103 protein-coding genes and 2 pseudogenes (2 of these 105 only partly in view) are annotated in these 110863 nt (G+C 69.4%); 33 read left to right on the top strand and 72 right to left on the bottom strand.

The genetic code is table 11. The features are described 5' to 3' along the window. The 6 genes from ABUE11_RS16300 to ABUE11_RS16275 all read right to left on the bottom strand — a co-directional run. A protein-coding gene (locus ABUE11_RS16300) for a phospholipase A (RefSeq protein WP_367066429.1) crosses the window boundary here: on the bottom strand, positions 1-1131 show its 5' portion. It extends 12 nt beyond the left edge of the window; the window shows 1131 of its 1143 coding nt (coding positions 1-1131); the start codon lies at positions 1129-1131; its stop codon lies beyond the left edge, outside the window. Continuing rightward, a complete protein-coding gene (locus ABUE11_RS16295; RefSeq protein ID WP_367066428.1) occupies positions 1128-1451 on the bottom strand; it encodes a hypothetical protein in 324 nt (107 codons plus the stop codon). The genes ABUE11_RS16300 and ABUE11_RS16295 overlap by 4 nt, the downstream gene beginning before the upstream one ends. A 108-nt stretch (positions 1452-1559) precedes the next feature. Next, on the bottom strand, positions 1560-3623 hold the full coding sequence (locus tag ABUE11_RS16290; protein ID WP_367066427.1) for a UvrD-helicase domain-containing protein: 2064 nt from the start codon (positions 3621-3623) through the stop codon (positions 1560-1562). A gap of 206 nt (positions 3624-3829) precedes the next feature. Beyond that, positions 3830-5020, bottom strand: a complete 1191-nt coding sequence (locus ABUE11_RS16285; protein WP_367066426.1) for an ABC transporter substrate-binding protein — start codon at positions 5018-5020, stop codon at positions 3830-3832. Further along, on the bottom strand, positions 5017-5502 hold the full coding sequence (locus tag ABUE11_RS16280) for a universal stress protein (RefSeq protein ID WP_367066425.1): 486 nt from the start codon (positions 5500-5502) through the stop codon (positions 5017-5019). Before ABUE11_RS16280 ends, ABUE11_RS16285 begins: the two co-directional genes overlap by 4 nt. Next, positions 5499-6815, bottom strand: a complete 1317-nt coding sequence (locus ABUE11_RS16275) for a citrate:proton symporter (protein WP_367066424.1) — start codon at positions 6813-6815, stop codon at positions 5499-5501. The genes ABUE11_RS16280 and ABUE11_RS16275 overlap by 4 nt, the downstream gene beginning before the upstream one ends. Positions 6816-6880: 65 nt before the next feature. Here ABUE11_RS16275 and ABUE11_RS16270 point away from each other — a divergent pair, with 65 nt between their 5' ends. The 6 genes from ABUE11_RS16270 to ABUE11_RS16245 all read left to right on the top strand — a co-directional run bounded on the left by ABUE11_RS16270 (position 6881) and on the right by ABUE11_RS16245 (position 13050). Continuing rightward, positions 6881-7831 (top strand): AEC family transporter, encoded by a 951-nt coding sequence (locus tag ABUE11_RS16270; protein ID WP_367066423.1) that lies wholly within the window; start codon positions 6881-6883, stop codon positions 7829-7831. A gap of 7 nt (positions 7832-7838) precedes the next feature. Next, positions 7839-9470: a glycosyltransferase family 39 protein gene (locus ABUE11_RS16265; protein WP_367066422.1), complete on the top strand. Its 1632-nt coding sequence runs from the start codon at positions 7839-7841 to the stop codon at positions 9468-9470. Then, the gene (locus ABUE11_RS16260) at positions 9467-10504 is read left to right on the top strand and encodes a glycosyltransferase family 2 protein (protein WP_367066420.1); all 1038 of its coding nucleotides are present in this window, start codon (positions 9467-9469) and stop codon (positions 10502-10504) included. The genes ABUE11_RS16265 and ABUE11_RS16260 overlap by 4 nt, the downstream gene beginning before the upstream one ends. Before the next feature lie 2 nt (positions 10505-10506). Continuing rightward, a complete protein-coding gene (locus tag ABUE11_RS16255) occupies positions 10507-10917 on the top strand; it encodes a GtrA family protein (protein WP_367068848.1) in 411 nt (136 codons plus the stop codon). Further along, positions 10914-11729: a ChbG/HpnK family deacetylase gene (locus ABUE11_RS16250; RefSeq protein ID WP_367066418.1), complete on the top strand. Its 816-nt coding sequence runs from the start codon at positions 10914-10916 to the stop codon at positions 11727-11729. Before ABUE11_RS16255 ends, ABUE11_RS16250 begins: the two co-directional genes overlap by 4 nt. A gap of 343 nt (positions 11730-12072) precedes the next feature. After that, positions 12073-13050: an alpha/beta hydrolase gene (locus tag ABUE11_RS16245; RefSeq protein ID WP_367066417.1), complete on the top strand. Its 978-nt coding sequence runs from the start codon at positions 12073-12075 to the stop codon at positions 13048-13050. Positions 13051-13160: 110 nt separating this feature from the next. Here ABUE11_RS16245 and ABUE11_RS16240 read toward each other — a convergent pair whose 3' ends face one another. From ABUE11_RS16240 to ABUE11_RS16210, 7 genes and pseudogenes are all read right to left on the bottom strand, one after another. Continuing rightward, a complete protein-coding gene (locus tag ABUE11_RS16240) occupies positions 13161-14282 on the bottom strand; it encodes a type II asparaginase (protein WP_367066415.1) in 1122 nt (373 codons plus the stop codon). 108 nt (positions 14283-14390) lie between these two features. Then, complete coding sequence (priA, locus tag ABUE11_RS16235) at positions 14391-16577, bottom strand: primosomal protein N' (protein WP_367066414.1); 2187 nt, start codon at positions 16575-16577, stop codon at positions 14391-14393. Positions 16578-17282: 705 nt separating this feature from the next. Continuing rightward, the gene (gene hemE / locus ABUE11_RS16230) at positions 17283-18401 is read right to left on the bottom strand and encodes a uroporphyrinogen decarboxylase (RefSeq protein ID WP_367066413.1); all 1119 of its coding nucleotides are present in this window, start codon (positions 18399-18401) and stop codon (positions 17283-17285) included. A 31-nt stretch (positions 18402-18432) separates the two neighbouring features. After that, positions 18433-19455 carry a peptidoglycan-binding protein gene (locus ABUE11_RS16225; RefSeq protein WP_367066412.1) on the bottom strand — a complete coding sequence of 341 codons (1023 nt, stop codon included), beginning with the start codon at positions 19453-19455 and terminating at the stop codon, positions 18433-18435. Positions 19456-19604: 149 nt separating this feature from the next. Further along, positions 19605-19957 (bottom strand): annotated as a pseudogene (locus tag ABUE11_RS16220) (type II toxin-antitoxin system death-on-curing family toxin). Position 19958: 1 nt separating this feature from the next. Beyond that, a complete protein-coding gene (locus ABUE11_RS16215) occupies positions 19959-20156 on the bottom strand; it encodes an AbrB/MazE/SpoVT family DNA-binding domain-containing protein (protein ID WP_367066411.1) in 198 nt (65 codons plus the stop codon). A 90-nt stretch (positions 20157-20246) separates the two neighbouring features. Next, positions 20247-22391 (bottom strand): protein-disulfide reductase DsbD domain-containing protein, encoded by a 2145-nt coding sequence (locus ABUE11_RS16210; RefSeq protein ID WP_367066410.1) that lies wholly within the window; start codon positions 22389-22391, stop codon positions 20247-20249. Positions 22392-22571: 180 nt separating this feature from the next. On the opposite strand from ABUE11_RS16210, the gene ABUE11_RS16205 reads away from it, so the two are divergent. Together ABUE11_RS16205 and ABUE11_RS16200 are read left to right on the top strand one after the other, a co-directional pair. Continuing rightward, a complete protein-coding gene (locus ABUE11_RS16205; protein WP_367066409.1) occupies positions 22572-23405 on the top strand; it encodes a creatininase family protein in 834 nt (277 codons plus the stop codon). 147 nt (positions 23406-23552) lie between these two features. After that, the gene (locus ABUE11_RS16200) at positions 23553-24740 is read left to right on the top strand and encodes a GGDEF domain-containing protein (RefSeq protein ID WP_367066408.1); all 1188 of its coding nucleotides are present in this window, start codon (positions 23553-23555) and stop codon (positions 24738-24740) included. Here ABUE11_RS16200 and ABUE11_RS16195 read toward each other — a convergent pair. Next, the gene (locus ABUE11_RS16195; protein ID WP_367066407.1) at positions 24731-25402 is read right to left on the bottom strand and encodes a histidine phosphatase family protein; all 672 of its coding nucleotides are present in this window, start codon (positions 25400-25402) and stop codon (positions 24731-24733) included. The genes ABUE11_RS16200 and ABUE11_RS16195 overlap by 10 nt on opposite strands. 240 nt (positions 25403-25642) lie before the next feature. On the opposite strand from ABUE11_RS16195, the gene ABUE11_RS16190 reads away from it, so the two are divergent. Beyond that, positions 25643-26848, top strand: coding sequence for a CoA transferase (locus tag ABUE11_RS16190; RefSeq protein WP_367066406.1), 1206 nt, complete (start codon positions 25643-25645; stop codon positions 26846-26848). A 14-nt stretch (positions 26849-26862) separates the two neighbouring features. After that, positions 26863-27318: a MaoC family dehydratase gene (locus tag ABUE11_RS16185; protein WP_367068847.1), complete on the top strand. Its 456-nt coding sequence runs from the start codon at positions 26863-26865 to the stop codon at positions 27316-27318. Between the two features lie 87 nt (positions 27319-27405). Here the strand turns inward: ABUE11_RS16185 and ABUE11_RS16180 are convergent, their stop codons facing one another. Next, a complete protein-coding gene (locus tag ABUE11_RS16180; protein WP_367066405.1) occupies positions 27406-28254 on the bottom strand; it encodes a 3-hydroxybutyryl-CoA dehydrogenase in 849 nt (282 codons plus the stop codon). Between the two features lie 118 nt (positions 28255-28372). Further along, entirely contained in the window at positions 28373-28741 is a 369-nt protein-coding gene (locus ABUE11_RS16175; RefSeq protein WP_367066404.1) for an EF-hand domain-containing protein, read from the bottom strand. Positions 28742-28872: 131 nt separating this feature from the next. Here ABUE11_RS16175 and ABUE11_RS16170 point away from each other — a divergent pair, with 131 nt between their 5' ends. Both ABUE11_RS16170 and ABUE11_RS16165 read left to right on the top strand, forming a co-directional pair. Next, positions 28873-29379, top strand: coding sequence for an SRPBCC family protein (locus ABUE11_RS16170; protein WP_367066403.1), 507 nt, complete (start codon positions 28873-28875; stop codon positions 29377-29379). Between the two features lie 181 nt (positions 29380-29560). Further along, a complete protein-coding gene (locus ABUE11_RS16165; RefSeq protein ID WP_367066402.1) occupies positions 29561-30274 on the top strand; it encodes a hypothetical protein in 714 nt (237 codons plus the stop codon). Positions 30275-30298: 24 nt separating this feature from the next. Here ABUE11_RS16165 and ABUE11_RS16160 read toward each other — a convergent pair whose 3' ends face one another. The 5 genes from ABUE11_RS16160 to ABUE11_RS16140 all read right to left on the bottom strand — a co-directional run bounded on the left by ABUE11_RS16160 (position 30299) and on the right by ABUE11_RS16140 (position 35307). After that, on the bottom strand, positions 30299-31648 hold the full coding sequence (locus tag ABUE11_RS16160) for a GAF domain-containing protein (protein ID WP_367066401.1): 1350 nt from the start codon (positions 31646-31648) through the stop codon (positions 30299-30301). After that, entirely contained in the window at positions 31645-32130 is a 486-nt protein-coding gene (locus ABUE11_RS16155) for a hypothetical protein (RefSeq protein WP_367066400.1), read from the bottom strand. The genes ABUE11_RS16160 and ABUE11_RS16155 overlap by 4 nt, the downstream gene beginning before the upstream one ends. Positions 32131-32212: 82 nt before the next feature. After that, positions 32213-33895, bottom strand: coding sequence for an amidohydrolase (locus ABUE11_RS16150; RefSeq protein WP_367066399.1), 1683 nt, complete (start codon positions 33893-33895; stop codon positions 32213-32215). Positions 33896-33940: 45 nt separating this feature from the next. Beyond that, complete coding sequence (locus ABUE11_RS16145) at positions 33941-34906, bottom strand: EamA family transporter (RefSeq protein WP_367066398.1); 966 nt, start codon at positions 34904-34906, stop codon at positions 33941-33943. Next, positions 34903-35307 (bottom strand): nuclear transport factor 2 family protein, encoded by a 405-nt coding sequence (locus ABUE11_RS16140; protein ID WP_367066397.1) that lies wholly within the window; start codon positions 35305-35307, stop codon positions 34903-34905. The genes ABUE11_RS16145 and ABUE11_RS16140 overlap by 4 nt, the downstream gene beginning before the upstream one ends. Positions 35308-35527: 220 nt before the next feature. On the opposite strand from ABUE11_RS16140, the gene ABUE11_RS16135 reads away from it, so the two are divergent. Then, positions 35528-36949, top strand: a complete 1422-nt coding sequence (locus ABUE11_RS16135) for an FAD-dependent oxidoreductase (protein ID WP_367066396.1) — start codon at positions 35528-35530, stop codon at positions 36947-36949. A gap of 17 nt (positions 36950-36966) precedes the next feature. On the opposite strand, the gene ABUE11_RS16130 is transcribed toward ABUE11_RS16135, so the two are convergent. Next, positions 36967-38508: a PLP-dependent aminotransferase family protein gene (locus ABUE11_RS16130; RefSeq protein WP_367066395.1), complete on the bottom strand. Its 1542-nt coding sequence runs from the start codon at positions 38506-38508 to the stop codon at positions 36967-36969. Between the two features lie 206 nt (positions 38509-38714). On the opposite strand from ABUE11_RS16130, the gene tauA reads away from it, so the two are divergent. Genes tauA through ABUE11_RS16115 form a run of 3 tightly spaced genes read left to right on the top strand, consistent with a single transcriptional unit; the run spans position 38715 to position 41569 of the window. Continuing rightward, on the top strand, positions 38715-39740 hold the full coding sequence (tauA, locus tag ABUE11_RS16125; protein ID WP_367066394.1) for a taurine ABC transporter substrate-binding protein: 1026 nt from the start codon (positions 38715-38717) through the stop codon (positions 39738-39740). Between the two features lie 51 nt (positions 39741-39791). Further along, complete coding sequence (locus ABUE11_RS16120) at positions 39792-40643, top strand: ATP-binding cassette domain-containing protein (protein WP_367066393.1); 852 nt, start codon at positions 39792-39794, stop codon at positions 40641-40643. Continuing rightward, positions 40643-41569 (top strand): ABC transporter permease subunit, encoded by a 927-nt coding sequence (locus tag ABUE11_RS16115; protein ID WP_367068845.1) that lies wholly within the window; start codon positions 40643-40645, stop codon positions 41567-41569. Before ABUE11_RS16120 ends, ABUE11_RS16115 begins: the two co-directional genes overlap by 1 nt. A 23-nt stretch (positions 41570-41592) precedes the next feature. Here the strand turns inward: ABUE11_RS16115 and ABUE11_RS16110 are convergent, their stop codons facing one another. The 4 genes from ABUE11_RS16110 to ABUE11_RS16095 form a co-directional block, all read right to left on the bottom strand. Then, complete coding sequence (locus ABUE11_RS16110; protein ID WP_367066392.1) at positions 41593-42402, bottom strand: ABC transporter permease; 810 nt, start codon at positions 42400-42402, stop codon at positions 41593-41595. 1 nt (position 42403) lies between these two features. After that, positions 42404-43345, bottom strand: coding sequence for an ATP-binding cassette domain-containing protein (locus tag ABUE11_RS16105; RefSeq protein WP_367066391.1), 942 nt, complete (start codon positions 43343-43345; stop codon positions 42404-42406). Between the two features lie 119 nt (positions 43346-43464). Next, positions 43465-44949: an AMP nucleosidase gene (locus tag ABUE11_RS16100; RefSeq protein WP_367066390.1), complete on the bottom strand. Its 1485-nt coding sequence runs from the start codon at positions 44947-44949 to the stop codon at positions 43465-43467. Positions 44950-44984: 35 nt separating this feature from the next. Next, positions 44985-47096, bottom strand: a complete 2112-nt coding sequence (locus ABUE11_RS16095; RefSeq protein WP_367066389.1) for an EAL domain-containing protein — start codon at positions 47094-47096, stop codon at positions 44985-44987. Positions 47097-47230: 134 nt separating this feature from the next. Between ABUE11_RS16095 and ABUE11_RS16090 the strand changes: the two genes are divergently transcribed. Together ABUE11_RS16090 and dtd are read left to right on the top strand one after the other, a co-directional pair. Then, positions 47231-48190, top strand: a complete 960-nt coding sequence (locus ABUE11_RS16090) for a cation diffusion facilitator family transporter (RefSeq protein WP_367066387.1) — start codon at positions 47231-47233, stop codon at positions 48188-48190. After that, entirely contained in the window at positions 48187-48630 is a 444-nt protein-coding gene (gene dtd / locus ABUE11_RS16085; protein WP_367066386.1) for a D-aminoacyl-tRNA deacylase, read from the top strand. Before ABUE11_RS16090 ends, dtd begins: the two co-directional genes overlap by 4 nt. Before the next feature lie 64 nt (positions 48631-48694). Here dtd and ABUE11_RS16080 read toward each other — a convergent pair whose 3' ends face one another. The 3 genes from ABUE11_RS16080 to ABUE11_RS16070 form a co-directional block, all read right to left on the bottom strand. Continuing rightward, positions 48695-49447, bottom strand: coding sequence for a sulfite exporter TauE/SafE family protein (locus ABUE11_RS16080; RefSeq protein ID WP_367066384.1), 753 nt, complete (start codon positions 49445-49447; stop codon positions 48695-48697). A gap of 65 nt (positions 49448-49512) precedes the next feature. After that, positions 49513-49965, bottom strand: a complete 453-nt coding sequence (gene ybeY / locus ABUE11_RS16075; protein ID WP_367066383.1) for an rRNA maturation RNase YbeY — start codon at positions 49963-49965, stop codon at positions 49513-49515. Positions 49966-50229: 264 nt separating this feature from the next. Further along, positions 50230-51180: a PhoH family protein gene (locus ABUE11_RS16070; RefSeq protein ID WP_367066381.1), complete on the bottom strand. Its 951-nt coding sequence runs from the start codon at positions 51178-51180 to the stop codon at positions 50230-50232. 49 nt (positions 51181-51229) lie between these two features. Here ABUE11_RS16070 and ruvA point away from each other — a divergent pair, with 49 nt between their 5' ends. Next, the gene (gene ruvA / locus ABUE11_RS16065; protein ID WP_367066379.1) at positions 51230-51802 is read left to right on the top strand and encodes a Holliday junction branch migration protein RuvA; all 573 of its coding nucleotides are present in this window, start codon (positions 51230-51232) and stop codon (positions 51800-51802) included. Positions 51803-51832: 30 nt separating this feature from the next. Further along, positions 51833-53296 carry an endoproteinase ArgC gene (locus ABUE11_RS16060; RefSeq protein ID WP_367066377.1) on the top strand — a complete coding sequence of 488 codons (1464 nt, stop codon included), beginning with the start codon at positions 51833-51835 and terminating at the stop codon, positions 53294-53296. Positions 53297-53308: 12 nt separating this feature from the next. Here ABUE11_RS16060 and ABUE11_RS16055 read toward each other — a convergent pair whose 3' ends face one another. The 4 genes from ABUE11_RS16055 to ABUE11_RS16040 are packed head-to-tail and all read right to left on the bottom strand — an operon-like array spanning position 53309 to position 59782. Then, positions 53309-56197: an Hsp70 family protein gene (locus ABUE11_RS16055; protein ID WP_367066375.1), complete on the bottom strand. Its 2889-nt coding sequence runs from the start codon at positions 56195-56197 to the stop codon at positions 53309-53311. A 1-nt stretch (position 56198) separates the two neighbouring features. Then, a complete protein-coding gene (locus tag ABUE11_RS16050; protein WP_367066373.1) occupies positions 56199-57242 on the bottom strand; it encodes a PDDEXK nuclease domain-containing protein in 1044 nt (347 codons plus the stop codon). After that, complete coding sequence (locus tag ABUE11_RS16045; RefSeq protein WP_367066371.1) at positions 57239-59149, bottom strand: Hsp70 family protein; 1911 nt, start codon at positions 59147-59149, stop codon at positions 57239-57241. Before ABUE11_RS16045 ends, ABUE11_RS16050 begins: the two co-directional genes overlap by 4 nt. 3 nt (positions 59150-59152) lie before the next feature. After that, positions 59153-59782, bottom strand: coding sequence for a DUF2760 domain-containing protein (locus ABUE11_RS16040; RefSeq protein WP_367066370.1), 630 nt, complete (start codon positions 59780-59782; stop codon positions 59153-59155). A 186-nt stretch (positions 59783-59968) separates the two neighbouring features. Between ABUE11_RS16040 and ruvB the strand changes: the two genes are divergently transcribed. Genes ruvB through ABUE11_RS16020 form a run of 4 tightly spaced genes read left to right on the top strand, consistent with a single transcriptional unit; the run spans position 59969 to position 64312 of the window. After that, positions 59969-61051 carry a Holliday junction branch migration DNA helicase RuvB gene (ruvB, locus tag ABUE11_RS16035; RefSeq protein WP_367066369.1) on the top strand — a complete coding sequence of 361 codons (1083 nt, stop codon included), beginning with the start codon at positions 59969-59971 and terminating at the stop codon, positions 61049-61051. After that, positions 61048-62328 (top strand): efflux RND transporter periplasmic adaptor subunit, encoded by a 1281-nt coding sequence (locus ABUE11_RS16030; protein ID WP_367066368.1) that lies wholly within the window; start codon positions 61048-61050, stop codon positions 62326-62328. The genes ruvB and ABUE11_RS16030 overlap by 4 nt, the downstream gene beginning before the upstream one ends. Then, complete coding sequence (locus ABUE11_RS16025) at positions 62329-63570, top strand: FtsX-like permease family protein (RefSeq protein WP_367066367.1); 1242 nt, start codon at positions 62329-62331, stop codon at positions 63568-63570. Between the two features lie 4 nt (positions 63571-63574). After that, on the top strand, positions 63575-64312 hold the full coding sequence (locus ABUE11_RS16020) for an ABC transporter ATP-binding protein (RefSeq protein ID WP_367066366.1): 738 nt from the start codon (positions 63575-63577) through the stop codon (positions 64310-64312). On the opposite strand, the pseudogene ABUE11_RS16015 reads toward ABUE11_RS16020, so the two are convergent. From ABUE11_RS16015 to ABUE11_RS15980, 8 genes and pseudogenes are all read right to left on the bottom strand, one after another. Next, positions 64307-64936, bottom strand: a pseudogene (locus ABUE11_RS16015) (lysoplasmalogenase); the annotation flags it as partial. The gene ABUE11_RS16020 and the pseudogene ABUE11_RS16015 sit on opposite strands and share 6 nt — an antisense overlap. A gap of 386 nt (positions 64937-65322) precedes the next feature. Beyond that, complete coding sequence (locus ABUE11_RS16010; RefSeq protein ID WP_367066364.1) at positions 65323-65970, bottom strand: histidine phosphatase family protein; 648 nt, start codon at positions 65968-65970, stop codon at positions 65323-65325. 7 nt (positions 65971-65977) lie between these two features. Beyond that, positions 65978-66403 (bottom strand): DUF2501 domain-containing protein, encoded by a 426-nt coding sequence (locus tag ABUE11_RS16005; protein WP_367066362.1) that lies wholly within the window; start codon positions 66401-66403, stop codon positions 65978-65980. Positions 66404-66519: 116 nt separating this feature from the next. Beyond that, a complete protein-coding gene (locus ABUE11_RS16000; RefSeq protein WP_367066360.1) occupies positions 66520-67203 on the bottom strand; it encodes a DUF4136 domain-containing protein in 684 nt (227 codons plus the stop codon). Positions 67204-67259: 56 nt separating this feature from the next. Then, positions 67260-68192 (bottom strand): tRNA 2-thiocytidine(32) synthetase TtcA, encoded by a 933-nt coding sequence (gene ttcA, locus ABUE11_RS15995; RefSeq protein WP_367066358.1) that lies wholly within the window; start codon positions 68190-68192, stop codon positions 67260-67262. 7 nt (positions 68193-68199) lie between these two features. Then, positions 68200-68592 carry a dihydroneopterin aldolase gene (locus ABUE11_RS15990; RefSeq protein WP_367066357.1) on the bottom strand — a complete coding sequence of 131 codons (393 nt, stop codon included), beginning with the start codon at positions 68590-68592 and terminating at the stop codon, positions 68200-68202. 4 nt (positions 68593-68596) lie between these two features. Next, positions 68597-69010 carry a dihydroneopterin aldolase gene (locus ABUE11_RS15985; protein WP_367066355.1) on the bottom strand — a complete coding sequence of 138 codons (414 nt, stop codon included), beginning with the start codon at positions 69008-69010 and terminating at the stop codon, positions 68597-68599. Continuing rightward, a complete protein-coding gene (locus ABUE11_RS15980; RefSeq protein WP_367066353.1) occupies positions 69007-69801 on the bottom strand; it encodes an SDR family oxidoreductase in 795 nt (264 codons plus the stop codon). Before ABUE11_RS15980 ends, ABUE11_RS15985 begins: the two co-directional genes overlap by 4 nt. Positions 69802-69870: 69 nt before the next feature. Between ABUE11_RS15980 and ABUE11_RS15975 the strand changes: the two genes are divergently transcribed. The 3 genes from ABUE11_RS15975 (at position 69871) to trxC (ending at position 71885) form a co-directional block, all read left to right on the top strand. After that, positions 69871-70956, top strand: coding sequence for an SAM-dependent methyltransferase (locus ABUE11_RS15975; protein ID WP_367066351.1), 1086 nt, complete (start codon positions 69871-69873; stop codon positions 70954-70956). Positions 70957-71169: 213 nt separating this feature from the next. Beyond that, entirely contained in the window at positions 71170-71364 is a 195-nt protein-coding gene (locus ABUE11_RS15970; protein WP_317700324.1) for a DUF2905 domain-containing protein, read from the top strand. Between the two features lie 80 nt (positions 71365-71444). Beyond that, positions 71445-71885: a thioredoxin TrxC gene (gene trxC / locus ABUE11_RS15965; protein ID WP_367066350.1), complete on the top strand. Its 441-nt coding sequence runs from the start codon at positions 71445-71447 to the stop codon at positions 71883-71885. On the opposite strand, the gene ABUE11_RS15960 is transcribed toward trxC, so the two are convergent. From ABUE11_RS15960 to ABUE11_RS15930, 7 genes are all read right to left on the bottom strand, one after another. Then, positions 71874-73115: a multifunctional CCA addition/repair protein gene (locus ABUE11_RS15960; protein ID WP_367066348.1), complete on the bottom strand. Its 1242-nt coding sequence runs from the start codon at positions 73113-73115 to the stop codon at positions 71874-71876. The two genes, trxC and ABUE11_RS15960, sit on opposite strands and share 12 nt — an antisense overlap. 36 nt (positions 73116-73151) lie before the next feature. Then, positions 73152-74111 (bottom strand): tripartite tricarboxylate transporter substrate binding protein, encoded by a 960-nt coding sequence (locus tag ABUE11_RS15955; protein ID WP_367068844.1) that lies wholly within the window; start codon positions 74109-74111, stop codon positions 73152-73154. A 110-nt stretch (positions 74112-74221) separates the two neighbouring features. Further along, the gene (locus ABUE11_RS15950; RefSeq protein ID WP_367066347.1) at positions 74222-75397 is read right to left on the bottom strand and encodes an alpha-hydroxy acid oxidase; all 1176 of its coding nucleotides are present in this window, start codon (positions 75395-75397) and stop codon (positions 74222-74224) included. Positions 75398-75497: 100 nt separating this feature from the next. Then, positions 75498-76403, bottom strand: a complete 906-nt coding sequence (locus ABUE11_RS15945) for a LysR substrate-binding domain-containing protein (RefSeq protein WP_367066346.1) — start codon at positions 76401-76403, stop codon at positions 75498-75500. Positions 76404-76712: 309 nt separating this feature from the next. Continuing rightward, positions 76713-77498: a metallophosphoesterase gene (locus tag ABUE11_RS15940; RefSeq protein WP_367066344.1), complete on the bottom strand. Its 786-nt coding sequence runs from the start codon at positions 77496-77498 to the stop codon at positions 76713-76715. A 15-nt stretch (positions 77499-77513) separates the two neighbouring features. Beyond that, entirely contained in the window at positions 77514-78200 is a 687-nt protein-coding gene (locus tag ABUE11_RS15935) for a glutathione S-transferase family protein (RefSeq protein ID WP_367066343.1), read from the bottom strand. A 97-nt stretch (positions 78201-78297) separates the two neighbouring features. Continuing rightward, a complete protein-coding gene (locus ABUE11_RS15930; protein ID WP_367066342.1) occupies positions 78298-78870 on the bottom strand; it encodes a 5-formyltetrahydrofolate cyclo-ligase in 573 nt (190 codons plus the stop codon). Between the two features lie 14 nt (positions 78871-78884). Here ABUE11_RS15930 and ABUE11_RS15925 point away from each other — a divergent pair, with 14 nt between their 5' ends. After that, positions 78885-80870 carry a transglycosylase SLT domain-containing protein gene (locus ABUE11_RS15925; RefSeq protein WP_367066339.1) on the top strand — a complete coding sequence of 662 codons (1986 nt, stop codon included), beginning with the start codon at positions 78885-78887 and terminating at the stop codon, positions 80868-80870. Between the two features lie 321 nt (positions 80871-81191). Here the strand turns inward: ABUE11_RS15925 and ABUE11_RS15920 are convergent, their stop codons facing one another. The 6 genes from ABUE11_RS15920 to ABUE11_RS15895 all read right to left on the bottom strand — a co-directional run bounded on the left by ABUE11_RS15920 (position 81192) and on the right by ABUE11_RS15895 (position 89729). Beyond that, positions 81192-81875, bottom strand: a complete 684-nt coding sequence (locus ABUE11_RS15920) for a Fe2+-dependent dioxygenase (protein ID WP_367066337.1) — start codon at positions 81873-81875, stop codon at positions 81192-81194. Continuing rightward, on the bottom strand, positions 81869-82972 hold the full coding sequence (locus ABUE11_RS15915) for an alpha-hydroxy acid oxidase (protein WP_367066336.1): 1104 nt from the start codon (positions 82970-82972) through the stop codon (positions 81869-81871). The genes ABUE11_RS15920 and ABUE11_RS15915 overlap by 7 nt, the downstream gene beginning before the upstream one ends. Positions 82973-83142: 170 nt before the next feature. After that, positions 83143-85455, bottom strand: a complete 2313-nt coding sequence (locus tag ABUE11_RS15910) for a TonB-dependent receptor (RefSeq protein ID WP_367066334.1) — start codon at positions 85453-85455, stop codon at positions 83143-83145. A 167-nt stretch (positions 85456-85622) separates the two neighbouring features. Further along, positions 85623-86816 carry an IS4 family transposase gene (locus ABUE11_RS15905; RefSeq protein WP_367066332.1) on the bottom strand — a complete coding sequence of 398 codons (1194 nt, stop codon included), beginning with the start codon at positions 86814-86816 and terminating at the stop codon, positions 85623-85625. A 162-nt stretch (positions 86817-86978) separates the two neighbouring features. Next, positions 86979-87905 carry an MBL fold metallo-hydrolase gene (locus ABUE11_RS15900; protein ID WP_367066331.1) on the bottom strand — a complete coding sequence of 309 codons (927 nt, stop codon included), beginning with the start codon at positions 87903-87905 and terminating at the stop codon, positions 86979-86981. Between the two features lie 138 nt (positions 87906-88043). After that, positions 88044-89729 (bottom strand): AMP-binding protein, encoded by a 1686-nt coding sequence (locus ABUE11_RS15895; RefSeq protein WP_367066330.1) that lies wholly within the window; start codon positions 89727-89729, stop codon positions 88044-88046. Positions 89730-89854: 125 nt separating this feature from the next. On the opposite strand from ABUE11_RS15895, the gene ABUE11_RS15890 reads away from it, so the two are divergent. Both ABUE11_RS15890 and ABUE11_RS15885 read left to right on the top strand, forming a co-directional pair. Then, positions 89855-90760, top strand: a complete 906-nt coding sequence (locus ABUE11_RS15890) for an alpha/beta fold hydrolase (RefSeq protein WP_367068842.1) — start codon at positions 89855-89857, stop codon at positions 90758-90760. Positions 90761-90858: 98 nt separating this feature from the next. After that, complete coding sequence (locus ABUE11_RS15885) at positions 90859-91539, top strand: TetR/AcrR family transcriptional regulator (RefSeq protein WP_367066329.1); 681 nt, start codon at positions 90859-90861, stop codon at positions 91537-91539. Between the two features lie 9 nt (positions 91540-91548). Here ABUE11_RS15885 and ABUE11_RS15880 read toward each other — a convergent pair whose 3' ends face one another. After that, positions 91549-92322 (bottom strand): type III pantothenate kinase, encoded by a 774-nt coding sequence (locus ABUE11_RS15880; protein ID WP_367066328.1) that lies wholly within the window; start codon positions 92320-92322, stop codon positions 91549-91551. Positions 92323-92465: 143 nt separating this feature from the next. Here ABUE11_RS15880 and lysM point away from each other — a divergent pair, with 143 nt between their 5' ends. Next, positions 92466-92948, top strand: a complete 483-nt coding sequence (lysM, locus tag ABUE11_RS15875) for a peptidoglycan-binding protein LysM (protein WP_367066326.1) — start codon at positions 92466-92468, stop codon at positions 92946-92948. A gap of 18 nt (positions 92949-92966) precedes the next feature. Here lysM and ABUE11_RS15870 read toward each other — a convergent pair whose 3' ends face one another. From ABUE11_RS15870 to ABUE11_RS15860, 3 genes are read right to left on the bottom strand one after another with little or no spacing between them, the layout of a single operon-like run. Next, a complete protein-coding gene (locus tag ABUE11_RS15870; protein WP_367066325.1) occupies positions 92967-93404 on the bottom strand; it encodes a rhodanese-like domain-containing protein in 438 nt (145 codons plus the stop codon). A gap of 15 nt (positions 93405-93419) precedes the next feature. Next, a complete protein-coding gene (locus ABUE11_RS15865) occupies positions 93420-94301 on the bottom strand; it encodes a SprT family zinc-dependent metalloprotease (protein ID WP_367066324.1) in 882 nt (293 codons plus the stop codon). 10 nt (positions 94302-94311) lie between these two features. Next, on the bottom strand, positions 94312-95049 hold the full coding sequence (locus ABUE11_RS15860) for a lysophospholipid acyltransferase family protein (RefSeq protein ID WP_367066323.1): 738 nt from the start codon (positions 95047-95049) through the stop codon (positions 94312-94314). Positions 95050-95058: 9 nt separating this feature from the next. Here ABUE11_RS15860 and ABUE11_RS15855 point away from each other — a divergent pair, with 9 nt between their 5' ends. Beyond that, positions 95059-95169, top strand: coding sequence for a DUF1010 domain-containing protein (locus ABUE11_RS15855; RefSeq protein WP_367066322.1), 111 nt, complete (start codon positions 95059-95061; stop codon positions 95167-95169). On the opposite strand, the gene gmhB is transcribed toward ABUE11_RS15855, so the two are convergent. From gmhB to ABUE11_RS15785, 14 genes are all read right to left on the bottom strand, one after another. Continuing rightward, positions 95120-95701 carry a D-glycero-beta-D-manno-heptose 1,7-bisphosphate 7-phosphatase gene (gene gmhB, locus ABUE11_RS15850; protein ID WP_367066321.1) on the bottom strand — a complete coding sequence of 194 codons (582 nt, stop codon included), beginning with the start codon at positions 95699-95701 and terminating at the stop codon, positions 95120-95122. The genes ABUE11_RS15855 and gmhB overlap by 50 nt on opposite strands. A 31-nt stretch (positions 95702-95732) precedes the next feature. Further along, entirely contained in the window at positions 95733-96320 is a 588-nt protein-coding gene (locus ABUE11_RS15845; protein ID WP_367066320.1) for a hypothetical protein, read from the bottom strand. A gap of 23 nt (positions 96321-96343) precedes the next feature. Then, positions 96344-98506 carry a glycine--tRNA ligase subunit beta gene (gene glyS / locus ABUE11_RS15840; RefSeq protein ID WP_367066318.1) on the bottom strand — a complete coding sequence of 721 codons (2163 nt, stop codon included), beginning with the start codon at positions 98504-98506 and terminating at the stop codon, positions 96344-96346. 19 nt (positions 98507-98525) lie between these two features. Next, positions 98526-99464, bottom strand: coding sequence for a glycine--tRNA ligase subunit alpha (gene glyQ, locus ABUE11_RS15835; protein ID WP_367066317.1), 939 nt, complete (start codon positions 99462-99464; stop codon positions 98526-98528). Between the two features lie 166 nt (positions 99465-99630). Beyond that, positions 99631-101025: a dihydrolipoyl dehydrogenase gene (lpdA, locus tag ABUE11_RS15830; RefSeq protein WP_367066315.1), complete on the bottom strand. Its 1395-nt coding sequence runs from the start codon at positions 101023-101025 to the stop codon at positions 99631-99633. 5 nt (positions 101026-101030) lie between these two features. After that, positions 101031-102350, bottom strand: coding sequence for a dihydrolipoamide acetyltransferase family protein (locus ABUE11_RS15825; RefSeq protein WP_367066314.1), 1320 nt, complete (start codon positions 102348-102350; stop codon positions 101031-101033). Position 102351: 1 nt separating this feature from the next. Beyond that, the gene (locus tag ABUE11_RS15820; RefSeq protein ID WP_367066313.1) at positions 102352-103392 is read right to left on the bottom strand and encodes an alpha-ketoacid dehydrogenase subunit beta; all 1041 of its coding nucleotides are present in this window, start codon (positions 103390-103392) and stop codon (positions 102352-102354) included. A 3-nt stretch (positions 103393-103395) separates the two neighbouring features. Next, positions 103396-104631, bottom strand: a complete 1236-nt coding sequence (locus ABUE11_RS15815) for a 3-methyl-2-oxobutanoate dehydrogenase (2-methylpropanoyl-transferring) subunit alpha (protein WP_367066312.1) — start codon at positions 104629-104631, stop codon at positions 103396-103398. Positions 104632-104815: 184 nt separating this feature from the next. Further along, entirely contained in the window at positions 104816-106033 is a 1218-nt protein-coding gene (gene fabB, locus ABUE11_RS15810) for a beta-ketoacyl-ACP synthase I (RefSeq protein ID WP_367066311.1), read from the bottom strand. Between the two features lie 15 nt (positions 106034-106048). Then, the gene (fabA, locus tag ABUE11_RS15805; RefSeq protein WP_367066309.1) at positions 106049-106555 is read right to left on the bottom strand and encodes a bifunctional 3-hydroxydecanoyl-ACP dehydratase/trans-2-decenoyl-ACP isomerase; all 507 of its coding nucleotides are present in this window, start codon (positions 106553-106555) and stop codon (positions 106049-106051) included. Positions 106556-106651: 96 nt separating this feature from the next. Next, positions 106652-108238, bottom strand: coding sequence for an apolipoprotein N-acyltransferase (gene lnt, locus ABUE11_RS15800; protein WP_367066308.1), 1587 nt, complete (start codon positions 108236-108238; stop codon positions 106652-106654). 11 nt (positions 108239-108249) lie between these two features. Continuing rightward, the gene (locus ABUE11_RS15795; RefSeq protein WP_367066306.1) at positions 108250-109149 is read right to left on the bottom strand and encodes a transporter associated domain-containing protein; all 900 of its coding nucleotides are present in this window, start codon (positions 109147-109149) and stop codon (positions 108250-108252) included. A gap of 90 nt (positions 109150-109239) precedes the next feature. Next, a complete protein-coding gene (locus ABUE11_RS15790; protein ID WP_367066305.1) occupies positions 109240-109872 on the bottom strand; it encodes a GNAT family N-acetyltransferase in 633 nt (210 codons plus the stop codon). Positions 109873-110115: 243 nt separating this feature from the next. Then, positions 110116-110601, bottom strand: coding sequence for an Lrp/AsnC family transcriptional regulator (locus tag ABUE11_RS15785; RefSeq protein ID WP_367066304.1), 486 nt, complete (start codon positions 110599-110601; stop codon positions 110116-110118). A 159-nt stretch (positions 110602-110760) separates the two neighbouring features. On the opposite strand from ABUE11_RS15785, the gene hppD reads away from it, so the two are divergent. Further along, on the top strand, positions 110761-110863 hold the 5' portion of the coding sequence (gene hppD, locus ABUE11_RS15780; RefSeq protein ID WP_367066303.1) for a 4-hydroxyphenylpyruvate dioxygenase. It continues 1025 nt past the right edge of the window; only the first 103 of its 1128 coding nucleotides appear in the window; it begins with the start codon at positions 110761-110763; its stop codon lies beyond the right edge, outside the window.

Genomic DNA, 110863 nt, shown 5'->3' with positions numbered 1-110863 from the left:
CAGGCTCACGCCCACGCTGAACATGGTGCGGCGGCGGTTGTAGTCCACCAGGCTGTCGCCATAGCCCGAGAACAGCTGCGTGTGCAGGCGCAGGTTGCTTGGTTTGCCCAGCAGGCTGCTGCCCAGGGTCTGCAGCCATTCCAGGCGCACCGAGCCGCGCGCCACCGAGCCCAGCGAGTGGCGTGCCGTCAGCGACAGGGTGTTGTCGGGGTTGGGGTTCCAGGCCAGGGACAGCTCGGCGCGGCCGATGTAGCCGCTGATGCCGGGGTTGTCGTCGTCGGCGGCGCCCTCGGGGATGCGCTTCCAGATGCGGCCCGAGAGGCGCCAGCGGTCGCCCTGCTCGATGCCGGTCATCAGGTAGACGCGGTTCCAGCTGCGCGACAGCGGCAGGCTCTGGCCATTGGACTGGTGCACCAGGCCCAGGCCGCTGTAGCGCCAGCGCCAGCCCCAGGGCAGGTTGGCCGTGGTGGGGTAGACGTAGACGATCTCGGGCTCGTGGTCGGTGGTGCGAAACGGGCGCGAGATCCCGGGGCTGAACAGCTGCCAGTAGGACTGCTGGGTGTAGCCGAACCAGAGCGAGTCGCGCGCCTCGGGATCCGGGTGCGGCAGCAGGCCCTTGGCGAGCTTGGTGCGCACCGACAGCTGCACGCGCATCTCGGTCCTGCGGTAGTCCACCGTGCTGCTGGCGTTGTTGATCGGGTTGGACGAGCGGGGCTGCCGGTTCACGCTGCTGCCATGGACCACGGACACGCTCATGGGCCGGTAGCCGCGAAAGCGCAGCGTGCCGCAGTCGGTGCCCGACTCCAGCTCCCAGAAACGCGACATGGTGGTGTGGGCCGTGCCACGGCAGCCCTCGCCCTCGTCTTCCGGGGGCACGGGCGGCGCGGCCTGGGTGGCCAGCTGCACGGGTGCCGCGGGGCTGGCGCTCGGCGGGTGATCCTGGGCCGAGGCCGCGGGGGCCTGCCATGCCTGGCGGCCCGCCCATTGGTCGAAGCACGCGAGCCGCGCCTGGCCGTCGGCAAGGGCGCTGCATTGGCGCCAGCCGGCGTCGCCATGCGCCGCGGGCTCCTGCGCCAGGGCGGGCAGCGCCATGGTGGCGCCCAGCAGGGTGGGGATGAGTGCGCGCCTCATGGTCGGTCGAGCTTGCGCAGCGTGAAGGCAAACGGGCGGTCGGCCTCGTCGGTCCATTCGCCGCGGATCTCGCGCGCGCAGCTGCCCTCGACGACGTCGCCGAACCAGTTGCCGCTGACGTGCGTGCCGTCGCGCGACTCCTCCATGGTCAGCTGGCCCTGGTGTACGTCGCCGACCACGATGGCGCTGTAGCCCGGGCGCAGGATGCGGCCCTTGACCGTGCCGTCCCACTCGGGATGGGGCGCGAGCTCGAGCACGATGGGGCCGCTCTGGCCGGGCATGTCGGCCTGCCAGCGGCCTATGAGCTCGGGCTGCTCCATCTGCGTCGCCGTGGGGCAGGTGGGGCGCGCGGATTTTGAATGATTTTGGGCGCAGGCACTTATCAGGCAAGCGCTGACAGCTATCAAAATAGAAGTTCTAAACATGTTTCAGGGATTGGCCGCGGGCGCGGCCTGGGCCTTGGCGGCAAATTCGGCGCGCAGCTTGCGCAGTTTTTCGCGCGGGTCTTCGCGGCTGGTGGCGGCGTCGAGCTTCATCTCGGCGATGAAGCGGCTCGGCTGGCAGGCCACCATCTCGCGGCCCTTCTTGCGCTTCTTGGTCCAGCTCACGGCCAGCGTGCGCTGGGCGCGCGTGATGCCCACGTACATCAGGCGGCGCTCCTCCTGCAGGCGTGCGGCGATGTCGTCCGTCACCTTTTGCTGGCGGCCCTCGTCGTCGTCGAGCTTGAAGGGCAGCATGCCCTCGGTCACGCCGACCAGCACCACATGCGGCCATTCCAGGCCCTTGCTGGCGTGCAGCGTGGACAGCACCACCATGTCCTGTTCCTGCTCGCGCTCTTGAATAGTGGACAGCAGGGCGATGGTCTGCGCGACCTCGAGCAGGCTCTTGGTCGGCGTCATCGTGGTGGCGGCCGTGTCGTCGATCTGGCCGCCCGCGCGCTGGGCCATCCAGTCGCAGAACTCCAGCACATTGCTCCAGCGCGCGGCGGCGACCTTCTCGCTGTCCTCGCTGTCGTAGATGTGCTGCTCGTAGCCGATTTCCTTGAGCCAGTCGGCGAGGAAGGCGCGCGCGTCCTCGGCCCCATGGGTGTGGCGCGCACGGTGCTCCAGGTCGTTGATGAGGCGGCCGAACTCGTGCAGCCCGTCCATGCCACGCTTCGGTATCACGGCCGGCAGCATGGCGTTGAACAGCGCGCCGAACATGCTTTGCTTGTGCTGGGTGGCGAACTCGCCCAGCGCCCCCAGCGTGGTGTGGCCCACGCCGCGGCGCGGGCTGGTGATGGCGCGCAGAAAGGCCGGGTCGTCGTCGTTGTTGATCCACAGGCGAAACCAGGCGCACAGATCCTTGATTTCGGCGCGGTCGAAGAAACTCGTGCCGCCCGAGACCTTGTACGGGATGTTGGCGCGGCGAAGGGCTTTCTCGAACGGCTTGGCCTGATGGTTGGCGCGGTAGAGGATGGCGAAGTTCTTCCACGCCGGCGGCGGGTTGGAGCCGGCGCGCAGGCCCTGGATGCGGGCCACGGCGCGCTCGGCCTCGTGCTCCTCGTTGTCGCAATCCACCACGCGCACGGGCTCGCCCTCGCCGAGTTCGCTGAACAAGGTCTTGGGAAACAGCTTGGGATTGGGGCCGATGACGTTGTTGGCCGCGCGCAGAATGGCCGAGGTGGAGCGGTAGTTCTGCTCGAGCTTGATGACCTTGAGCGCGGGGAAGTCCACCGGCAGCTTCTTCAGGTTGTCCAGTGTCGCGCCGCGCCAGCCGTAGATGCTCTGGTCGTCATCGCCCACGGCCGTGAAGCGCGCGCGCTCGCCCACGAGCAGCTTCAAGAGCTCGTACTGCGTGGCATTGGTGTCCTGGTATTCGTCGACGAGCACATGGCCCAGGAGGCGCTGCCATTTTTCACGCACCTCGGCGTGGCCGCGCAGCAGGCGCATGGGCATGCCGATCAGGTCGTCGAAGTCCACGCTCTGGTAGGCCGTGAGGCGCTCCTCGTAGCGCTGCATGATGAGGGCGATGCTGCGCTCGTGGTCGTCCTGGGCCATGGCCAGCGCACGGCGCGCGTCCCAGCCCTGATTCTTCCAGTTGCTGATCGTCCACTGCCATTGGCGTGCCGTGGCCACGTCGGCGGTGCCGCCCGCGCAGTCCTTGAGGATGCCTGTCACGTCGTCCTGGTCCAGGATGCTGAAAGACGGCTTCAGGCCCAGCACATGGCCGTCCTCGCGCACCATGCGCACGCCCAGCGCGTGGAAGGTGCAGACCAGCACGTCCTTGGCCTGGCGGCCTATGAGCCCGGCGGCGCGCTCACGCATCTCGGCCGCGGCCTTGTTGGTGAAGGTGATGGCGGCGATGCGCCGCGGCTGCAGGCCCGTCTCGATCAGGCGCGCGATCTTGTGCGTGATCACGCGCGTCTTGCCCGAACCCGCCCCGGCGAGCACCAGGCAGGGGCCTTCGGTGTAGTGCACGGCTTGGAGCTGGGCGAGATTGAGACCGGACATGGGAGAACAGGAAAGGCTGAAGTGGCAATGTCTGTTGGTTCCCGTCATCCCCGCGAAGGCGGGGATCCAGGCGTCACCCCAATCCTTGGTTTGTCACTGCTGTGGATCCCCGCCTTCGCGGGGATGACGGCCGGCTGTCCAAGTATGGGGCGCAATCAACGGATGTCGCTACCTGAGCCCAAAGAAGAATCGGGCGAAACCCGCGATTATCCCCGCCCCGGCCCCGGCCCCCTCACCCCCATGGCCGCCCGCCAGCGCAGGATGAAGTCGCGGTACGCGGCGTTGGCCAGAGGTGCCGCCAGCTCCGGTGCCAGTGCCACGGGACGGGCGCGCGCGCCCAGCAGCTTGCGCAGCGCCGCGCCGGTGGTCTCGCCCCTGGCGTCCTCGCGCAGCGCGTAGAGGCGCGAGGCACTGGCCATCACCGACTGCCCGCGCTGCGACAGCAGATAGTCCAGCCACAGGCGCGCGGCGTTGGGGTGGGCGGCGCGGGCGTTGAGCAGCAGCACGCGCGAGGTGACCAGCGTGTAGTCCTCCGGAAAGACCACGCCCAGCGCGGGCTCGTCGTGCGCCTGCGCCACGGTATAGGCGCCCAGCAGGTTCATGCCGAAGCGCGCGCGGCCCGTGGAGAGCTGGCGCACCATGGCGGCGGTGGTCAGCAGCAGGTGCGGCCGCGAGGCCCCCAGGGCCTGGGCCGTGGCCCAAAAGGTGTTGCCGTCGGCGGCCGCGTCCTGCGTCGCGAGGAAGTAGCCCAGGCCGGATTTCTGGATGTCGTAGCTCACCACGCTGCCCGCCATGTCCCTCTGCCCTGCCAGCCACGGCGCCAGCGCCGCGTGGCTGCGCGGCGCCTCGGCCTCGGGCAGGGATGGTTTGTGGTGGGCGAAGACCACGGGCTCGTAGGTGGTGGCCCACAGGCGGCCCTGCCACTGCGCCCAGGCGGGCAGGTGGGCCCGCTCGGGCGAGTCGTAGGCCAGCGCGTGCCCGGCCGTGGCAAGCGCCACCATGTGGTCCATGGCCGAGCTCCAGAGCACGTCCGCGGCCTCGCGGCCGAGCTGGTTTTCGGCGATGAAGCGGTGGTAGAGCTCGGTGCTGCCCAGGTCCTCGTAGCTGACGGAGACGCGCGGGTACAGGCGCCGGAAGTCCGCGACGAGGGGCGCGGCCGCGCGCTCGTCGGTGGTGGAATGCACGATCAGGCTGCCCTCGTCCTCGGCGGCGCGCACGGTGGTGGCGTAGGCGGCCGGGTAGCCCGCGGGTGGTCTGGCGCGCGGGGCGTAGTGGAGCAGCTCGTTCTCGGCCTGCGCGAGTGCTGCCAGGGGCGACAGGCCGAGCGTCGTCATGCCGCCGAGGGCATGGCCCAGCATGGCGCGGCGGGAGAGGTGGGCCGGGCGGCTGCGCATCATTCCCCCACGGGTATGAGCAGCAGCGGCTTGCGCGTGCGGCGCAGCACCTCCTGCGTGGCCGACCCCAGCAGCAGGCTGGCGAGCACGCCCTTGCCGCGCGAGGCCATGAGGATCAGGTCGGCATGGCCCCGGTCGGCCTCGTCCAGGATGGCCTGCGGCACATCGTCACCCTCGTGCACTATGAGTTCGGTGACGGGCTGGCGCGGTGCGGCGCCGCCACGCGCGGCGTAGAACTCGGCGATCTGCGCCTCGATGTGCGCCAATGTGCGCACCGCGCGCTGGTCGTGGTAGCGATCGAGCGCGGGCTGCGGCACATGCTCTTCGAGATCGATCAGCGAGCGCTCGCGCTGGTCCTCGATCACCGTGAGCACGCGCAGGCGCGCGCCCAGGCGGTCGGCCAGGCCGATGGCGTAGGCCAGCGCGGCCTCGCAGCCCTCGCCGAGATCGGATGCGTAGAGGATGGTGCGGATGTCGTGGTTCATGGTGCGCTCCCGACCAGTGGAATGACGCCGAGGACGAGCATGGCCGCCAGCATCACGAAGGCGGCCGACAGCGCCCACAGCAGCGTGAAGCGCTGGTGGTCACCGAACTCCACGCCGGCCAGCCCCACCAGCAGATAGGTCGAGGCCACGAGCGGGCTCAGCAGGTGCACCTGCTGGCCCACGAGCGAGGCACGCGCGATCTCGGTCGCGCCAATGCCATAGACCGCGGCCGTCTTGGCAAGGATGGGCAGGATGCCGAAGTAGAAGGCGTCGTTGGAGATGAAGAAGGTGAACGGGATGCTGAGCACCGCCGTGACCACCGCCATGTACGGCCCCATCCAGTCGGGCACCATGGCGATCACGCTGTTGGCGATGGCGTCGACCATCTTGGTGCCCGAGAGAATGCCCACGAAGATGCCGGCGGCAAAGATCAGCGAGACCACGGGAACGATGTTCACGGCATGGGTCTCGAGCCGCTCCTTCTGCTGCTGCAGGCTGGGGTAGTTGAGCATCAGCGCGATGGCCGACGCCACCATGAACAGCACCTGCAGCGGGAATACGTCCATGACCAGCAGCACCATGAGCGCGAGCGTGAGCAGGGCGTTGACCCACAGCAGCCGCGGTCGCGTCAGCGTGGGGTCGCCGCCCGTGACCTCGGCGATGGACTGGCTGCTGACCTGCGCGTCGCCCAGGCTCACGGCGCCCAGCCGCCGGGCCTCGCGCCGCCCCAGGATGAAGGCGACGAAGGTGCACCATGCGGCCGTGATCACCATGGGCGCGATCATGGGCACGAAGACCTGGCCCATCTCCACGTTCAGTGCGCTCACCGCGCGTGCCGTCGGGCCGCCCCAGGGCAGGATGTTCATGAGCTGGCCGGCCATCATCACCACACAAGCCAGCACCAGGCGGTTGAGGCCCAGGCGCTGGTACAGCGGCAGCATGGCCGCGCAGGTGATCATGTAGGTGGTGGAGCCGTCGCCGTCGAGCGACACGCCCGCGGCCAGCAGAAAGGTGCCCACGACGATCTTGGTCGGGCTGCCGCCCACGATGCGCAGCACCAGCCTGACCACCGGGTCGAACAGGCCCGCGTCGATCATGATGCCGAAGTAGAGGATGGCGAACATCAGCATCACGCCCGTGGGTGCGAGCTTCTTGATGCCGTCGAGCATCATCGGCCCCAGGCTCATGCCGAACCCGCCGAGCAGGCCGAACACGATGGGTACGAGGATCAGCGCCACCATCGCCGACAGGCGCTTGGTCATGATCAGCGCCATGAAGACCAGAATCATGGTGTAGGCGAGCGTGGTCAGCATTGCGATCCCTCCACGATGGCGAGGCTTGCATGGTAGCGGAAGGCGCGTCGGCGAGAATGCCGCCCGTGCTCTCCGTACTGTTGGTCACATTTCCCTTCTTCGCCCTCGTGCTGTGCGGCTACCTGGCCACGCGCGGCGGGGCGCTGCACGCGTCCGCCATCGGCGGGCTCAACGGCTTTGTGCTGTACTTCGCGCTGCCCGCCATGCTCTACCGCTTCGGCGCGCAGACGCCCATCGCCCGGCTGCTCGACCCGGCGGCGGCCGGCGTCTACCTGCTGTGCGCGTGCCTCATGGTGGCGGGCACGGTGGCCCTCACGCTGCGCCGCAGGGGCTGGAACGATGCCGCCTTCGGCGCCCTGGTGGCGGCCTTTCCCAACACCGGCTTCATGGGCCTGCCGCTGCTCGTCGCGCTCATGGGCGAGGCCAGCGCCGGCACCGTGATCGTGGTGCTGACGGTGGATCTGGTGATCACCAGCTCGGCCTGCATTGCGCTGTCGCGCCTGGAGGGCGCGGGCGCGCATGGCGTGGCCGTGGCGCTCAGAAACGCCGCGCGCGGCATGGCCGTGAACCCCATGCCCTGGGCCATTGCGCTGGGCGGCCTGGCCTCGGCGCTGCACTGGCGGCTGCCCGCGCCCGTGGACCAGACGGTGGCCATGCTCGCGGGCGCGGCCTCGCCCGTGGCGCTGTTCACGATTGGCGCGGTGCTCGCGCGCTCGCAGATGAACCAGCATGAACATGTGCCGCCGGGCCAGTATGTGCCGATTGCGCTCGCCAAGTTGCTCGTGCATCCGCTGCTCGTCTGGGCCGTGGCGCGCCTGGCCCAGGCGCTGGGTGCGCCGCTGTCCGACTTCACGCTCGCCGTGCTGGTGCTGCTCGCGGCCCTGCCGAGCGCGAGCAATGTGTCGCTGCTCGTCGAGCGCTTTGGCGCGCATGGCGGGCGCGTGGCACGCATCATCATGGTGTCCACGGCGCTGGCCTTCATCAGCTTTTCTGCGGCCGTGGCGCTGCTGACCTGAAATTCCAATGTCCTCCTCCGCTTCCCTGGCAACTGCTGCCGCGCCCGCGCCCCGCGTCCTGTTCTGGCTTGTCGGCGCCTGTCTGGTCTGGGCCGGCGTGTCCTGGCTGGCCAGCGCCAACCTCGACGGCTACAACGACATGCTGGAGAACTACGCCTGGTCCCAGCCGCTGCGCTGGGGCACGCACAAGCACCCGCCGTTCTTCGCCTGGGTGGTGGGGCTGTGGTTTGCGCTCTTGCCGCAGAACGATCTGGCCTACCGCCTGCTGTCCTACGCCAACGTGTTCGTGGGGCTGCTCGGCGTGTGGGCGCTGGGGCGACGCCTGAAGCTCGGGGCGCTCGCGCCCTGGGGTGCGCTGCTCCTGCTGTGGAGCCTGCCCTACACGAATCTGGCGGGCAAGTTCAACGCCAACAGCCAGCTGCTGTCGCTCTGGCCCTGGGCCGCGGCGCTGCTGCTCGCAAGTTGGCAGGAGCGCGGCTGGCGCGGCGCCTGGTTCAGCGCCTGGCTGGGCCTGGTGGCCGCGGCCTGCATGCTCAGCAAGTACTACAGCGGGGTGTTCCTGGCGGGCTTTCTGCTGCCCATTCTTGTGCACCCGGACGGCCGGCGCTGGCTGGCCACGCCCCGGCCCTATCTGGCGCTGGCGGTGTTCGGTCTGGCGCTCTGGCCCCATCTGGCCTGGGTGGCCTCGCACGACTGGGCGCCGCTGGGCTATGCCATGGACCAGGGCGGCGGGCGTGCGTCCTGGCGCTATGTGGCGCGCTTTGCGCTCGCGCCGCTGTTCTACTGGCTGCCGGCCTGGCTTGCGCTGTGCCTGGTCTGGGCACGCGTGCAGGCGCGCCACGACGGCACGCCCTGGCCGCGCCTGGCCGCGCGCCTGCTGCTGCGCAGCTGGTGGCCGCAGGGCGGCAGCGACGTGCTGTTCTGGCTCGCCTTCATGCCCTGGGCGCTGACGTTGGCCTTTGGCGTGGCCGGCGTGGTGGAGCTGTCCACCCCCTGGGCGATACCGATCGGCTATGCGTTTGCGCTGCTGTGGCTGCGCAACCTGCAGCAGCAGGCGCCAGCGGCGGCCGACCGGGTGCGCGAGCGCCTGGCGCGCGCCTGGTGGCCGGTGCTGGCCGTGGTGCTGCTGCTGGGCGTGGTGGCGGCCACGGTGAGCGCGTTGCGCGGCGACAGGGGCTACTACCGGCCCACGCAGGATGCCGCGCGCGCCATCGTGCAGGAATGGCAGGCGCGCCACCCCGGCCAGCGGCTGGCCTGGGTGGGCGGCGACTGGGCCGAGAACGCCATGCTGGCCTTCTACGCACAGCCGCATCTGCTCACCATACCGGGCCTGCCCGATACCGACATCGCGCGCCTGTCGGCCCTGGGCGACTGGCGGCGGGACAACGGCCTGCTCCTGTGCCCGCTGGGGCCCGTGGCCACGCCGCAGCCGGCCACCGATTGCCAGCGGCAGGCGCAGGACTGGCTGGCCGCGCGCGGCCAGGCACCACGGCCCCATGTGCTGCGGCTGCAGCGCAGCGGCTGGCGCTTTCCGCGCCCGCAGGCCTGGGCCTATGCGGTCTATGACGTCGATGCCGCCCCCGCACACGCCAGTGCGGGTCAAGACTTGGAAGAATCCTTGGGACAATCGCCGCCATGACCGAATCCGCCGCCCCCTACCGCGTCACACCGCGCAGCGACTACTACGCCGAATACGCGCCGGCCGCGCCGCCGGCCCCGCTGCCGCGTGCGCCCCTGCGCCTGAGCTGCGTGGTGCCCGCGCACAACGAGGAGAGCACCCTCGAGGCCTTTGTGCGTGCGCTCGCGCAGGCGGTGCAGCGGCTCACGCCCGAGTTCGAGATCATCGTCGTCAACGACGGCAGCAGGGATGCCACGCACGATATCGCGCTGCGCCTGGCTGCCGAGCTGCCGCTGCGCTACCTGGCCCTGTCGCGCAACTTCGGCAAGGAGGCGGCGCTGTCCGCGGGACTGGCGCATGCGCGCGGCAATGCCGTGCTGCTCATCGATGCGGACTTCCAGCACCCGCTGGAGCTGCTGCCGCAGATGCACGAGCTGTGGCTCGCGGGCTATGACATGGTCTACGGCGTGATCGCTGACCGCGCCGCCGAGAGCGGCACCAAGCGCCTGGGCACGGGTGTGTTCTACGGCCTGCTCAACGCCGGCAAGAAGGTCAAGGTGCCGCCCCATGCGGGCGACTTCCGCTGGATGGACCGGCGCGTGGCCGACGCCCTCAACGCCCTGCCCGAGCACCACCGCTTCATGAAGGGGCTGTACGCCTGGGTGGGCTTTCGCTCCGTGGCCCTGCCATTCGTGCCGCTCGACCGCGCTGGCGGGCAGTCGAGCTTCAGCCTGCGCAGCCTGGGCTCGCTGGCGCTGCTGGGCCTGACATCGTTCACCACGCTGCCGCTGCGCATGTGGAGCATCGTCGGCGCCATGGTCGCCGCGCTGGCGCTGCTGTACGGCCTGTGGATCGCGCTCGACGCCCTGCTGTTCGGTGTCAGCGTGGCCGGCTGGCCCACGCTGGCGGCCGGCATCATGCTGTTCTCGGGCGTGCAGCTCATGTCCATCGGCATCCTGGGCGAGTACATCGGGCGCATCTACGACGAGGTCAAGCAGCGCCCGACCTACGTCGTCGCGCGCGACGAAGACCGCAGCCCCTGGCGCGACGCATGAGCGTGGCAAGCCTTCTGGCGCGGCGCCTGGCGCTGCTGCCCCAGCCGCTGCAGTTCGTGGTCGTGGGCGGCTGCGCGGCGGCCACGCATCTGGCGGTGGTGGCGCTGCTCGTGCAGGCCACGCGCATGGCGCCGCTCGTCGCCAACGTGCTGGCGTTTCTCGTGGCCTTCGTCGTGAGCTACAACGGCCACGCGCTGCTCACCTTCGCCAGCGCGCGTGCGCGCGGCTGGGGCGTGGTGGCGCGCTACTTTGCCGTGGCCTGCCTGTCCTTCGTGGCCAACGAGCTGCTCTACGCCATCGCCCTCGACTGGCTGCACTGGCATTACCTGTGGAGCCTGGCCGGCGTGCTGGTGCTGGTGGCCTTGGCCACCTTTGTGCTGGCCAAGTTCTGGGCCTTTCGGAGGCGCGCATGAACGGCGCCGGCCGCGGCCTGATCCTCTGCGCCGACGACTACGCGCTGCATCCGCTGGTGGACGAGGCCGTGCTGCGCCTGGCCGAGGCCGGCCGCCTGTCGGCCACGAGCTGCATGACCACCGCCCCCGGCTGGCGCGCCGCCGCGCCACGGCTTTTGCCCCTGCGCGCGCGCCTGCAGCTGGGCCTGCACTTCAACCTTACCGAGTCCCACGGCGGCGCCTGCGAGGCGCGCGCGCTCGGCCCGCTGCTGGCCGCGGCCTATCTGCGGCGCCTGGCGCCCGCGCGGGTGCAGGACGCCTGGCGCGCGCAGCTCGACGCGTTCGAGGACGCGATCGGTGCGCCGCCCGACTATGTCGACGGCCACCAGCATGTGCACCAACTGCCCGGCGTGCGCGCGGCCATGCTGGCCGAGCTGCGGCGGCGCTATGGGGCGCAGAACCTGCCCTGGGTGCGCTCCACGGCGCCCGCGGGCGCGCTGTGGCGCGACCCCAAGGCCGGCGTCATCGCGCTGCTGGGCGGCTGGACGACCACACGCAGGCTGCGCCGCGCGGGCCTGGCCATGAACCAGGGCTTTGGCGGCGTCTACGGCTTTGACGCGCCCAGCCCCGAGGCCTACGGCGCGCACATGCGCGCCTGGCTTGCCCAGATGGGCGAGGGCGGCCTGATCATGTGCCACCCCGCGTCCGCCGAGGTCGAGGGCGACGCCATAGGCCGCCAGCGGCCCGTGGAGTTTGCCTACCTGATGTCCGATGCGTTTGCGCAGGATCTGCGGCAGCTGGGCTGTCGCGTGCTTCAGAAACGGCTCAAGTAGCGATGCCTGCGAAACCCACCGTCATCCCCGCGCAAGCGGGGATCCACCGCAGTGACGAAGCAACTGCTTGTGTGGCACCTGGATCCCCGCTTGCGCGGGGATGACGGGTTCCCCTTCATCACCCAGCGCTACGACGACTTGGCCGCCTACGCCACCAAGAAGCGGTGACCCGCCCGCGGCCGGCCGCCATTCATTCTCCCTGTTCGCATTCGCAGGCGCCGCACTGCTGGGCTGTGGCAGTCCGTCGCATCCCTTGTACGATGCGCTCCATAAACCGGGTGCGCGGCAGCGCGCCCATGCCCATGCCCATGCAGGCGCCCACAATGTGCAGCGGAGAGAGACAATGATTGAGTGGACCCACCGGCACACCGACATCAACGGCATTCACATGCATTACGTGGAGCAGGGGGAAGGGGTGCCGGTGGTGTTGTGCCATGGTTTTCCTCACCTCTGGTTCAGCTGGCGCCATCAGATCGCGGCACTGGCGGCGGCCGGCTGGCGGGTGATCGCGCCGGATATGCGCGGCATGGGGCAGACCTCCGCCCCCGCCGAGGTCGAAGCCTATGGCGTCGACCCCATCGTCGCCGACCTGCTTGGGCTGCTCGACCATATCGGCGAACAGCGGGCGGTATTCGTCGGCCTGGATTTCGGCGCCTTCGCGGTGTACGACCTGGCGCTGCGCGCGCCCGAGCGCGTGATCGCGGTGATCGGGCTGGAGAATCCCGCCGCGCCCCACAATCCCGACGTGCCGCCGTTGACGGAGTACGCCGAGATCGCCAAGCAGCATTTCCTCCATATCGAATATTTCCGCGAGCCGGGCCCGGCGGATGCGGCGCTCAACGCGGCGCCGCGGGAATTCCTCAACAAGGTGTTCTACGCGCTCAGCGGCGATTACGAGATGGCCGCCGTGTTCAGGCACCCGCCCGGCACCACCTATCTCGACGCACTGCCGGAACCGCCGCCGCTGCCGTGGCGCTGGATGAACGATCTGGAGATGGAGTATTTCGTGAGCGAGTACAGTCGCACCGGTTTCACCGGTGGATTGAACTACTACCGCGCCATGGACCTGAAATGGTCCCAGCGCAAACCCTACGAGGGCGTGCAGAGCCGGGTGCCGGCATTCTTCATCGGCAGCGAACGCGATATCGATCTCGAAGCCTTCCACGGCGACGATCCCATCTCGCTGATGCGTGCCCAGTTCCCTGATCTGCGCGAGGTGGCGATGATTCCCAACGCGGGCCACATGGTGCAGATGGAGTGCCCGGATGAGGTCAACCGCTACCTGCTGAAGTTTCTGGACAGTCTGCGCGGCGAGATCTGATCCGCGAGAGACGGCAAATATGCGCTGGACACCACCTGCGCTTGTCTGTCATGTGATGCAAGTAAAAAAACGCCCCAAATGGGGCGTTCTCGTCAGGGCCTGCACGCGGCTCAATATTCCCAGAACATGCGCTGCAGTTCCTTGGTGTTCGTGCCCTTGGCCAGGGCCAGCATGGCCAGGATGCGCGCCTTCTCGGGGCGCATGTCGTGGGCCACGACCCAGTCGTACTTGTCGTCGGGCTGCTCGGCGTTGCGCAGCACGAAGCCATAGGGCACGCGCGAGGCGCGCACGATGAACACGCCCTTGGCCTGGGCGTCGCGCAGCGGCTGCACCATGCGGTTGGCCACCGAGCCATTGCCCGTGCCGGCGTGGATGATGGCCTTGGCGCCCGCGTTCACGAGCGCGTTGACGGCCGTGGGCTGCACGTTGCCGTAGGAGTAGACGATCTCCACCGAGGGCAGGCTGGTGATGTCGTCGATGTTGAACTCCGACTGCATGGTGTGGCGCTTGACGGGCGCGCGGAACCAGTAGTTCCTGCCCTCGACGACCATGCCGAGAGAACCCCATTGGCTCTGGAAGGCATTGGTCTCGATATTGATGTCCTTGTTGGTGTCGCGCGCGGCCTGGATCTGGTCGGCCATGGTGATCAAGACACCCTTGCCGCGCGCGTCCTTGGACGCGGCCACGCTCACGGCGTTGACGAGGTTGAGCGCGCCGTCGGCCGACAGCGCCGTGCCCGGGCGCATGCTGCCGACGACGGCGATCGGCTTGTCGGTGTGCACCGTCAGGCTCAGGAAGAACGCGGTCTCGGCCAGCGTGTCCGTGCCGTGGGTGATGACGATGCCGTCCACATCGGCCTGCTTGGCGAGCTGCGAGACGCGCTTGGCCAGGGTCAGCAGGTTGTCGTTGGCAAAGCTTTCGGAGGCGATCTGGAACACCTGCTCGCCACTCACGCGCGCGACGTTGCCGAGTTCGGGAAGGCCCGCGAGCAGCTTGTCCACCGGCACCTTGGCGGCCGTGTAGGTGGCGCTGTTCATGGCCGATGCGCCCGCGCCCGCAATCGTGCCGCCCGTGGCCAGCACCACCACATGCGGCTTGGCCGCGGCGGGCTGGGCCGCCGTGGCGGGCGCGGCGCGCGTGTCCTGCGCCTGGGTGGTGGAGGGGACGCCGGCGCAACCGGCAAGGGCGATGGCCGCGGCCACCAGGGACATGCGAAACGCTTGGAAGTTCATGTGGATTCCCAAAAACAAAAAAACGGTCTCGTGGACCGGGGCCGCACTGTGCGTCCAAGGCGGCGCGCGGGCCATGCGGGGAAACCCGGAGCCCGTGCACTGTGACGTTCAGATCGCCTGCGGGTCCACGTCCACCAGCCAGCGCACCAGCCCCCTGTGCCGGGCGCGCTCGGCGTGCAAGAGCGCCTGCCAGGCCGCCAGAAAGCGCTGCAGCGCCGCGCGGCTTGGGCTCTCGAGCAGCATCTGGGCGCGCTCCACATCGGCCACGCGCTGCACGGCCAGCGGCACGGGCGGGAAGATGAAGACCTGGTCCATGCCCGGCAGCTCGGTCGCGCGCGCGGCCTCGGCCGCGGCCTGCAAAAAGGCCTGGGCCGTCTCCTGGCTGCGCGCGTCGGCGCGCACCAGGGCCTGGTAGGCAAAGGGCGGCATGCCGGCCGTGCGGCGCTCGGCCAGCTGCTGCGTGGCAAAGGCTGGGTAGTCGTGGCGGCGCAGCGCGGCGTAGACGGCGTGGTCCGGGTGCCAGGTCTGCAGCCACATCTCGGGCGCGCTCTCCTGGTTGGCCACGTAGCGCGCGTCGCGCCCGGCGCGGCCCGCGGCCTGCATCAAGAGGGCAAACAGGCGTTCCGGCGCGCGAAAGTCGCTGCAAAACAGCGCGCCGTCGGGCTGCACGGCCGCCACCAGCGTGATGCGCCGAAAGTCATGGCCCTTGGCGATCATCTGCGTGCCCACGAGCACATCCACCTCGCCCGCGTGTACCTGGGCGAGCTGCTGCTCGAGCGCCCCCTTGTGTTTGGTGGTGTCGGCGTCTATGCGCGCCACGCGCGCGGCGCGGCGATCCGGGGTGATGACGTTTCTGAGCAGCGCGGCCAGCTGCTCCTCGAGCTGCTCCGTGCCCCGGCCCACGGGGGCGATGTCGGGGTTGCCACAGGCGGGGCAGGCGCGCGGCACGCGCTGGGCAAAGCCGCAGTGGTGGCAGCGCAGCGTGCGGTCCACCTTGTGGAACACCTGGTGCGCGCTGCAATGCGGGCAGTCGCTCTTCCAGCCGCAGGCGTGGCAGTGCAGCACCGGGGCAAAGCCGCGGCGGTTGAGCAGCACCAGGCATTGCTCGCCGCGTTCCACCCGCTCGGTGATGGCGGCCAGGAGCGGCGGCGCAAACACCGCGCCGCGCGGCTGCTGGCCCATGTCCACGAGGCGCAGGCGCGGCAGCCGGCCCGAGCCTATGCGGCTGGGCATGCAAAGGCGCTGGTAGCGGCCCACCTCGGGGCTGCTCGCGTGCCAGCTCTCGAGCGACGGCGTGGCGCTGCCCAGGATCACCTTGGCCGCCTGCTCGCGCCCGCGCCAGACGGCCAGGTCGCGCGCCGAGTAGCGTGCGCCCTCCTGCTGCTTGTAGCTCGCGTCATGCTCCTCGTCCACGACGATGAGCGAGAGCCCCGGCAGGCTGGCAAACACCGCCATGCGCGTGCCCAGCACGATGCGCGCCGCGCCCTGGTGCGCGGCCAGCCAGCTTTTGAGGCGCTGCGGGTTGGTCATGCCGCTGTGCAGGCTGACCACGGCGCCCGCGCCATAGAGCGGCGCAAAGCGCGCGCGAAAGCGCTCCTCGAGCTGGGGCGTGAGGTTGATCTCCGGCACCATCACCAGTGCCTGGGCCTGGGGGCTGGCGGCCAGCGCCCGCGCCACGCAGTGCATGTAGACCTCGGTCTTGCCGCTGCCGGTGCTGCCGAACAGCAGAAACGGACCGGGGTTGGCATCCACCTGGGCCGCGGCGTCTGCCTGCTCGGCGCTGAGATGCACGGCAGCCGCTCCCTCTCCCCCTGGGGGGAGAGGGTTGGGGTGAGGGGGGGCTGAGCCGACACCCTCACCCCCGCCCTCTCCCGCTGACGGGAGAGGGGGCAATGCGGGGGCGGCCCTGCGCATGCGCCGCCCCAGCTGCTCGGGCGTGAGCTCGCGCAGCTGCGGCGGCAGCGCGGCCAGGGCCACCTCGCCCAGGGCGCGCTGGTAGTAGCGCGCCGCAAAGCCCACGAGGCGGCGCCAGGCGGCGTCCAGCGGCGCCACGCCGTCGAGCACGCCGGCCACGGCGCGCGGCGCCATGCCCTCGGGCAGGGCGGGCGGCGCGTCGGGCGCATCCCAGACCACGCCCAGCACCTCGCGCCGGCCCAGCGGCACGCGCACCAGCGTACCCGGCGGCAGGGGCGTGGGGCTGGCGTAGCTCAGTGGCTCGCCCACGGCGCTGTGCGCCGGGGTGCTGACGGCCACCTGCAGCAGGTGGGCGGGCGTGGGCGGAGTGCAGTCCGGCATGGTTCAGCGGCCCTGGCGATGGCGGGAGGCCGGCGCGCCCGCGCGCCTGATGGCCGGCAGCGCACCACAAAAACCAGAGCACCCCTCGCCCGTTTCATGGGCCGCGCGCGCCTGCGATGTGCGCAACAGGGCGAATCTGTGGATAACTTTGTTGAAAAAGCGCGCAGAACGGCCCGCAAGCCGCGTGGCGGCGTGCTCCGCTGCTAGCGCATTCATCCCTGCAATCAAAGAAAACCCCTTATGAATCAATGATCTTTGTCATGTGCGCGCCCTGGCGGCAGACATTGTCGTCCGGAGCACATTCGAGGACGCCGCCGCGTCAAACATGTGCACAACTGGTTTGTCAATAGCGCAGACCAGCCTGGAAATGTGCTAGGGCGACATACCGAAGATGGGGTATTCCTTGCACATTCGGCGGCAAGTGCTTGATTTTGCGGAGGATTCCGTGAAAGTTCAGGATTTCTGTGGATAACTTTGTTGATATCCACGGGTCATGGTGCGCAAACCCTTGTCGCCACATGCTTTGCTTGGATTGCCGACAAAATCAGCATGGGTTTTACGTCCTTGTGAATCAAGCACTTAGCGCCATCTCGGATTTTTTTGCCGGGGGCGTCGCACGTGAGGGCCGGCTTCTGTCGTCGCGGTGACAGCCGCGCCTGCATGTGCATAACCGGCGCCCTTGCGATAGTTCGTGTTAGTCGGCGCTCACAACCCACGCAGGCTGCGCGAATGGCTGTGCACCGCCTCCACCAGGGCCGCCACATGCTCGGGCGGGGTGTGCTGGCTGATGCCGTGGCCCAGGTTGAAGATATGCGTGGGGCCGGTCGTGCCGCGGTCGGTGTGCGGCTGGCCAAAGCTGTCGAGCACGGCGCGCGCCTGGGCGGCCACGGCCTCGGGCGGGGCAAACAGCACGTTGGGGTCGATATTGCCCTGCAGCGCCTTGCCTGGGCCGCCCACGCTGCCGCCGACGATGGCGCGCGCGCGGCCCAGGTTGGCCGTCCAATCGAGGCCCAGCACCTCGCAATCGAGGTTTTTCATGTCGTCCAGCCAGATGCCGCCGCCCTTGGTGAAGACGATGCGCGGCACGCTCTGGCCGTCGACGCCGGTGCGCTTGAGCTGCGCGAGTACGCGCGCCGTGTAGGCCAGGCTGAACTGCTGGAAGCACCCGTCGGCCAGCACGCCGCCCCAGCTGTCGAACACCATCACGGCCTGGGCGCCGGCGGCAATCTGGGCGTTCAGGTAGGCGGCGACGGCATCGGCATTCACGGCCAGGATGCGGTGCATCAGATCCGGGCGGCTGTACATCAGGCTCTTGACCAGGCGGTAATCGTCGCTGCCGCCGCCCTCGACCATGTAGCAGGCCAGCGTCCAGGGGCTGCCCGAGAAGCCGATCAGCGGCACGCGGCCATTCAACGCGCGGCGGATGCTGGTCACGGCGTCGAACACATAGCGCAGCCTGTCCATGTCGGGCACGGTGAGCTGGGCCACGGCGGCCTCGTCGCGCACGACCTTGGCAAACCGCGGGCCCTCGCCCTGGGCAAAGGACAGGCCCAGGCCCATGGCGTCGGGCACGGTGAGGATGTCACTGAATAAGATCGCCGCATCGAGCGGGAAGCGATCGAGCGGCTGCAGCGTCACCTCGGTGGCGAAGTCCACATTCGTCGCCAGGCCCATGAAGCTGCCGGCCCTGGCGCGCGTGGCCCGGTACTCGGGCAGGTAGCGCCCGGCCTGGCGCATCAGCCACAGTGGGGTGTAGTCGGTGGCCTGGCGCAGGCAGGCGCGCAGGAAGGTGTCGTTCTGCAGGGGGGCGAAGGAGGTCGTCATGGGGGCCGATTGTCGCAGCCCCGCCGGGCGCTCAATAGACGACGACCCTGTCGCCCACCTTGACCTGCTCATACAGCCACTTGGCCGTCTGGTAGTCGTTGAGCTGGCTGCAGCCGTGCGAGCCGCCCTCGTAGCCCACCTGGTCGAAGTCGTCCGAGTAATGGATGGCCACGTTCTTGTCGTAGAAGATGGCGTAGGGCATGGGCGTGCGCTCGCCGAAGATGGTCGAGACCGTGTCGCTGTTCATGTACCAGATGCGGAACTCGCCGCGCTCGCTCTCCCAGCCCGGGCGCGCAAAGCGCGCCACGCGCGTGAACAGCGGGCGGCCATCGACCACCAGCGACATCTTCTTCTGCGCCCACGAGATGCACACCACGCGGCCCGTGGCGCAGCGCGGGTCGAGCTCCTGCGTCAGCGTGCTCGCGGGCGGTTGGTCGAACAGCTGGGCGTAGCGTGGGTTGCGCGTCTTGGTGATCAGGCGCGCCCAGGTGCGCTCGTCCATCACCGGGCTGGCCGGCAGGCCCACGGCGGTGCGAAAGCCGCTGATGGCCCGCTGCGTGGCCGCGTCGTACCGGCCGTCCACGCTGCCCTGGTAGTGGCCCAGCTGCTTCAGGCGATGCTGCAGCTCCTTCATGTAGCCCACCTGGCCCGGGCCGGTGAACCAGGGGCCCACGTCGGTGTTGTTCAACTCCGCCGCCGTGGGCTGGTGCGACCTGGGCAGCAGCCTGTCCCAGGTCGCCTGGTCCACGATGCCCGTGGGGCGCAGGCCATGGTCCTTCTGAAACTTGCGCACGGCCTCGCGCGTTTGCAGGCCGTAGCGGTCATCCACGTCATACAGCGCCAGGTATTTGGCGTGGCGCAGGCGCACCTGCAGCTCGCGCACCAGGGGCGACTGCATCTTGTGGCGCAGCTCCTGCGCCAGCGGTGCGGGCTGGCTGAAAGGGCGGGGCGTGGGGGCTTCATGCGGGGAGCCGGCCCATGCCGGATGGGTCAGGAGGCAACCCAGGCCGACAAGGGCGGCGGCCAGGGGGCCGGGACGCAGCAACGACAACATGGCCGCGATTATCCCCAGCCGGAATGGGGGCCACGGCGGGCGTCATCGGGAGCGCCGTCATCGGGAGCGCCGGCGTCCCGCCGGCATGCCGGCAAGATGCTGGCGCTCCCATGCACCTCGCTCCGCCGCGCCAGTTGGCGCGCGCGGCTTCAATCAGCAGATCGATCTGCGCGGGGGCGGGCGTGCTGGCGCAGCCAGGCGGCAAAGTCGTCTTCGGGCAGCTCGCCCGCGGCGACGGCGAGCATGGTGAGCACGCAGTCGGCATCGGTGGCGGTGAGCTCGTAGCCATTCAGGTTCAAAAACAGCTCGGTGGCCACAAAGCCGGTGCGCTTGTTGCCGTCGATGAAGGGGGGGTGCGCGAGACGCCCCAGCCGTAGGCTGCGGCCAGGGAGGCGGCGTCGGGCTGGCCGTAGGCGGCCAGGTTTTGCGGCCGTCCCAGGTCGGAGTCGAGCAGACCGGCGTCGCGCACGCCCTCCAGGCCGCCGTGTTCGGCCAGCTGCATCTCATGGATGGCGACGATGACCTCGCGCGGCCTGCATCTGCTGCGCAAACTCGGGGTTGTATTTGGTGATGCGCAGGCCGTCGGGGGTTTCGGTCACGTAGAGCGAGTCGCCCTTGTCCAGCTGCAGCCGGTTGAGCAGCTCGCGCGGAAACACCGCGCCCATGGAGTTGCCGATCTGGGTGAGTTTGAGCTGGTACATGGTGAACGTCCCTTATTATTACGACAGCAATACCGGCATCCACGCATGTCCACGGCCAGGCCCCGGCCGGCGGGACGCCGGCGCTCCCGGTCAGAGCGCGGCCAGGGCGGCGCGCAGCGCGTCGGTGCCGAGGATCTCGGAGAACACCACGGGCGGGCGGCCCGGCGCCAGCAGCACGTAGACGGGCACGCCGCTGCGCCCGAGCTCGCCCAGCGCGGCGGTGATCGCCGGGTCGCGCCGCGTCCAGTCGGCGCGCAGCAGGGCCACGCGCTTGGCGGCGAAGTCCTGCAGCACCTCGGGGCGCGCCAGGGTGGTGCTCTTGTTGTACTGGCAGGTCACGCACCAGGCGGCCGTGTAGTCCACGAACACGGGCCGGCCCTGGGCCAGGATTTCGTCGGCCAGGCCGGCGCGCCAGGGCTGCCAGCCCGCTTCGCCGGGCGCGGCCGCCTGGGCTGTGGGGGCGGCTTCGATTTCAATGATTTTTGGGCCCCAGGCCCACAGCAGCCAAGCGCCGGCAGCTATGGATAGAGGAGCGAGCACGGCCCGGCTCAGGCCGCGCAGCGTGAGCGCCCAGACGGCCATGGCGAGCAGCACCAGCAGCGCCAGCAGCGCCGCCGCGCCGTTGATGCCGCTTTGCTGGCCCAGCACCCAGACCAGCCAGACCACGGTGGCCAGCATGGGGAAGGCGAGCAGGCGGCGCAGCGTGTCCATCCACGCGCCGGGGCGCGGCAGCAGGCGTGCAAAGCCGGGCAGCCAGCTCGCGAGCAGATAGGGCAGGGCCAGGCCCAGGCCCAGCGCGGTAAAGATGGCGAGCGCCTGCCCCGCGGGCAGCGTGGCCGTGAGGCCGAGCGAGGCGCCCATGAACGGCGCGGTGCAGGGCGAGGCCACGGCCACGGCGAGCACGCCGGTCAGAAAGGCGTCGAGCACCGGGTGGCGCGCCTGCAGGCCGGCCAGGCGCGAGGGCAGCATGGAGCGGAACTCGAACATGCCGCCCAGGTTGAGCGCGATCAGCGTGAACAGTGCGGCAAGTGTCGCCACCACGGCCGGCGACTGCAGCTGAAAGCCCCAGCCCACGGCCTCACCCGCGGCGCGCAGCGAGAGCATGAGCGCGCCGAGCGCCAGAAAGGACAGCAGCACGCCCGCGGTGTAGGCCAGGCCGCTCACGCGGTGGGCGCGCGCGTCCTGCGCATGGCGCGCAAAGCCCGCGACCTTGATGGCCAGCACCGGGAACACGCAGGGCATGAGGTTGAGGATGAGCCCGCCGAGCAGCGCGCCCGCGAGCGCGAGCAGCCAGGTGGCGAGCGGCGCCGGGGCGTGGCTGGCGGGTTGTGGTGGGGCTGCATTGGCGGAGGCATTGGCGGCATTGGCCTTGAGCGCGGCCTCGAGCGCGGGCGACATGCCGGTCAGCGGCGCGAGTGCGGGCCAGCCGCCTGCCACGGGCAGCTCGGCGCGCCAGCCCTGGCCGCCATGGGCCAGCGTCACGGGCAGCGGCTCGGGGCCCTCGCTGCGATCTGGTGAGAGCGGCACGCGCGCCGTCCAGATGGCGCCGTCCCATTGCTGGCTGGGGGTGGCGGCGGTCTGCGTCACGCCCGCGGTCTCGGGGAAGACGTCGAGCTGCTGGCCCTGCAGCGCGGCGGGCAGGCCGGCTACGCGCAGCAGCACGGCGTCGCCATCGACGCGCGCGCCGCTGCCCTCGGCAGCGGGGATGGTGACGGGGTGGGCGCGGGCCGCGGCGTCAAAGGCGGCGGCGTGCAGCGCCGTCGTGCCCTCAATCGGCAGCTGCAGCGTGAATTCGCCCTCCTCGGGAATGCATTCCTGGCGGCACACCAGCCAGTTGGCCTTCAGGCGCAGCGTGACCTCCTTGGCCAGCGGCCCGGGGTTGAAGGCCGGCGAGACGGTGACGGGCACGGGCAGCAGCACCTGGCCCTCGTAGCCGTAGTTGGCCAGGTGGCCTATGGGGATCTTCCTGGGCACGGGCCAGGCGATCTCGCCCGCGTCCATGCCCGGGGGCAGCTGCCAATGCAGCTCGGTGGGCAGGCCCGAGTCGCCGGGGTTCTTCCAGTAGGTGTGCCAGTCGGGGCGGTGCGTGAACTGCAGGCCCAGCCACAGCGGCCTGCCCGGGGCCACGCCCTCGGGCGCCTGGGCGACGAGCTCGGCGCGCACCTGTTCGGTGGTCACCACGCTGCTGCCGGCGTTGGCCGTGGTTTTGAGGTTGATTTGGCCTTTTGCGCCCATGGACAGGGCGCTGGCAGCTATCAAAAAAAGAGTCGGCAGGGCGTGCCGCAGGCGTCGGTGAAACATGTCGCAGGGTGGGAGCGGCCCGGCGGCGGTTTGGTTCCTTCGGTGCCGGCCCGGGGCTCCCAATGGTAGCCGGGGGGCGCCATGGGGGGGACTCATGTGGCTACCATTGGAGCCATGTCATATCCCTCGCGCTTCTGGGCCGATCTCTCCACGCGTGACTTTGCCGAGGCCCGCAGCTGGGGCCTGGCCGCGCAGACCGTGGCCGTGCTGCCGGTGGCGGCCGTGGAGCAGCATGGGCCGCATCTGCCGCTGGACGTGGACGCGCGGCTGCTGCAGGGCGTGATCGATGCGGCGCTGGCGCTGCTGCCGCCCGAGCTGCCGGTGCTGTTCCTGCCGCCGCAGAACCTGGGGCTGTCCACCGAGCACCAGTCCTACCCCGGCACGCTCACGCTGACTCCGGCCACGCTGCTGGCGCTGTGGTGCGAGCTGGGCGAATGCGTGGCGCGCGCCGGCATCAAAAAGCTGCTGCTGTTCAACGGTCATGGCGGCAACGTGGCGCCCATGGACATCGCGGCGCGCGAGCTGCGCCAGCGCTGCAACCTGCTGGTCTACAGCAGCAGCTGGTTCAGCCTGCCGCTGCCCGATGCGGTGAGCGCGCAGTTCAGCGCCGCAGAGCACCGCTTCGGCATCCACGGCGGGGAGATAGAGACCTCGATGATGCTGCACCTGGCGCCCGAGACCGTGCACATGGAGCATGCGCGCGACTGGCGCTCGACCTCGCAGGACCGGGCCGAGCGCTTTGCCATTCTGGGCAATGGGCGCAGCGCCAAGATGGGCTGGGCCATGCAGGACTATCAGGCCGCGGGCGCCGTGGGCAATGCCGCGGCCGCCACGGCCGAGCGCGGCCGCGCCGTGGTCCAGGCTGCGGGGCAGGCGCTGGCCCAGCTGCTTGGCGAGATCCACGCCCTGCCGCTGAGCACGCTGGCGCCGGGGCCGGGCGCGCCATAGTTCGCACGACGGTCCGGCCAGGGCCGCGCCACCCCGGTTGCGGCGCCGCCACTGAGACCGTGCCGGTATCGAGGAAACCTGCGGAGGATGGGTGCAACAGTGGTAAAACCGCCGTGATCGGTCAAATTTAACTAAATGTTTCAAACCATGCCCTCCCTGCCGGCATCCTCCACGCGCTATGCGCAGCAGTTGCGCGAGGGGTTTCGCTGGCTGCGTTTCGGCCCCGAGCTCGAAGCGGAATACAGCGCCTACAGCAGCAGCAACGAGCACCGGCGCGTGGCGTGGTTCAGCGCCCTCTGCCTGCTGGTCTGGGGCGGTTACGCCCTGGTCGACCTGTGGCGCCTCGACGCGGTGGGCTTCCAGGCCGGGCAGCAGGCGCTGCTCACATGGCTGCACATGGTGCGCCTGGGCGGTGCGGTCGTCATCGCGCTCGCGCTGATCGGCGCGCTGTGGCCGGCCCCGCTGCGCGTGGTGCAGGTGCTGATGATTGCGTCGGGGGCCGTGGTGAGCTGCGGCGCCGCCTTCGCGGTCTATGTCTACAAGCTGTTTGGCGTGCCGCATGAGACGGCGATCCTGGTCGCCATCATGCTGGGGCTGCTGTCGCCGTTTGCGATCAGCCTGTGGGTGCAGCTCGCGCTCGCGGCGCTGTACCTGGCCTGCGTGCTGGGGCTGGCCTGGATCGCGCCGCTGCCCGCCGTGCGCCTGGCCATGCTGCAGCTGGGGTTCCAGCTCGCGCTGTCGGCGCTGGTGTTCGGCACAGGCGCGTACTGGCGCGAACACCAGCGGCGCGAGCAGTTCCTCTACCGCGGCGACGCGCATTGGCTGGCCATGCGCGATGCGCTCACGGGGCTGTACAACCGCCGCATGTTCAACCACCACCTGAGCCTGCTCATGGCCCAGGCGCGGCGCGAGGGCCAGCCGCTGGCCCTGCTGCTGCTGGATGTGGACCATTTCAAGAACTACAACGACACCTATGGCCACCAGCAGGGCGACGCGGTGCTGCAGCAGGTGGCGCAGGTGGTGCTGGCCAGCATAGGCCGACCGCTCGATCTGGTGGCGCGTGTGGGTGGCGAGGAGTTCGCCGTGCTGCTCTACGGCAGCGGTGCCGACCATGCCCAGGCCCTGGGCCAGAGCCTGGTCATGGGCGTGCGCCAGCGCGCGCTGCCGCATGTGGCGTCCGGCGTGGCGCAGGTGGTCACGGTCAGCGTGGGCGGCGCCATGCTCGCGCCGCAGGATGAGGCGCGCACGCTGTACGCGCGCGCCGACCGCATGCTGTACGAGGCCAAGAGCGGTGGCCGCAACCGCTGCTGCTGGGAGGAGACGCTTCAGGCGTGAGTGACCAGGGCCGCGTCCTCCGGGCGGTCCAGGTGCGGCAATCCATTGAAGGTCTGCAGCATCAGGCGCTTGCTGCCGATGCTGAACTGCGTCACGGCGCTGTTGCGTATGCGCATGTTCAGCGCGATCGTCACCTCGGGCGGGGTGGACAGCACCTGCCCGATGGCCGCCGCGATGGGGCCGCCGCTGGAGACCAGCAGCACGTTCTGCCCCTGGTGCCGACGGCGCACATGGTCGAGCGCGGCGCGCACGCCTCCGGCAAAGTCGTCCCAGCTGGGCATGCCCGCCGGGCTGATGGTGCCCCCCATCCACTGTGCGAGCGCGTCGCACAGCAGGCGGAAATGCTGGCGGTAGAGCTCGGGCGTGTCCGGGCGCGGCAGCGGCGCGGGGTGCACACAGTGGATCAGCGCCTGGCTGTCGTATTCGTCGAGGCCCGGCAGCTGCAGCGGATCGGGCGCGCCGCCCAGCCCCTGGGTGATGCCCTCCAGGGTCTGCGCATGGCGGCGCAAGGTACCGCAGAGCACGGCGTCGAAGCGCAGGCCGCGCTCGCGCCAGTAGGCGCCCAGGCGTTCGGACTGCTGCCGGCCGCGCTCGCTGAGCTGGTCATAGTCTTTGGCGCCAAACGAGGCCTGGCCGTGGCGCACGAGGTAGAGCGTTCCCATGCGGAAAATTGTGCCCAGAGCGGCCTCCACCCCTTGTCACATGCGCGATAGCAGCTATCAAATATGAAGCAGGCGGGCGCTTGTCCACGGCCCGCGCGGGCCTGCGGCGCGGGTTGCCGGCCTGCTTGCATCCGCGGCTCGATATCCGGCGCATATCGCCCAGGCCGCAATAAATATTGGACGCGCCCATCCCCGGCTCCAATAATCCCCGCCACCAATCAAGCCGGTGGAGCGTTGCGCATGGGGCCGTTGCAGGGAGTTCGTGTGCTGGACCTGTCCAGCGTCATCTTCGGGCCGCTGGCCAGCCAGGTGCTGGCCGACTACGGCGCCGAGGTCATCAAGGTCGAGCCGCCCGGGGGCGATTCCACGCGCCACACGGGGCCCATGCCCGAGCCCGGCATGGCGGCCATGTTCCTCGGCTCCAACCGCAGCAAGAAAAGCCTGGCGCTGGACCTGAAGCGCCCCGAGGCGCAGCGGGCGCTCGCGGCGCTCATTGCGACGGCGGATGTGTTCATGCACAGCATGCGCCCGCAAAAGCTCGCCAGCCTGGGCGTTGCGCCCGAGGTGCTGCGCGCCCGCCATCCGCGCCTGGTCTATGCGAGCCTGCTGGGCTTTCTGCCCGGGCCCTATGCGGGTCGGCCCGCGTACGACGACGTGATCCAGGGCATGTCGGGCCTGGCGGACCTGATGGACCGGCAGGGTGGCGAGGCGCGCTACCTGCCCACCATCGCCGCCGACAAGACCTGCGGCCATATCGCGGCGCATGCCATCCTGGCGGCGCTGTGGCGGCGCGAACGCACGGGCCAGGGCGCGTTCGTGGAGGTGCCGATGTTCGAGTCCATGGTGGGCTTCAACCTTGTCGAGCATTTCTACGGCCAGCATTTCGAGCCGCCGCGCTCGGCCCCGGGCTACCCGCGCGTGCTCGCGCCCTGGCGCCGGCCCTACCGCACGGCCGACGGCTTGGTGGCCATGATGCCCTACACCGACCTGCACTGGCAGCGCTTCTTTGCCGAGGTGGGCGCGCCCGAGCACGCGAGCGACCCGCGCTTTGCCGACATCGCCGCGCGCACCGCGCATATCGCCGAGCTGCTGGAGCTGGCCTCGACCCATGTGGTCCGGCGCAGCACCGCCTACTGGCTCGCTGCCTGCGAGCGGCTGGAGATTCCCGCCGCACCCGTGGCGCGGCTCGACGAGCTGCGCGGTGATGCGCATCTGGTCGCCACCGGCTTCTTCGAGGAACTGCAGGACCCGGCCCTGGGCACGATGCGCTTTCCCGGCGTGGGCGTGCGCTTTGACGGACAGCGCCCGCCAGTTGCCATGCCGCCGCGCCTGGGCGAGCACACGCGCGTGCTGCTGGCCGAGGCCGGGCTCGATGCCGCGCAGATTCAGGCGCTGGTGGAGCAGGGCGTGGCCATCACGCCGCAGCAGACAACGGGGGGAGCATGAACACCACCATGGACATGACGGCCCCACGCCTGGGCGAGGGCTTTGTCTGGCAGGACCTGCGCGTCGGCCAGCGCTTTCGCACCTTTCGCCGCACCATCACCGAGACCGACCTCGTGCAGTTCATTGGCGTCACAGGCATGCTCGAGGCCATCTTCATCGAGGAGGGCTACGAGGGCGGTGCCATCCCCGGGCGGCCCGTGCCGGGGGCACTGACTTACACGCTGATCGAGGGCTTCATCCTTCAGACCATGATCCAGGGCACGGGCCTGGCCATGCTGGAGCTGCACCAGAAGATTCTGGCGCCGGTGCTCGTGGGCGACACCATAGAGGCCATGGTCGAGGTCACGGACATACGCCCCACGTCGAAAAGCGCCCGCGCCGTGGTCACCTCGCGCATCGACGTGTTCAACCAGCGAGGTGTGGCTGTCATGACCTATACGGCCACACGGCTGCTGGCCGGGCGCGGCTGACCAATGGTAATGTCGTCGGCCTGTGCGTGAGCGGGGCGCAGGGCGGTGGCTGCATGACCGGGGCCTTGCACCCCGGTCGTGAGTACATCAGTACTGGTAGACGCCGCGGCCCGTCTTGCGGCCCAGGCGGCCGGCGGCCACGTATTCCTTGAGCAGCGGGCAGGCGCGGTACTTGCTGTCGCCGAATTCCTGCAGGTACACGTCCATCACGGCCAGGCACACGTCCAGGCCCACCATGTCGGCCAGGGCCAGCGGGCCGATGGGCTGGTTGCAGCCGAGCTTCATGCCGGCGTCGATGTCCTCGGGCGTGGCCAGGCCCTCGGCCAGCACGAAGAAGGCCTCGTTGATCATGGGCACGAGAATGCGGTTGACCACGAAGCCGGGGGCGTTCTTCACGGTGATCGGGGTCTTGCCCAGGCGCTCGGCCAATGCCTTCACGGCGTCGTGCGTGGCGTCCGACGTCTGCAGGCCGCGGATGATCTCCACCAGCGCCATCATGGGCACGGGGTTGAAGAAATGCATGCCGATGAACTTGTCGGCGCGGCCGGTCGCGGCGGCCAGCTTGGTGATGGAGATCGACGAGGTGTTGGAGGCGATGATGACCTCGGGCGCCACGAGCGCGTCCACCTGCTTCAAGATCTTGAGCTTGAGCTCGTGGTTCTCGGTCGCGGCCTCGATGACGAGCTGAGCGGCCGCCAGGTCGTCATAGCTCGTCGAGCCCTTGATGCGCGCGAGGGCGGCGTCCTTGTCGGCGGCGGTGATCTTGTCCTTCTTGATCAGCCTGTCGAGGCTGCCGGCCACGGTGGCCACGCCCTTCTGCACGGCGGCGTCCGAGATGTCCACCATCACCACGTTGATGCCCGAGACGGCGCAGGCCTGCGCAATGCCATTGCCCATGGTGCCCGCACCGATGATGCCGACGGTCGTGATCGTCATATGTCTGTCCCTTGAAAGTCCGGTTGGTGAAAAAAGCGACCCCACGATGGTATCGGCAATTGCACGGCGTCCGGACTCGCCGTGGCCGGCGCTGTCTCTCATGCGATGGGGTGGGGCGTCAGGGGCGCGGCGTGGCCGGTTGCGGCGCGGCGCCCTGGGCGGCCGCTGCCTCGCGCGCAAGGCGTTCGGCCTTGCGCCGCGCCGACAGGCTGCGGATCTCGGCCTCGGTCACGACGCCGTCGTGGTTGGCGTCGGCCTCCTGGAACTGGCGCTCCAGCCGCCGGTCGAGCCGCAGCGCCCATTGCACCTCGTCGTGGGTGAGCCGGCCGTCGCCGTTGCTGTCGAGCATGTTGAACCAGCGCACGGCCTGGCGTTCGCCCTGGCTTGCGTCCGGGGCGGCGGTCACCCGCCCCTGGGCCCAGGTCGGCGTGCTCAGGGTGGCGTACAGCAGGACGATGGCGCGCAGGCCGGTGTGCAAGAGGGTCATGGGCCGTTGGAACGATGGGCAGCGGCAAAGTTTCGCACCCAGGCAAGGCTGCGTGGGACGCGAAGGCGCTGGAAGGGGCATTGTGTCTTTGGTCCAATATGCGCCGTATTCACAGCACCCTGGAGATGAACGTGAGCGAAAACCTACCCCCCTTCGGCTCCCTGCGCACCCTGCCCGACGGCAGCTTTGAGGGCCGGCTCGAGCGTACCTATGCGGGCCACGGCCGCGACGCGCTGTGGCGCATGCTGACCGACCCCGCCGGCATTGCCCAGTGGATAGCGCCCGGCAGCATCGAGCTGCGCCCGGGTGGGGCCGTGAAGATCGACTTTCAGGACAGCGGCATCGTGATAGAGAGCAAGGTGCTGGAGCTCGACCCCGGCCGCGTGCTGGCCTATTCGTGGAGCAGCGGCGACGAGCCCGCGCGCCCGCTGCGCTGGCAGCTCGACGAGGTGCCGGGCGGCACGCGCCTGACGCTGACCGTGCATACCCCGGCCGGCGAGGACCCGGCCAAGGCCTGCGCGGGCTTCGAGGGCCATCTGGAGATGCTGGCCGGTGCGCTCGAGGGCGTGCCCATCAAGTTTCCGTTCCAGGTCTATGTGGCGGCACGCGCCGCCTACAACCAGCAGCTCGGACGCTGATCGGGCGCCGGCCCGTCCCGCGACCGGCGTGCTTAAGAAAATTTGAGGGTTTGGCTAAGCGATTCTTAGCAGCGCCCGCGCGGGGCCGTTCCTAGACTGCATGGCACCGATACGGCACATGGTGTGCCGCGTCGGGATGCCGCGGCAGAGTCTGCCGCACAGCCCATGGAATGGAACCGCAATGCAATTCAACCCACAGGAAATCGCCGCCCTGGCGCAGGCCGACGCCACACCGCGCATGGACATGTACGCCTTCATCCACAAGGCCCTGCGCGCGTACATGTCCGACACGCTCGCCGGCCTGGGCCGCATGGACGCGGACGATGATCTCGAGCTGAACCAGACCTGCGCGCGCGTGCTGCAGCTGCTTGAGTTCTGCCGCTCGCACCTCGCGCACGAGAACGACTTCATCCACCCCGCGCTGGAGCGCCACATGCCGGGCAGCGCCGCCCGGGTGGCGCAGGAGCATGAGGCTCACGTGCAGGCCATAGACGCACTGGCGCAGGCCACGGCGCAGCTCATGGGCTGCGTCCGCGAGCGGCGCGCGCAGGTCGCGCATGCGCTGTACGGGCAGCTGGCGCTGTTCGTGGCGCACAACTTCGAACATATGCAGTATGAGGAGACGGCGCACAACGCCGTGCTCTGGGCCCATTACAGCGACGCGGAGCTGGCCGCGATCCATGACGCGCTGGTGGCCTCCATTGCGCCCGATGAAATGCTGGTGGTGATGCGCTGGATGCTGCCCTTCATGGCGCCGGCCGAGCGCGCCATGATGCTCGCGGACATGCGCCGCAGCGCGCCGCCCCAGGCAGTCGACGCGGCGCTGTCGGTGGCGCGCCCGCACCTGTCGCAGCGCGAATGGGACAAGCTCGCGCGCGCCCTCGATCTGGCGTAGCACGGGGAGCGCCGCTGGCGCTGTTCAGGCCGCGAGGTCGTCGAGCAGCACCGGGGCGTCCACGCGCAGGCGCAGGCGCCCGCGGCCGGTTTTCTCGATCTGAATGGCCGTCCCGCTCTCCTGCAGGCGGCGCTGCAGCAGCAGCAGGCGCGCCTCCAGGTTGTCGGCCACGTCGGGCAGGCCCAGGCTGCGATCGAGGCGCAGCTCGCGGTTGCTGAAGTCTGAGCGGCCGGTGCGCGCATGCTCGCGCAGCAGCTTCCAGAAGATGGCGCCGGCCACGCCCTTGATGAGGTAGGCGTCGTTGATGAACACGCTGTCGTTGACCGGAAAGTGGCGCACGCGCAGCGGCTGCCCCTGTGCGGAGGCGGGGAGCGCGCGCGGCGGAGCGGCCTCGGTCGGATCGTCGGGTGCGGCCTGCAGCAGCTCGATGGCCGCGGCCAGCTGCCCCGCCAGGGCCACCAGGGCGTCCTCCTCTGGGTAGCGGAACTGCAGGTCCAGCGGGCTTTCGACAAACAGCACGCCCAGCGTGCGCTCGCCGCTGATGAGCGGCACGGCCATCTGGCTGTGCGGCTGTGCCAGGCCGGGGTAGGGGATCTCGGGTCCGGTCGTGGTGCCATCGGCCTGCAGGCTCTTGCGCAGGCCATGCTGGTAGAGCGCCGCATGTGTGACATGACCTATGCGCACCGGCGTGGCCTCGCGCGCGGCCACACCGATCACGCCCTGGCCCAGGCGTATCTCCGAACCCACGCCCGAGCGCGGGTAGCCAAAGCTGGCCACGGTGTAGAGCTGGCCCGCCTGCGCGTCCAGCATCAGCACCATGGCGTGCTGCACGCCCAGATGCTTGTTCAGGCCCGTGAGCAGCGCCTGCAGCAGCGCGTCCAGGCCGGTGCAGCGCGCCAGGTGCTGGCTGCACAGACGCACGCCGTTGAGCAGGTCGGCGCGCGGTCGCGCAGGCGCCAGCCCCTCGCCGGGCAGAGGCTCGATGCGCTGCACGGCGTACACGTCCGAGCCCTTGAGCGCGAACACCTCGGCCATGCCCTCGTGCGAGGCAATGCCCGCGAGCTGGGCGCGCATGCGCTCGAACAGCGGGCCCTCGGTCTCGGTGCGCAGGTAGTGCAGGTACAGGCGGTAGTAGCGCGCCGTCACCGGGTCGAGCACCAGCACCGTGGCGCAGGGATTGACTAGGATGTTCCGGCGCGTCTTGTTGAAGAACTGGAAGGAGAGCGCGACATGGTCCTCGTCCACATAGAACACCTGCGACAGATAGGCCACGTTGGGCGTGCCGTCGGCGTCGCAGGTGGCGATGTTGGCCGGTATCGCGCCCTCCAGACAGGCCCGGATGGAGTGCAGCGTGGGGGAGCGGTCGTCGCTCATGGTCGACTCGGCAGGGGAGTGCCGGCGTGCGGGCCCGGGGTCTGGTCAAACGCCGCCTCGGGCGTGAACTCCAGCGCGACCAGATCGTCAGGCGGCACCGACAGCATGGCAGCCACATAGTCCGGGCCGTAGCCCACTTGGCCCACGCAATGCTGCATGGCCACCAGGTAGCGGCGCAGCACGGCCTGGTCTCCGGGGGTGGCGGGCCGGATGCGCGCGCCACCGGACTTGACCTGCAGCGAGTGATTGGACGCCGGGTCGCTGAAGACCACGGCGATGGGGCCGCCCGCCTCTATGTCGGCCAACAGCGGGGCCGACTGGCTGGAGCGCAGAAACACGGTGATGAGCTGCCCGTCCGGGCTGATCTGCGCCCCCATGGCGCGCATCAGGCTGGGTCGCAGCCGTGCGTCGCGCGTCGCGACGATGGCGGAGATGCCTGAATTCACCAGGGCGACATGGGTGGGGCTGAGCAGGCGGGGCATGGTTGCGCCCATTGTCGCGCAGGGTCAGGCCAGAAGGCGAGGGGGTGTTGAACCCCACCTGTTCCCCGCATGTGCCCGTGCGTCAGCGCTTGAACACGCTTTTGCCCTCGACAATGGTCTCCAGCACCTCAATGTCCTTGATGGCGCGCTTGTCCACGCTCAGCGGGTCGGCCGAGAGGATGGCCAGATCCGCGAACTTTCCCTTCTCGATCGAACCGCGCTCCTTCTCCTCGAAGTTCTGGTAGGCCGCGTTGATGGTGGTGGCGCGCAGCGCATCCAGGGGCGAGATGGTTTGATCGGCGCCCAGAACCTGGCCGCTGGTGGTCAGTCGGTTGACGGCTGACCAGATCAGCTTCATGGGCTCCATGGGCACGATGGGGGTGTCGGTGTGGATGGTGAATTTCAGGCCGCGCTGCAGGGCAGAACGCGTCGGGCTGATGCGCGAGGCGCGTTCATTGCCCAGAAAAATGTCGCGGTGGCGGTCGCCCCAGTAGTAGGTGTGAAGGACAAAGAACGAGGGAATGACGCCCTGCGCTTTCATCTCATCCAACTGGGATTCGGTGCCCATCTGCGAGTGGATGACGGTGTGCCGGCTGTCCTCGCGCGGCGTTGCGGCCTGTGCACTGCCGAAGGCAAAAAGGATGTCATCGATCGCCTGATCGCCATTGCCATGCACGAGCATTTGCTTGCCCTCCTGATGGATCTTCAGGGCATGCTGGGCCAGGGAGGTTCGGTCGTTGCGGGTGGTGCCGGAGTAGTTGGCATCGCCATGAAAAGGCGTGTGATAGGGGTGCGAGAGATAGCCGGTATAGCCCTGGATGGAGCCGTCGGAAAAATCCTTGATGCCACCCAGCTTGACCTTGCCGCTCGTGAGCTCCACCTTGTCGCTTCCGATCCGGTAGTCGTAGGCCGGCAGCGCAATGACGCGTATCGGAAGGGTGCCGGACTGCGCGGCGGTCTCCAGCGCTGCAATGGCGGGCGCGTAGGTTGCGCCTTCGCTGGCGGTCGTCACCCCCTGGGACGCATATTGCCGGGCCGCAGCCGCAATGCCGGCCTGGACCTGGGCGGCGGTGAAGGCCGGCTTGTGTGCGCTGACCAGTTGCACGGCGGTTTCATCGAGCACCCCCGTGGGTTCGCCCTGCGCGTCGCGCCGGATGGTGCCACCCACGGGGTCCGGCGTGTCCCGGGTGACGTTGGCCAGCGCCAGCGCGGCACTGTTGGCGACGGCAAAGTGGCCGGAGACATGGGTGATTAGGATGGGCTGTGTGGCGGAGATCTGATCCAGGTCCGCGCGCGTCGGGTGGCGCTGCTCTGCAAGCAGGGTGTCGTCATAGCCCCAGCCTGAAATCCAGTCGCTGCCGTCTATTTTTGAGCGTTGTTCGCGCAGGCGGTCCAGAAGGTCGCTCATGCTCTCGATGTCACCGATAGGCGCGCTGTTGAGATTGGCGTCGTACAGCTCGTTGGTGCCTGCCATGGTGAAGTGGCTGTGCGCGTCATAGATGCCGGGAATCATGGTCTTGCCTGCCAGGTCTATGACCGCTGTGCCCTTGCCGATGTAGGACTGCATGTCCGTGTCGCTGCCCACATCGACGATCTTGCCGTCGCGGATGGCAATGCTCTGGACGACTCTGTCGTTGTCGTCCACGGTGATGATGTTGCCGTTGTGATAGACGGTTTGCGCGGCGTTGGGGTTCTCTGCGTCACTGCCGCAGGCGCCCAGGAGCAACAGGGGGGCGAGCAGGACGATCAGTTTCTTGTGGGGCATGGGACAGGTGTGCATGGTGCGTGTGGACCGTAGGGCGTGAAGGAGTCAGTCGGGTTGATGTGAGGGCTTTGCGGGGATCGGCGGGACAGCAGCGCCGGTGTGCGCAGCCTTTCGCGTGCGCGGCGTCATGGCATAGACGAGGGACGCGGCGATGCCGGCGATGCCGGCCCATTGCCAGGCCGAGAGCCGTTCGTCGAGCAGCCAAACGCCCGCGAGCAGTCCGATCACCGGCACGCCCAGTCCTATGGGGGCCACCTGGTTGGCCGGACGCCGCTTGAGCAGCCAGGTCCACAGCCCGTAGGCCACCACGGTGGCAAACAGGCCCAGATAGGCCGCGCCGCCCCAGGCGGTCCAGGAGATCTGCCCCAGTCGTGACAAGGCCTGGGGGCCATCGAGCCAGTGGCTCAGTGCCAGAAAAGGCAGGATGGGAAACAGGCTGCTCCAGACGACGAACTGCACGGCGTCATAGCCGGGATGGCGCTGCTGCAGCCTGCGCGCCACGATGCTGGATGCGCCCCACATGGCGGCGGCGCCCAGCGTGAGCACAAAGCCCGTCACACCGAGGCCGGGCCCGCCGCGCTCGAGGGTGGAGAAGTGCATGCCAAAGCAGACCAGGCCCAGCAAGGCCAGGCCCAGGCCGCCCGCCTGGGCGGGCGTGAGCCGCTCTTGCAGCAGAAACCAGCCCAGCAAGGCGGTGAAGAACACCTGGGTCTGCATCAGCACCGAGGCCACGGCCGCCGTCATGCCCCATTGCAGCGCCAGAAACAGCAGGCCGAACTGGCCCAGACCCTGCACCAGGCCATAGAGCGCCAGCCAGCGCAGGGGCACAGGCGGTCGTCGCAGCAACACCAGCAAGGGTGCGGCCGCAAACACATAGCGCCAGGCACCGAGCTGCATGGGCGTGAACTCGCGCAGCGCGAGCTTCATGGCCACGAAGTTCAGGCCCCAGATCAGGACCACGGCCAGGGCGGCCGCCACCTCACGCCCCGAGAAGGCGGTGCGCATGTTCATAGGGCGGGCCTGTCCTTGCGGAAGGCGTTCTTGACGGCGATCTTGCCGTCCCGGAAGGTGAACACATCCACCATGCGCGCCTCCATGCGCCGTCCATCGCTGGCGCGGGTGCCGCAGAACGTGGATTCGCTCACCCCGCGTGTGCCCTGCACGAAATGTTCGGCATCCAGCCAGCGCGCGTCGGGGCAGTTCTTCCACGCCAGCGCAAAGCCCTGGCGCACCGCCTCGCGGCCCACATAGCTGGTGCCCTGCAGCTCGGGACCGGCGGTGGCGTGGAACACGCAGTCGTCGGCCATGCAGGCCATGAGGGTGTCGATGTCGTGCTGGTTCCAGGCCTGTGAGAAGCGCTGCAGCAGGGCCAGCAACTGGTCAGATGTGTGGGATTCCGGGGTGGCGGACATGGGGGCTCCTGGTGGGTGATCGACGCACCCATCGTAGGAATGGCGGGTAGGCCGGCATGGCACCAGTTGCGCCGCCGCATGGGGCCAGAACCGCTGCGGCTGGTGCCATGGCGACAGGCATCTGGCACCACGACGCAGGTGCGCTGCGGCGCAAGATGGCTTGCCATGACCGGGGGCGATGACAAGGTCTCCCGGGCTTGCTTTGAAAGGCTGAATACCCATGTCCGCACCCGCACCGCTGCATCCCTACGACCCCCAATACGATCCCCTGGTGGCCGCCGACCCAGGTCACGGCCGCGCCTATGCGCCGACCTACTGGGTGGGCACGGCCGGCACGCCGCCTGCCGATGACGGCCCGGTGTGCCGGGACATGGATGTGGACGTGGCCATCGTCGGCGCCGGATTCACCGGGCTGGCCACGGCGCTGTTCCTGGCGCGCGAGCATGGCATCAAGGCCGTGGTGCTGGAGGCCAATCAGACCGCCTGGGGCTGCACCAGCCGCAACGGTGGCCAGGGCCAGAATGCGGCCGGGCGGCTGTATCGGTCACAGTGGATCGAGCGCTGGGGCAAGGCGACGGCGCTGCGCCTGGATGCGGAGATCCGCGAGGGCTTCGAGACCTTCAAGTCGCTGGTGGCCGAGGTGCCGGAATGCGAGCCCCAGGGCGGCGGGCATCTGTACATCGCCCACCGCCCCGAGAAGCTGGACTTTCTGCGCCACGAAACCCAGGTCATGCGCGATGTCTTCGGCTATGACGCGCGCATGCTGTCGCGCGAGGAGGTGCGCGAGCGCTATGTGGACGACCAGGAATGCCATGGCGCCCAGCATGAGCCCGATGGCATTGGCGTGCACCCGCTGAAACTGGCCTTTGGCTACCAGCGCATGGCCAGGGCGCTGGGCGTCAAGATTCATACGGCCAGCCCGGTGCAAGGTTTTGAAACCATCCAGGGCGTGCACCACCTGCGCACGCCGGGCGGCATGGTGCGCGCCAGGGCCGTGGGCTTTGCGACCGGGGGCTATACCAGCTTCGGCCTGCACCCCAGCCTGGATGCCAAGATCATGCCGATTCTGTCGAACTCCATGGTCACCCGGCCGCTGACCGAGGAGGAGATCGCTGCCACCGGCTTCAAGACCCACGAGGTGATCACCGACACGCGCACCCTGCGCTTCTACTACCGCCTGCTGCCCGACAGACGTGTGCAGATCGGCAGCCGCAGCGCCATCACCGGGGCCGACGCACCATCGCCTAGGCACATGGCGGTGCTGGTGCAGGGGCTGGAGCGCAAGTTCCCGGCGCTCAAGGGCATTCAGGTGGACTATTCCTGGTGGGGCTGGGTGGATGTGAGCCATGACATGATGCCGCGCATCACCCAGCCCGACCCCAAGGCGGCGGTGTTCTACGCGCTGGGCTATGGCGGCAACGGCGTCGCCTTTTCGGCCCATGCGGGCCGCCGGCTCGCGCAGCGCATCGCCGGCCAGCGTCTGCCCCAGGCCGACCTGCCGATATATGCCGGGCCTTTGGACTATCCGTTCATGTTCAACAACGTGCGCCTGCCGCAGTCACGCTGGTTTGCGCCCGTGCGCCGGTTCGGCCAGCATTGCCTGTTCCACTGGTACCACTGGAAGGACGAGGTGCGCTGCTGAGCGGCCTGGGGGCCGGGTCAGGCGTCTGCCGCCTGCGGGGCAGGCCTGGCCGCGCGGTGGTCATGGGCCTGGCGCCAGTCCTCAAAGGCCTGGCCCAGGGCCTGCATGCCGGCGTCGATGCGGTCCTCGGGCACGGCGCCAAAGCCCAGGCGGAAGTACTGCGTGGGCCGCGCCACGCCGGGGGCCAGCTCGAGGAAATGCACGTCACCGGGCTCGATCAGCACGCCTCGGCGGGCGGCAAGCTTTTGCAGCTCCCAGGCATCGAGCGCATCCGGCCCCTGGATCCAGAGCGAGGAGCCGCCCGGCTGCTCCACATAGTGGCATTCGGGCAGATAGGTGCGCAGCGCGCGCACCATGCGCTGCCATTTGCGCGCCAGGTTTTCGCGCCAGCGCCGCGCATGTTCGTCGCCATAACCCATGGACAGAAAGATGGCCATGATGCGCTGGTTGTTCAGGGGCGGGTGGCGGTACATGTAGCGCCGCAGCGCGCGCAGCTCCTGCACCAGCACCTCGTCGGCGACGATGAAGCCCAGGCGCAGGCCGGGAATCATGTTCTTGCTCAGGCTGCCCAGGTAGATGACATGGGAGCTGCTGTCAAAGCTCTTGAGCGCGGGGTGGTTGCCGCCCAGTTCGTTGTGCTCGGTGTCGTAGTCGTCCTCGATGATGAGGAAGTCATGCTGGCGCGCGCGCTCGATCAGATCCATGCGGCGGTAGACGGGCATGGTGGCATTGGTGGGGGACTGGTGGCTGGGGGTACAGAACACCAGGTCGCAGTGATGCAGGTGGGGGCCTGGCACCAGGCCCTGACTGTCGACGCGCAAGGGCAGCATCTGGCAGCCCGCCATGGCAAAAATGCTGCGTGCATCGACATAGCCAGGATCTTCCATGCCCAGCACCACGCCGGGCCGTCCCAGCAGCTGGGCCAGCAGGTACAGCGAGTTCTGCGTGCCTATCGTGATCAGCACCTGCTGCGGGCACGCGCGAATGCCGCGCCGCGGCAGGATGCGCTGCACGATCTGCTCGACCAGCATGTCGTCGTCATGCATGACCTGGTCGTCCACCCAGTGGCCCATATGGGCGCGAACATGGGCCAGACGTGCACAGTGGCGCCAGCGGGCGGCAACGTGGTCGTCGTACTCCACCTGGCCATAGATGAAGGGATAGGGATAGTTGCGCCAGTTGCGCGGCTTGGTGATGGATGGCTGCAAAGAGGGCCGATGCTGCAGGCGTGCGCCCCAGTTTGGTGCATGCGGTGATGCGGCGAAGAGCCGCTGTGGGTCGGGCTGGATGCGCATGCGCACGCGTTGGCGCACAAAGCTTTCGTTGATGAAGTAGCCGCGCCGGCTTGCGGGCGTCAGGAATCCGTCCTGCACCAGGCGCTCGTAGACCAGCACCACGGTGTTGCGCGAGATCTTGAGCAACTGGCTCAGGTGCCGCGAGGAGGGCATGGGCTCCGTGGGCAGCAGGGCGCCATCCAGCAGGGCGCTGAGCAGTTGTTCGTGCAGCTGATCCTGCAGGCCACGGCCGGATTCAAAGGGGCGTAGATAGCGTTCGAGCATGGGAGTTTCAGGGCAGTGGGCAAGGGCTGCACCGCGCAGTGCGGGCCTGTGTGCCACTGCAAGAAGCAGGCCAGTGATGGCTGGCTTGCTTCTTGCAGAGGCTTGGGCACTGGCACCACAAAAGGTGGTGACTGGATCCAGGGCGGTCCACAGGCCCGTCCTAGCATCCCCTCAGGTTTTCAAGTTCACTGCACGGAGGTTCTCTCATGTCGATCCACAGGCTTTCCTTTTCCCGTCGCGCGCTGATGGTGGCAACCGCCGCAGCTCTGGCCGGTGCCGCAACCGGAGTGCATGCCCAGAGCGCACAGACCGTCACCATCGGTGTGCAGTCCATGTATGGGCCGTGGAAGCGGGCCATCGTCGACCAGGAGTTCGAAAAGGCCACGGGCTGGAAGATTCAGTGGCGCAACTTCGACAGCGGCGGGGACGTGGTTGCGGCCATGGCCTCGGGCGATGTGCAGATCGGCGTGGCCGGCAGCAGCCCGGTGGCGGCCGCCGTCAGCCGTGGCGTGCCCATCCAGGTGTTCTGGATCCTGGACAACATCAACGAGGCCGAGGCCCTGGTGGTGCGCAACGCCAGCGGCGTGCAGAAGATGGCCGATCTGGCCGGCAAGAAGCTCGCCGTGCCCTTTGTCTCGACCACGCATTTCCACACCATGTTCGCCCTGGAGCACTATGGCCTGCAAGGCAAGGTCCAGGTCATGAACCTGCAGCCCTCGGACATTCCCGCCGCCTGGGCGCGCGGCGACATCGATGCCGCCTTCATCTGGGACCCGGCGCTGGGCAAGCTCAAGCAGGACGGCAAGGTCCTGCTGACCTCGGGCGATCTCACCAAGCTGGGCAAGGCCACGTTCGACGCGCTGGTGGTGAACAAGGGCTTTGCTGAGAAGAACGGTGCGGCCATGCAGGCCTTCACGCGCGTGCTCGAAGGCGTGACCGCCGACTATGTGCGCCAGCCCGCCAGCTGGACGGCGCAGTCCGAGTCCGTGCAGAAGGTGGCCCGCCAGTCCGGCGCCAAACCGGCCGAGGTGCCGCCCGTGCTGGCGCTGTACCAGTTCCCGCTGGCGGCCGAGCAGGCCAGTCAGGCATGGCTGGGCGGCGGCAAGAGCAGTGGGGTGGCCAAGGCGCTGTCGGCCACGGCCGAGTTTCTGAAGGGGCAGAAGAAGGTGCCGGCCGTCCTGCCCGACTACGGCATCGCCGTGAACAGCAGCTTCGTCAGCGCCGTGAAGTGACGGCATGTGCCGCTTCGTCCACCCCGGCGTGCACCGCGCCAGGAGCCACCCATGAGTCTGAGTCTCAAGATCAGTGATGTTTCCGTCATTTTCCCCGGCCGCGAGAAGGGCCAGTCCGTCACCGCCCTGTCCGGCGTGAACCTGCAGATAGACCAGGGCGATTTCGTCGTGGCCCTGGGCGCCTCGGGCTGCGGCAAGACCACCTTGCTCAACCTGATGGCGGGTTTCATACAGCCCACGCATGGCGTCATGACCCTGGGCTCCTACCAGGGCCAGCTGCCCGAGCGCATCGATGCCCACAACGGCTTGCGCGACCAGATCACCGGCCCGGGTGCGGAGCGCGGCGTGGTGTTCCAGAAGCACGCCTTGCTGCCCTGGCTCAATGTGCTGGACAACGTGGCCTTTGGTCTCAAGCTCAAGGGCGTGCCCAGGGCGCAGCGGGAAGAGCGGGCCATGCATTTTCTGGCGCAGGCGGGCCTGGCCGAATTCCGCCATCACGCGGTCTACCAGCTCTCCGGGGGCATGCAGCAGCGCGTGGGCATTGCCCGGGCGCTGACCAACGACCCCCACATGCTGCTGCTCGATGAGCCGCTGGGCGCCCTGGATGCGCTGACCCGCGAGCGGCTGCAGGAGCTGATTCTGGACATCTGGCACCGGACCCAGAAGATGATGTTCTTCATCACCCACGACGTGGAGGAGGCGCTGTTCATGGGCACGCAGCTCATCATCATGTCGCCCCGCCCGGGACGCATCACGCACGAGATCCCGCTGGACTTTGGCCGCCAGTTCCTGCAATCGCGCAATGCGCGGGCCGTCAAGTCCACCCCCGAGTTCATTGCCCTGCGCGAGAAGGTGCTGGGCATCATCCATGGCGACGAAGTCGCAGAGGAGATTGCAGCATGATGCCGTCCACCGTTCCCGCATCCCCTGCCGCCGTTCTGGCCAGCACCGCGGTGGCGCCGCCGCCCTTGCCGGCGCGATCCACGCCAGCGGCGCACCGGGGCCTGCTCGCGCGCCTGCGCCGCGCAGCGCCGGTCAGCCCCGGCGAGCAATACGGCGCCCCCGGCAATGGCCGCAGCGGACTCATCAGCGCCATCACTGTGGTGCTGCTGCTCTCGCTGTGGACCCTGGTCACGGCCCAGGGCTGGGTGGCGCCCTTGTTCCTGCCCTCGCCCATGGATGTCTGGCGCCAGTTGCACGATGTCGCGGTCGATGGCTTTGCCGATGCCAGCCTGCTCACCCATGCCGGATGGAGCGCCATGCGCGTGTTCAGCGCGTTTGCGCTGGCCGTGGTCACGGCCATTCCGGTCGGCGTGCTCATGGGCGTCAACCGGGTGGTGCGCGGCCTGTTCGATCCGGTGATCGAGTTCTATCGCCCGCTGCCGCCGCTGGCCTATCTGCCGCTGGTGGTCATCTGGCTGGGCATCGGCGAGAGCTCCAAGATCGTGCTGATCTATCTCGCCATGTTTGCGCCCCTGGCCTTGAGTGCCAGGGCCGGCGTGCGCTCGGTGGCCATCGAGCAAATCCATGCGGCCTATTCCATGGGCGCCTCGCGCGCGCAGGTGCTGCGGCATGTGATAGCGCCCGCGGCGCTGCCCGACATCCTGACCGGCATGCGCATCGCCATCGGCTTTGGCTGGACCACCCTGGTCGCCGCCGAGATGGTGGCCGCCACGGCAGGCCTGGGCTTCATGGTGCTGAGTGCCTCCAAGTTCATGGTGACCGATGTGGTCATCATGGGCATCCTGGTCATTGGCGCCATGGCCCTGGCGTTTGACCTGCTGATGCGCTGGATGGAGCGTCGGCTGGTGCCCTGGAAGGGGCGTTGAATCGGGCGCCCAGCAGGGCACGCTCAGGCGCGAAAGCGCCTGCGCGTGAGCGCCAGCGCCAGCCAGTAGGCGACCGCGGTGGTCACGGCCACCACCAGGCCGTGGCGCAGCGGCTGCTGCGGCCACTGGTCCATGAACAGCGGGCGCACCAGTTCCACGGCGTTGGTCAGCGGCAGCCAGTCGGAGGCGATGCGCACGGCCTCGGGCAGCTGATCGCGCGGGAAGAACACGCCCGAAAGAAACATCATGGGCGTGAGCACCAGCGTGAAGTAGTAGGTGAAGAAGTCGTAGCCCTGGGCCAGGGCGTTGAAGATCAGCGCGATGCTCGCGAACATGATGCCCACGCACAGCAGCACGGGCCAGGCCACGATGAGCTTGGGTGCATGGCTGATGGACAGCGCCAGCATCACGCCGAGGATGGCCGTGGTGCTGAACAGGGACTTGAACGCGGACCAGAGCATCTCGGCCAGCAGCACGCTGTCCAGGCTGATGGGCGCGTTCATGATGCCGTCCCAGGTTTTCTGCACATGCATGCGCGAGAAGGCCGAGTACAGCGCCTCGAAGCTCGCGGCGTTCATGGCGCTCATGCAGATCGAGCCGCTGGCCAGGAACAGGATGTAGGGCACCTTCTGCCCGTTCACGCTGATCTCGCCGACCAGCGCACCCATGCCGTAGCCAAAGGCCACGAGCCAGATCAGCGGCTCGGCGATGTTGCCCACGAGGCTGGGGATGGCCAGCTTGCGCCACACCAGCAGGTTGCGCAGGAACACGGGCCACCAGCGCAGCGACAGGTCGGGCGCGCGCCAGATGCTGGGGGTGGAAGGAGTGGACATGTCAGGCATCCTCACGAATCTGGCGGCCGGTGAGCTTGAGGAACAGGTCCTCGAGATTGGCCGGGCGGTGCAGGGTGCGCAGCTGGGCATGGTCGGCCAGGGCAGCGAGCAGCGGGCGTGCGTCCTGGGTGTAGAAGAACACGGTCTCGCCGCTGACCTCGACGCGCGCGGCGAGCTGGCGCAGGCGCGCGTCGTGGGCCAGCGTCAGGGCGCCGTTGCCGTAGGCCTCGACCACCTCGCGCTCCAGATGCTCGGCGATGAGCTCGCGCGGCCGGCCCTCGGCGATCTTGCGGCCATGGTCGAGCACCAGCAGGCGCGAGCACAGGCGCTCGGCCTCGTCCATGAAATGCGTGGTCAGCAGGATGGACTTGCCCTGCTGCAGCAGCTGCTGCAGCCGCTCCCACATCAGGTGGCGCGCCTGCGGGTCCAGGCCGGTGGTGGGCTCGTCGAGCAGCAATAGGCGCGGGTCGTTGACCAGGGCGCGCGCGAGCGACAGGCGTCGGCGCATGCCGCCCGACAGCGCGCCGGGCCGCGCGTCGGCCTTGGTGGTGAGCGCGGCAAATTCGAGCAGCGGCGCGATGCGCGCCTGCATGGCCGCGCCCTTGAGGCCGAAGTAGCGCCCGAACACGCGCAGGTTCTCCGCGCAGCTGAAGTCCGGGTCCAGGCTGTCGAACTGCGCCACCACGCCCAGCTGCGCCTTGATGGCCAGCGCGTCCTGGGGCATGGCCAGCGGCGTGGCGGCCGCGCCGGGGTAGAAGTGCACGCTGCCCGCGTCGGGCGCGGTCAGGCCCAGGCACATGCGGATGGTGGTGGTCTTGCCCGCACCGTTGGGGCCGATCACGCCCAGGCATTCCCCGGGGGCGATGGCGAACGACACACCGTCGACCACGGTGTTGCCGCCGTAGCGTTTGCGCAGGTCCTGGACTTCGAAGAGCGGGCTCATGCGGCGATTGTGGGGGATGTAGGTCGGCCGCATGTCCCTGTAGCAAAGACGGACCCAAACAGTGATGGGCGGGGATGACGGGGTTTGCAGGCGAATCAACAGGATCCGTTACTTGAGCCTTACTGGAACGCCACCTCCGCAAAGCTGCGCAGCTTGCGGCTGTGCAGGCGCTGCACGCCGCCCGCGCGCAGGATGTCGATGGCGCGCATGCCTATGCGCAGGTGCTGGTCGACGCGGTCGCGGTAGAACTGGTTGGCCATGCCGGGCAGCTTGATCTCGCCGTGCAGCGGCTTGTCGGAGACGCACAGCAGCGTGCCGTAGGGCACGCGGAAGCGAAAGCCGTTGGCGGCGATCGTCGCGCTCTCCATGTCCAGCGCCACGGCGCGGCTTTGGCTGAAGCGCCGCTGGGGCAGGTTGTCGGGCAGCAGCTCCCAGTTGCGGTTGTCGGTGCTGGCCACGGTGCCGGTGCGCATGATGCGCTTGAGCTGGTCCTGCGGCATCTGCGTGACGTCGGCCACGGCCTGCTGCAGCGCGACCTGAATTTCGGCCAGCGCGGGCACGGGTACCCACAGCGGCAGCTCGGCGTCGAGCACATGGTCCTCGCGCACATAGGCATGGGCCAGCACGTAGTCGCCCAGCTGCTGGCTGTTCCTCAGGCCCGCGCAATGGCCCAGCATCATCCAGGCATGCGGGCGCAGCACGGCGATGTGATCGGTGATGGTCTTGGCGTTGGCCGGGCCGACGCCGATGTTGACCATGGTGATGCCGCTGTTGTCCGCGCGCACCAGGTGGTAGGCGGGCATCTGCGGCAGGCGCGGTGGCGGCGTGCCGAGCTCGTCGCCGGGCTCGGCGGCCAGGCCCGCGCGGCGCGTGACCACGTTGCCGGGCTCGATGAAGGCGATGTATTCGCTGTCGGGCCGGGCCATCTCGGCATGGCCCAGGCGCACGAATTCGTCGATGTAGAACTGGTAGTTGGTGAACAGCACGAAGTTCTGGAACCACTCGGGCAGCGTGCCCGTGTAGTGGCGAAGCCGGTGCAGCGAATAGTCCACGCGCGGCGCAGTGAACAGTGACAGGGGCTGGGCCTGGCCCGGGCGCGGTGTCCAGGTGCCGTTGGCGATGCCGTCGTCCATTGCCGCGAGGTCGGGCAGGTCGAACAGGTCGCGCATCAGCATGCGCCGCTCGGGGCTGAGCTGGCCCTCGACATAGTCATGCTCGGCGAACGAGAAGTGGATGGGTATGGGCTGGCGGCTCAGCCCCACCTCCAGCTCCACGCCATGGTTGGCGCGCAGCAGGCGCAGCTGCTCGAGGTAGTAGCCGGCAAACAGGTCGGGCCGCGTGAGCGTGGTCTCGTAGACCCCCGGGCCCTCGATGAAGCCGTAGGCCAGCTGCGTGGCCGCGCGTGCCACGCTCGTGATGTGCACGCGCACATAGGGGTAGCAGGCGCGCACCGGCTCGGCCGGTGTCTCGCCGGCCACGAAGCGCTGCATGGCGCCGCGCAGGTGGTCGATCTGCTGCTGGTAGATGCGCTGCACCTGCGCCAGGGCGTCGGCGGGGTCGGTGTGCAGGCTGGATTCGGTGATGAAGGCGGGAGAGGTGGCCATGGGCCTATTGTCCATGGCGCGCCGTCATGCCGCCGTCATGTCGTCGCCACGTGGTGGGCCTGCGGCCTCGTGCGCAGCCAGGCATGGGTGTGTTCGGCATCCATCGGGCGTGCGATGCCGAAGCCCTGGGCCAGCTCGCAGCCCAGGCGTTCGAGCAGTTCCAGCTGCGCGGTGGTCTGCACGCCCTCGGCCACGGGCTGCAGCTGCAGGCTGCGCGCGAGCTGCACGATGGCGGTGACGATGGCCACGTTGTCCCCGTCGGTGGGCGTGTCCACGACGAAGGAGCGATCCACCTTGATCTTGTCCAGCGGGTAGCGCTTGAGGTAGATGAGCGAGGAATAGCCCGTGCCGAAGTCGTCCACGGTGACGGCCACGCCCATGTTGCGCAGCGCCTGCAGCGTGGCGCGCGTGTGCTCGGCATGCTGCATCAGCGTGGTCTCGGTGATCTCTATCTCCAGGTAGCGGGGCGCCAGGCCCGTCTCCTGCAGCACGCTGGCGATCTCTCCGGCCACGTCGCGCTGGCGGAACTCTATGGCCGAGAGGTTCACGGCCACGGGCACCATGGCCAGGCCCTCGTCCTGCCAGGCCTTGAGCTGGCGGCAGGCCTCGCGCAGCACCCAGCGGCCTATGGGCGAGATCAGGCCGCGTGACTCGGCCAGGGGAATGAACTCGTCGGGCCCGACCAGGCCACGTTCGGGATGGCGCCAGCGCACCAGCGCCTCGAAGCCCATGAGCCGGCCCGAGCCCAGCTGGACCTGGGGCTGGTAGTGCAGCTCCAGGGCCTCGTGGAAGACGGCATTGCGCAGCAGATGCTCCTGCTGCAGGACCTCGGTTGGCTGCCCCTCCATGTCCGCGGTGTAGAACAGGCGCGTGCCGCGGCCACTTTCCTTGGCCTGCTGCATGGCGGTGTCGGCGCGGCGCAGCAGCTCGTCGGGGCCGTAGCCATCGTCGGGAAAGACGCTGATGCCTATCGAGGGCGAGAGCGACAGGCGCGTGCCGTCGCTGACATAGGTGGCCTGCACGCGCTCGATGAGCCTGTCGGCCAGGGCGGCGACGGCGTCGCGATTGCGCCGGTTGTTCAGCAACACGACGAACTGGTCGCCGCCCACGCGCGCCACGAAGTCCATGGCCTTGACGCAGTCCTGCAGGCGCCGCGCCATCTCGCACAGCAGCCGGTCGCCGGCCTCGTGGCCCAGGGATTCATTGACGGTCTTGAAGTGGTCCAGATCGACGAACAGCAGCGCCGCGCGCCTGCGCCGGAACGCGCCGCTGGTCCATTGCGCGAGCTCGAGCATCAGGTGGCTGCGGTTGGGCAGCTGCGTCAGCGGGTCGTGCAGGGACAGGAAGCGCGCGCGCTCCTGGGCCTGCTTGCGCGCCGTGATGTCGCGCACCACGACGACGCGGAACTCGTCCTCGTGCCCGGGCATGGTCTTGCCCACGGCCTCGATGGGAACGATGTGGCCGTCCTTGTGGCGCATGGCCAGCTCATAGGGGTACTCGCGCCCGCGGCGCGTGTATTCCTGGGCCAGCGCGCGGTACTTGGGCAGGATGAAATCGAAGATCGACCGGCCCACGGCCTCGGCCAGCGTGTAGCCGGTCATGCGCAGCAGGGCGTCGTTGGTGTCGACGATGCGGCCGTCGCGGTGGAACACCAGGCCCTCCTCGGTGGCCTCGGCAAACTTGCGCATGCGCTCCTCGCCCAGGCGCAGGGCCCGCTCGGCCGCACGGCGCTCGGTGATGTCGTCGACCAGCATCAGCAGGCCGCGCGTGGTGCTGTCGCCGTCGCCCGTGGCCTGCTCGGGCTGCAGGCTGAACTCCAGCACGCGCGCAGTGCCGCTGGCCCGGGGGCAGTCACAGACATGCTGCACGGCCTCGCCCGCGAGCGCGCGCCGCACCAGGGGCGAGATCTCCTGCCATGTCGGTGCGTCGAGAATGTCCCGAGCGCTCTGGCCGATGAGGTCGTCAACGCCACGCCCGAGGAAGTCGGCAAAGCGCTGGTTGACGAAGCCGCAGCGCAGGCCCGCGGGCCCTTGCTCGAAGTAGGCCAGCATGACCGGAACGGCCTGGGCCACGAGATGCAGCAAGGTGGCGCCGACGGGCGGGGCCAATCGGCTCGGGGCCTGGTCGGTGCGGGGCTTGGTGCGCATGGATGAGCAGGTAAGGAAACTGCAAGCTTATAGCGTATTGCCCATGGGTTGGTGACAAAGATATTGACTGCCCGGGCCACCGTGGGCCACCAGGGCCGCCGTCGGCCGCCGCGCGCGACCGGATAATTCCGCCCATGCGACCCGCCGCCTCCACCCCCCTGCATGTGCCCGCCTGGATGACGCCGCACAACCTGCTGCGCGCCTCGGTGGGCGTGGCCGTGCTGACCATTGCCCTCAAGACCCTGGCCTGGTGGGTCAGCGGCTCCGTCGGGCTGCTTTCGGACGCGCTCGAATCCTTCGTCAACCTGGCAGGCGCCATGTTTGCCCTGGCCATGGTCACCGTGGCGCGCCGCCCGGCGGACGCGGACCATCCCTACGGCCACCACAAGGCGGAGTATTTCTCCTCGGGCTTCGAGGGCATCCTCATCGTCGGCGCGAGCGTCGCCATCTTCTGGGCCGCCGTGATGCGCCTCGTGCACCCGCAGCCGCTCGAGCAGCTCGGCTGGGGCATGGGCCTGTCCCTGTTGAGCACCGCCTGCAACGGCCTGCTCGCCTGGGGCATGCTGCGCGCGGCGCAGGTGCACCGCTCCCTCGCGCTCGAGGGCGACGCGCGTCACCTGATGACCGATGTGTGGACCTCCGTCGGCGTCGTCGTGGGCCTGCTGGCCGCGGGCGCCACGGGCTGGCTGTGGCTGGACCCGCTGGTGGCCATGGGCGTGGCGCTGAACATCCTGCGCGAGGGCGGCCGGCTGATCTGGCAGTCCAGCCAGGGCCTGATGGACGAGGCCCTGGAGCCCGCGCGGCTTGCGCGCGTGCAGGCCGTGCTCGACGCCTATGGCCGGGCGAGCGGCGGCGCCGTGCATTTCGACAGCCTCACCACGCGCCGCGCCGGTGCGCGCAGCTTTGTGGACCTGCACATGCATGTGCCCGCGCACTGGACGCTGGGCCGCGCGGCCAAGGCGCGCGCCGGCGTCGAGGCCGAACTGATGGCGACGCTGCCCGGCCTGCGCGCCACCATAGAGCTGCTGCCCGAGGGCGCGGAAACCGTGTTCGAGCAGGTCGAGGCACAGGAAGAACAGGAGGGCAAGGCGTGATCAGCGTGTTGCAGCGCGTGCGCCAGGCGCGCGTGGAAATCGCGGGCGAGGTCGTCGGCCGCATCGACGCCGGGCTGCTGGCCCTGGTCTGCGCCGAGCAGGGCGACGGCCAGCCCCAGGCCGACCGGCTGCTGGCCAAGATCCTCAGGCTGCGCATCTTTGCCGACGAGGCCGGCAAGATGAACCGCAGCCTGCAGGACGTGGGCGGCGGCCTGCTCGTTGTGAGCCAGTTCACGCTGGCCGCCGACACGCGCGGCGGCAACCGCCCGGGCTTCAGCCAGGCCGCCGCGCCGGCCGAGGGCGAGCGCCTGTACGACTACTTCGTCACCCAGGCGCGCGCGGCGCACCCGCAGGTGGCCACGGGGCGCTTTGGCGCCGACATGCAGGTGCACCTGGTCAACGACGGGCCGGTGACCATTCCGCTGCGCATCGAGCCGTGACGACTATCAAAACAGTAGCTGTCGGCGCTTGATTCATGGGTGTTTGAGGCAGGTTCGATGTGAATCACTGCCTGAGGAAGAACAGCACCGTCATCGCGAGGCCAATGCCCACGATGCTCCAGCGCAGCACGGCCGGCGGCAGCCGGCGCGCGCCGCGCGCGCCCAGGTAGCCGCCCAGGGTGGCGGCGACCATCATGATCAGCGCCTCCTTCCACTGCACGATGCCGCCCACGGCGTAGATGGCCACCGCGATCGCCGTGAGCAGGGTGGAGACCAGGTTCTTGATGGCGTTCATGGCGTTGAGCCGGGTCTGACCGAGCAGGCCGAACAGCGCCAGCATCAGAATGCCCATGCCGCCGTTGAAGTAGCCGCCGTAGCCGGCCACGAGCAGCAGGCCGGTGCCGGCCTTCAGGCGCGAGGGCGGGCCGTCGCCATGGTGGCTGCCGGCCCATTGGCGCAGCTGCGGGCCGAAGGCGAACATGGCCGTGGCCAGCAGCAGCAGCCAGGGGATGAGGCGCCTGAAGGCCGCGTCCGAGGTGACGAGCAGCAGCGCCGCGCCCACGACGCCGCCGACGAGCGACAGCAGCACCACCGAGCGCAGCGACAGCCCGGGCGCGGGCTCCATGTCCTCGCGCGAGCCGGCAATGCTGGCCACATAGCCCGGCAGCAGCGCCACGGTGCCCGTGGCATTGGCCACCACGGGCGGCACGCCGGTAAAGATCAGCGCCGGCAGCGTGAGAAAGCTGCCGCCGCCGGCCACCGCGTTGAGCGTGCCGGCAAAGAAGGCGGCGACGAGGAGCAGGATGGTTTCAAACATGGGCCGATGGTAGGGGCGTGGACCATGGGCGTTGCCGCTGGCGCAACGCCCTTGTGGCGCTGTGCTCAGCCGCCGTAGGGGTCGGCAAAGCCGAGCTCCTGCAGGATGGCGGTCTCGTAGGCCTCCATCTCCTGGGCGTCCTCCTCGCTGGTCTCGTGGTCCCAGCCCTGGGCGTGCAGCGTGCCGTGCACGAGCAGGTGGGCGTAATGCTCCTCGAGCGTCTTGCCCTGCTCGCGCGCCTCGCGCTCGACCACGGGGGCGCAGAGCACCAGGTCGGCGAGCACGGTGGGCTCCTGCTGGTAGTCGAAGGTCAGCACATTGGTGGCGTAGTCCTTGTGGCGGAACTCGCGGTTCAGGCGCTGGCCCTCGTCGGCTCCGACGATGCGCACGGTGATCTCGGCGTCCAGCGCCAGTGCGTGGCGTATCCAGCGCGTGACCTTGTGGCGCGGCAGCTGGGCGCGGTGCGCCGCGGCCTCGGGGGCGAACTGCAGGGACAGGGTCAGGTGATTCAATGCCATTTTGGCCTCCAGCGCCCGGCATGTAAGCGCGGGCAGCTATCAAAAATATATATCAACAGCGCCATCCGCGCGCATCGGCATTCCGTCATCCCCGTGGTGGCGGGGCCCCATGGGCCTTGGGGGCGGTGCATGTGGGTGGGTGTGGATCCCCGCGTTCGCGGGGATGACGAAGGGGGCGGGGGTGACGAAGGGGGCGGGGGTGACAAAGGAGCGGTGATGGCGAAGGGGCGGGGATGACGGCAGGGCCAGGGCGAAACGCTGGGCTCATTCCCCTGCGCCGCGGCGGCTGCGCTGGGCGTCGTAGGCGTCGACGATGCGCGCCACGAGCGGGTGGCGCACCACGTCGGAGCTGGAAAAGCGCGTCACGGCAATGCCCTGCACGCGCTTCAGGACGCGCTCGGCGTCGATGAGTCCGCTCATGCTGCCCTTGGGCAGGTCGATCTGGCTCACGTCGCCCGTGACCACGGCGCGCGCGCCAAAGCCGATGCGCGTCAAGAACATCTTCATCTGCTCGGGTGTGGTGTTCTGCGCCTCGTCCAGGATCACGAAGGCGTTGTTCAGGGTGCGGCCGCGCATGAAGGCCAGCGGCGCGATCTCCAACGTGTTGCGCTCGAAGGCCTTTTGCACGCGGTCAAAGCCCATGAGCTCGTAGAGCGCGTCGTACAGCGGGCGCAGATACGGGTCGACCTTCTGCGTGAGGTCGCCGGGCAGAAAGCCCAGGCGCTCGCCGGCCTCCACGGCCGGGCGCGTGAGCACGATGCGCTGCACGGCCTGGCGCTCGAGCGCATCGACGGCGCAGGCCACGGCCAGATAGGTCTTGCCCGTGCCCGCCGGGCCTATGCCGAAGGTGATGTCGTGCGTGGCGATGTTGTGCAGGTACACGCTCTGGTTGGGCGTGCGCGCGCGCAGGTCGCTGCGGCGCGTGGTCAGGTGCACGGCGCCCTCGTCGTCCTCGCGCATGGCGCTGTCGCCGGCCAGCATGAGCTGCAGGTGGTCCTCGCGGATGGCGTGGTCGGCCATCTCGTAGAGCGCCTGCAAGAGCTCCATGGCCTGGGTGGCGCGGACCTTGGGGCCGTCCACCTTGAACTGCTCGTGGCGGTGGGCGATCTTGACCTGCAGCGCGTTCTCTATGGTGCGCAGATGCTGGTCGGCGGGGCCGCACAAATGGGTCAGGCGCAGATTGTTGTGGGGGGTGAAGGTGTGGCGCAGTATCACGCTTGATAATTCCGTGAATGGGCCGCGCGCGGCGCGGCAAAGGATTCGCATGATAGGCAAATTGACCGGCGCACTGCTGGAGAAGAACCCCCCCGAGGTGCTGCTGGACTGCCACGGCGTGGGCTACGAGGTGCTGGTGCCCATGAGCACCTTCTACAACCTGCCGGCCGTGGGCGAGCGCGTCAGCCTGCTGACCCAGTTCATCGTGCGCGAGGACGCGCAGCTGCTCTACGGCTTTGCCACGCAGGCCGAGCGCCAGGCGTTTCGCGAGCTCATCAAGGTCAGCGGCGTGGGCCCGCGCACGGCACTGTCCATCCTCTCGGGCATGGGCGTGGCGGATCTGGCGCAGGCCGTGTCGCTGCAGGAGGCGGGGCGCCTCGTCAAGGTGCCGGGCATAGGCAAGAAGACGGCCGAGCGCCTGCTGCTGGAATTGAAGGGCAAGCTCGGCGCCGACATGGGCGCGCGCGCCCAGGCCGTGAGCGACGCACAGGCCGACATCCTGCAGGCGCTGCTGGCCCTGGGCTACAACGACAAGGAGGCCGCGAGCGCCCTCAAGGCCCTGCCTGCCGATGTGGGCGTGAGCGAGGGCATCAAGCTGGCACTCAAGTCGCTCGCGAAGTAGAGTCGTCGCCATCGATCAAAGGAGCGCGTCATGAGCAATGACCACATGAGGATCGGCAGGGCAGGGGCCTGCACCCTGCCGCTCGCGCTGCTGCTGGTCGCCTGCGGTGGTGGCGGCGGCGGTGGCGACACCGCGGGCGGCGGCGACGCCATCACACCGGTGTGGAGCGAGCGCATAGAGCCCTACGAGCCCAAGGCTGCGCCCGCCATGCCGCAGGCCTCGGGCGCGCTGGCCCGCGCCCCGGCCGGCGCCGCGGCGGTGATTGCGCTCGGGCCCCTGCCGTCCGGCCAGCGCATGGCGGCTGCGCCCGTGGACGCGGGCGCGCCGCGCCAGATCGGCCAGGCGCGCGCGCTGCCCGAGACGGCCAGCGTTGCCGCCACATCGGCCCTGCTGCACTGGCAGACCACGGCGCGCGGCACGCAGGTGGCGGCGCTGCGCTTTGCCGCCCAGGGGGCGCGTGGGCTGCGCCTGGGCGTGCTGGTGCAGGGCCTGCCGCCGGGGGCGCTGCTGCGCTTCGTGGGTGCGGCCGACGCCGTTCATGAGGTGGACGCCCAGCAGCTGCAGGCCCTGGCCGCACGCAATGCGAGCGCGGGCGTGAGCGACGAGATCGCGCGCACCTACTGGGGGCCCGACTCGCGCAGCGACGAGGCCACGCTCGAGGTCGAGATACCCGCCGGCGCCCATCCCGCCGCCGTGCGGCTGGCCGTGCCGCGGCTCGCGCATCTGTTCATGACGGCGGCCGAGGCGGAAAACGCCGTGATCACCAAGGCCGCCGCCGTGGGCTGCCAGGTGGACGTGAGCTGCCACCCCGATTACCTCGAGCAAAGCCGCTCCGTCGCGCGCATGACCTACAAGGCCGAGGACGACAAGTTCTATTTCTGCACGGGCACGCTGCTCAACGACATGGCGTCGAGCGGCACGCCGTACTTTCTGAGCGCCCAGCATTGCATACCGAGCCAGGCCGTGGCCTCCACGCTGGAGACCGAATGGCTGTACCGCTCAGAGAGCTGCGGCAGCGCGGCGGCCAGCCCGGCGCGGCGGACTCTCGTCGGCGGCGCCACCTTGCTCTATGCCTCGGCCGACACCGACACGGCCTTCATGCGGCTCAACGCCACCGTGCCGGCGAGCGTCATCTATGCGGGCTCGTACTACGGCGGTGTGCCCGTGGGCCAGGCGCTGGCCGGTCTGCACCATGCCGACGGCGAGCCGCTCAAGCTCAGCCTGGGCACGCTGCTGGGCTACAGCAGCTGCACGGAATCGAGCTGCAGCGCCAGCGGCATCGCGGGCAACTTCCTGCGTGTGGACTGGCAGCAGGGCAGCACCGAGCTGGGCAGCAGCGGATCGGGCATCTTCGTCACCATTGGCGCCACGCGCTATCTGGCCGGGCAGCTCCATGGCGGCAACGCCCGCTGCGACCGGCCCGATGGGCTGGACTTCTACGGCCGCTTCGACCGCAGCTACCGCGCCGCGCTCCGGCAATGGCTGAACCCCTGACGCGGCACAGGATCACGCCACCAGCACCAGTCCCGGCGGCAGGCTGTCGCCCAGGCTGCGCTGGCGGTCCTCGGCACTGAGCTCCTGCACCTGCGCCACGAGGGCCAGCCAGCGCTCGGGCGCGCCGCTGGCCTGCAGCTTGGCGAGCACGCGCGCGCGCTGGGTCGCGTCGAGGTCCAGCGTGCGCTCGCCCGTCATGCGCGCGATCTGCACGGCGGCAAACATGGCGTGCTCGTTTTTGCGCCAGTCCTGCGCCAGCGTGGCGTCCAGAAACTCCTGCGCTGCATCGGGCGGCATCACGAGGTGGGCGTTGGCCGCAAGCGGCGCGCGCGCCGCCAGGCGCCCAATGGCCCACCAGGTCTGCGTTGGTTCGTCCGGGCGCGAGAGGCGCTCCAGCATCCACTGCCCCATCTCCTGGCGGTACTGCCAGGGCACGGCCTCCATGGCGGCAAACAGGCGCAGCATGTCGTCGTAGCTGCCCCAGCGCGCGCGGGCGCTGCGCTGCACGGTCTTTTGCATGCAGGCGGCCACGTCCTCGAGCACCTGCATCTGCTGCGCCTCGTCCAGGCCCGCGGCCACGCGGCGCCACAGCACCCACCATTCGGTCCAGTTGGCGGCCTCGCTCGCATGGCCCAGGCCCTGGGCGTAGAGCTGCCAGAGCTGCTGCACGCGCCAGCCGTCGAGCTCGGCCCCCAGGCCCGGGCGCAGGCACCAACCGGCCAGGTTGAGCCAGGCACGCTCATGCTCGGGCGAGCGCCGGCGGCGCCTGGCGCGCGCGAGCAGCGCGTCGAACAGCGTGCGCAGCAGCGCCAAGCCCCAGCCCTCGCGCGGGCCGAGGAGTTTCTCGAGCGACTGGCGCAGCTGGCGCACCTCTTTGGCGCTCACCTCCTGGCTCTGGTTGCCGTAGATGCGGTCGATCAGGTCGATGGCCGGCTGCGGCTGGCCCCTCACGCCCCCCCCCGTTCGAGCCGGGGGCAGGCTCTCTCCCCATAGGGGCGAGGGCGATCGGTCGGCTGGGTTTTCATCTCCCTCTCCCTCTGGGAGAGGGGTGGGGTGAGGGCCGGCCCCGCGCACGGCAAACGGCAGCAGCCAGGACTGCGCTCCATCCTGCGCGTCGATGCAGCGCAGCTCCAGCACGCCGACCTCGCTCATGCAGGCCTGCAGCTGCACCTCGACGCGCGCCGTGGCGCGGCCCTCGGGTGCGGGCAGCACGGTGGCCAGCGGCGGCAGCTCCACCCAGCCCTCGCCCTCGAGCGGCGCCATCTGCCCGGCCTGGGCCTGGCCCTGGCTGCGCGCCACGAGCGCAAAGCGCACGGGCTGGCCGAGCTGCAGCGCAAAGCGCCGGCCGGTCAGGGTGATGCGCGTGCCCTCCTCGGTGCCGCGTGGCAGCAGGCAGATGCCCTGGGGGGCGGCGCCCGTCTTGGCCGGCAGCACCAGCCAGTAGCTGCGCGCGGCGCCGCCGCCTATGCGTGGCACTATGGTTGTTGTAGCTGCTCGCGCTTGTCTGGCGGGCGCTGTAGGCCTGTTTGATTGATATTGCGCCAGCCCATGGGCGGCCGCGCCGCGCGCCACGGCCCAGTCTGGGTGCGGGTTGTGCAGCAGGCGCAGCGGCGCGCCGCGCCAGGCGGCCAGCTGCTCCTGCAGGCGCTGCGCGAGCGCATGGGCGTGGAACACGCCGCCGTTGAGCAGCAGCGCATCGGGCAATGCATCAGGCAGTGCCCCGCCCGCATGCCGGGCGAGAAACTGCGCCAGATGCCGGGTGATGGCGGCATCGGCCGGGTAGGGCAGGCCCAGGCCGCGCAGCGCGCCCTGGCGCCGCGCCGGCGGCTCATCCAGGCGCGCCGGCGGCAGAAAGCCCTCGACCACGCAGTGCAGCACGTCGCCGCGCGTGAGCCGGGCCGAGCGCGACTGCGCGAGCAGCCTGGAGCCGCCGCCGAGCAGCGTCACCGTGACCGATTCGGGCGCATCCTCGGCCAGGAGCTGCTCCTTGGCCAGGCGGCAGCGCTGCACCAGCTGGGCAAAGCGCGCCGCGGGCAGGCGCTCGCCGTCCTGGGCAAACTGCGGTTCGAGCCGGTGGGCGAGCGTCAGGTCCATGTTGTCGCCGCCCAGCATCAAATGCTCGCCCACGGCGCTGCGCGTGAGGCGCGGCAGGCCGCCATCCTCGGCAGGCTCGACGCGGATCAGCGTCAGGTCCGTGGTGCCGCCGCCCACGTCCACCACCAGCACCAGGCGGCAGTCGGCGAGCTCGGCAGCCAGGCGCTCGCCCTGCAGCACCAGCCAGTCGTGAAAGGCGGCCTTGGGTTCCTCGAGCAGCTGCACCGCCGGCAGGCCCGCCAGGCGCGCGGCCTCGAGCGTGAGCGCGCGCGCGCCCTCGTCGAACGAGGCCGGCACGGTGAGCACCACGGCCTGCTCGGCGAGCTGCGCATCGGGGTGGGCCGCATCCCAGGCCGCGCGCACATGGGCCAGGTACGAGGCCGAGGCCGCAAGCGGCGAAATCTTCTCCACCCCCTCGGGCGCGCCCCAGGGCAGGATCGGCGCCGTGCGGTCCACGCCGGCGTGCGACAGCCAGCTCTTGGCGCTTGCCACCAGGCGCGCGGGCACGGCGGCGCCCAGCTCGCGCGCCCAGCGGCCGATGACGGCCGGGGCCTGTTCGCTTGCGCCCTGCGGCGGCCAGGGCGTGCCCCAGGCCGCGCCAAGCTCATCGGGCGTGCCCTGGTAGCGCGTGGAGGGCAGCAGCGTCAGGGCCTCAACCTCCGCGGCCGAGACGCGCTGGGCGATGGGCAGCAGGGCAATGTCGCCCGTACCGCCGGCCAGCGGCACATGGGCCACGACGGTGTGGCTGGTGCCCAGGTCGATGCCGATGGCAAAGCGTGCGGGGGAGGGGGGGTGTTCTGCGTTCATGTCACGGCCTGTCGCGCTCGGCGAGCTCGGCCTCGATCTGCTCGATGCTGGGCAGGCTGGTCTGCAGCTCTGCGGGCAGGGACTGCAGCAGCTTGTACTCGGCAACGCCCATGGGCTGGGCCTTGTCGCCCAGCGCGTATTCGGCGACGACCTTGTTCTTGCTCTTGCACAGCAGCAGGCCAATGGTGGGGTTGTCGTGCTCGCTCTTGATCTGGCGGTCCACGGCCGTGAGGTAGAAACCCAGCTGCCCCAGGTGCTCGGGCTTGAACTTGCCGCCCTTGAGCTCGATCACCACATAGCAGCGCAGCTTGAGGTGGTAGAACAGCAGGTCGATGAAAAACTCGTCGCCGCCCACGTCCAACAGCACCTGGCGGCCGACAAAGGCAAAGCCGGCGCCGAGTTCCAGCAGGAACTGCGTGATGTGCTGCACCAGGGCGGCCTCGATTTCCCGCTCTCCAGCCTCTTCGCCGATGCGCAGAAAGTCGAACAGATACGGATCCTTGAGCGATTGGCGGGCCAGGTCCGTACCCGATGCCGGCAGGCGCAGGTCGAAATTGGTGACTGCCTTGCCCTCGCGCTCGAGCAACCGGGTTTCGATATGCATTTCCAGCACATTGCGCGACCAGCCATGGGTGATGGCACGCTCGGCGTAGGCCAGGCGCTGCTCGGGGTTCTTGAGCTTGCTGAGCAGCACCAGGTTGTGCCCCCAGGGCAAATGTCCAACAGCCTGTTGGACGATTGCGCTGTCAGGCCAGGCCTGGGCAAAGGCGCGCATGTACAGCAGGTTGGCCCGCGAAAACCCCTTCATGTCCGGAAACGCCGTGCGCAGGTCATGCGCCAGGCGCTCGATCACCTTGGCGCCCCAGCCCTCGCGCTGCTGGCGCTCGAGGATGTCGCTGCCGATCTGCCAGTACAGCAGCACCAGCTCGCGGTTCACGGCCAGCGCCGCGCGCTGCTGGGCGCCATGGATGCGCGCCTTGAGCTCGGCCAGCCAGTCGGCGTAGCCGCCGGGCGCGGGCGTGAGGGAGGCGGGGCGGTCGGTCATGGGGTGGCCGCGGCGCCCGCGCGCGTGTCGAACTCCACCTTCCAGCGCTCGCTGCCGCCCACGGGCACGGCGTAGAGCTCCAGGGTGCCGATATCGGTCACGCGCGCATGCAGCTGCACGGGCACGACCTCGCCGGGCGTGCGGCCCTCGGCGGGCAGCTGGGCTTGTATCTCCTGCAGCTCCACGAGCTCCTCGGGGCCCCAGAACTCAAGCAGGGTACCTACTTGATCGCTGCGGCGCACGCTGGAGCCGAAGAAGCGCAGGCGCACCGGCTCGCCCACGACCAGGCCGAATTCCTGGGCCTCTAGCGTCACCTCCGTGCCTTCTTCCATGCCGAAGGGCGCCAGGCACAGGGCGGAGATCGGCGGCTCCATGCCGGGGATGGCCGGCATGTTGGATTCGATGCCCACGTAGTAGCTCTGCGCCGTGCCGCCGCGTATGCGCACGCCGCGGCCCGCGGCCGCGACATGGCCGAAGTAGGCGGCGCCGCGCGCCACCGCCAGGTCCAGGTGGGCGCCCGTGAGCAGGCGCGCGGGCGGCGCGCCCTCGGCGGCCAGCCAGCCGTTGAGCACCTCGAGGATGCGGCGCTCGATGGGCGCGGCCTTGAGCACGCCGCCGTTGAACAGCACGGCCGTGGGATGCAGAAAGCTCGCGCCCTCGGCCTGCGTGGCCTGCAGGCCCTCGATCTGCGCCGTGGCGCCGGCCTGGCGCGTGAGAAAGGCCGCCAGGTGGCGCGTGACGGCCGCGTCCTGCGCGTAGGGCAGGCCCAGCTGGGTGAGCGCGGCGCGCGCGCGCTGCACCGGCTTGTCGCTCACGGCAACCGGGGGGAAGAAGCCCTCGACCAGCAGCTGCAGCACCTCGGCGCGCGTGACCTCGGTGCGCAGGCTGCCGCCAATCAGTTTGCTGCCGCGGCTGGGCACGACCACGGGCACGGCCTCGAGCGTCTCGTCAGTCAGCAGCTGCTCCTTGGCGGCGCGGCAGCCGTGGGCCAGGGCCCGGGTCTGCCAGGCGTCGAGCTGCTTGCCCTCGGCCGCGAGCTTGCGCGCCACGCCGTAGGCCAGGGCCAGGTCCATGTTGTCGCCGCCGAGCAGGATGTGCTCGCCCACGGCCACGCGCTGCAGCTCCAGGTTGCCGTCCTGCTCGCGCACGGCGATCAGCGACAGATCGGTCGTGCCGCCGCCCACGTCCACGACCAGGATCACGTCGCCATGCGACACCTGCTTGCGCCAGCCGCCGCCGCTTGCCTGTATCCAGCTGTAGAGCGCGGCCTGGGGTTCCTCGAGCAGCGTGAGCCTTTGGAAACCCGCGGCGCGGCAGGCCTCGGCCGTGAGCTCGCGCGCGGCCGGGTCGAACGACGCGGGGATGGTCACGGTGATGTCCTGGGCGTCGAACGGCGCCTCGGGGTGGGCGCCGTCCCAGGCGCTCTTGAGGTGCTGCAGGTAGAGCGTGCTGGCCGCCAGTGGCGAGACGCGCTGCACCTCGGGCGGCGCGTCGGCCGGCAGCAGCGGCGCGCGCCGGTCCACGCCGGGGTGGCACAGCCAGCTCTTGGCGCTCGCGACCAGCCGTATCGGCGTGGCCGCACCGCGCTGGCGCGCGAGCTCGCCGATGAGGCCGGGCGCGTCGCCGCCCCAGGGCAGGGCCCGGTCGGCGGCCGTGAGCTCGCTCTCGTGCGGCAGGTACAAAAAGGAGGGCAGCAGCGGCAGTGCCTGCACGCTCGCCGGGCCGCAGAGCTGGGGAATGTCCAGCACGCCCTGGACCACGTTCTCGCCATCGCTGGCGGCGCGGTCCACCCAGGACAGGGCGCAGTGCGTGGTGCCCAGGTCTATGCCCAGGCTGAATTGGGCATGATTTTGGCTGCTGGCGCTTGCTGCGTATGCGCTGGCAGCTATCGTATTCGTAGTGTTCATGGCTTAGAGCTCCACCTCGGCCTGGGCAATGATGGCGGCGGCGCGTGCGTCGGTCAGCTGCGGCAGGCGCACCTCGGTGGCCTGCCAGCCGCGGTGGGTGAGCTGGCCCGTGAACGGCGCCTGGCCGACCACGTTGCCGCTCAGGCGCACGGCGGCGGCGTCGAAGCCGGCGGCCAGCGTCACGCGGCTGCCCTCGGCCTCGGCGCGCACGGGCGCGAGCGTGAAATGCTCGGCCAGCACCTTGCGGCAGCCCGCGTGCACCACGCGCGCGGCGGCGCCGATCTCGGCGTCGGCATAGGGCGCCACGTCCTCCTGGATGAAGTCCACAAAGCGCGCCTCGCGCTGCAGCAGGCCCAAAAGCTGCAGGGCCGCGGTGTCGTTGGAGACCTCCACATGTTTTTCGACGATTTTCTCGACCAGCTTTTCGACGGGCACCTCGATGCGGGTCTCGATGATCTTCTCCACCGGCACCTCCACGCGCACCTCCTTCGGGGGCGCATCGGCGGCCAGTGGCTCGCCCGCGCGCAGGCGCGTGATGTCGCCGGCCAGGCGGGCATTGCCCAGGATGGCGAAAAAGCTGCCGATGGCGATGGCAATGCGGCTGAAAAAACTCGGGGGGGTGGGGGTGGTCATGGGGTTCTCGCTGGGAGACGGCGCCGGCCCGTGCGGGGCCGCGCAGGTTCTCAAAAGGGATACGGGCGCGCGTGCGCGAAGGCAGCGATGTTACCCAATGGCCGTGTCGCTGCTCTGGCACCAGGGCGGGCCGGGTGGATGGGGGACAATGCGCGCGCCGCTCTCACAGGCTTTCTCTCCGCTGGCATGACCATTCAAACCGACGATTTCTCCGCCTTTCCCCCGCCACCGGCGCGCGAGCGCGTGGTGTCCGCCGCGCCCGCGTCCGCGCAGGAGGAGGCGCTAGAGCGCGCGCTGCGCCCCAAGCTGCTGCAGGAATACGTGGGCCAGGCCAAGGCGCGCGAGCAGCTGGAGATCTTCATCGGCGCGGCCAAGAAGCGCGCCGAGGCGCTGGACCATGTGCTGCTGTTCGGCCCGCCGGGTCTGGGCAAAACCACGCTGTCGCACATCATCGCGCACGAGCTCGGCGTGAACCTGCGCCAGACCAGCGGCCCGGTGCTGGAAAAGCCCAAGGACCTGGCGGCGCTGCTCACCAACCTCGAGAAGAACGACGTGCTGTTCATCGACGAGATCCACCGCCTCAGCCCGGTCGTCGAGGAGATCCTCTACCCCGCGCTCGAGGACTACCAGATCGACATCATGATCGGCGAGGGCCCGGCGGCGCGCTCCATCAAGCTCGACCTGCAGCCCTTCACCCTGGTGGGCGCGACCACGCGCGCGGGCATGCTCACCAACCCGCTGCGCGACCGCTTCGGCATCGTCGCGCGGCTGGAGTTCTACACGCCGGACGAGCTGGCGCTGATCGTCATGCGCTCGGCCGGGCTGCTGGGCGCGCCGATTGACCCCGAGGGCGGCGGAGAAATAGCACGCCGCTCGCGCGGCACGCCGCGCATCGCCAACCGCCTGCTGCGCCGCGTGCGCGACTACGCCGATGTGAAGGGCGACGGGCGCATCACGCAAACCATGGCCCAGCGCGCCCTGGCCCTGCTCGACGTGGACCCCGAGGGCTTCGACATCATGGACAGAAAGCTGCTCGAGGCCGTGATCCACCGCTTCGACGGCGGCCCCGTGGGGCTGGACAACATCGCCGCGAGCATTGGCGAGGAGAGCGGCACCATAGAGGACGTGATCGAGCCCTATCTGATCCAGCAGGGCTTTTTGCAGCGCACGCCGCGCGGGCGCGTGGCCACGCTGGCCGCCTACCGCCACCTGGGCGTGGCCGCGCCCCAGGGGCGTGGCGCGGGCGACCTGTTCGGGGGCGGGGCATGAGGCGCCCCTCCGCGCGCATGGCCTGGGCGCTGGCGCTGGGCCTTGCGTTGCTGGCCGCTGGCCTGTGGCTGGCGTGGCGCCCGGTGCAGGTCGATGCCGTGGCGCCGCGCCAGGCGCCGCTGGTGCGCAGCCTGCAGTTCTCGGCCCGCGTGCAGGCGCAGACTCGCGTGGAGCTGGGCAGCACCGTCACCGCGCGCGTGCAGCGCGTGCTCGTCGACGAGGGCGACGCCGTGCGCGCCGGCCAGCTGCTGGTGCAGCTCGAGGAGGACGAGGCGCGCGCCGCGCTCACCCAGGCCCAGGCCAGCGCGCGCCAGGCCCAGGCCCGCCTGTCCGGCCTGCGCAGCACCGGCCGCCACGCGGTGCAGGCCCAGCTGGAACAAATGCAGGCCGGCGTGCGCGCCGCGCAGGCGCACTACGACCGCGTGCGGCCGCTGGTGGCGCAGGGCTTCTACAGCCCGGCGCAGCTCGACGAGGCGCGCCGCGCGCTCGACGTGGCGCTGGCCCAGCAGGCCGCGGCCCAGGCCCAGTGGCAGGCCCAGGGCGATGGCGGCACCGACCTCGTGCAGGCGCGCGCGCAGTTGGGCGCGGCCGACGCGGCCACCGCGCTGGCCAAGGCGCGCCTGGCGCAGACGGCGCTGGTCGCGCCGGCCGAGGGCCGCGTCATCCTGCGCAGCGTGGAGCCGGGCCAGATCGTGCAGCCGGGCAAGGCGCTGCTGGCGCTGGCGCTCGCCGGGCCGACCGAGGTCGTGGCCCAGGTGGACGAGCGCTTTCTGCAGCAGCTGCGACCGGGCCAGAACGCCGCCGTGGTGGCCGACGCCTTTGCCGACCGGCCCCTGGCCGCGCGCGTGCTCAGCATCGCCCCGGGCGTGGACGCGCAGCGTGGCTCCATCGAGGTCAAGCTGGCGCTGCAGGAGCCGCCGCCCGACTTTCTGCGCGAGGACATGACGCTCTCGGTCGAGGTCGAGACGGGCCGGCGCGCCCAGGCGCTGGCGCTGCCGCTGTCCGTGCTGCGCTCGGCCATCCGCGGCGACAGCGCCGAGCTGCTGGTGCTGCAGGACGGGCGCGCCGTCACGCGCCAGGTGCGCGTGGGCCTGCGCACGCTCGAAGCCTTCGAGGTGCAGGACGGCCTGGCCGAGGGCGACCTGGTGCTGCGCGCGCCTGGCCTGGCGCCGGGCACGCGCGTGCGCGCCCGCACCGTCGCCTGGCAGGGCCGGCGCGCCGCGGGCGACGCGGGCGACGACGCGGGCACGGCCCTGCTGCAGAGCGTGGGGCGCTGAATGCGGCGCGCCGCGCTGGCCTGGTGGCCCGGCTTCGAATGGCGCGTGGCCTGGCGCTTTTTGCGCGAGGGGCGCATGCAGACGCTGCTCATCATCGTCGGCGTGGCCGCCGGCGTGGCCGTGGTGGCCTACATCTCGGCGCTGATCGACGGCATGCAGAGCAACACCCTGAACAAGACCCTGGGCGCGCAGGCGCACATCAGCCTGCGTGCGCCCGAGGACGTGGTGACGCCCGCCATGGCGCATGCGGCGGGCGTGGCCGTGCTCGGCGACATGCAGCCGCGCGCCCAGCGCCTGCGCGACGTGGCCGACTGGCAGGCGCTGGTGCCGGTGCTCGAGGCGCTGCCGGGCGTGGCCGCGGTCTCGCCCATGGTCTCGGGCGCCGGGCTGGCCCAGCGCGCCGAGGCCACGCTGGCCATCGTGCTGCTGGGCGTGGAGCTCGAGCGCTACGAGCGCATCGTCGGCCTGCGCGCCAAGCTGGTCGCGGGCAGCGCCAGCCTGCAGCCGGGCGAGGCCATCGTCGGGCGCGAGCTCGCGCAGGACCTGGGCCTGCGCGTGGGCGACCGCTTCACGCTGCGCACCGGCCAGGTCACCGAGCCGGTGCGCGTGACCGCCCTCGTGGACCTGGGCGTGAAGGACCTGAACCGGCGCACCGTCATCGTGCCGCTGCGCGCCGCGCAGTACCTGCAGGGCCTGCCCGGCGGGGCGACGCACCTGGACCTCAAGGTGCACGACGTCTGGGCCGCCCAGGCGCTGGCCGAGCGCCTGCGCCGCCAGTACCCGCTGCGCGTGGACAGCTGGCAGGAGAGCAACGCGCAGCTGGTCTCGGCGCTCAACGCCCAGGGCGTGAGCACCTCCATCATCCGCGCCGTGGTGCTGCTCGTCGTGGTGCTGGGCATTGCCAGCGTGCTCGTGGTGTCGGTGGTGCAGAAGGGGCGCGAGATCGGCATCCTGCGCGCCATGGGCGCCACGCGCGCTCAGATGCTGCGCGTGTTCCTGCTGCAGGGCGCGGTGGTGGGCGCGCTGGGCTCGCTGCTGGGCCTGCTGCTGGCCATGGCCCTGGTCTGGGTATTCACCACCTTTGTGCATGGGGCCGACGGCCGGCCGCTGTTCGCCGTGTCGCTGCAGCCGGCCATGGCGCTGCGCATGGCGCTGCTGGCCACGCTCTGCGGCGTGCTCGCCGCCGTCATGCCCGCGCGCCGCGCCGCGGCCATGGACCCGGCCCAGGCCATACGTCTGTAATGCCATGACTGCTGTTGTGACACACACACCGCTGATCGCGCTGCACGCGCTGCGCAAGAGCTACCAGGTCGGCACGCCGACCGAGGCCGAGGTGCTGCACGGCATCGACCTGCGGGTTGAGCCCGGCGAATTCCTCGCCCTCATCGGGCCGTCGGGCTCGGGCAAGAGCACGCTGCTCAACATCCTCGGGCTGCTCGAGCGCGCCACCTCGGGCGACTACCTGCTGCAGGGCGCGTCGGTGCAGGGCCTGACCGACGCCGAGCTCACGCTGCGCCGGCGGCGCACGCTGGGCTTTGTGTTCCAGTTCCACCACCTGCTGCCGGCCTTCACGGCGCTGGAGAACGTGACGCTGCCGGCCCTCATGCAGGGCGGCCGCATCGACGCGCGCGACGATGCCCGCGCACGCGAGCTGCTGGCCGCCGTGGGCCTGGCCGGCGCGCTGCACAAGCGCCCGGCGGAGCTCTCTGGCGGCATGCAGCAGCGCGTGGCCATCGCCCGGGCCCTGGCCATGGACCCGCCGCTGGTGCTGGCCGACGAGCCCACGGGCAACCTGGATACGGCCTCCTCGTCCGAGGTGTTTGCGCTCATGCGCCGCATCCATGCCGAGCGCGGCACGGCCTTCATCATCGTCACCCACGACCCGCGCCTGGCCGCGCGCTGCGACCGGCTGGTGGAGTTGGTCGACGGCCGCATCGCCCGCGACGAGGCGGTGGGCGTGGCAGTCGACAAGGCCGGGCTATGAGCGTGCGCGCAGCACGCCGGCCACGATGAGCAGCTGCGCCGCGTAGTAGCTGGCCAGCACCCACAGCTGCGCCAGCGGCAGCGGCTGCACGAAGCGGTTGGTGGCCAGCAGCGCGTCGCTGAGCATGAAGCAGCAGGCGCCCAGCGCCACCAGCAGCGCCGGCCGCCCCGGCAGCGCCGCGCGCCGCGCCCAGGCCTGCGCCGCCATCAGGGCGATGACCAGCACGTAGGCGGCCACCGGCAGGCGCAGCGCGGCGGGCAGGCCGCCCTGCCAGAGAAAGGCGTACATGCCCACACCCAGCGCCAGCGTGACCAGCAGCGCGGCGCGCGCGCCAAACCACGGCACGCCCTGGCCGAACAGCGCGATGTAGCACAGATGCGCCAGCAGAAAGCTCACCAGCCCGGGGACGAACCAGTTGCCCGGCAGCATCAGAAACACGTCGCCGGCCAGCGACCCCAGCAGGGCGCCGAGCAGCCAGGGGTAGGGGGATTGAGGGTGAAAAATGGCTCTGGCGCCCGTGTGACAAGCGCTGACAGCTACATAAACAATAGCCGCCACCATCGTCAGGGGCTTGAACAGCCAGTGCCAGTAGCTCAGCCCCAGCGCGCCGGTCGCCGTGGACAGCATGGCGCAGACCAGCATGGGCCAGAACCAACGGTGATGCGTGGGCCGCGATGGCGAGGGAATGGCGGACAGGCGCGAATCGGGTAGCGAGGCGGTCATGGCTTGCGTGAACAGGTGGCGCGCGATCATGGCAGGACGCGCCGGTCCGCGCCATGCGTGTGCGCCCTTGGTCTCTCTCCAGCAAACAACCGATCAAAGGCCCGCCTCATGTCCGGACATTGATCCGGGACGGCGATCGAGGTTTCACCACCATGCACCATGCTTCCCCCCGTCATCCCCGCGATGTCGGCCCAGCCCACGAGCTTCCCCCTGCGTCATCCCCGCGAAGGCGGGGATCCAGGTTTCACCACCACGTCATGGGCGCGGGCTGTTCACGGCCTCTCTGGCTATGCGTGGCTTTCGTCGCGCCCCTGCAGCGCGTCCAGGTGCTGGGTATCGGCCCAGCCCACGAGGGTCAGGCCGTGGTCGCCGGTCCACAGCAGGCGGTTGATGGCGGCGTTGGTGAGCTGCCAGGTGCGCGGCGCCTGCAGGTCCAGGCGCGTGGCCAGGCGGTAGAGCATGTCCATCACGCCGCCATGGGCCACGAGCACGATCTGCTGGCCGCGGTGGCGCGCGGCAAGTTCGTCGACGGTGCAGGCGATGCGCTCGCGCAGCATGACCAGCGATTCGCCGCCGCCCTCGGGCACGAAATGCGGGTCGCGCTTGCGCCAGCGCAGCGCCTGCTCGGGGGACTGTTCCTCGATCTCGCGGAAGGTGCGGCCCTGGAAGTCGCCGAAGCTGCGCTCGCGCAGGCCGCGCGTGCGGGCCAGCGGCGCGCCCGTGCTGTCGGCCACGGCCTGGGCCGTCGCATAGGCGCGCTGCAGGTCGCTGCTGTAGATGGCGGCCACGCGCTCCTCGGCCAGCGCCTGGCCCAGCTGGCGCGCCTGCCACAGGCCCGTGTCGTTGAGCGGAATGTCCAGGTGGCCCTGGATGCGCGTGTCCACGTTCCAGGCGGTTTCGCCGTGGCGCACGGCGATGATGCGGGTGGCTTGCATGCGGCGTTCAGAGCAGCGACTTGGCGTTGTCGAGCACGTAGTCGCAGGCCTTTTCCTTGAGGTCGCCCTTGATCTTGTCGAGGTTGAAGCTCTTGCCGCCCGAGCCCGTGACCAGGCCCGACAGGCCGCTCTTGTAACCCTCGTCCTTGGGCTCTTCCTTGGGGCCCAGGCCCATCTTGCCCAGGAGCTGGTCCTTGACCTGCGCGGCCTTGTCGGCGTTCAGGTAGTTGTTCTTCATGCAGTAGGTGATCACGCCGGCGGCGTTGCCCGCCGTGGCCGAGCTGGTCAGCCCCAGGGCCGACAGGGGCGATGCGCCGCCGGCGGCGCCGCCGAGCTGGCCGCGCAGCGCGTCGCCCAGGCCGGCGGCCTGCGCGCTCAGGCCCAGGCCGCCCAGGGCGGCCAGCAGCAGGGTGGTGGGGATGAGGTGCTTCATGGTGACTCCTTGTGGCGATGGGTGCTGCGCGCCGATGCGGGCGCGAAAAATCACCTTATCACGCCCCGGCGCGCGCGTTGGCGCGGGAGGGCGCGGGAATGGTTCAGCTTTGCAAACTACTTTGTCGCTGCCGGCGCGGGCTCGGCCGCTGTCTTGGGCGCCGCCTTGGCGGCGGGCTGCATGTCGGTGCGCAGCGTGCGCTCGCCCTGGGGCGGCTGCGGAAAGCCGCTGAGCGCCTGGTCGAACAGCACGCCGTAGATGTCGGGGTCGCGCGTCCACACGTCCTCGTAGAGGGCCGAGGTCTCGTACACCACCTGTCCGCCGGCCGCGTCGCGCAGCACCAGACTGACCCGGCGGTGGTAGAGCGTGGGCGGGGCGTCCATCATCCAGTTCATGCCCCAGCCCCAGCCCCAGGGGCCGCCGTAGCCCAGGCCCCAGCCCCAGCGGCCATAGTAGGGGGAGGCGGGGCCGTAGTAGGAGCCGTAATAGGGCCAGTAGCGCGGCGTGGCGTAGCCGCCCTCCACGCCCAGCTGTGCGATCAGGCGCGGGTGGGCATCGTCGCGGCGCAGGCCCACGCGCGCGAGTGCGGCCTCGGCCAGCTGCTCAATGGGGGCAAAGGCCGCGGCATGCTGCTGCTGCGAGGGCAGGCGCTCGAAGCGGTAGGTCGGCGGGCTGGGCAGCGTGGTCAGGGTGGAATAGCTGTTGACGCTGCTTTCCACCCGGCGCGGCCCGGCGCAGCCGGCCAGCACGAGAGCGGCCGCGCACAGGGCCAGGGTGCAGATATGGCGCAGGGTTGCCATGGTGCAATCTCCTTCGGGCGGACATGCCCGTTCGGCCGCTATGGTACGGCGCGGGCTCAGCCGAGCTGCACCACCTGCATGCCCGGCAGCGTGGGCGTCATGGGAAATTCCTCATGGTCGAAGGCCGTGTCGCCTTCGGGGTCGGCAATGCCGGTGGCGCGGGCGTTCTTGAAGTCGTGCAGCTTGGGGTCCATCAGATGCGTGGTCACCACATGGCCCATGGCGCGCAGCATGCTCTCGATGCGGCCGGGGAATTTCTTGTCCCACTCGCGCATCATCTCGCCCACCACCACGCGCTGCAGGCCCTCCTGGCTGCCGCAGAGGTTGCAGGGAATGATGGGAAACTGCTGGTACTGGGCCCAGCGCGCCGTGTCCTTCTCGGGTACGTAGCACAGCGGGCGGATCACCACATGCCTGCCGTCGTCGCTGACCAGCTTGGGCGGCATGCCCTTCATGCGCCCGCCGTAGAACAGGTTGAGCAGCAGCGTGGCCACGATGTCGTCGCGGTGATGGCCGAGCGCGAGCTTGGTGCACTTGAGCTCATCGGCCACCTTGTAGAGGATGGCGCGGCGCAGGCGCGAGCACATGCTGCAGGTGGTCTTGCCCTCGGGCACGACGCGCTTGACGACGCTGTAGGTGTCCTGGTTCTCGATGTGGTACTCGACGCCAATGCTCTTGAAGTAGTCGGGCAGCACATGCTCGGGAAAGCCGGGCTGCTTCTGGTCCAGGTTCACGGCCACGATGTCGAACTTGACCGGGGCGCGCTTTTGCAGCTTGCGCAGGATGTCCAGCAGCGTGTAGCTGTCCTTGCCGCCGGACATGCAGACCATGACGCGGTCGCCCTCCTCGATCATGTTGAAGTCGGTAATGGCGCGGCCGACCTCGCGGCACAGGCGTTTTTCGAGCTTGATCTGCTCGCGCTCGATCTTGCGCGTGTCGGTGGCGGGTTCTTCGGCGATCCAGTCGGATGCGTTCAGGTGTGCATTCATGGGTTTGTTACCACTGTCCGGTTTCGACGCGAATGGCGACTTCGCAGTCATCAAAAATTTCCAGTTTGGCGATCTTCACGCGCACGCCGAGCACGCCGGGCAGCTGCAGCAGGCGCTGGGCGAGCTTGCCGATCAGGCTCTCGAGCAGGTTCACATGCTCGGCCGTGCATTCGTCGATGATGATCTGGCGCACCTTGCGGTAGTCCAGCACATGGCGAATGTCGTCGTCGCGCGGCGCCAGGGGCTGGGGGCCCAGGTTGAGCTCGGCGTCCACCTGGATGGGCTGGGGCGCGGCCTTCTCATGGTCCAGGATGCCCAGGTTGGCGTCAAAGCGCAGGCCGGTGAGCGTGAGCGCCTGCCGGCCCTCGCCGGGGCGCGAATGATAAGAAAAATCGGTCACGGCTTCACCAGGGCTTGATGCATACCCGCTCCACGCCTATGGATGCGCTGTCGGGGTAGATGTCGGGCTTGCGCGTGGCCACGCGCACGGCGTGCACCGCGTCGCTCTGCAGCAGGGCCGCGGCGATGGCGTCGCACAGCGACTCCTGCAGCTCGTGGTGCTGGCTGCCGACCTCGCGCGCGATCACGTCGCGCACGAAGTCGTAGTCCAGCGTCTCGGAGATATGGTCGCGCGCGGCAGGGGCCTGGGAGAGCTTGACGCACAGGTCCACGTCGAACCACATGCGCTGCGCGCCCTGGCGCTCGTGCGCGTGCACGCCGATGCGCACGGCCACCTCGTGGCGGCGCAGGCTCAAGGCCCGGCAATGCGTGGCCAGGCGCGCGTCCAGGGCGCCAAAGGCAAGCAGGATGGAATTCATGGGCGCGGATTGTCCGCGATGGCAAACATCACGTCGCGTTCCAGGGGCACCAGGTGCTGGCCGTTGTCGGCCTGCAGCGTGCAGCCGTTGAGGCTGGGGTTGCTGGCGATGAACAGCGCGCAGCGCGCCACGTCGGCCGGCGCAATCGGCCGGCGCAGCAGGTTGACCTGGGCGGCCTGGTCAAAGTTGTCCTGCGTCTGCGGGCCGCTCAGGTAGATCAGCCCGGGCGAGAGCCCGCACACGCGCACCTGGGGCGCGAGCGCCTGCGCCTGCAAGGCCACGCTGCGCTCGAGCGCGAGCTTGCTCACGGTGTAGGAGAAATAGTCGGGGTTGAGGTTGTGCACCTTCTGGTCGAGCACATGCACCACGCTGTAGGCGCCCGTGGCGGGCCGGCCCTGGGCGCACAGCCAGGCGTGCAGCGCGTTGGCCAGCAGCAGCGGCGTGGCGGTGTTGGTCAGGAAATGCCGCAGCAGCGCCGGGGCGCTGGCCGTGCGCGCGTCGTCGGCCTCGAAGATGGAGGCGTTGTTGACGATGCAGCGCGGCGCCTGGCCGGCCAGGTCCACGCATTGCGCGAGCAGCTGCGTGCCCGCCTCGGGCTGGGCCAGATCGGCCTGTACCAGCAGGCATTCGGCCCCCAGGGCGCGCACGTCGGCCTGCGTCTGCAGCGCGCCGGCCTGCGACGCGCGGTAGTGGCACAGCACGTTCCAGCCCGCGGTGGCAAAGGCCAGGGCGAACTCGCGCCCCAGGCGGTGCGCCGCGCCGGTGACCAGCACCCAGTCAGTGGTGTTCATGTGGCAAATCCTTGCGCCATAGGCCGGGAAATACAATGCCCGCCACTTCGGCGCGCAAAGCCACGAATTATGACGACCCCCACCGACGCGCTTACCTCCCACATCCACGACCAGATCGCCGCCGCCGGCGGCTGGCTGGGCTTTGACCGCTTCATGCAGCTGGCGCTGTACCAGCCGGGCCTGGGCTATTACGCGGGCGGGCGCACCAAGCTCGGCCGCATGCCCGAGGACGGCAGCGACTTCGTCACCGCGCCCGAGCTCTCGCCCGTGTTCGGCCAGGTGCTCGCGGCCCAGGTGCGCGAGGCGCTGGACGCCACCCGCACGCATGAGGTCTGGGAGTTCGGCGCCGGCAGCGGCGCGCTGGCCGAGCAGCTGCTGGGTGCCCTGGGCGAGCGCGTGCGCCGCTACACCATCGTGGACCTGTCGGGCGACCTGCGCGCGCGCCAGCGCGAGCGCCTGGCCGCCTTTGGCGAGCGCGTGGCCTGGGCCGAGCGCCTGCCGCAATCCATGGCGGGCGTGGTCGTGGGCAACGAGGTGCTCGACGCCATGCCCGTGCAGCTGCTGCACCGCGTGCAGGGCGTCTGGCACGAGCGCGGCGTGACCCTGGGCGCGGACGGCGCCCTGGCCTGGAGCGACCGGCCCACCGAGTTGCGCCCGCCCGTGGACATCGCCGGCGATCACGACTACCTGACCGAGATCCACGCCCAGGGCGAGGCCTTCATGCGCACGCTGGCCGCGCATCTGACGCGCGGCGCGGCCTTTCTCATCGACTACGGCTTCGGCGAGGACGAGTACTACCACCCCCAGCGCCACATGGGCACGGTGATGTGCCACCGCGCCCACCGCGCCGACGACGACCCGCTGCAGGACGTGGGCGCCAAGGACATCACGGCCCATGTGAACTTCACGGCCATGGCCCTCGCGGCGCAGGACGCGGGCCTGAACGTGCTCGGCTACACCAGCCAGGCGCGCTTTCTGCTCAACTGCGGCTTGCTACAACAAATGGAGCTACTAGCGCTTGCCCAGAGGGCGCCAGCGGCCAAATTGATGCTTGAGCATGAAATGGGCGAGCTGTTCAAGGTGCTGGCCGTGGGGCCAGGCGAGCCGTGGCAGCCCATGGGCTTTGCCCAGGGCGACCGCACGCACCGCCTGTGACAACCCATGGATAGAGCCGTGACATCCATTGATACGAGCGACCTCGGCCTGACCCGTCATCCCCGCGAGCGCGGGGATCCAGGTGCCACCCGGGCCGTGGCTTCGTCGCTGCCGTGGATCCCCGCGTTCGCGGGGATGACGGCCATGTGCGGCGCGACTGCCACGTGCGGCGCGACGGCCGCGTGTGGCGCAATGGCCGCCTGAGCTTTACCCATGCTGCGCTGGCTCATCGTCGTCTTTCTGGCCCTGGTGCTGATCAACGGGCTCACACCCTGGCTCAAGCGCCTGGGCCTGGGGCGGCTGCCGGGGGATTTTCAGTTCCGGCTGTTCGGGCGCGACTGGTTCATTCCGCTGGCCAGCACGCTGCTGCTGAGCTTTCTGCTGAGTCTGGCGGTGAAGTGGCTGTGAGGCTGTGAGTTGAAATCGCCCTCGGTGGCCGCAGGTACACAGGCAACATCACCTCCATCACTCGCCGATCACCCGCCGCCATGACCAGCACCGAAGCCCCACACATCGTCTGCCCCCACTGCCACACCACCAACCGCGTGCAGGCCGCGCAGCTCGCCAGCGCCCCCGACTGCGGCAGCTGCCACCGTCCGCTGTTCACGGGCGAGCCGCTGGCGCTGGATGCGGCCAGCTTCGACAAGCACCTGGGGCGCAACCACATCCCGGTGCTGGTGGACTTCTGGGCGCCCTGGTGCGGGCCCTGCCGCCAGATGGCGCCGGCCTTTGCCCAGGCGGCGCGCCAGCTCGAGCCGCATATTCGCCTGGCCAAACTCGACACCGAGGCCCATCCCGCCATCGCCGCGCGCTACGCCATTCGCAGCATTCCGACCATGATCCTGTTCCAGGGCGGGCGGGAGAAGGCGCGCATCTCGGGCGCCCTCGGCGCGGGCGACATCGTGCGCTGGGTGCAGTCAGTGGCCTGACAGCGATTCGGCCACGGCCTGCACGCGCGCGGCGTGGATCAGCTCGCCCACCTTGGGGCCGGCCAGGCCCCGCGCCGCAGCCTGCGCCGCGATGGGGGCCGTGGCCACCCGCTGCGCCGCGTCCAGCGCCGCGAGCAGCCGCGCGCGCTGTGGGTAGGGCGCGTCCTCAAAGCCCAGGCGTCCGCGCGCGTCGCACTCGCAGGCCAGCAGCACGTCGCCAAAGCGCTCGGGCTTGCGAATGGCGTCGCAGCGCTCCAATAGCCGCAGCAGCGCGGCTGCGCCCAACTCGCCGCTTCTGTGGATGTTGCCGTGCTCGCGCGCGACCACGTCGGCCAGCTCGCGGCAGTCCACGGGCACGCGCAGGCGCTCGCACAGGGGCTTGAGCAGCCTGCTGCTCCTCTGCTCGTGGCCGATGTGGCGCGGCAGCACGTCTTGTGGCGTCGTGCCTTTGCCCAGGTCGTGCACCAGGCAGGCAAAGCGCACGGGCAACGGGGCGGACAGGCGTGCGGCCATCTGCAGCACCATCATCACGTGCACGCCGGTGTCCACCTCGGGGTGGTATTCGGCGCGCTGGGGCACGCCCCACAGGCGGTCGAGCTCGGGCAGCAGCACGGCCAGCGCGCCGCACTCGCGCAGCACCTCGAACATGCGCGCGGGGGCGGGCTCCATCAGGCCGCGCGAGAGCTCCTGCCACACGCGCTCGGCCACGAGGTGATCGGCCTCGCCGGCCTGCACCATCTCGCGCATCAGCGCCATGGTCTCGGGCGCCACCGTGAAGTCGGCAAAGCGCGCCGCAAAGCGCGCCACGCGCAGTATGCGCACCGGGTCCTCGCGAAAGGCCTCGGTCACATGGCGCAGCACGCGCCGCTGGAGGTCTTTCGCCCCACCATAGGGGTCAAAAACGGCCCCAACGCCCGTCCATTCTGCGTCAGCAGCTATGGCATTGATAGTGAGATCGCGGCGCGACAAATCCTCTTCGAGGGTCACGTCGGGCGATGCCTGCACGACGAAGCCGCGGTAGCCGCGCCCGCTCTTGCGCTCGGTGCGCGCCAGGGCGTATTCCTCGTGCGTCTCGGGGTGCAAAAAGACCGGAAAGTCGCGCCCCACGGGCACGAAGCCGCGCGCCACCATGTCCTCGGGCGTGGCGCCGACGACGACCCAGTCGTGGTCATTGACGGGGCGGCCCAAGAGCCGGTCGCGCACGGCGCCGCCCACCATGTAGATCTGCATGGCAGAGAGTGTAGGTGGGCTGCCGGTCGTTCAACCTCAGTCGATCTTCACCTGGGCGGCGCGTGCCGTCTCACCCCAGCGTTTGAGCTCGGACTGCACGAAGGACTGGAAGCTGGCTGGCGAATTGGGGGCGGGCGGCATCAGGAAGCCGTTGGCTTCGTATTTGCCTTTCAGATCCGCGTTGCCCGAGAGCTGGCGGTTGATGGCGCGGTTGAGGGTGTCGACAACCTGTGCGGGCGTGCCCGCGGGCGCGAAGACTGCGAACCATGCGGCGACATCGAAATCGGCAATGCCCGACTCCTGCATGGTGGGGATGTCCGATGCGAAGCTCACGCGCTGCGCCGTGGTGACGGCCAGGCCCTTGAGCTTGCCCGAGCGGATCTGGGGCAGCAGCGGCGGCAGGTTGTCCATCATCGAATCGACCTGCCCGCCCAGGAGATCGGCCACCGCCGGGCCGCTGCCGCGGTAGGGCACATGCAGGATGTTCGTGCCGGTGCGCAGCTTGAACAGTTCGCAGCCCAGATGTGCCGACGAACCGTTGCCGGGGGATGCGCAGGTGAGCTTGCCCGGGTTCTTCTTGGCATAGGCGACATAGTCCGCGACGCTGGAGACCGGCAGCTGCGGGTTCACGGCCAGGATGTTGGGCACGATGTTGAGTTGGGCCACGGGTACCAGGTCGCGTCCGGCGTCAAAGCTCAGCTTGGCATAGACGCTTTGGTTGATGGTGGTGGAGATCGAGCCGACGAACAGGGTATAGCCGTCCGCTGGGGCGCGAACGACAGCTTCCGCTCCAATGTTGCTGTTGGCACCGGGGCGGTTTTCCACGATGAAGGGTTGCCCCAGATCCTTGCCGAGCGCGTCGGCAATCAAGCGTGCGCTCAGATCCGTCGCGCCACCGGGTGCATAGCCGACGACCAGGCGCACGGGCTTGGCCGGATAGTCTTGGGCGAATGTCGTGAGCGCGGTCGCCGAGCAGGCGATGGCGATGGCCGTCATGCGTATGGCTTGCGACAGAGTGTGTGCCTTCACGGTTGTCTCCTTGTAGGTATGGATAACTGGGTTTGCGGAAAAAGGTGATGGAAAGCAACCGCGGCTGTCGTCCGTCGTCAGACGGCCGCAGGGTGTCCGATGCGGCGCAGCAGGCCGCTGTCCACCTCTCGCAGCGAGGCGCAGCCCAATAGCGCCATGTCGGTCAGGATTTCGTCGCGGAAGATGTGGACGGCACGGCGTATGCCTTCGGCACCCCCTACCGCGGCGCCGAACAGCTGGGGCCGGCCCGTGAAGACCATTCGGGCGCCCAGGGCCAGTGCCTTGAGCACGTCCGTGCCGCGGCGAAATCCGCCATCGATCAGCACCGGATAATCGGCCGGCACGGCAGCACAGACCTCGGGCAGGGCCTGCAGGGGGGAGATGCAGCCGTCGAGCTGCCTGCCGCCATGGGTGGAGACGATGATGGCATCGGCGCCATGTTCCACGGCCAATCCGGCGTCATCGGGGTGCATCACGCCCTTGAGCACCAGCTTTCCGTCCCATAGCGCGCGGATCTGACGGATGCAGTCCCAGTCCAGGCGGTCGCGCCCGCCTCTGAAGCCATTTTGTGGCTCCTCCGTGATCGCGGGGCCCATTTCATGCGACAGATTGGAAAAGCGCGGAATACCCTCGCCGAGCACGGTGCGCAGGAAGACCTGCAAGGTCCACCGCGGGTGCATGAGCCCGTCGAGCAAGAGCTTGAGGCTGAACCGAAACGGCACGGTGAAGCGCAGCCGCTGCAGGTTTTCGCGATTGGCTGCGACGCAGGTGTCGATGGTGATGACCAGCACCGGTATCTGCGCCTGCCGCAAGCGCAGCAGCAGGGGGCGTATGCGGTTCATGTCGCCAGGGATATAGGCCTGGTACCAGCAGCGGTTGGCGTTTTCCTGCTGCAGCCGCTCCAGCGGCACGGTGGATGCTCCACTGATGATGAATGGCAGCTGCTCCTCGCTTGCGATGCGCGCCAGGGCGGCATCGCAATCGCGTGCGACGATGGCCGAGAAGCCGGTCGGCGCAAACCCCAGGGGCAGCGAGTAGGTCTGGCCCCACAACGTGGCTGCGGGACTGCGCTGCGCCACGTTGCGCAGGCCGCGTGGCACAAAGCCCAGCCGCTGGAAATGCCGCCGGCTTTCATCCAGCGATTGACCGTCCTCCGTGCCGCCGCAGACATAGCCGCGCACGCAGGCCGGCAGGCGACGCAGCGCTGCGCGCTCCAGATCGGCAATCGACAGATAGTTGTGCAGCGACCCCATGCTTTGCGACTCCTGCGGTCCCGCGACCGCCAGAGGCCATTCTTCGGGCATAGGCTATGGGGCGGCAAACGAAATAATTTGATCGTGGGATTACTTCCGCTCATGTAATGGGCGTGCCCGTTCGGGCTTGCCCGCGCACCCATTCGGTGAACGCCAGGATCTTGGGCTCGGCCGCGCAGTGGCTGGCATGCGCCACGTAGTAGGCGCCGTCGCTGGGCTGCACATACGGCCAAGCCTGTACCAGCAGACCCGAGCGCAACGCGGCCTGAACGAACATCTGCGGCATGACTGCGATGCCAATGCCTTCCATGGCGGCGGTGAGGCACATCGAGAAGGTGTCGAACCGGGGGCCCTGGTAGCACCGTATCGATTCGAAGCCCTGGTGAGCGAACCAGTCGCGCCATATCTCCGGCCGCGATGAGCACTGAATCAAGGTTTGCGCCTCCAATGTGTCCAGTGAATCCATCGTGCGCTGCCTTGCGTACTGGGGGCTGCAGACGGCCATCACGGGTGCATCGAACAGGCGATGGCAGTCTGCGCCGGGCAATGAGCCGCTGCCGTAGAAGAGCGAGATGTCGATGCGCGACTGCATCAGGTCAAAGGGGCGGGCATCGGAGCGCGTCACCACCTGAATGTCGGGGTGGCGTTGCATGAAGCCGCGCAGCCGGGGGATCAGCCAGCAGGACCCGAATGTGGGCTGCACCGCGATGCACAAGGTCTGGGATGCCTGGCCATAGCCCATGACGTAGCGCGAGGAAACGTCGATCTGGTTGAGGATGACGCGGACCTCGGACAGGTACATCTGTCCCGCTGGCGTGAGCGCGAGGCCACGGGGTGAACGGTGAAACAGCCGATGGCACAGCATGGCCTCCAACTGCGCGATCTGCTTGCTGATGGCGCCCTGGGTCAGACACAGATCCTGTGCCGCCAGCGTGAAGCTCATGTGGCGTGCCGCAGCCTCGAAGCATTGCAACGCTGCGATGGAGGGGGTGATGCGCTTTTGCATGTGCGTTTCCGCCGGTGAAGGGAATCGGGCTCTGTCGGGACAATCGTGACACAGCAGCCCACCCTCATGCGCACAGGGAGTGCACCGCAGTGACGTAGCGCGTTGTCGATGTGGCCGCATGCAGGACGCGCCTGCGCCTTGCACCGCGATCGCCAGGGGCCTGCGACGGCCCGGGCCCGCAGCATGATGCCGCTCAGCGGACGTTCTGCCGCGTACCGTGGCCTGTGCGGTGCGGCTCACTGCAGGGTGCGGCAAGCCTGAGCAGCCGGTCGGACTCCTGGCCGGCCGTGCTGCGCGCGTGCACGGTGCTCAGGCCACATCGACCACCAGTCGTGCATCGAACGCTGCGTTCTCGGCCACGCCATCCTTGGCATAGCCGCGCGGGTTGCACAGCACGCGTGTGTCGCCTACGCGGTAGTCGAAGCTGTCATGCGTGTGGCCGTGTATCCAGAGCCGCGCGCCGCTCGCCTTTACCAGCGCCTGCGCGTCAGAGACGAAGATGCCGTTGAGCGGCGAGCCCGCAAAGCGCGGGTGGATGCTCTGCGCCGTGGGCGCGTGGTGCGTGACGACCACCGTGGGCCCGGCAAAGGGCTGCGCCAGCGCCTCGCCGAGCCAGCGCACATTGGCGTCGAACAGCGCGGCCGAATCCTCGGGCGTGAACAGCGGGGCGTCGGGCGCATCGCCGACGCGCACGCGCGTGAAGTCGTAGGCGAAGCGCTGGGCCTGCGCCATGGCGTCAAGGCGCGCCTGGCCGTCGCCCACGATGCGAAAGTCGCTCCACAGCGTGCTGCCGATGAAGCGCACGCCCTGCAGCACCAGGCTGCGGTTGTCCAGCAGCTGCACCTGGCTGTCGGCGCTGCCCGCGCTGCCCGCGCACAGGGCCTGCAGCGTGCGCCGGGTCTGCGCCAGGCTGCTGCCGTAGAACTCGTGGTTGCCGGGCACGTAGAGCACGGGCTTGCCGAAGCCCCTGGCCCAGGCGATGGCCGGCTCGGGGCGGGCGATGTCGCCGGCCAGGATGACGATGTCGGCATCGGTCTGCGGGTGCTCCATGCCCCGCACGCCCAGGTGCAGGTCGGACAGGATGTGCAGCCTCATGGCGATGGCGGCCGCTCACGCGCGGCGCGCGCGGTAGGGCTCCTCGAAGGCGAGGAAGTCGGCCTCGGCCAGCGCGCCGTCCACCCAGGCCTTGACGCCGGGAAGCTGCTGCACGCGCGCTACATAGTCGGCAATGTGTGCGGGCAGGGGCAGGGCGTAGGTCGCCAGGCGCATGCACACGGGGGCGTAGAAGGCGTCGGCAATCGTGAATTCGCCGAACAGCATGGGGCCGCCATGCTGGGCCAGCAGCTCGCCCCACATGTCCACCAGACGCTCGACGTCGGCGCGCACGCCGGCCTGGTCGCGCCAGAGGATGGCGCCGACCTCGGGCAGGCGCGCCTCGATGTTCATGCCGCAGTGGCTGCGCAGCGCCGTGAAGCCGCTGTGCATCTCGGCCGTTATGCTGCGCGCGCGGGCACGGGCGGCGCGGTCCTCGGGCCAGAGCCGCTTGTCGGGGAACTGCTCGGCCAGGTATTCGGCAATCGCCAGGCTGTCCCAGATGGCGAGGTCGCCATCGACCAGCACCGGCACCTTGCCCGCGGGGCTCACGGCCTGGAGCCGGCGCTTGAACTGCGAGCCCGCGTCAAAGCCGTCGAAGCGCACGGGCAGCTCGTCGAAGGCGATGCCGGCCTGGCGCATCAGCACCCAGGCTCGCATGGACCAGGAGGAATAGTTCTTGTTGCCTATGTAGAGCTGGAGCATGGGATGTCCTTTCAGAAGCTGGCGCGCCGCCACCCATCAGAAGGCCGCGGAGCAGGCCGCGTCAGCAGACGCCGCGAAGCGCCTCAGGGGGTGTGCCTCACACCGGCCAGACAATGCCGTTGTCGTTGAGGATGGCATCGAGCGGCAGGTCATGCGCCTCGGGCTCGAAGTCGTCCAGATAGCCCTGGGTGTAGCCCAGGCCCACGGTCGTGGGGCGCGGTTGCAGCGTGGCGAGCGTGCGGTCATAGAAGCCGCCACCATAGCCCAGCCGGTAGCCGCCGGGGCCGTAGCCCACGCAAGGCACGAACAGCAGCGTGGGAATGATGAGCTCCGTGTCCTTGGGCTTGGGGATGCCGTAGGCGTCCTCCTCCATGGGGCAGCCGGGGTACCAGGCGTGGAAGCTGAGCGTCTTGTGCACCTTGTCGATCACGGGCAGGCCGATGCGGCGCAGCTGGGGCTCGTCGAGCAGCTCGCCGTCCTCCTTCCAGCGGTGCAGTGCGGGCAGGGGGTCGAACTCGCCCTTGATGGGCCAGTAGGCGCCGATGACGGTGTCCGGCCGGTCCACGAGCCAGATGCGCATCACGCGCTGCAGCATGGCCGAGCGCTGCAGCCGGTCGGGCATGGCGAGGCGTTGTGCGACCAGCTCGCGGCGAAGGGCTGCTTTGTCCATTGGATAATCCCTCAATGCATTGGTTGAAGAAGATTTTGACACCGCTGGTTGCCGGCGTTGCACTGACCGTCGCCTCTCCCTGGGCCGCGGCACAGAATGGCGGAGACGATACCCTGCTGCAGATGCAACAGGCCTTCCGCAAGGGCGACAAGGCGCGCCTGACGGCGCTGCTGCCCGCCGCCCGCGGCCATGTGCTCGAGCCCTGGGCCGCCTACTGGGAGCTGCGCGCGCGCCTGGACGAGGCCCAGCCCGAGGAGGTGGACGCCTTTTTGCAGCGCTACGCCGGCACCTACCAGGAGGACCGCCTGCGCAACGACTGGCTGCTGCTCCTGGGGCAGCGCCGCGAGTGGGACCGGTTCGCCGCGCTGCACCCGCATTACCGCATGGGCGACGACCGCGAGGTGCGCTGCTATGCGCTCACCATCGACCTGATCCGGGGCCAGGCGGCCGAGGGTGCCGGCGCCGAGGTGCTGCGCCACTGGTACGCCCAGCGCAATGGGGACGATGGCTGCGCCCATGCCGCGGGCGAGATGCTCGCGGACAAGAGAATCAAGCCCCTGGACGTGTGGCGCAAGGCGCGCCTGGCGGCCGAGACCGGCCGCCTGCGTGTGGCGCGCCAGGCCGTGGAGATCGTCGCCCCCGAGGCGCTGCCCCAGCTGCGCGATGCGCTCGATGCGCCCTCCAAATACCTCACGGGCCGCGCCACGGCGCGCGGCCGCGAGCGCCAGGAGCTGGTGGTGCTGGCCCTGGTGCGCATGGCCATGAGCGATGCCCCCGCCGCCGCCCGTCTGCTCGACGCGAAATGGGGCGTGCATCTGTCGGCCGAGGAGCGCAACTGGCTCTGGGGCCTGATCGGCAAGCAGGCGGCGCTGTCGCTCTCGCCCGACGCGCTGGGTTATTTCGGCAACGTCGGGCGCGACGCCGACCTGACCGACGACATGCTGGCCTGGAAGGTGCGCGCCGCGCTGCGCGCCGGCCAGTGGAAGCAGGCCGGCCGCGCCATCGACGCCATGAGCGCCGGCGCGCGCCAGGACAGCACCTGGGTCTACTGGAAGGCGCGCTCCCTCACGGCCGGGCGCGCCAGCGAGGAAGACCGCGCCGCCGCGCGCGCTCTCTACGAGCGCATCGCCGGCAGCACGGGCTTCTACGAGCAGCTGGCGCTCGAGGAGCTCGGCGGCCATGTCACGCCCGCGCCCGCGCCCGAGCCGCTGAGCGATGCCGAGAAGGCCGCCGCGCGCGCCAACCCGGGCCTGAATCGCGCGCTCTATGCCATCGGCATGGGCCTGCGCAGCGAGGGCGTGCGCGAATGGAACTACACCACCAACCTGCACCAGAGCGGCGGCATGGGCGAGCGCGAACTGCTCGCCGCGGCCGACCTGGCGTGCGCGCACCAGGTGTGGGACCGCTGCATCAACACCAGCGAGCGCACCAAGGGCGTGATCGATGCGGCCCAGCGCTTTCCCATGCCGTTTCGCGATGCCGTGGTGCAGCGCGCCCAGGGCATTGGCCTCGATCCCGCCTATGTCTATGGCCTGATCCGCCAGGAGAGCCGCTTCATCATGGACGCGCGCTCGGGCGTCGGCGCCTCGGGCCTGATGCAGGTCATGCCGGCCACGGCACGCTGGACGGCCAAGAAGATCGGCCTCACGGGCTTCACGCCGAGCCAGATCAACGACCGCGACACCAACATCACCATAGGCACGGCGTATCTCAAGCTCGCGCTCGACGACTTCGACGGCTCCATGGCCCTGGCCGCGGCCGCCTACAACGCCGGCCCGGGCCGCCCGCGCAACTGGAGAAACGGCCCGGTGCTGGACGCCGCCATCTGGGCCGAGAACGTGCCGTTCACCGAGACGCGCGACTACGTCAAGAAGGTGCTGGCCAACACCGTGAACTACGCCGCCATCCTCACGGGACTGCCGCAGTCGCTTAAGAGCCGCCTGGGCCAGGTGGGACCGCGCTCGGCCAGCGAGCCAGAGCCGAACAAGGATCTGCCGTAGCCGCAGAGAGAGCCGTCACTCACAGCCTCCCGGAGCTTTCCTCACCACCGGGCGCTGTCATCCCCGCGTGGCGCCGTCATCCCCACCTGGAGCTGTCATCCCCGCGGACGCGGGGATCCAGACGGCCTTGGCGGACGCACTCATGGCGCCACTCCGTCATCCCCGCGAACGCGGGGATCCAGGTTTCCCCACCAGGCGCATGCGGTGCAACTGTGGATCCCCGCGTTCGCGGGGATGACCGGGGGCGGGGGATGGCCCAGTGCGGGGGATGACGGGCCCGGGTGTTGCGGGCTGGTGCGGGGATGACGGGGCCGCAGCCCCTCAGGGCCGGGCCCAGCGGCGCAGCAGGTTGTGATAGACGCCCGTGAGCTGCACCAAGCGCATGTCGTCGGGCGCAACCAGCGGCGTGAGCTGCTGGATGGACTGGTCCAGATCGAACAGCAGCGTGCGCTCGCCCTCGTCCTGCACCAGGCTCTCGATCCAGAAGAACGAGGCCACGCGTGCGCCTTGCGTGACGGGCGTGACCCGGTGCAGGCTGGTCGAGGGGTAGAGCACCATGTCGCCCGCGGCGAGCTTGACGGCCTGCACGCCGAACGGGCCCTCGACCTCGAGCTCGCCGCCCTCGTATTCCTCGGGCTCGGCCAGGAACAGCGTGGCCGACAGGTCGGTGCGCATCTGCTGGTGGCTGCCCGGCAGGTACATCAGCGCGCTGTCCACATGCGCGCCATAGGTGCCGCCGCCCGCGTAGCGGTTGAACTTCGGGGGATAGATGGTGCGCGGCAGCGCGGCGCTGATGAACAGCGGGGTCTGCGCCAGGCGCCGCAGGATGTGCTGGCCCAGGCGCGTGGCCAGCTCGCTGCCGTCGGCAATCTGCTGGTTGCGCTTGACGGCCTTGGCCAGCGTGCCCGCGGTGGCGGCGCCGTCGTCCCAGACGGCGGCGTCGAGCTCGGCGCGAAACTGCGCCACTTCCTGCTTGCTCAGGACTTGGTCGATGGAGATCAGCATGTCGGGTTGCTCCGGAGACAGTCGGGGGTGATGTCGGCCAGCTGCGCGCAGCCGGCCTGGGCCATGGTGGCATGCAGCTCCTCGACGAGCAGCTGCAGCATGTGGGCCACGCCGAGCGCCCCGGCGGCGGCCAGGGCGTAAACCTGCAGCCGGCCCACGAGCACGGCATTCGCGCCCAGGGCCAGGGCCTTGAAGGCGTCGGCGCCGCTGCGTATGCCGCCATCCATCAGCAGCGGGTAGCCCGCGCCCACGGCCGCGCGGATGGCGGGCAGCATGTCCAGACTGGCGGGCGCGCCGTCCAGGCTGCGCCCGCCATGGTTGGAGACGATGAGGCCGGCGCAGCCCGCGGCCTTGAGCGCCAGCGCGTCCTCGGGGTGCAGCACGCCCTTGACCCATACCGGCAGGCGCGACTGCTCCAGCAGCCAGTGCAGGTCGTCCCAGCGCGGTGCGTGGCGCATGGCGCCCTGGAAGATGCGGCTCTCGCCCTCGGCCAGCGCCGGCGCGGCAGCGGGCGCGTGGCCGGCGAGATTGGCGGGCGTGCAGTCGGGCGGCATCACAAATCCCGCCGCCAGTGCGCTGCGGCTGGCGAGCTGGATGCTCGCGTCCAGCGTGAGCACGATGGCCGCGTAGCCGGCGCCTTCCGCGCGGCGCAGCAGGTCGAGGCTGTGGGCGCGCTCGGGCTGCAGATAGAGCTGGAACCAGCGCGCCGGCCCGGCCGCGGCGGCAATGGCCTCGAGCGTGCAGGATGACAGCGTGCTCGCCACCAGGCAGCTGCCGGTGGCGGCGGCCGCGCGTGCACTGGCCAGTTCGGCATCGGCATGGGCCAGGCGCTGGTGCGCCACGGGCGCCAGCAGGAAGGGGTGGGGCAGCAGCCAGTCGCCCAGTGCCAGGCGCGACTGGCCGCCGCGCAGGTCGCGCAGCAGGCGCGGCAGCACGGCGTGGCGCGCAAACGCCGCGCGGTTGGCCGCCACCGTCGCATCCCAGCCGCAGCCACCGGCCACATAGGCGTGGCGCCCGGCTTCCATCACCTGCGGCGCGATGCGCTCGTAGTCGATGGCGTTGTGGATGCCGGCGGGAATGCGCTCAGGGTTGCTCATGGTTTTGATAGCTGCTTGCGCTCCATGGTATTGGGTTGGGGCCTATTTTCATTGATGAACATCAGTCCTCCGCATCCTCGCATGAAACGGCGCAGGCCACGCGCTCCGGGGTGGGGCGGGTGGCCTGCATGGCGTGGATGGAGCGCTCACACGCTCCATGGCGCACGGGGTCAGAAGTCCAGGTTCAGCGTCAGGCGCACGGCGCGCGCATCACCCTTGTAGAGGAAGGCGCCCGAGCGGTACACGGCGGTGAAGTAGTCCTTGTTGGTCACGTTCAGCACGTTCAGGCGCAGGTCGGCGCTCTTGTTGATGCGGTAGGTGGCAAACAGGTCGTACACGGTGAAGCTGGGGATGGGCTGCGAGCAGTAGCCCTGAGCATTGAAGCCGGCACCGGTGTCGGGCTGGCCGCCGCACTTGCCGCTCTCGTAACGGGCCACGGCGCCCAGACCGAAGTCACGCGTGAACTGGTACTTGCCCTGCAGCATGGCCGAGCGGTCGGCAAAGTTCGACAGCGGACGGCCGATGTTGGCTGCGCTGACGGAATGCAGCACCTTGGACTTCATGAAGGCCACGCCGCCCTGCACCTCCAGTTGCGGCGTCAGGTTGCCGGCCAGGCCGAACTCGATGCCCTGCACGCGGTTCTTGCCGGTGTTGAACATGCCGGCCGACTCATAGCCCGTACCCGTGGGATCTCCTTCCATCACGTCCTTCTTGACGGTGCGGAAGATCGCGGCCGTGAACAACAGCTTGTCGTCGAACAGGTTCCACTTCGTGCCCAGCTCGAAGTTCTGCGACTTCTCGGGCTTGGCGTTGGAGTAGCCGTTGTTGTCCACGACCAGGCCGCCGTAGCCGGCGCTGGTGCCGGTGTCGGACTCGCCGCCGTTGATGTCCTGAGAGCTGCCGTAGCTGGCGTAGACCATGCCGAAGGGGTTGATCTTGTAGCTCAGTCCCAGGTGGCCGTTGAACAGCGTGTCGCTGTAGCCATAGGCATTGGTCTGGGCGCCGGTGTTGGCGTTGAAGGTGTCCAGGCTCAGGCGCGTGTGGTCGGCGCGCAGGCCGCCGAACACCGTCCAGCGGTCGTTCAGATCGACCGTGTCCATGACCGACAGGGCTGTGGTCTTGACATGCCAGTCACGCGTCATGCCTGTCTTGGCATAGACGCGGCCCGTCAGGCTGCCCAGGTTGGGCACCGGGTTGCCTGCAGCGTCGGTGATGCAAAAGCCCGGTTGCAGGGAGCCGCCGCGGCCGGAAACGGTGCAGTTCGGCGTGCCGGTGGTGGTGACCGAGTAGCTGCCCGATTTCACGCGGTGGTCGGTGTACTCGAAGCTGAAGATGAACTCATGCTTGAGGCCGGCGAGCGTCGTGTCCCAGCGCAGGTTGTCCTGGTGGGCAAAGTACTTGACCTTCTGCCAGCCGCGGTGGCCACCGTCGATAGCGGCGGCGTTGGCATAGGCGTTGAACGACGCGCCATGGTTGGCGTAGCCGTTGTCCGATGTGCCGTAGCGCGTCAGGCTGGTGAGCCGCAGCTCGGGTGCGATGCGGTAGTTCACGCGCGCGGTCAGCGTGTCCACATCGGACTCGGCAAAGTCGTTGTTCTGCGCGTACATGGGCACGTTCTGTGCCGGGCGGCGGTCGGGCGGGTTGCCCACCAGGTAGTAGCCCAGATCGGGCCGCTTGTCCTTGGCGCGCAGGCCGTAGTAGTCCACGGTGACCGACAGGTCATCGCTCGCCTGCCACAGGCCCGACAGCGCCAGACCATCGCGGCGGCGCTTGGAGGGGCCGCGGTCGGGCACGTCCTCGCCCGAGGTGAGCGCATTGGCACGCAGCGCGAACTGGTCCGAGAAGCGCTTGTTCATGTCCAGCGTCAGGCGGTGGTGCTTGTCGGTGCCGATGCCGGCGCCCACGCGCGTGAAGGTGTAGTCGGTCGTGGCCTGCTTGGTGATGGCGTTGATGGCGCCGCCGGCCGAGCCGCGGCCCGCGAACGTGGAGTTGGGGCCCTTGGTGACTTCGAGCTGCTCGATGGCAAAGCTCTCGCGCGTGGTCATGCCGGGGTCGCGCAGGCCGTCGACGAAGACGTCCGAGCGTGCCTCCTGGCCGCGGATGATGTAGCGGTCGCCGAAGGCATTGCCGTTCTCGCCCGTGCCCAGGGTGATGCCGGGCTGCGCGGACAGGATCTGCTTCAAGTCGGTCGCACCGGAGTCCAGGATGGCCGTGCCGGTGATGACCTGGATGGTTTGCGGCGTCTCTGCCAGGGGCCGGGTGTGGCGCGAGTCACCCGAGGTCTTGGCCTTGTAGGGCGCACCCACTTCGGCGTTCGGATTGGGGTCGATGGCCTGCTCCTGCACGGTCACGGTCGGCAGGGTTTGTGCGGGCGCGGGCGTTGCGGCCTGCTGCGCCATGGCGGACAGCGGCAGCAGCGCCACGGCCACGCCGTCTGCGAGGCGCAGACTCTTGGGCTTCTTGATGGATGAGGTGACGGACATGATGCTCCAAGGCATAGTTGAATTTCGGGCGAGATTATTGTTGCAAATCAATCTCATTTGCATGGATGCATATGAATGTTTCTTATTTGCGTCTGAAAGCGTGGTTTTTGGTGAACGTTCGTTGCCGCGGCGCAACGTTAAATGGGGTCAGATTCTGAGGTTTCCCCTCAAATTTCCAGAACCGCATTGGGCTTGCTCCAGCGGCTGATGATTTGCAGCAGTTGCCCTGTCGGCGGATCAAAGACGGAGGCGATCAGCCAGCCCAGTCGGTGCACCGACAGCTCCCGGCGGTTGCGGCGATTGGTCAGTTGCCAATTGCGTTCCTGCTGGCAGTCGTAAGCCCACTGCCCCAGCAGGTACAGCACCCACTGCGCCAACGTGGCAATGAGCGCCAGCACCGCCAGGCGTTCGGGCGCACGCGTGCCGCTGTGCTCCAGACCCAGACCCCAGCGTGCATTCTTGGTGTCGCGAAATGACTGCTCGATCTGCATGCGCTGGGCATACAGCGCCACGATGGCATCGGCACTGAGCTGCTCTGGTGGAACCGAGGTGGCCAACAACCAGGGCTCGGTGTGCGCGCTGGCGTTCTTGCGCGAATGCCGGCTGCGCGCGTGCATGCCATGCACCGTGCACTTGTGCCGCCCCTTGGGGGCACGTTTGACGAGTACCAGGCGGGATATATGCCTGCGAGAGCGTACGCATTCATAGGCGCCCAAGTCTGTCGCCTGGCCACTGGCGTCAGCCCACACGCTGCGGCAGCTGATCCAGCGTGCCTTTGGCTCGCCTGCTGGGCGCAGCAGATCACGCCCACGAATGCGTCCCAGCCAATGCCATCCCCATCTCTCCACGGCGACAAACCAGGGGGTGCGAAAGCCTGCATCGGTGACGATGATCGGGCGCACCCGATCACCCACGATGACCTTGAGTTGCCGTAGAAAACGCTGATTCGCCCCCGGGGTGCTCGCCTGTTTGCATGGGTACACCTGCTCGAGCAAGCTCAAGCTACGCCCGTGCAAGGCCAAGCTGGCGCGAATCATCTGGACACTGCGATCGGCCTTCAGATCTGTCCAGTCCACCAAAATCACCGGCTGGCTACAGCCGGCGAGTATTTGCCTGGCCATGCCAGCGTAGATATCGCCTTGTTGACGCTGCAACGCAGCGTTGCCAAGCAAGCGATCCATGCATTTGACGCGCTGGCGCACGCTGGTGTCCCGGCTCAGAGCGCGAGCCAAGTTGGACAGGGTGTGGCTGCGCGCATGCAATGCGGCCTCGATGGCACTCATCAGTGTTTGCAGCCTGCGCTTGTGCAGGCCTGGGCAACTGCGTGCCAGCGTATCGCGCAAAATCTCTATCGCGTGCATGGTGGTGTCTCCTGATGGCTTGTGTGGAAACACCATTGGGGGACTCAACCGACCATGCATGCACCGACATGCTGTTTTGGATAGCCAATCTATCCCGCATGCTATTGTTTTACAAGCGAAATTTGAGGGGAAACCTCAGAATCTGACCCCATTTAGCTCTCTTCAGGCGTTATAGAGGATGTCGTCTGTCAGGCGCGCCGCGCCGCTGGTCACGAGGTCGCGCATCAGCTCCTGGGCCCACTGGCTGGCGCTGCGGTCGGCAAAGAAGCGCTGGTGAAGCTGGGTGTAGTAGGGCGTGGCGGCCAGCCAGGCCTGCACCTGGGGGACGGGCGCCTGCTGCCATTCGAGCAGCTTGTACTTGAGCAGCACCTTGGCCGCGTGGTGCGCGTGCCGCAGCGGGTCGGCCTCGAAGCTGGCGAGGCGCCGGCGCGCGCGGGTCAGGGCCTCGGGCACATCGGCAAACACGCTGCCATGGCCGGGGATGACGGTGCGCGGGGACAGGCGCTCGATCAGGTCCAGCGTGGCGGCCACGTCGGCAAAGGCGTGTTCGCCGTCGAGCTCGGGGAAGACGACGCCAAAGCCGTTCTCCCACAGCGCGTCGCCCGAGATCAGCACGCGCGATGCGGGCTCGAACATGAGCACGGCGTGGCTGTCGTGCCCGGGCGCGGCGTGCACCTGCCAGTCGCGCTCGCCCAGGCGCACCAGGCTGCCGGGCATGAGGCGTGCGTCGGCGCGAAAGCGCGGGCAGCTCTGGCCCGTGGGCGTGTAGCTCAGCGCCATGGGGTCCCATTGCTGCACATGGGCCCATTGTCCCGGCGGGATCTGCGTGACAAGCTGCGGCCAGCGCGCCTGCAGCGCGGCGTTGCCGCCGCAGTGGTCGCTGTGCAGATGGGTGTTGAGCAGCAGGTCGAGCGGTCGGCCCTTCAGTGCCGAGGCGACCAGGTCCACGGTCTGCTCGGCGTTGCTGCAGTAGCCGCTGTCGACCAGCGCCGTGGCCTCGCGCCCGATGAACAGCACGTTGTTGGCCGAGAGCCAGCCGCGTTCGAACACGGAGATCTCGGGCGGCAGTGGCGGGGGGGATGCGTTCATGTGGGTGGCAGTATCGATGAAGTGGGTGCGCGCGCAGGTCAGATGGCAGCGGAGCAGGCCATGCGCGCAGAAGCCGTGGAGCCGGCCTTGCGGGGCCACCAGCGTCGTCCCCCTGCAGGGGGGAAGGCGCGCAGCCTCTCAGGCGGTGCTTCTCAATTCTCGGCGCAGTATCTTGCCCACATTGGTCTTGGGCAGCTCGTCGCGGAACTCGATGTACCTGGGCCGCTTGTAGCCCGTGAGCTGTTGCTGGCAGTAGTGCGCGAGGTCGTCCTCGGTCAGGGCCGGGTCGTTGCGCACCACGAAGATCTTGATGGCCTCGCCCTGGTGTGCGTCGGGCACGCCCACGGCCGCGCATTCGAGCACGCCCGGGCACAGGGCCACGACCTGCTCGAGCTCGTTGGGGTAGACGTTGAAGCCGCTCACCAGAATCATGTCCTTCTTGCGGTCCACGATGCGTGTGAAGCCTTCGGCGTCCATGATGCCGATGTCGCCCGTGCGCATGAAGCCGTCCTGCGTGAAGGTGCGCGCGTTTTCCTCGGGCTGGTTCCAGTAGCCGGGCATGACGTTGGGGCCGCGGATGCAGATCTCGCCCGCCTCGCCCGGCGCCAGGCTCTGGCCTGCGTCGTCCTTGATGGCGATGTCTATGCCCGGCAGCGGCAGGCCTATGCTGCCGCTGAAGTGGGTGGCGTTGACCGGGTTGTTCGTGCCTATGGCGCAGGTCTCGCTCATGCCCCAGCCCTCGATCATGGTGTTGCCCGTGAGCCTGTGCCACTGCGTTGCCGTGGCCTCGGTGGCGGCCATGCCGCCGGCCTGGGACACGCACAGCTGCGAGAAGTCGAGCTGGCGGAACTGCGCGTTCTGCAGCAGGGCGTTGAACAGCGTGTTGACCGCAGGCAGCAGGTGGAAGGGGCGCTTCTTCAGCACGGCGACGAACTTCGGGATGTCGCGCGGGTTGGGGATCAGCGTCAGGTGCGAGCCCTGGCGCAGCGCCAGCAGGCACAGCGTGAGCGCGAAGATATGGTAGAGCGGCAGGGCCGCAATGTTGTTGATGCGCTGTGGGTCGCCCACGCGCGCGAGCGCCGGCGCAAACCAGCTTTCCGCCTGCAGCATGGCGGCGATGATGTTGCGCTGGGTGAGCACCGCGCCCTTGGACAGGCCCGTGGTGCCGCCCGTGTACTGCAGAAAGGCAGGGGTGTCGGGCGTGACCTGGGGCGGGTTCAGGCGCCGGCGCGCGCCCAGCGCCAGCGCGCGCTTGAATGACAGCACCTGGCGCCCGCCGGCGAGCGGCAGTTCGTAGGCCGGGACCATCTTCGCGAGGTGGCGCACGGCAAACGTGATCCAGCGCCCGTACCAGGGCCCGAGCAGGTCGCCCATGGAGGCAATCACCACATGCCGCACGGCCGTGTCCTCGATGATCTCGGCCAGTGTGTGGGCGAAGTTCTCCAGGATCACGATGGCCGTGGCGCCCGAGTCCTTGAGCTGGTGCGCGAGCTCGCGCGCCGTGTACAGCGGGTTCACGTTGACGCAGGTATAGCCCGCGCGCAGCACGCCCGCCATGGTCACGGCGAACTGCGGCACATTCGGTAGCATGATGGCCACGCGCGCACCCGCGGGCAGGTTTTGCCCCTGCAGCCACGCGCCCAGCTGGGCGGACAGGCGCTCCAATGCGTCATAGCCCATCCAGCGGTCCATGCACACGGAAAACGGCTTGCCGGCATGGCGGCGGAAGGACTCCTCCAGCATCTGCGCCACCGACGCATAGGCGTCGGCATCCACGTCATGGGGCACGCCGGGCGGGTAGTTCTTGAGCCAGATTCTGTCCATGGAGAAGCCCTCGTGAAGATCGCACGAATTGTGAAAGCCGCCCCGCGCCGGCCGCACCCGGGTTGTCCCCGGGCCGCGCGCCGCCGCGGTCGCGCAGGCGACATGAGGGGCTGCGCATGACGAACATGACGAACGCGCGCTGGCAGCGCTGGCTCGTGGCGCTGCATGGGCTGGGGCTGGCGGCCTGGGTGCTGGGGTTGTGGCCGCGCTCGCCGGCGCTGGCGCTCGCTGGACTGGTGGCGGTGCCGCTGCTGTCGCGCCTGTGCATGCTGCCGCAGTTCGTTCTCATGGCCTGGGTCTGCCGCCACGAAGGCCGCACCGCGCCGCTGCGGCTGCTGCGCGGCTGGTGGGCCGAATCGCGCTGGGCGGCCCTGGTGTTCGGCTGGTGGCAGCCGTTTCGTCAGCATGCCGTGCCCGATGCGCTGCCGGTGCGCGCGGCCGACGGCGTGGCGCCGCGCGGCGTGGTGCTGGTGCATGGATTCTTGTGCAACCGCGCGTTCTGGACGCCCTGGTTTGCCCCGCTGCGCGCGCGCGGCCATGCGTTCGTGGCCGTGACGCTGGAGCCGGCGTTCGGCTCCATCGACGACCATGCGGCCACCATCGATGCGGCCGTGCGCCGCGTGGCCGAGGCCACGGGCCGTGCGCCGCTCATCGTGGGCCACAGCATGGGCGGCGTGGCCATACGCGCCTGGCTGCGCGCCACCCCCGGCGCCGACGCGCGCGTGCAGGGCGTGATCACCATTGGCTCGCCGCATGCGGGCACCTGGCCCGCGGCCCATGCGCGCAGCACGGCCGGGCAGCAGATGCGCCTGCATGGGCCCTGGCTGCGCGCGCTCGCCGCGGCGGAGACGCCGGCCCGGCGCGCGCTGTTCCGCTGTTGGTATACGGATGGCGACAACGTCGTCTATCCCCATGCCACGGCCATGCTGGAGGGGGCGGATAACCGCCTGCTGCCGGGCCTGGCCCATGTGGAGCTGGCCTTTGACCCGCGCGTGCTGGGTGACTGCCTGGAGCTGCTCAACGTGCCATAGGCGCACCGCGCAGGGGGCCTGTGCACGCGACGCGGGTCTGGAGTAGAGTGGAGCGCGCACGACACCTCGCTCGTCACACCATCGGGAGGAGGCATCCCATGGCACGCAAGGCTCCCCGCCGCACCGCTGAGCGCATCCTCGAGACCAGTCTGGAGCTGTTCAACCGCTTTGGCGAACCCCATGTCTCCACGGCCGCGATCGCGGGCCAGCTGGGCATCAGCTCGGGCAATCTGTACTACCACTTCCGCGCCAAGGACGACATCGTCAATGCGCTGTTCACGCAGTACGAGCAGGCACTGGGTGAGCTGCTGCAGGCCGGCGGCGACGTGGCGGATGTCGAGGATGCCTGGTTCTTCATGCACCGGCTGTTCGAGCTGGTCTGGCAGTACCGATTTCTCTACCGCGACCTAAGCAGCCTGCTGTCGCGCAACCGGCTGCTGGAGGGGCGGTTTCCTCAGCTGCTGCAGGCCAAGGAGGTCGCCATGCAGCATCTTCTGCGCGCCCTGCGTGACAGGGGGGCGTTGGCCATGGGCCATGGCGATGCGGCGCAGTCCACGGCCTGCTGCATGGTCGTGCTGCTGACCTGCTGGCTGAGCTTTGAATACGCGCGCGATCCACGCCGTGCGCTCGAGCCCGAGGGGGCGCAGACGGCTTTGCTCAATGGCGCGCACCATGTGCTGGACTTGCTGACGCCCTATCTCGAGCCCGTGCAGCGCGCGCATCTGGCGCGCCTGGTGCAGGCCTATGGCGTCGAAGAGACCGTGAGCGCCGCGGGCTGAGCGCGGGCCTCACTGCGCAGGCGCAAAGCGCCGCGCGGCGATTTCCAGCAGGCCGTCGAAGATCAGGTTCTCCACCAGCTCGAAGGGGCGCGTCATGCTGGGCGCCATCTTCCAGCCCGCGCCGCCGGTCATCATGCAGACGGGCTCCTGGCCGCAGTGCGCGAGCAGATGCTGGTACATGCGCTCCACGGCGCCGGCAATCGCATAGGTGCCGCCGCTGGTGAGCGCGTCGCTGGTGTTGGTAGGGAAAAGGCGCACATCGCCCGTGGGCACATGCAGGCCCGCGGTGCCGCTTTCGAGCGCGCGCAGCATGATGCCGTGACCCGGCAGGATCAGGCCGCCCAGAAAGCGCCCCTGGACGTCGAGCGCCTCCACGGTCACGGCCGTGCCGACCATGGCAAGAATCAGCGGGCGTGCCGGGCCTTGCGCCAGCAGGCGGTGGCGCGCGCCTATCATGGCCACCCAGCGGTCCGCGCCCAGGCGCGTGGGGTGGTCGTAGCCGTTGACGACGCCGGCCTCCTCCTGCGTGGAGACCACCCATTGCGCGGGCACGTCCCAAAGCTCCATCTGTTCGGCCACGCGGCGCTTGATCGCGTCGCCAGCGACCACGCAGCCCAGCATGTGGGTGGGTGCCGGCAGCTGGGCCCAGGCGCCTTCGGCCAGGCGGTCGATGTGGTCCAGAAACTCGACTCCATGGGCGCGCACGGCGGCGCCCGGGCGGGCGGCGTCGTAGAGCGCCCATTTCAGGCGCGAGTTGCCCACGTCAATGGCCAGAAAAGTCATGGGGCGGATTATCCCGAGTTTTGCCGGCCACACCTTGCACCAGGACAACTGCGAAGAATTGTCAATGGGGGTGCGCCGTCCCCTTGTGGCCCATTACATTTCGCCTGGGTCGATCTTTTTCAGCAACCACAAAGGAAGATGTCATGGGTCTGTTCTCGTTCATCAAGGAAGCCGGTGAGAAGCTGTTTGGCGGCAGCAGCGCCCAGGCCGCGGGGGCTGCGGCGCCCACGCAGGCCGAACTCAACGACAAGGCCGGCCAGGCCATCGCGGCCTATGTAGCCACCCAGAACCTCGGGGTGAGCGACCTGCAGGTGCGCTTTGAAGGCCCAGAGGGCAAGGTTACGGTGACTGGCACGGCGCCCACCCAGGCCGCCAAGGAGAAGGTGACCCTGTGCTGCGGCAACGTGGCCAGCGTGACCAGCGTGGACAACCAGATGTCGGTCGCCAACCCCGAGCCCGAGGCCCAGTACCACGACGTGGTGCGCGGCGACACGCTGAGCGCGATTGCCAAGAAGTTCTATGGCGACGCCAACAAGTACCCCTTGATCTTCGAGGCCAACCGCCCCATGCTGAGCCACCCGGACAAGATCTACCCGGGCCAGAAGCTGCGCATTCCGGCGCTGTAATCCTGAGCGCCTGACTCGCTATCCCTGCCGCCACGGCAGGCCGTGAAAACGCCAGCCACCCTTGCGGTTGCGCTGGCCGTTGTCGTCGGGGTCGCCCTCGAAGCCCTCGAGGATGTTGTAGGCCGTCAGGCCCAGCTCGGTGGCGCGGCGCGCGGCGGCGATGGAGCGCACGCCGCTGCGGCACAGCATCACCACCGTGGCGCCCGCGGGCACGGCGGCGCGCAGCTGGGTGTCGAAGTCGATGTTCAGCCGCATGCCGGGCCATTGCTTCCAGGCCACGGCCAGGGCGCCCGGCACGTAGCCGACCCAGTCGCGCTCGGCGTCGCTGCGCACGTCCACGAGCGTGGCCCGGCCGGCCTGCACCCATTGCCAGGCGAGCTGCGGGCTCAGGTCGCCGGCGTAGCCCTCGGCGGGGCGGGGCTGGTCGGGGCTGGGGGATGTGGGGGGCTGGTGCATGGTCATTCCCAAGGCTTATTCCCAAGGCGGGGCCGGCTGGCCCCGCAGTTGCTGGCGCAAGGCGGCGTAGTCGGGCACCACGCTGTGCACCACGTCCCAGAAGCGTGGGCTGTGGTCCATGACGCGCAGGTGCGCCAGCTCGTGCGCCACCACGTAGTCGATGATGGGCTCGCGGTAGTGCAGCAGGCGCCAGTTCAGGCGGATGGAGCCGTCGCTGCGCGCGCTGCCCCAGCGCGTGGCGGCGCTGGACAGGCGCAGGCTGCGGTACTGCACGCCCAGGCGCGGGGCGAAGTGGTCGAGCCGCGCCGTGAAATGCGCGCGCGCCTGGCGCATGAACCAGGCCTGGGCGGCGTCGCGTATCTGCGCCGGCTGTGCGTCCCGGGGCAGGCCCAGGTACAGCGCCGCCGGGCCCGGGTCGCCCGCGGGCTGCAGGCCGGCGCGCCGCTGCGACGGGTCCAGGCACAGCCGCAGCCGGCCGCCCAGGTAGGGCAGCAGGGCGCCCTCGCTCCAGACGATGCGCGCGTCCTCCTGCTGGCGCCGGCGCGCCTGGGCCTCGCCGAGCTTGCGCAGAATCCAGTCGGCCTTGTCCTGCAGGGCCGCGTCCACCGCCGCCAGCGTGACCCAGCCGGGCGCGCGCACCGCCAGGCCCTCGGGGCCCACGGTAAAGCCTATGCTGCGCCGCCGGGCGCGCTGCAGACGGTAGGCCACGCGCACGCCGGCCAGCAGCACCTCGCGGCTGGCCTCGGGGTGGCTGAAGACGCCGGCCTGCGCCGCCGGGCCGCCCGCGGGCCGCAGCGGACGGCTGCGCGGTACGGTGGGCGCGGCGATGGGGGGTGCTGCCGCGTCGGGCCGGGCCGGCTCCAGCCAGTCGAGCACCTGCTGCATCCATGCGGCCATGCGTGCGCCTTCAGCGATAGGCCTCGGGGTCGAGGCGGCGCATCTCCGCCTCTATCCATTCCTCGACCTCGCGCATGAGCTCGTCAGACTTGCGCCCCTCGGTGGGAATGGGCCGGCCGATGGAGACATCGACCACGCCGGGCGTCTTGACGAAGGCCTTGCGCGGCCAGCAGCGCGCCGAGGTCACGGCCACGGGCACGACGGGCACGCCGGCGTCGATGGCCAGGCGCGCGCCGCTGGCCTGGTAGCTGCCGCGCTCGCCGCGCGCCATGCGCGTGCCCTCGGGGAACATGATGACCCAGGTGCCCTGGGCGAGCAGCTGGCGCCCGCGCTTGATGACATGCACGAAGGCGCGCGTGCGCTGGGCGCGGTCGATGTGGATCATGTCCAGGCTGCCAATCGACCAGCCGAAGAAGGGGATGCGCAGCAGCTCCTTCTTGAACACATAGGCCAGGGGGTGGGGCATGATGGCCGGCATCAGAAAGGTCTCGTAGGCCGACTGGTGCTTGACCAGCAGCACCACGCCCTGGGCCGGGTCCTGCGGCAGCTGCTCCATGCCCGTGATGCGCGTGCGTATGCCCAGAATCCAGCGTGCGGAGTCCACGCACAGCGCGAGCCAGGCGCGCGCCACGCGGTAGCGCGCCGCGCTGCTGCCGCCGAGCAGGCGCACGATCAGGATGACGCTGGTGTAGGGGATGACGGTGACGATCATCACCAGCAGGTGGACGATGGAGCGGATCAATGCCATGGATGTTTTATGGTGTTTTTGGCCTCCAGCGCTTGCCAGGCAAGCGCTGATAGCTATGAATTCAGTAGTTCTATCCCTGGGCCACGACCGGCAGTCCGGCATCGTCCGGTGGTGCGATGAAGTCGGCCAGCGCCCCCAGGCTCGCATGGGCACGCGTGCCTTCGGGCCAGCCCGGCGGCAGCGGCTGGGTCGGGTCCAGGTGCTCCGATCGGCCCGTGCACACCATGTGCAACTGCGCGCCCAGGTCGGCCGCGGCCTGCAGATGGGCCAGGCAGCTGCCCACGACCAGGATCTCGTCGCCTTCCACGCCGTAGCGCTCGCAGATCTGCTCCATGAGCCCCGGCGCGGGCTTGCGGCAGTGGCAGCCCTCGCCCTCGGCATGCGGGCAGTAGAACACCGCGTCGATGCGCCCGCCCACGGCGGCGAGCTGGCGGTGCATCCTGGCGTGGATGGCGATCAGCGTCTGGGCGTCGAACAGGCCGCGGCCCAGGCCGGGCTGGTTGGTGGCCAGCACCACATGCCAGCCCGCGTGGTTCAGCCGCGCCACGGCCTCGAGCGCGCCGGGCAGGGGCGTCCAGTCCGCGGGGCTGGCGATGAAGCCGTCGCCCAGGGCGTTGAGGGTTCCGTCGCGGTCGAGGATGGCGAGTTTCATGATGTGCTCACGGTGTGGATGGCAGCATATCTCAGCCCGTGACATCCCAGCCCGTGACATAGCGGCCCCACCAATGCCCGCGCGCCGGGTGCAGGCGCAGCCGCTGGTGCAGCTGTGGCCGAGCGGACCCCGCGTCGTCGGGCACCAGCACCTGCAGCAGCTCGGCCTGGCCGTCCACGCGCAGCACCCACAGCGTGCCGCCGAGCGAGCGCAGCGACGGGGGCTTGTGGTGCTGGCCCACGATCTCGGCGGCGAGCGCCGGCTCGGGCGCGAGCTCGCGCCGGTTCTGCCAGGCCATGAACTGGGCGGCGCAGGCCGCTGCCCAGAGCAGCACCCAGCAGGTTGCGAGCAGGCGGGGCAGCAAGGCCGGGCCATGGCGGCGGCGCAGCCAGCGCGCCAGCAGCACCAGCGCGACGAGCCCCAGGACCACGGCGCCCGCGGGCCGCAGCCAGCCCCAGGGGTCCTGCGTGCCCACAAAGGGCACGAGCGCCCAGGCATCGGGCGTGGGGTGGCGCTCGTCCTGCCAGGCCAGCACCCAGCGCAGGCCCACCCAGGCGGCCACGGGCGCAAAGCCCAGCCAGGCCGCGCGCTGCGGCTGGGGGGCGGTGGGCGTGCTCATGCCGGCCACGCGAGCGGATGGGCTCAGACGGCCAGGCGCGACAGGTCGGCCACGCGGTTCATGGCGTCGTGCAGGCTCTTGAGCAGGCCGTGGCGGTTCAGGCGCAGCGCGAGCTCCTCGGCGTTGACCATGACGTCGTCGAAGAAGGCATCGACCGGCGCGCGCAGCGCGGCCAGGGTCTGCAGGCTGAGGCGGTAGTCGCCCGCGTCGAACTGCGCGTTGGCCTCGGGCACGAAGCGCTGCATCGCGGCGTACAGGTCCTGCTCGGCCTGCTCGCGCAGCAGCTCGGGGTTGACATGGGCGTCCACCGCATCGGCCTTCTTGAGGATGTTGGTGATGCGCTTGTTCGCCGCGGCCAGGGCCGGGGCCTCGGGCAGCTGGGCGAAGGCGCGCACGGCCTCGAGCTGGCGCGGCACCAGGGCGAGCTGACGCGGGCGCAGGGCGAGCACGGCGTCCACCTCCTGCGTGTGGTAGCCCTGCTCGCGCAGGGAGCCGGCCAGGCGCTCGTAGAAGAAGTCCAGCAGCGCGGCGGCCGGGTCCTTGATGAGGTCGCCAAAGGCCGGGATGGCGCTGGCCACCAGGGCGTGCAGGTCCAGCGGCAGGTCGCGCTCGACCAGCATGCGGATCACGCCCAGCGCGTGGCGGCGCAGCGCGAACGGGTCGCGGTCGCCCGTGGGCAGGTTGCCTATGCCGAACATGCCGACGAGCGTCTCCAGCTTGTCGGCCAGCGCCACCACCAGGCCGACGTTCTCGCGCGGCAGGCTGTCGCCGGCAAAGCGCGGCTTGTAATGGTCCTCGATGGCGTGGGCCACCTCGTTGGGCAGGCCGTCGTTGACGGCGTAGTACGCGCCCATGATGCCCTGCAGCTCGGGGAACTCGCCCACCATGTCGGTCACCAGGTCGGTCTTGGCCAGCAGGGCGGCGTTGTCCACGCAGGTCAGCAGCCAGTCCTGGGCGATCTCGCCGTCCTGCGTGCCTTCAATCTGGTGGCGCTCGGCCAGGGCCGCAAACAGCTGCTGGCCGATGGCCTTGGCAATGGCACGCACGCGCTCGACGCGCTCGCCCTGGGTGCCGAGCTGGTTGTGATAGACCACCTTGGCCAGTTGCGGCACGCGGCTCGCCAGCGTCTTCTTGCGGTCCTGGTCGAAGAAGAACTTGGCGTCGGCCAGGCGCGGGCGCACCACGCGCTCGTTGCCGCCAATGACGGCGCTCGCGTCCTCGGGCGCGATGTTGCTCACGATGAGGAAGCGGTGCGTGAGCCGGCCCTCGGCGTCGAGCAGCGGGAAGTACTTCTGGTTGGCCTTCATGGTCAGGATCAGGCATTCCTGCGGCACGGCGAGGAATTCCTGCTCGAACTGGCAGACCAGCACGTTGGGGCGCTCGACCAGGGCCGTGACCTCGTCGAGCAGGGCTGCATCCTCGATGGGGCGCACGCCGCCGCCGACCTGCGCTGCCGCGGCCTGCAGCTGGCGCACGATCTCGGCGCGGCGCTCGGCAAAGCCGGCGATCACAGCGCCCTCTTCGCGCATCTGCGCGGCGTAGCTGTCGGCGTCCCGGATGACCACGGGCTGCACGGCGGCCTCGAAGCGGTGGCCCTGCGTGCTGTTGCCCGCGCTCAAACCCAGCGCCGTCACCGGCACCACGCTGCTGCCATGCAGCGCCACCAGGCCATGGGCCGGGCGCACGAAGTTCACGCTGGTCCAGCCATCCTGCAGTTGGTAGCGCATGACCTTGGGGATGGGCAACTTGGCGATGGCCTCGTCCAGCGCCTTCTGCAGGCCCTGGGCCAGGCTCACGCCGCGCGCCTGGCTCTCGTAGTGCAGCACCTCGGCCTTGCCGTCGTGCACGCGCTTCAATTTCGGCACGACGCTGGCGTCGGCGCCCAGCGCGGTGAGCTTCTTCAGGAGCGCCGGCGTGGGCTGGCCGTCGGCGCCGAGGCCCACGGTCACGGGCATGAGCTTTTGCGATACGGCCTTGTCCGGCGCCTGGTCCAGCACATCGACGACATGCGCGGCCAGGCGGCGCGGCGAGGCGTAGGCGGTGAGCGGCGCGTCGGCCGCGGCCAGGCCCTGGGCGACGAGCTGCTCGCGCAGCACGCCGGCAAAGGCGTCGCCGAGTTTCTGCAGCGCCTTAGGGGGCAGTTCCTCGACGAAGAGTTCAACGAGCAGGTTGGCGGTAGCGGTCATGGTGTGTTCTCTCTCCTGCTCAGGCGGCTTTCTTGTTCTGTTGCTGCGCGGCCTTGGCGAGCTCGGCCAGCACCTCGTCGGCATGGGCACGCGGCGCCATGGGGAAGCCCAGGCGCGCGCGGCTGTCCAGATAGCTCTTGGCGACGGCGCGCGCCAGGTTGCGGATGCGGCCGATGTAGGCGGCGCGCTCGGTCACGGAAATCGCGCCGCGCGCGTCCAGCAGGTTGAAGGTGTGGGCGGCCTTCAGGACCTGCTCGTAGGCGGGCAGGGCGAGCTGCTCGGCCATCAGGTGCTGGGCCTGCTTCTCGTGGGCGCCAAAGGCCGTGAACAGGAAGTCCGCGTCCGAATGCTCGAAGTTGTAGGTGGACTGCTCAACCTCGTTCTGGTGGTAGACGTCGCCATAGGTGAGGCCGTCCGTCCAGGTCAGGTTGTAGACGTTGTCCACGCCCTGCAGGTACATGGCCAAGCGCTCCAGGCCATAGGTGATCTCGCCCGTGGCGGGCTTGCAGTCTATGCCGCCCACCTGCTGGAAGTAGGTGAACTGCGTGACCTCCATGCCGTTGAGCCACACCTCCCAGCCCAGGCCCCAGGCGCCGAGCGTGGGGTTCTCCCAGTCGTCCTCGACAAAGCGGATGTCGTTCTTCTTCAGGTCAAAGCCCAGGGCCTCGAGCGAACCGAGGTAGAGCTCCAGGATGTTGGCCGGTGCGGGCTTCAGGACCACCTGGTACTGGTAGTAATGCTGCAGGCGGTTGGGGTTGTCGCCATAGCGCCCGTCCTTGGGGCGGCGGCTCGGCTGCACATAGGCCGCCTTCCAGGGTTCGGGGCCCAATGCTCTCAGGAATGTAGCTGTATGCGATGTGCCTGCGCCGACTTCCATGTCGTAGGGCTGCAAAAGGGCGCAGCCCTGGTCTGCCCAGTAGGACTGCAGTTTGAGGATGATTTGTTGGAAAGTGAGCATGGCGGGGATGTCCGATGGGCGGCGCCCGCGGGGCGCACGCGAACCGGGCATTTTAGGGCGCGGCTGTGTGCCGCCGCCGCCCGCCCATGGAAAAGCGCCAGAAGCTATAGGTTTAATAGCTGCTGACGCTTTATGGATACGGGCCTACGCCCGATTTTGGCTTGGACTAGATATGCAGGGCGTGGCCCAGCGCGCGCAGCGCGGCCTCCTGCACGGCCTCGCCCAGCGTGGGGTGGGCGTGGATGGTGTGGCCCACGTCCTCCAGGCGCGCGCCCATCTCGATGGACTGGCCGAAGGCCGCGGCCAGCTCCGACACGCCCCGCCCCACGGCCTGCCAGCCGAGGATGAGGTGGTTGTCGCGCCGGGCCACCACGCGCACGAAGCCGCCCGTGGACTCGAGCGTCATGGCGCGGCCGTTGGCGGCGAACGGGAAGGCGGCGTCGATGCAGTCGATGCCGGCCGCGCGCGCCTCGCCCGGGGTCTTGCCGACGACGACGACCTCGGGGTCGGTGAAGCACACGGCCGGAATCTGCATGGGCTCGAAGCGCCGGTTCTGGCCCGCGATCTGCTCGGCCACGCACTCGCCCTGGGCCATGGCACGGTGCGCGAGCATGGGCTCGCCCGTCACGTCGCCAATCGCCCAGACGCCTCGCATCGAGGTGCGGCAATGCGCGTCGATGGCCACATAGCGCCCGGCCATGTCGAGCTGCAGACCCTCGAGGCCGAAGCCCGTGGTGTGCGGCCTGCGGCCCACGGCCACGAGCACGCGGTCGGCCGGCAGGGCGAACTCCTCGGCGCGCGCATTGCGCACATGCACGCCATGCTGGGCATCCCAGCCCTGCACACTGCAGGCCAGGTGCAGCACGATGCCGCTTTTCTTCAGCGCGTCGAGCACGGGCTGGGTCAGCTCCTCGTCGTAGCTGGGCAGCACGCGCTGCGCGGCCTCGACCACGGTGACCTCCGCGCCCAGCTTGCGGTAGGCGATGCCGAGCTCCAGGCCGATGTAGCCCGCGCCCACCACCACCAGGCGCTTGGGCATGGCGTCGGGCGAGAGCGCGTCGGTGGACGACCAGATGGCGCCGCCGAACGGCATGCTGGGCAGTTCCACGGGCGTGGAGCCGGTGGCCAGCAGCAGATGCTCGCAGCGCAGCCGCAGCGGCTCGCCGTCCTGGGGTTTGACGGTGACGGTCTTGCCGTCCTCGATCTGCGCCCAGCCCTTGATGACCTGCACGCCGGCCTTGCGCAGGAGCGCCCCGACGCCGCCCGTCAGGCGCTGCACGATGCCGTCCTTCCAGCGCACGGTCTGCGCGATGTCGATCTGCGGGTCGGCCACGCGGATGCCCAGTTGCGAGCCCGCGGCCTGGTGGCGCGCGACCTCGAAGCTCTCGGCCGCATGGATCAGCGCCTTGGACGGGATGCAGCCGATGTTCAGGCATGTGCCGCCCAGGCTCGCGCCCTCGACCAGCACCGTGGGAATGCCGAGCTGGCCCGCGCGTATCGCCGCCACATAGCCACCCGGGCCGCCGCCGATGACGAGCAGCTTGGTTGTAAGTTCCTTCATCGCAATCACTCCACGAACAGCAGGGCCGGGGTTTCGAGCAGGGCGCGCATGGCCTGGATGAACCGCGCCGCGTCCATGCCGTCGACCACGCGGTGGTCGAAGGACGAGGACAGGTTCATGAGCTGGCGTGCCACGACCTGGCCGCCACGCAGCATGGGGCGCTCGACCATGCGGTTGACGCCGACGATGGCCACCTCGGGGTGGTTGATCACCGGGGTGGAGGCGATGCCGCCGAGCGCCCCCAGGCTGGTGAGCGTGATGGTCGAGCCCGAGAGCTCCTCGCGCGCCAGCCTGCCGGCCTTGGCGCCCTCGGCCAGGCGCGCGATGCCGGCCGCGCATTGCCACAGGTCCAGGCTCTCGGCGTGGCGCAGCACGGGCACCATGAGGCCGGCGTCGGTCTGCGCGGCAACGCCCAGATGCACGCCCTCGTAGCGCGTGACATGGCCGGCCTCGTCGTCATAGCGCGCGTTGATCTGCGGGAAGTCGCGCAGGGCGAGCACCATGGCGCGCGCCAGAAACGGCAGCAGCGTGAGCCTGCCGCGCGTCGCGCCGTGGATCTGGTTAAGGCGCTGGCGCAGGCTTTCGAGCTCGGTCACGTCCACCTCTTCCACATAGCTGAAGTGCGGGATGCGGCGCTTGGCCTCCTGCATCTTCTGCGCGATCTTGCGGCGCAGGCCGATGACGGGGATCTGCTCCTCGCCATGGCGCTGCACATACTGCGTGCCGCCACCGGCCTGGGGCTGGCCGCCACCGGCGGCGTAGGCGTCCAGATCCGCGTGGCCGATGCGGCCGGCCGGGCCGCTGCCGGGCACGTAGCGCAGGTCGATGCCCATGTCCTGGGCGCGGCGGCGCACCGCGGGCGAGGCCAGCGGGCGCTCGCCCTCCTTGCGCGGCGCGGCCGGGGTGCGCGGGGGCGGGGCGCTGGCGCGCAGGGGCGCGGGCGCTGCGCCGGGGGCGCTCACCGGTGCGGCGGGTGCGGGCGTTTCAGTGCCTGCCACGGGTGCGGCGGGTGCTTCTGAAACAATAGCTGCTTGCGCTTGACTGGCGGGGGCTGAAGCCTGATTTTCCTTCAGGTTTCCCGCGCCCTCGACCTCCAGGCGCACGAGCTCTGCCCCCACGGCCAGCACTTGGCCGGGCTGGCCGCCGAGGGCCAGCACCTTGCCGTGCATGGGGGAGGGGACTTCGACGGTGGCCTTGTCGGTCATCACGTCGGCCAGATGCTGATCCTCGGTGATGTTCTGGCCGATCTGCACATGCCAGCTCACCAGCTCCACTTCGGCAATGCCCTCTCCGATGTCGGGCACGCGGATGATGTAGATACCCATGTCATGCCTCCACGGTGCGTTTCAGGGCCGCGGCGACGCGCGCCGGGCCGGGGAAGTAGGCCCATTCCTGGGCGTGGGGGTAGGGCGTGTCCCAGCCCGTCACGCGCTCTATGGGGGCTTCCAGCTGGTAGAAGCAATGCTCCTGCACCAGCGCCGTGAGCTCGGCGCCAAAGCCGCTGGTGCGCGTGGCCTCGTGCACCACGACGCAGCGGCCGGTCTTCCTGACCGACTCCACGATGGTCTCCAGGTCCAGCGGCCAGAGGCTGCGCAGGTCGATGATCTCGGCGTCTATGCCGGTCTCGCGCGCGGCCGCCTCGCTGACCCAGACCATGGTGCCGTAGGTCAGCACCGTGACGGCCTTGCCGGGTCGGAATACCGCGGCCTTCGTCAAGGGCACGTTGTAGTAGCTCTCGGGCACCAGGCCCATGTCGTGCTTGGACCAGGGCACGACCGGCTTGTCGTGGTGGCCGTCGAACGGGCCGTTGTACAGGCGCTTGGGCTCGAGGAAGATGACCGGGTCCTCGCACTCGATGGCCGAGATGAGCAGGCCCTTGGCGTCATACGGGTTGCTGGGCATCACGGTGCGCAGGCCGCAGACATGGGTGAAGAAGGCCTCGGGGCTCTGGCTGTGCGTCTGCCCGCCGTAGATGCCGCCGCCGCAGGGCATGCGTATCACCATGGGCGCGGTGAAGTCCCCGGCCGAGCGGTGGCGCAGGCGCGCGGCCTCGGAGACGATCTGATCGGTCGCCGGGTAGAAGTAGTCGGCGAACTGGATCTCCACCACGGGCTTGAGGCCATAGGCCGCCATGCCTATGGCCGTGCCGACGATGCCGCTTTCGCTGATCGGCGCGTCGAAGCAGCGCGTCTTGCCGTACTTGGCCTGCAGGCCCTCGGTGACGCGGAACACGCCGCCGAAGTAGCCCACGTCCTCGCCGTAGACGACGATGTTGTCGTCGCGCCCCATCATCACGTCCAGCGCCGAGCGCAGCGCGGCGATCATGGTCATGGGGGTGCCGCCCTGGGGCTGGTTCTGTTCTGCCATGGCCTACACCCCCAGTTGCTGACGCTGCCGGCGCAGATGCTCCGGCATGTCCTTGTACACGTCGTCGAACATGGTCGCGGCGCTGGGCACGCGGCCATCGAGCAGGCTGCCGTAGGTCTCGGCCTCCTTCTGCGCGGCGATCACCTCTGCCTCCAGCGCCTTCTGCGCGGCCTCGTGCTGTGCCTCGCTCCACTCGCCGATGGCGATCAGGTGTTTCTTCAGGCGCGCGATCGGGTCGCCGAGCGGAAAGCGCTGCCAGTCGTCGGCGGGGCGGTACTTGCTCGGGTCGTCCGACGTGGAATGGGGGCCGGCGCGGTAGGTTTCCCACTCGATGAGCGTGGGGCCGTTGTTGCTGCGCGCACGCTCGGCCGCCCATTGCGAGGCCGCGTACACGGCCAGGAAGTCGTTGCCGTCCACGCGCAGCGAGGCGATGCCCACACCCACGCCGCGCTGGGCGAAGGTCGTGCCCTCGCCCCCGGCAATCGACTGGAAGGTGGAGATGGCCCACTGGTTGTTGACCACGTTGATGATCACCGGCGCGCGGTACACATGGGCGAAGGTGAGCGAGGTGTGAAAGTCGCTCTCGGCCGTGGAGCCGTCGCCTATCCAGGCGGAGGCGATCTTTGTGTCGCCCTTGATGGCCGACGCCATGGCCCAGCCCACGGCCTGCGGCACCTGCGTGGCCAGGTTGCCCGAGATCGAGAAGAAGCCCGCGCGCTTGTACGAGTACATCACGGGCAGCTGGCGGCCCTTGTTCGGGTCGCGCACATTGCTCATGAGCTGGCACATCATCTCCACCATGGAGATGTCGTCGCGCGCGAGCAGCAGGCCCTGCTGGCGGTAGGTCGGAAAGCACATGTCGCCCTCCTCCAGCGCCATCGAATGGGCGACGGCAATGGCCTCCTCGCCCAGGCATTGCATGTAGAACGAGAGCTTCTTCTGCCGCTGCGCGAGCAGCATGCGGCCATCGAAGATGCGCGTCTTCATCATCGCGCGCAGGCCGCGGCGCAGGCGCTCGGGGTGGATGGCCGGCGCCCAGGGGCCGCAGGCCTTGCCATCGTCATCGAGCACGCGCACCAGGCTCGTGGCAAGGTCGGCGGTGTCGCCGGGCGCTGTGTCGGTTGGGGGTTTGCGTACGCTGCCAGCGGGGGAGATGCTGAGGTACGAGAAGTCGGTGCTGCAGCCCGGCCGCCCAGTGGGCTCGGGCACATGCAGCCTGAGGGCTGTGTGCGGTGTCATCCACGGTCTCCTTGCGCGCGATTGTGTCGAGCGCAGTGTTGGGAACAGGACAGGGCGCCAGATCATGGCGCCCTGTCCCTGAAGCGCCATAAGCGCCGGCGTGGATTCTAGGTCGGCCGGGGCCAGGACAGGCCCCGTGTTTCCCCGCGTTTACCCTAGGAGGAAATGGTGGCCGGGGTGTGGATCAGCCCCAGCGGCGCAGCACCAGGCTGGCGTTGGTGCCGCCGAAGCCAAAGCTGTTGGAGAGCACCTGGGTCAGCTCGGCGTCGCGGGTCTGCGTGACCAGCGGCATGTCGCCAAGCGCCGGGTCGGGCGTCTCGACGTTGACCGAACCTGCGATGAAGCCCTTTTGCAGCATGATCAGGCAGTAGATCGCCTCCTGCACGCCCGTGGCGCCCAGCGAATGGCCGGTGAGCGACTTGGTGCTGGAAAACGGCGGCACGCAGTCGCCAAACACCTCGCGCATGGCGCGCACTTCCTGCATGTCGCCCACGGGCGTGGAGGTGCCGTGGGTGTTGATGTAGTCGATGGGGCCGGTCAGGCCTTCGATCGCCTGGCGCATGCAGGCGATGGCGCCGTCGCCCGAGGGCGCGACCATGTCCTCGCCGTCACTCGTGGCGCCAAAGCCCACGACCTCGGCGAGGATGGTGGCGCCGCGGGCCTGGGCATGCTCCAGGCTCTCGAGCACCACGGCGCCGCCGCCGCCGGCGATCACGAAGCCGTCGCGGTTCGCGTCATAGGCGCGCGCGGCGCGCTCGGGCGTGGCGTTGTACTTGGACGACATGGCGCCCATGCCGTCGAACAGCAGCGACATGCCCCAGGACAGCTCCTCGCCGCCGCCCGCGAACATCACATCCTGCATGCCCCAGGCGATCTGTTGGGCCGCGGCGCCAATGCAGTGCGCAGAGGTCGAGCAGGCCGAGGTGATGGAGTAGTTGATGCCCTTGACCTTGAAGTTGGTGGCAAGGCAGGCGGACACGGTGGAGCTCATGCAGCGCGTGACCTGATACGGCCCGACGCGGCGAATGCCCTTCTCGCGCAGCGTGTCGGCGGCCTCGATCTGGTTGGCCGGCGAGCCGCCGCCCGAGCCCATGATGAGGCCGGTGCGCGGGTGGCTGACCTGTTCGGGCGTGAGGCCCGACTGCCTGATGGCGTCCTCGAGCGCAATCTGCGCGTAGGCCGCGGCGTCGCCCATGAAGCGCAGCTGTTTCCTGTCAATGCGCGCCTCGATGTCGATGTCGGGCCAGCCCGCGACCTGGCTGCGCAGGCCCTTTTCGGTCATCTCGGGCACGGCGCGGATGCCGCTCTTGCCCGCGCGCAGCGCGGCCTCTACGGTTTGCAGATCGTTGCCAATGCACGAGACGATGCCCGCGCCCGTGATCACCACCCGTCTCTTGCTCATGCTGCGACTCCCGCTTCAGTCACCCTCACGCAGGAACAGCCCCACGCGCAGGTCGTTGGCCACGTAGATTTCCTTGCCGTCGGCCAGCAGGCGCGCGTCGCCGATGGCCATGTTGAGTTTGCGCTTGATCACGCGCTTGATGTCGATCTCGTAGGTGACCAGCTTCACGTCGGGGCCGACCTCACCGGTGAACTTGACCTCGCCCGCGCCCAGGGCGCGTCCGCGCCCGGGCAGGCGCAGCCAGGTCAGATAAAAGCCTATGAGCTGCCACATGGCGTCGAGCCCCAGGCAGCCGGGCATGACCGGGTCGCCCTGGAAGTGGCAGGCAAAGAACCACAGGTCGGGCTTGACGTCCAGCTCGGCCACGATCCTGCCCAGGCCATGCGCGCCGCCATCGGCGTCGATATGTGTGATGCGGTCGAACATCAGCATCGGGGGCAGGGGCAGGCGCCCGCTGTCGGGGGTGAACAACCGGCCCTCGCCGGAAGCAATCAGTTGTTCGTAGGAGAAGGAATCAGCCATTGTTCGGGGGTTCTTGTGGTCAATCGGGCGGGCTGCGCCGCCTGCGTCAAAGCGCTCATTATCCCGTGTCCTGCACGGCGTGCCGCAGAAGCAGGGTCAATGCCTTGGACTTTGCCGCCTGCGGCGCAGCAGCCAGGCGGCGGCGACTACGGCCAGGCCCAGGGCCCACAGCGGCGCCAGGCCCCAGCGCGCCACCCACCAGGCATAGGGCGTGACGGCGCCGGCGCGCCCCTGCACGCGCGCATGCAGCAGGCCGCGCTCGTAGGCCGGCAGGCGGTGGGTGACCTGGCCGCGGTGGTCTATCACGGCCGTGGCACCGGTGTTGGTGGCGCGCAGCATGGGGCGCTCGAACTCCAGCGCGCGCAGCCGGCTGATGGCCAGATGCTGGTCCACGGCTACGGTGTCGCCAAACCAGCCGATGTTGCTCAGGTTGACCATGATGGTCGGGGCCGTGGCCGGGTCGGCAAAGCGCGCCGCGAGCTCCTCGCCGAACAAGTCCTCGTAGCAGATGTTGGGCGCGAGGCGCTCGCCCGCCCAAGCGAGCGAGGGCTGGTCGAGCGCGCCGCGGTCGAAATCGCCCAGCGGGATGTTCATCATGTCGGTGAACCAGCGGAAGAACGGCGGGATGAACTCGCCAAACGGCACCAGATGATGCTTGTCGTAGCGATAGGGGCGCTGCTGCCCGGCCGCAAAGCCCAGCACCGAATTGGTATAGCCCTGCTCCAGGCTGCCCAGGGGGATGCCGAGCAGCAGCGCCTGCTGTCCGTGGTCCTGGGTGTAGCGCTCGGCAATCGCGTCGAGATAGCCGGGCGGCAGCTGGCGCGGCAGCAGCGGGATGGCGGTCTCGGGCGCGACCACCAGCGCGGCGTCGGCCGAGCGCAGCTGATCGTGGTACCACTGCAGCGCCATGGGCACGCCGCTGCCGGGCTGGAACTTCTCGTCCTGAGGGATATTGCCCTGCAGCAGTGCGAGCGACAGCGGTGCATGCAGGGGCGCCGGTGCGCCGCAGCCGTTCACGGCGCAGTGGCGCTGCACGGCCAGGCCGGCCCAGGCGGCCGCGAGCAGCGCCAGCGCCGCCCACCAGCGCCGGCGGCGCAGGTCGTCCATGCGCCACTGCGCGAGGCCCATGGCCAGGGCCGCGGCCACGGCGCCCATGCCGTACACGCCCACGCCGCGCGCGAGCACGGCGAGCGGCCCGTCCACATGGGCGTAGCCGCCCGCGCCCCAGGGAAAGCCCGTCCACCATTGCCCGCGGGCGAGCTCGGCGAGCAGCCACAGCGCAGCAAAAACAATAGCTGTCGGCGCTTTGTTGGCGGGCGCTACAAGCCAAAACAATGCAGATGCCGCGGCGTAGTAGCTGCCCAGGAAGGCGGCCAGCGCCAGCACCGCCAGCAGCGCCAGCGGCGCGGCCAGGCCGCCATAGGTGTGCATGGAGATGAACAGCCACCAGAAGGTGCCGGCCAGCCAGGCCGTGGCAAACAGCCAGCCCAGGCCCGCGGCGCGGCGCGCGCCGCCCGCGCCGCGCAGCACATGGGCAAAGAGCGCCAGCGACAGGATCTGCAGCCACCACAGTGCGGCACCGCCCCAGGGCCAGGCGAGCGACGCGGCCTGCGCCAGGCCCGCGGCCAGCGCCAGCCACCAGGGCCAGGGCCCGCGGCCGGATGCCGGGGCCTGTGCAAGCATGGGCGTGGGCATCAGGCGTCGGCCGCTGGCTTGTCCGTCGCGTCCGCTGCGTCCGTTGCCGCCGGCGTGACCTTGAACCAGCGCACCATGCCGCCCTTGGTGTGCAGCACCGCAAAGCTCAGGCCGCACAGCGTCACGGTCTCGCCCTTGCGCGGCATGCGGCCGAGCTCATGGGTGAGCAGGCCGCCTATGGTGTCGAAATGCGCGTCCGGGTCGCTGGCCTGCAGCGGTACGCCGAAGGCCTCGGCCACGCGCTCCACGGACGCGCCGCCGCTCACGCGGTAGCTGTGGTCGGGCAGGCCGAAGATGTCGCCCTCGTCCTCGTGGATGTCGAACTCGTCCTCGATCTCGCCCACGATCTGCTCGATCACGTCCTCGAAGGTCACCAGGCCCGCAATGCGGCCGAACTCGTCGACAACGATGGCCATGTGGTTTCTTGTGCTGCGGAACTCGCGCTCGAGCGCGTGCAGCCCCTTGTTCTCGGGCACGAACAGCACGGGGCGCACCAGGGTCCGAATGCTCAGCTCGGGCGAGCGCCAGAGCTTGAGCAGGTCCTTGGCCAGCAGGATACCGACGATGTGCTCGCGCTCGCCCTGATAGACCGGAAAGCGCGAATGCGCCGTGCGCAGCACCTGGTGCATGAGCGCATCGAGCGGCGCGTCGATGTCCAGCATGTCCATGCGCGGCGCGGGCACGAGCACGTCGGCGGCGGTCATCTCGGCCATGCGCAGCACGCGCTCGAGCATCACGCGCGCATCGTTGTTGATGACCTGGTTGTCCTCGGCATCGGCCAGGGTGGCGATGAGCTCGTCGGTGGAGTCCGGCCCCGGGTTGATGAATTCGACGAGGCGCTGCAGCAGCGTGCGTTTGTCTTGTCTGGCAGGCGGGCGCGCAGGGTAGGGGTCGGACACGGGGCGGGGGCAGGACTGCGGTGGTGGAAACAGGCCCCCAAGGATAGCGGATTGCCCCGGTGGCAATCCGCCTGGATCGCTCGGACGCCTTTACTCGGCCGCCTGGTGGCGCCCGTCGCGCACGCCCTGGCGGATCTCCTGCACGTCGGCCAGCAGGCTCCAGAACTGGCGCGCCTGCTTCTTGAGCTGGTAGTCCACCTCGGCGAACTGCTCGCCCACGAGCTCGGACACGCGTGTGTCCAGGCCGCCGGGCGGCAACTGCAGATAGGCCTCGGATTCCGATCCCTCGTGCTTCACGGTGGCGCCCGCGTGGCGCGCGATCTTCAGCATGGCCGTGTTCTCGGTCAGCGCGTGGATGAACATCATGCGCACGCCGCGGTTGCGCGCCAGCGTCACGGCGCGGTCGAACAGCTGGCCGCCGTAGCCGCGCCCGCGCGCGCTGGCCAACACCGAGACGCCGAACTCGGCGCAGCTCTGCGTCTCCTCGGTGGGCGCAAACGCCACATGGGCCATGGCGATGAGCTCGAGCCGGCGGTTGAAGATGCCGAACACCTCGTCCCGCTCGAAGTCCAGCATCTCGACGTAGCGGCACACCTGCTCGTCGCTGGCCGTGTAGCCAAAGCGCAGGTAGCGGTCGCGTTCGGTCAGGGAGAGCAGATGCTTGGCCACGCGCTCGCGGTGTTGCGGGCCCAGTGAGCGGATGGGCACTATCCCTGTGTGCATGGCAGTACCTCGGTGTGGGCCGCGTGCGGCCGGATGCAGGATCTTCAGATGCGCGCCGAGACGGGCACGCGTCCAGTATTTGGTTGGAAACATGATGCGGTGGATTCTAGGGTTTTCCCTAGGGTTGCGCCGCGCTATTGTTGCAATGCAACAAAATTGTGGGGGAATTGCGCTTACAAGTCAAAATGCCGTCCAGCGCTTGCTGGTGGCGCGCTGACAGCTATCGTTATTGAAGTTCGCTTGTCACACGGGCAGCGCCGTCGTGGCCTTGACGCGGTCGAGCACGAAGCTGGTCTTGCAGTCCTGCACGCTGGGGTGCTTGAGCAGCGTGTCCATGATGAAGCGGCTGTAATGCGCCATGTCGGCCACCACCACGCGCAGCAGGTAGTCCATCTCGCCGGTCAGCGCCGCGCATTCCACCACCTCGGGCCAGGTCTGCACGCTGGCGCGAAACAGGTCCATGGGGTTGCGCTTGTGGCTCTCGGTGTGCTTTTCCAGGCGCACGTTCAGGTAGGCCGTCAGCCCCAGGCCCACGCGCTCGGGCCGCACCAGGGCCACATAGCGGTCGATCACGCCGTCCTCCTCCAGCCGCCTGGCGCGGCGCAGCACGGCGCTGGGCGACAGGCCCACCTGCTCGCCGATCACGTCGTAGGTCTCGCGGCCGTTGTCCTGCAGGCGGCGCAGGATGGCGCGGTCGAGCTTGTCCAGGGTTGCGGGGCGATCGTTCATGGGGCAAATTCTAATCAGCCAACGCCAAATCACTGCGCTCTGCATTGATGTTGCGCAATATTCCTGCGCAATCGCGGGCAATGCGCGATGCATACGCCAGAAACATGAGCCTCGTCCCTTCTACAGTGAAGGGCAATACAACACTGGAGACCATGCCCCATGACCGCAGCCCTGCCCAGCCAGACCGTCCGTGACACCAGCGCCTGGGAGAACCCCATGGGCCTCATGGGCTTCGAGTTCGTCGAATTCGCCTCGCCGACGC

It is taken from the genome of Oryzisolibacter sp. LB2S, from assembly GCF_040732315.1.
GTDB classification, from domain to species: Bacteria; Pseudomonadota; Gammaproteobacteria; order Burkholderiales; family Burkholderiaceae_C; genus Alicycliphilus; species Alicycliphilus soli.
This window is presented reverse-complemented; position numbering and strand designations above follow the sequence as displayed.

Bases quoted from the DNA above. Each gene is read 5' to 3' on its own strand.
- ABUE11_RS15790 (WP_367066305.1), bottom strand. From the start codon at position 109,872: ATGCACACAGGGATAGTGCCCATCCGCTCACTGGGCCCGCAACACCGC.
- ABUE11_RS15785 (WP_367066304.1), bottom strand. From the start codon at position 110,601: ATGAACGATCGCCCCGCAACCCTGGACAAGCTCGACCGCGCCATCCTG.
- ABUE11_RS15920 (WP_367066337.1), bottom strand. From the start codon at position 81,875: ATGCTGATCTCCATCGACCAAGTCCTGAGCAAGCAGGAAGTGGCGCAG.
- ABUE11_RS16130 (WP_367066395.1), bottom strand. From the start codon at position 38,508: ATGCTCGAACGCTATCTACGCCCCTTTGAATCCGGCCGTGGCCTGCAG.
- fabA (WP_367066309.1), bottom strand. From the start codon at position 106,555: ATGGCTGATTCCTTCTCCTACGAACAACTGATTGCTTCCGGCGAGGGC.
- ABUE11_RS16265 (WP_367066422.1), top strand. From the start codon at position 7,839: ATGTCCTCCTCCGCTTCCCTGGCAACTGCTGCCGCGCCCGCGCCCCGC.
- ABUE11_RS15890 (WP_367068842.1), top strand. From the start codon at position 89,855: ATGACGAACGCGCGCTGGCAGCGCTGGCTCGTGGCGCTGCATGGGCTG.
- ABUE11_RS16135 (WP_367066396.1), top strand. From the start codon at position 35,528: ATGTCCGCACCCGCACCGCTGCATCCCTACGACCCCCAATACGATCCC.
- ruvA (WP_367066379.1), top strand. From the start codon at position 51,230: ATGATAGGCAAATTGACCGGCGCACTGCTGGAGAAGAACCCCCCCGAG.
- ABUE11_RS16020 (WP_367066366.1), top strand. From the start codon at position 63,575: ATGACTGCTGTTGTGACACACACACCGCTGATCGCGCTGCACGCGCTG.
- ABUE11_RS16115 (WP_367068845.1), top strand. From the start codon at position 40,643: ATGCCGTCCACCGTTCCCGCATCCCCTGCCGCCGTTCTGGCCAGCACC.
- ABUE11_RS16100 (WP_367066390.1), bottom strand. From the start codon at position 44,949: ATGGCCACCTCTCCCGCCTTCATCACCGAATCCAGCCTGCACACCGAC.
- ABUE11_RS16095 (WP_367066389.1), bottom strand. From the start codon at position 47,096: ATGCGCACCAAGCCCCGCACCGACCAGGCCCCGAGCCGATTGGCCCCG.
- ABUE11_RS16295 (WP_367066428.1), bottom strand. From the start codon at position 1,451: ATGGAGCAGCCCGAGCTCATAGGCCGCTGGCAGGCCGACATGCCCGGC.
- lpdA (WP_367066315.1), bottom strand. From the start codon at position 101,025: ATGAAGGAACTTACAACCAAGCTGCTCGTCATCGGCGGCGGCCCGGGT.
- glyS (WP_367066318.1), bottom strand. From the start codon at position 98,506: ATGACCGCTACCGCCAACCTGCTCGTTGAACTCTTCGTCGAGGAACTG.
- ABUE11_RS15930 (WP_367066342.1), bottom strand. From the start codon at position 78,870: ATGGACAAAGCAGCCCTTCGCCGCGAGCTGGTCGCACAACGCCTCGCC.
- ABUE11_RS15825 (WP_367066314.1), bottom strand. From the start codon at position 102,350: ATGGGTATCTACATCATCCGCGTGCCCGACATCGGAGAGGGCATTGCC.
- ABUE11_RS16000 (WP_367066360.1), bottom strand. From the start codon at position 67,203: ATGGCAACCCTGCGCCATATCTGCACCCTGGCCCTGTGCGCGGCCGCT.
- ABUE11_RS15885 (WP_367066329.1), top strand. From the start codon at position 90,859: ATGGCACGCAAGGCTCCCCGCCGCACCGCTGAGCGCATCCTCGAGACC.
- lnt (WP_367066308.1), bottom strand. From the start codon at position 108,238: ATGCTTGCACAGGCCCCGGCATCCGGCCGCGGGCCCTGGCCCTGGTGG.
- ABUE11_RS16155 (WP_367066400.1), bottom strand. From the start codon at position 32,130: ATGCCCCGCCTGCTCAGCCCCACCCATGTCGCCCTGGTGAATTCAGGC.
- ABUE11_RS16005 (WP_367066362.1), bottom strand. From the start codon at position 66,403: ATGAAGCACCTCATCCCCACCACCCTGCTGCTGGCCGCCCTGGGCGGC.
- ABUE11_RS16245 (WP_367066417.1), top strand. From the start codon at position 12,073: ATGATTGAGTGGACCCACCGGCACACCGACATCAACGGCATTCACATG.
- ABUE11_RS15895 (WP_367066330.1), bottom strand. From the start codon at position 89,729: ATGGACAGAATCTGGCTCAAGAACTACCCGCCCGGCGTGCCCCATGAC.
- ABUE11_RS16280 (WP_367066425.1), bottom strand. From the start codon at position 5,502: ATGAACCACGACATCCGCACCATCCTCTACGCATCCGATCTCGGCGAG.
- ABUE11_RS15905 (WP_367066332.1), bottom strand. From the start codon at position 86,816: ATGCACGCGATAGAGATTTTGCGCGATACGCTGGCACGCAGTTGCCCA.
- ABUE11_RS16185 (WP_367068847.1), top strand. From the start codon at position 26,863: ATGACGGCCCCACGCCTGGGCGAGGGCTTTGTCTGGCAGGACCTGCGC.
- priA (WP_367066414.1), bottom strand. From the start codon at position 16,577: ATGCCGGACTGCACTCCGCCCACGCCCGCCCACCTGCTGCAGGTGGCC.
- ABUE11_RS16120 (WP_367066393.1), top strand. From the start codon at position 39,792: ATGAGTCTGAGTCTCAAGATCAGTGATGTTTCCGTCATTTTCCCCGGC.
- ABUE11_RS15960 (WP_367066348.1), bottom strand. From the start codon at position 73,115: ATGCAGATCTACATGGTGGGCGGCGCCGTGCGCGACCGGCTCTTGGGC.
- fabB (WP_367066311.1), bottom strand. From the start codon at position 106,033: ATGAGCAAGAGACGGGTGGTGATCACGGGCGCGGGCATCGTCTCGTGC.
- gmhB (WP_367066321.1), bottom strand. From the start codon at position 95,701: ATGAAACTCGCCATCCTCGACCGCGACGGAACCCTCAACGCCCTGGGC.
- ABUE11_RS16110 (WP_367066392.1), bottom strand. From the start codon at position 42,402: ATGTCCACTCCTTCCACCCCCAGCATCTGGCGCGCGCCCGACCTGTCG.
- ABUE11_RS16250 (WP_367066418.1), top strand. From the start codon at position 10,914: ATGAACGGCGCCGGCCGCGGCCTGATCCTCTGCGCCGACGACTACGCG.
- ABUE11_RS16160 (WP_367066401.1), bottom strand. From the start codon at position 31,648: ATGAGCGACGACCGCTCCCCCACGCTGCACTCCATCCGGGCCTGTCTG.
- ABUE11_RS15980 (WP_367066353.1), bottom strand. From the start codon at position 69,801: ATGAACACCACTGACTGGGTGCTGGTCACCGGCGCGGCGCACCGCCTG.
- ABUE11_RS16290 (WP_367066427.1), bottom strand. From the start codon at position 3,623: ATGTCCGGTCTCAATCTCGCCCAGCTCCAAGCCGTGCACTACACCGAA.
- ABUE11_RS16040 (WP_367066370.1), bottom strand. From the start codon at position 59,782: ATGACCACCCCCACCCCCCCGAGTTTTTTCAGCCGCATTGCCATCGCC.
- ABUE11_RS16275 (WP_367066424.1), bottom strand. From the start codon at position 6,815: ATGCTGACCACGCTCGCCTACACCATGATTCTGGTCTTCATGGCGCTG.
- ABUE11_RS15935 (WP_367066343.1), bottom strand. From the start codon at position 78,200: ATGCTCCAGCTCTACATAGGCAACAAGAACTATTCCTCCTGGTCCATG.
- ABUE11_RS16175 (WP_367066404.1), bottom strand. From the start codon at position 28,741: ATGACCCTCTTGCACACCGGCCTGCGCGCCATCGTCCTGCTGTACGCC.
- ABUE11_RS15820 (WP_367066313.1), bottom strand. From the start codon at position 103,392: ATGGCAGAACAGAACCAGCCCCAGGGCGGCACCCCCATGACCATGATC.
- ABUE11_RS15910 (WP_367066334.1), bottom strand. From the start codon at position 85,455: ATGTCCGTCACCTCATCCATCAAGAAGCCCAAGAGTCTGCGCCTCGCA.
- ABUE11_RS16215 (WP_367066411.1), bottom strand. From the start codon at position 20,156: ATGTACCAGCTCAAACTCACCCAGATCGGCAACTCCATGGGCGCGGTG.
- ABUE11_RS15880 (WP_367066328.1), bottom strand. From the start codon at position 92,322: ATGACTTTTCTGGCCATTGACGTGGGCAACTCGCGCCTGAAATGGGCG.
- ABUE11_RS16090 (WP_367066387.1), top strand. From the start codon at position 47,231: ATGCGACCCGCCGCCTCCACCCCCCTGCATGTGCCCGCCTGGATGACG.
- ABUE11_RS16210 (WP_367066410.1), bottom strand. From the start codon at position 22,391: ATGGGCGCAAAAGGCCAAATCAACCTCAAAACCACGGCCAACGCCGGC.
- ABUE11_RS15945 (WP_367066346.1), bottom strand. From the start codon at position 76,403: ATGCAAAAGCGCATCACCCCCTCCATCGCAGCGTTGCAATGCTTCGAG.
- ABUE11_RS16050 (WP_367066373.1), bottom strand. From the start codon at position 57,242: ATGACCGACCGCCCCGCCTCCCTCACGCCCGCGCCCGGCGGCTACGCC.
- ABUE11_RS16145 (WP_367066398.1), bottom strand. From the start codon at position 34,906: ATGAACATGCGCACCGCCTTCTCGGGGCGTGAGGTGGCGGCCGCCCTG.
- tauA (WP_367066394.1), top strand. From the start codon at position 38,715: ATGTCGATCCACAGGCTTTCCTTTTCCCGTCGCGCGCTGATGGTGGCA.
- ABUE11_RS15845 (WP_367066320.1), bottom strand. From the start codon at position 96,320: ATGAGCACGCCCACCGCCCCCCAGCCGCAGCGCGCGGCCTGGCTGGGC.
- ABUE11_RS15860 (WP_367066323.1), bottom strand. From the start codon at position 95,049: ATGGCATTGATCCGCTCCATCGTCCACCTGCTGGTGATGATCGTCACC.
- ABUE11_RS15870 (WP_367066325.1), bottom strand. From the start codon at position 93,404: ATGCACCAGCCCCCCACATCCCCCAGCCCCGACCAGCCCCGCCCCGCC.
- ybeY (WP_367066383.1), bottom strand. From the start codon at position 49,965: ATGGCATTGAATCACCTGACCCTGTCCCTGCAGTTCGCCCCCGAGGCC.
- glyQ (WP_367066317.1), bottom strand. From the start codon at position 99,464: ATGCTCACTTTCCAACAAATCATCCTCAAACTGCAGTCCTACTGGGCA.
- ABUE11_RS16240 (WP_367066415.1), bottom strand. From the start codon at position 14,282: ATGAACTTCCAAGCGTTTCGCATGTCCCTGGTGGCCGCGGCCATCGCC.
- lysM (WP_367066326.1), top strand. From the start codon at position 92,466: ATGGGTCTGTTCTCGTTCATCAAGGAAGCCGGTGAGAAGCTGTTTGGC.
- ABUE11_RS16030 (WP_367066368.1), top strand. From the start codon at position 61,048: ATGAGGCGCCCCTCCGCGCGCATGGCCTGGGCGCTGGCGCTGGGCCTT.
- ABUE11_RS16045 (WP_367066371.1), bottom strand. From the start codon at position 59,149: ATGAACACTACGAATACGATAGCTGCCAGCGCATACGCAGCAAGCGCC.
- ABUE11_RS15900 (WP_367066331.1), bottom strand. From the start codon at position 87,905: ATGAACGCATCCCCCCCGCCACTGCCGCCCGAGATCTCCGTGTTCGAA.
- ABUE11_RS16010 (WP_367066364.1), bottom strand. From the start codon at position 65,970: ATGCAAGCCACCCGCATCATCGCCGTGCGCCACGGCGAAACCGCCTGG.
- ABUE11_RS15925 (WP_367066339.1), top strand. From the start codon at position 78,885: ATGCATTGGTTGAAGAAGATTTTGACACCGCTGGTTGCCGGCGTTGCA.
- ABUE11_RS15865 (WP_367066324.1), bottom strand. From the start codon at position 94,301: ATGGCCGCATGGATGCAGCAGGTGCTCGACTGGCTGGAGCCGGCCCGG.
- ABUE11_RS16285 (WP_367066426.1), bottom strand. From the start codon at position 5,020: ATGATGCGCAGCCGCCCGGCCCACCTCTCCCGCCGCGCCATGCTGGGC.
- ABUE11_RS16165 (WP_367066402.1), top strand. From the start codon at position 29,561: ATGCAATTCAACCCACAGGAAATCGCCGCCCTGGCGCAGGCCGACGCC.
- ttcA (WP_367066358.1), bottom strand. From the start codon at position 68,192: ATGAATGCACACCTGAACGCATCCGACTGGATCGCCGAAGAACCCGCC.
- trxC (WP_367066350.1), top strand. From the start codon at position 71,445: ATGACCAGCACCGAAGCCCCACACATCGTCTGCCCCCACTGCCACACC.
- ABUE11_RS16180 (WP_367066405.1), bottom strand. From the start codon at position 28,254: ATGACGATCACGACCGTCGGCATCATCGGTGCGGGCACCATGGGCAAT.
- ABUE11_RS16080 (WP_367066384.1), bottom strand. From the start codon at position 49,447: ATGTTTGAAACCATCCTGCTCCTCGTCGCCGCCTTCTTTGCCGGCACG.
- ABUE11_RS16225 (WP_367066412.1), bottom strand. From the start codon at position 19,455: ATGTTGTCGTTGCTGCGTCCCGGCCCCCTGGCCGCCGCCCTTGTCGGC.
- ABUE11_RS15955 (WP_367068844.1), bottom strand. From the start codon at position 74,111: ATGACGGCCATCGCCATCGCCTGCTCGGCGACCGCGCTCACGACATTC.
- ABUE11_RS15950 (WP_367066347.1), bottom strand. From the start codon at position 75,397: ATGGGGTCGCTGCACAACTATCTGTCGATTGCCGATCTGGAGCGCGCA.
- hemE (WP_367066413.1), bottom strand. From the start codon at position 18,401: ATGACGACCTCCTTCGCCCCCCTGCAGAACGACACCTTCCTGCGCGCC.
- ABUE11_RS16260 (WP_367066420.1), top strand. From the start codon at position 9,467: ATGACCGAATCCGCCGCCCCCTACCGCGTCACACCGCGCAGCGACTAC.
- ABUE11_RS15940 (WP_367066344.1), bottom strand. From the start codon at position 77,498: ATGAGGCTGCACATCCTGTCCGACCTGCACCTGGGCGTGCGGGGCATG.
- ABUE11_RS16060 (WP_367066377.1), top strand. From the start codon at position 51,833: ATGAGCAATGACCACATGAGGATCGGCAGGGCAGGGGCCTGCACCCTG.
- ABUE11_RS16195 (WP_367066407.1), bottom strand. From the start codon at position 25,402: ATGGGAACGCTCTACCTCGTGCGCCACGGCCAGGCCTCGTTTGGCGCC.
- ABUE11_RS15985 (WP_367066355.1), bottom strand. From the start codon at position 69,010: ATGAATTCCATCCTGCTTGCCTTTGGCGCCCTGGACGCGCGCCTGGCC.
- ABUE11_RS15815 (WP_367066312.1), bottom strand. From the start codon at position 104,631: ATGACACCGCACACAGCCCTCAGGCTGCATGTGCCCGAGCCCACTGGG.
- ABUE11_RS15975 (WP_367066351.1), top strand. From the start codon at position 69,871: ATGACGACCCCCACCGACGCGCTTACCTCCCACATCCACGACCAGATC.
- ruvB (WP_367066369.1), top strand. From the start codon at position 59,969: ATGACCATTCAAACCGACGATTTCTCCGCCTTTCCCCCGCCACCGGCG.
- ABUE11_RS15855 (WP_367066322.1), top strand. From the start codon at position 95,059: ATGGTGTTTTTGGCCTCCAGCGCTTGCCAGGCAAGCGCTGATAGCTAT.
- ABUE11_RS15970 (WP_317700324.1), top strand. From the start codon at position 71,170: ATGCTGCGCTGGCTCATCGTCGTCTTTCTGGCCCTGGTGCTGATCAAC.
- ABUE11_RS16190 (WP_367066406.1), top strand. From the start codon at position 25,643: ATGGGGCCGTTGCAGGGAGTTCGTGTGCTGGACCTGTCCAGCGTCATC.
- ABUE11_RS16055 (WP_367066375.1), bottom strand. From the start codon at position 56,197: ATGAACGCAGAACACCCCCCCTCCCCCGCACGCTTTGCCATCGGCATC.
- ABUE11_RS16150 (WP_367066399.1), bottom strand. From the start codon at position 33,895: ATGCCCCACAAGAAACTGATCGTCCTGCTCGCCCCCCTGTTGCTCCTG.
- ABUE11_RS16205 (WP_367066409.1), top strand. From the start codon at position 22,572: ATGTCATATCCCTCGCGCTTCTGGGCCGATCTCTCCACGCGTGACTTT.
- ABUE11_RS16140 (WP_367066397.1), bottom strand. From the start codon at position 35,307: ATGTCCGCCACCCCGGAATCCCACACATCTGACCAGTTGCTGGCCCTG.
- ABUE11_RS16105 (WP_367066391.1), bottom strand. From the start codon at position 43,345: ATGAGCCCGCTCTTCGAAGTCCAGGACCTGCGCAAACGCTACGGCGGC.
- ABUE11_RS16200 (WP_367066408.1), top strand. From the start codon at position 23,553: ATGCCCTCCCTGCCGGCATCCTCCACGCGCTATGCGCAGCAGTTGCGC.
- ABUE11_RS15915 (WP_367066336.1), bottom strand. From the start codon at position 82,972: ATGAGCAACCCTGAGCGCATTCCCGCCGGCATCCACAACGCCATCGAC.
- ABUE11_RS16025 (WP_367066367.1), top strand. From the start codon at position 62,329: ATGCGGCGCGCCGCGCTGGCCTGGTGGCCCGGCTTCGAATGGCGCGTG.